We start from the raw sequence: 112,082 nt of genomic DNA, 5'->3' as shown, positions 1-112,082 counted from the left end.
GGACCTGCCCAACACCACCAACCCCGACGACTGGGCCAGGATCTCCGGAAAGAAGGGCGAGCGGATCGTGTTCATCCGTACGCTCGTCACCGGAAAGCAGGGCGCGGACACCGGACGCTCCATCGACACGGTGGCCAATACCGGCCAGTACCTGTAGAAACGCACACCGGCTGCGGATGTCCGGAAACCGGGCATCCGCAGCCGTCGCATTCCATCCGGCATTTCCCCCCGGCACAGGGAAATACCGCGAGTGATCTCCACACCAGCGCGGAGCCGTTCTAGGCTCTTCGGTACCGCCGAGTCGCGCACTGTGAGCGCCGCCGGGCAAGGAGGGCCGCATGACCGTACGGCGAGTAATGGGCATCGAGACGGAGTACGGGATCTCCGTCCCGGGACACCCGAACGCCAATGCCATGCTCACCTCGTCCCAGATCGTCAACGCCTACGCGGCGGCGATGCACCGGGCGCGCCGCGCCCGCTGGGACTTCGAGGAGGAGAACCCGCTGCGGGACGCCCGCGGCTTCGACCTCGCCCGCGAAGTCGCCGACTCCAGTCAGCTCACCGACGAGGACATCGGCCTGGCCAATGTGATCCTCACCAACGGGGCCCGCCTCTACGTGGACCACGCCCACCCGGAGTACAGCTCGCCCGAGGTGACCAACCCGCGCGACGCCGTGCTCTGGGACAAGGCCGGCGAGCGGATCATGGCGGAGGCCGCCGAGCGGGCCGCCCAGCTCCCCGGGGCCCAGCCGATCCACCTCTACAAGAACAACACCGACAACAAGGGCGCCTCCTACGGCACGCACGAGAACTACCTGATGAAGCGGGAGACCCCCTTCTCGGACATCGTGCGGCACCTGACCCCCTTCTTCGTCTCCCGCCAGGTCGTGACCGGCGCGGGACGGGTCGGCATCGGCCAGGACGGGCGGGAGAACGGCTTCCAGATCAGCCAGCGCGCCGACTACTTCGAGGTCGAGGTCGGCCTGGAGACCACCCTCAAGCGGCCCATCATCAACACCAGGGACGAGCCGCACGCCGACGCCGAGCGGTACCGCCGGCTCCATGTGATCATCGGCGACGCGAACCTGTCGGAGATCTCGACCTATCTCAAGCTGGGCACCACCGCGCTGGTCCTGTCGATGATCGAGGACGGGTTCATCACCGTGGACCTCGCCGTCGACCAGCCCGTGCGCACCCTCCACCAGGTCTCGCACGACCCGACCCTCCAGTACCTGGTCACGCTCCGCAGCGGCCGGACACTCACCGCGGTGCAGCTCCAGATGGAGTACTTCGAGCTGGCCAGGAAGTACGTGGAGGAGCGGTACGGCTCGGACGCCGACGACCAGACCATGGACGTCCTCTTCCGGTGGGAGGACACGCTCAACCGGCTCGAGAACGACCCGATGAGCCTGTCCGGCGAGCTGGACTGGATCGCCAAGCGGGAGCTCATGGAGGGCTACCGGCGCAGGGACGGCCTGGACTGGGACGCGGCCCGGCTGCACCTGGTGGACCTCCAGTACGCGGACGTACGCCCCGAGAAGGGTCTCTACAACCGTCTGGCGGCCCGCGGGCGCATGAAGCGGCTCCTGGACGAGTCCGAGGTGGAGCGGGCGGAGACGGCGCCTCCCGAGGACACCAGGGCCTATTTCCGAGGCCGGTGCCTGGAGCAGTACGCCGACGACGTCGCGGCGGCCTCCTGGGACTCGGTGATCTTCGACCTGCCCGGCCGGGACTCGCTCCAGCGCGTGCCCACCTTGGAGCCGCTGCGCGGCACCAAGGCCCACGTGAAGTCCCTCCTGGACCGCTGCCGGACCGCCGAGGAACTGGTGCGCGTCCTTTCGGGCGGCTGATCCGGGGCCCGTTCCGGGCCTGAAATGCCCCGGCGCTGGGAATCATGGAAGCAGTGCCCGGACGTTGTGGAAACTGCGGGGCCGATGTCGGACCCGCCCTATAGGGTCTGATCTTGAAGGACTCGACCGAGCGGGCCGATTCGAGCGGGGTGAGGGATATGGCGACCAAGGACACCGGCGGCGGACAGCAGAAGGCGACGCGTTCCACGGAGGAGGTCGAGGAGACCACCACGGAGGCGAACTCCGACCTCCAGGAACGCCAGGAGAAGCTGAGCGAGGACGTCGACTCCGTCCTCGACGAGATCGACGACGTGCTCGAGGAGAACGCAGAGGACTTCGTGCGGAGCTTCGTCCAGAAGGGCGGCGAGTAGCCGCCTCACACGCCTGTAGTCCTCCGTCCCCGGAGCCCCGGAGAAAGCCCGTGGCTCCGGGGACGGATGACAAGCGGTGGCACGGGTAAGGTCCGTGCACAGCATTCAAGATCGGCCGGTGCTCCGCACGGCGGGCCGAATCTCCCACCCGGAAGGAATCGCGTGGAAGCCAACCCTCGTAGTACCGGGCGTCTGCCGGCGGCCTTCCTGACGCCGGGCTCGTCCTCGTTCATCGACTTTCTGGCGGACCACTCGCCGGAGCTGCTGCCGGGCGGACGGAAGCTGCCCGAGGGGATCGTCCAGGCCCCGCACGGGACGACGATCGTCGCGGCCACGTTCCCCGGTGGGGTCGTGCTCGCCGGTGACCGGCGGGCCACCATGGGGAACATGATCGCGCAGCGGGACATCGAGAAGGTCTTCCCGGCCGACGAGTTCTCCGCCGTCGGCATCGCCGGCACCGCCGGTCTCGCCGTGGAGATGGTCAAGCTGTTCCAGCTGGAGCTGGAGCACTTCGAGAAGGTGGAGGGCGTCACGCTCTCCCTGGAGGGCAAGGCGAACCGCCTCTCCACCATGATCCGGGGCAACCTGGGCATGGCCATGCAGGGTCTCGCCGTCGTGCCGCTCTTCGCGGGCTGGGACGAGGGCAAGGAGAAGGGCCGGATCTTCTCCTACGACGTGACCGGCGGCCGCTCCGAGGAGCACGGGTACGCCGCCACTGGCTCCGGCTCGATCTTCGCGCGCGGCTCGATGAAGAAGCTCTACCGCGCCGACCTGACCGAGCAGGAGGCCACCACGCTGGTCGTGCAGGCGCTCTACGACGCGGCGGACGACGACTCGGCGACCGGCGGTCCGGACATGGCGCGCCGGATCTTCCCGATCGTCACGGTCATCACGGACGAGGGCTACCGCAGGCTCACCGAGGCTGAGTCCTCCGCGCTGGCCCGGTCGATCACCGAGCGGCGACTCGAAGAGCCCGACGGGCCGCGCGCCGCCCTGCTCTGACCACTCGTCGCCCGACAGAAGCCCAGAAGAAAGGGACGGACCGCCGGTGTCCACTCCGTTCTACGTCTCACCCCAGCAGGCCATGGCCGACCGGGCGGAGTACGCCCGCAAGGGCATCGCCCGAGGCCGCAGCCTCGTCGTCCTCCAGTACACCGACGGCATCGTCTTCGTCGGCGAGAACCCGTCGCGCGCACTGCACAAGTTCAGCGAGATCTACGACCGGATCGGCTTCGCCGCCGCCGGCAAGTACAACGAGTACGAGAACCTCCGCATCGGCGGCGTGCGCTACGCCGACCTGCGGGGCTACACCTACGACCGCGACGACGTCACCGCGCGCGGCCTGGCCAACGTCTACGCCCAGACGCTGGGCACGATCTTCTCCAGCGCGGGGGAGAAGCCGTACGAGGTGGAGCTGGTCGTCGCGGAGGTCGGCACCGAGCCGGCCGGCGACCAGATCTACCGGCTGCCGCACGACGGGTCGATCGTCGACGAGCACGGCTCGGTCGCGGTCGGCGGCAACGCCGAGCAGATCGGCACCTTCCTGGACCAGCGCCACCGGGACGGCATGTCCCTGGCCGAGGCCCTGAAGCTGGCCGTGCAGGCGCTCTCGCGGGACACCAACGGCACCGAGCGGGAGATCCCCGCGGAGCGCCTGGAGGTGGCGGTCCTCGACCGCACCCGCCCGCAGCAGCGCAAGTTCAAGCGGATCGTCGGCCGTCAGCTGTCCCGCCTCCTGGAGGCGGACAACGCGGCGGCGGCGAAGACGGACGAGCCCTCCGACGAGGCTCCCGAGGAGTAGCACCGCTCCCGGGGAGCGCGAACGCTTCCCGGAGGGGTGAAGCACCGCCGGAGGGGGCCGGGTCCGTCGTGACCCGGCCCCCTCCGGCGTACCGGGCACCACGCGTACGTCCGTGGCGGGCGCCATCCGAACGCACGCCAGGTGTCACTCGTACGTCCGTGGCGCGCGCCATCCGTGCGCACGCCGGTGCCACCCGTACGTATCCGGGTGCCACCCCGTACGCACGCCGGGCCCCCGTACGCATCAGGGTGCCCACCCGTGCGCCGAAGGGGCTCAGCGCGTCGCTGCGGGCCCCGTGGAGCCCCGGGTGACCAGGGTGACGGGGAGCGCGTCCGACTGCGCCGGTTCGCCCGCGAGAACGGCGAGCAGCGCCTCCATGCCCCGCCTGCCGAACTCCTCGGCGGGCAGCCGGACCGTGGTGAGCTCGGGCTCGACCACCGTGGCCAGGGCCATGTCGTCGAAGCCGGTGACCGACAGGTCCTCGGGGACCCGCAGCCCGAGCCGACGGGCGGCCTTGACGACGCCGACCGCGAGGATGTCGTCGTCGCAGATCACCGCGGTGGGCCGGGGCCCGGGGGCGGCCAGGGCGAGGCTCGCGGCCTCCCAGGCGTCCGCGACGTTCAACGGCGACCGTACGGTGCGCACCTCCGTCCCGCGCAGGGCGTCGGCCAGTGCGGCGGCCCGCACGTCGAAGGTCCAGGACGGGGCGGCGGACGCCAGGTGCAGGAAGCGGCGGTGGCCGAGGCCGAGCAGGTGGCCGGTGACCTTGCGCATCCCGTCGGCGACGTCGAGGTTCACATGCGCGGCGCCGGGGGCGGCAGGGTCGCTGTCGAGCATGACGAGCGGGAGGTCGCTGCCCCGGAAGGCCTCCAGCGCGTCGGCGGCCATCGAGGAGGCGATCACGCCGTCGAGTGCGGCCTGCGCGGAGGCGAAGGGGTCCCGCGCGGGGGCGAGGCCGTCGGGGGAGGGGTAGAGGACCACGCCGAAGCCCTGCCGGGCCGCCGCGGCGGCGGCGCCGGTGTAGACGTGGGCGAAGAACTCGTTGGTGAGGGCGGGGACGACCAGCATGGCCGTGCGGGTGCGGCCGAGGCGCAGGTTGCGGGCGGCGAGGTTGGGCCGGTAGCCCAGCTCCCTGGCGGCCTCGCGGACGGTCCCGGCGGTGCGCTCGGAGACCCGCCCGCGCCACTTGTCGCCGAGCACGAGGGAGACGGTGGCCTGCGAGACGCCGGCCGTGCGTGCGACGTCCCGGCTGGTGGGACGGGTGCCGCCGAGCGGCTCCGGGGTCTGCACTGAAGCCTCCGCGTCGGACGGTGACGGTCCCGGGGAAGGGCCCCGGGCCGGTCGCGGGGTGGACCCGCGTACAGCCGACATGGTACGTATGACGCCTGACGTTATACGTAAAACTTCGGCGGCGGCCGAGGCGAGGGGAGACCACATGGCCACCGAGGCCCCGGCGCACGGCGGCTATCGCGACATACTCCGGGCGCCCCACGCGGCCCGGTTGCTCGCCGGGACCCTCCTCGGGCGCCTTCCCAACGGCGTCGGCCCCATCGCCATCACCCTCTTCGTCCGCGACCAGGGCGGCAGCTACACCCTCGCCGGCGGCCTCATCGCCGCCTACGGCGTCGCCACCGCCCTCGGCCAGCCCCTCCTCGGCCGTGCCGTCGACCTCAAGGGCCAGCCCCGGGTCCAGCTGCCCGCCGCGGTGCTCTCCGCCGTCGGCATGGCCCTGCTCGCCCTGACCGGCATCGGCAACCTCCCCCTCGCCTACGCGGCCGTCGTGCTCGCCGGGCTCTTCACACCGCCCCTGGAGGGCGGACTGCGCGCCCTGTGGCCGAGCGTCCTGGGCCGCGAGGACCGGGTCCACCGGGCGTACGCCCTGGACGCGGTGGCGCAGGAGGTCATGTTCACGGCAGGCCCGCTGCTGCTGACCCTCCTCGTCTCCCTGTGGTCGCCCGCGGCGGCCCTGCTCGTCATCAACCTGCTCGGCGTCCTCGGCGCCCTCTCCGTCGTGCTCTCGGAGCCCTCCCGCACCTGGCGCTCCGCGCCCCGGGAGGCCCACTGGCTGGGCGCCCTGCGCTCCCCGGGGCTGCTCGCCCTGCTCGGCTCGTTCTTCTTCGTCGGCCTCGCCCTCGGCTCCATCACCGTCGCCGCCGTCGCCTACGCCGACGACCTGGGCACCCCTGCCGTCTACGGCTGGCTGATGGCCGCCCTCGGCCTCGGCGCGCTCCTTGGCGGGGTCGTCTACGGGGCCCGGCCGTGGGCCGGAGCGCCCGAGCGGCGGCTGCGCGTCCTCGTGCTGCTCCTGGCGGTCTGCTACCTGCCGCTGGCGCTCACCCCGGGTCCCGTCGCCATGACGGCCCTCTCGGTGCTCTCCGGCGTCTTCCTGGCCCCCGTCCTCGCCTGCGCCTTCATCGTCGTCGACCGGCACGCGCCGCGCGGCACCGTCACCGAGGCCTTCTCCTGGCTGGTCACCACCTTCGGCGTCGGCTCGGCCCTCGGCTCCGCCGTCGCGGGACCCGCCGTCGAACTGGCCGGAACGGCGACCGGGTTCGCCGTCGCGGGTGCGGGCGGCCTGGTCGCCCTCCTCGTCCTCGTCGCCACCGGCCGTGTCCTCGGCGCTCCCACCGGTTCCGACACGCCTGTGACCGACGCGCGACACGCCGGGGGCGCGACCGCCCCCGCCGCCGTACACGGGGAAAAGAACACGCACTGATCGGAAAATGATCGAAACGGGAACGCCCAACCCGGTTTCAGCACAGGCCCTCAGGCGTAATGTTCAGACATGGACCGCCGCATTTTCGGGCTGGAGAACGAGTACGGCGTCACGTGCACGTTCAGGGGACAGCGCCGACTGTCTCCTGACGAAGTGGCGCGCTACCTCTTCCGCCGTGTCGTGTCATGGGGCCGCAGCAGCAATGTCTTCCTGCGGAACGGCGCCCGCCTGTACCTGGACGTGGGATCGCATCCGGAATACGCAACGCCGGAATGCGACAACGTGACCGAACTGGTCACCCACGACAAGGCCGGCGAGCGCATTCTCGAGGGCCTGCTCGTCGACGCCGAACGCCGCCTGCACGAGGAGGGAATCGCGGGCGACGTCTACCTCTTCAAGAACAACACCGACTCGGCCGGAAACTCCTACGGCTGCCACGAGAACTATCTCGTCGCCCGCCACGGGGAGTTCTCCCGGCTCGCGGACATCCTCATTCCGTTCCTCGTCACCCGGCAGCTCATCTGTGGCGCGGGAAAGGTCCTCCAGACCCCTCGGGGCGCGGTGTTCTGCGTCTCCCAGCGTGCCGAGCACATCTGGGAGGGCGTCAGCTCCGCCACCACCCGCTCGCGGCCCATCATCAACACCAGGGACGAGCCGCACGCCGACGCCGAGCGCTACCGCCGGCTCCATGTCATCGTCGGCGACTCGAACATGTCCGAGACGACCATGCTGCTCAAGGTCGGCGCCACCGACCTGGTGCTGCGCATGATCGAGGCCGGCACCGTGATGCGCGACCTGACCCTGGAGAACCCGATCCGGGCCATCCGTGAGGTCAGCCACGACATCACCGGGCAGCGCAAGGTCAGGCTCGCCAGCGGCCGGGAGGCCTCGGCCCTCGAAGTCCAGCGCGAGTACTACGAGAAGGCCGTCGACTTCGTCGACCGCCGCGGCATCCGGAACGGCACCGTGGCCCAGGTCCTGGAGCTGTGGGGCCGTACGCTCGACGCGATCGAGAGCGAGCGGCTCGACCGCATCGAGACCGAGATCGACTGGGTCATGAAGCACCGGCTCATCGAGCGCTACCGGGCCAAGCACAACATGACCATGTCCAACCCGAGGGTCGCGCAGATAGACCTCGCCTACCACGACATCCACCGCCGTCGTGGGCTCTACTACCTGCTGCAGAAGAACGGGCAGGCGGCCCGGATCTGCAACGACCTGAAGATCTTCGAGGGCAAGTCGGTGCCCCCGCAGACCACTCGGGCCCGGCTCCGCGGCGACTTCATCCGCCGCGCCCAGGAGCAGCGGCGGGACTTCACCGTCGACTGGGTCCACCTCAAGCTGAACGACCAGGCGCAGCGCACGGTGTTGTGCAAGGACCCGTTCCGCTCCGTCGACGACCGGGTCGAAAAGCTGATCGCCGGAATGTAAGCAGGTCATACCGGCCGAGGGTCCCGCACGTTTGGCGTGCGGGGCCCTCGACGTGACAGGAGGGTCCCCTAGAGTGTCGGCACAACTACTGTGCCGTCTGAGATCTGAGGAACACGTGCGCCGACTTGCCGGCCTTCTCGTCGTCCCGCTGCTGCTGCTCTCGACAGCGGCGTGCGGCAGCGACACCAAGGGCTCCGATTCCGCCTCGATGAAGAACGGACTGCCCGCCATCACCGCGGGTGAGAAGTTCGGGGAGAAACCGACCCTCGCGAAGGGCGAGGGCGACCCGCCCAAGGAACTCAAGGTCAACGTCATCAGCGAGGGCAAGGGCGCGGTGACGAAGAAGGGCGACGCGCTCTCGGTGAACTACCTGGGCCAGGCCTGGGACTCCACCACCCCCTTCGACAACAGCTTCGACCGCGGCAAGCCCTTCGACCTGACCCTCGGCGCCGGCCAGGTCATCAAGGGCTGGGACCAGGGCCTCGAAGGCCAGAAGGTCGGCAGCCGCATCGAGATCGGCATCCCGCCGGAGCTCGGTTACGGCGCGCAGGGCCAGGGCGACATCAAGCCGAATGCCACCCTCGTCTTCGTCGTGGACATCCTGAAGGCCGTCACGATCCCGAAGTCCGCCACCGGCACCCCGGTCGCCCAGGACAACAAGGACCTGCCGAAGGTCGGGACCAACACCGACGGCAAGGCGCCCACGCTGACCGTCCCCAAGGTCGACCCGCCGACCAAGCTCGTCTCGAACTACGTGCTCGAGTCCAAGGGTGAGGCCGTGAAGGCCACCGACACCGTGGTCGTGAACTACGTCGCCGCCCTCTGGAAGGACGGCAAGGTCTTCGACTCGACGTACACCACCGGGAAGCCCGCGAACTTCCCCCTCGAGCAGCTCACGCTGAAGGGCCTCAAGGACGGTCTCGTCGGCAAGAAGATCGGCAGCCGCGTCCTCATCGTCGCCCCGCCGTCCGAGGCCTTCGGCGACAAGGAGCAGCAGGGCATCCCGAAGAACTCCACGCTGGTGTTCGCCGTGGACATCCTGACGAAGATGTAAGACTGTCCCGACCGCGCGGATCGTCATCGTGCGCAGCATTCAGTATGAGGAGCAGTTCAGTGAGCATCGAGAAGCCCGAGATCGACTTCCCGGGCGGCGAGCCGCCGAAGGACCTGGAGATCAAGGACATCTGGGAGGGCGACGGAGAGGTCGCCGCCGCCGGTGACTTCGTCAAGGTCCACTACGTGGGTGTGGCCTTCTCCACCGGTGAGGAGTTCGACGCCTCCTGGAACCGCGGGACCGCGCTCGACTTCAACCTCGGCGCCGGTCAGGTCATCAAGGGCTGGGACCAGGGCGTCCAGGGCATGAAGGTCGGCGGTCGCCGCCAGCTGATCATCCCCGCGGACCTCGCCTACGGCGACCGCGGCGCCGGCGGCGCCATCGCCCCGGGCGAGACGCTGATCTTCGTCTGCGACCTCGTGGCCGTGAAGAAGCGCTGACCCGGTGCCCGGGCGGACCTGAGTCCGGCCGGATCGGGTGACCCGAGGACCCCCGCCCTCCACGGCGGGGGTCCTCGGCTTTGGCGCCGACACCCCGGGGCGGTACGGTCGGACGTCGAGAACCGGATCGGGCGGAAGAGGTGCAGGGCTTCGATGGCGATTGCCAAGTCCGAGCGGCTGATGAATCTCGCGCTGTGCCTGCTCGGCACGCGCCGCCCCCTCAGCAAGCGTGAGCTCCGCGGCTCCATCGAGGCCTATCTCGAAGCCGGCGGCGACGATGCCTTCAACCGCATGTTCGAGCGCGACAAGGACGACCTCCGCGAGCTCGGCCTCGTCATCGAGACCGTGGAGAACCTGGAGGGCGAGACGGGCTACCTCGCCCGCCGCGACTCCAACCGGCTGCCCGCCATCACCCTCGACGCCGAGGAGGCCGCCGCACTCGGCCTCGCCGCCAAGGTCTGGCAGCAGGCCCGCCTCGCCGGAGCCGCCAGCGGCGCGCTCCAGAAGCTCCGCGCCGCCGGGATGCCCGAGGCGGAGGACTCGTACGACACCCAGCCCAGCGCCCTCGAACCCCGCATCCCGGTCCACGAGGCCGCCTTCGAACCGCTCATGCTGGCCTGCCGCGACCGCCGCCCCGTCGTCTTCGACTACCGCAAGGCCAACGCCGCCCGCCCCGAGAGCCGCCAGGTCGAACCCTGGACCCTCGAATGCTGGCGCGGCCACTGGTACCTGGCGGGCTGGGACCGCGAGCGCCGCGCCGAGCGCGTCTTCCGCCTCTCCCGTATCACCGGCAAGGTCCGCTCCCGGGCCGGCGCCTTCACCGCGCCCGTGCCCGACGTCGTCACGGTCCGCGAGACGGTGGAGAGCTGGGCGGGGGAGACCGCGACCCGCTCGGCCCGCATCCGGCTGCGTACCGGCTGCGGCTACCCGCTGCGGGCCCGCGCCCAGTCCGTGAGCGAGGGAGCCGGCGGCTGGGACGAGCTGGAGATCCCGTACGGGCACGGGCTCGACGCCTGGCTCGTCGAGTTCGGCCCCGATGTCGTCGTACTGGAACCCGCCGATCTGCGGGCCGATGTGGTGGACCGGCTGCGCGCCGTGGCCAAGGGCTGAGGGGGAGACGTACCGCATGGCTGCCAACGCGATCGACCAGACGAGGCGGATGCTCTCGCTCGTCACCTACCTCCGTGAGCGCCCCGGCGCCCACGTCGCCGACGTCGCGCGCGCCTTCGGGATCACCGAGGACGAGCTGATCTCCGACCTGGACGTGCTGCCCATGTGCGGCACCAGCTTCCGCGGCGGCGACCTCCTCGACATCGACACCGACGGCGACCGGATCTGGTGGCACAACCCGGACGACGTCGCCGCTCCGCTGCGGCTCGCCGCGGACGAGGCGACCGCCCTCCTGGTCGCCGCCCGCGCCGTCGCCACCCTGCCGGGGCTCCGCGAGAGCGACCGGGAGGCGCTGCTGCGCGCGACCGCGAAGCTGGAGACCGCGGCCGGCGAGGCCGCCGGGGCCAGCTCCCGGCTCTCGGTCACCTTCGAGTCCGAGGGCGGGGTCTTCGCCGAGGTCGACCGCGCGATCTCCGAGCGCCGGCGCCTGTGGGTGCGCTACTACTCGCCCGCGCGCGACGAGCTCACCGAGCGCGAGGTCGACCCGATCCGGCTGTTCGCCGTCGGCCACACCTACATGGAGGCGTGGTGCCGGCTCTCCGAGGCGCGCCGCACCTTCCGGCTCGACCGGGTGGCCGAGATCCGCATCCTCGACGAGCACGCGGCGCCGCCGGAGCTGGAGCTGCGGGACCTCTCCGCGGGTCTCGTCCAGCCCTCCGCCGACGACCCCGAGGTGGTGGTCGAGGTCGGTCCCGGCGGGCGCTGGGTCGCCGAGTACTACCCGCACGACCGGGCCGATGAGCTGACCGGCGGCGGGCTGCGGATCACCCTGCGCACCCCCGACCCGGCCTCGCTGCGCCGGCTCGCGCTCCGGCTGGGCAGCGACGGGCGGATCGTCGCACCGCAGGAGCTCGCGGACAACGCGAGGACGGCGGCGGCCGCCGCGCTCGCCGCGTACGAGGGCGAGTGAGGGAGATGTCCGCGATGCACGGTATTGCGGCGACGGTGGCCCCGGTCCTCTTCAAGGCCGGCTGTCCCGACTGCCGCGCCCGCTTCGAGCTGTCCGCGAGCGCGCTGCGCCTCGCCATCGGGGCCAGCCGCCGCACCACGTTCTACTCCTTCACCTGCCCCGAGTGCGGCAGCTCCGTCCGCAAGCCCGCGGGCGAACGCATCATCGAGCTCCTCACCGGCGGCGGCGTCCGCACCCTGCGGCTCCACAGCACCGTCTGAGCCCCGGCGTCCCGCCGCCCGGTCCGCCCTTCCCAACGTCTAGGCTCGGCACATGTTCTGGCCCATGCTCGCCATCGCCCTCGGCTTCCTCGGCATCGCCGTGCTCGGCGTCCTCGCCGTCAAGGTCTTCCTGGAGGTCCAGCGCCTGGGCCGTCAAGTGGCCCACACCACAGGGCGGATCAACCAGGCCGTGGAAGAGCTCGAAACGGCCGCCGTGGGACTGGCCCGAACCGGCGAGTCCCTGCGCTGAGACGGTGCCGTACGCTGCCAGGGGCCGCCCCGGGTCGCGCTCGTGGGAGGCAATCGGGAGTATGCACAGGCATTGCCCTGCGTTTACTCCTGCGGGTTACGATCGCAGACAGCGCGGTGGCCGGACGCATGTCCGACCGGCGCGGCAACGCAACTCCATGTCGCCTCGGTGAAGAAGGTAAACAGCTATGGGTAGGCTCGGCCCCACCGAGATCATTCTCATCCTCGTCGTCGTCATCCTGCTGTTCGGTGCCAAGAAGCTCCCGGACATGGCCCGCTCGCTCGGCAAGTCGGCCCGCATCCTCAAGAGCGAGGCCAAGGCGATGAAGGCGGAGGACCAGCAGAGCGCCCCGGCCGACCCGCCGCAGGCCGGTACCGCTGCGGGTGCCACCGCTCAGGACCAGCCCGCCCCGCGCACCATCCAGGCCGCCCCCGGCGACGTGACCAGCTCGCGTCCCGTGGCCGAGCCCTCGGACACCACCAAGCGCTGACCCGGTCCGCCGCGGCCGCCGCACCGCGCGGCGGCTGCCGCACGAGATGAGGACGTGGGTTGCCCAAGTCTGCCCGCAAGCAGGAGAAGGATCCCGAGGGCCGGATGCCCCTCGTGGAGCACCTGCGTGAACTCCGCAACCGACTGGCGAAGGGTCTCCTCGCCATCGCAGCGGTGACGATCGTGGCCCTCGTGTACAGCGAGGAGCTCATGCAGTTCCTGACGAAATCGGTGCCCACCTGCCCCAGCGGGGTCACCAGTGACGGCGGAAACTGCGCGATCGTCTCCTTCAACACGTTGATGGCCCCGTTCAGCACGACGATCCAGCTGTCGCTGACGACGGGCCTCGTCGTCGCGAGCCCGGTCTGGCTGTACCAGCTGTGGGCCTTCGTCGCTCCGGGACTGCACAAGAAGGAGAAGAAGTACACGTACGCCTTCGTCGGCGCGGCCGTCCCGCTCTTCGGCGCGGGCGCCTACCTCGCGTACCTCATCCTCCCCATCAGCGTGAAGGTCCTCATCAGCCTCACGCCCAGCGGCTCCGCGAACATCCTCTCGCTCGGTGACGTCCTCGACTTCACCCTGCGCATGGTGCTGGTCTTCGGTCTCGCCTTCGAGCTGCCGCTCGTGCTGGTGATGCTCAACCTGACGGGCGTCCTCACCGGCCGCCGCATGGCCGGCTGGTGGCGCGGCGTGATCATGGGCGTCTTCATCTTCGGCGCCGTCATCACCCCCACCACCGACCCGGTCGGCATGATCGCCCTCGCCGGACCGATCACGGTCCTCTACTTCGGGGCCGTCGGCTTCTCGCTGCTCAACGACCGCCGGCGCAAGCGCAACAACCCCGACGCCGACCTCGACGACGACGAGGCCTCCACGCTCGACCTCACCCCCGAGGCCGTCGGTACCGTCGAATCGGTCGGCGCCTCCCGGACCGTGCCCGAGCAGGCCACCGGGGAGCACGGCGGAACCACCGCCCAGCGGCTGAACGGTTACGACGACATCACCTGATCTTGTAGGGTCCCCCCAGACTCCGTCCGGGGGGACCCCCAATGACCAGCGACATCACCCTCTTCGTGAACCCCACCGCAGGCCGTGGCCGCGGTGCCCACGCCGCACAGCCCGCCGCGCAGGCCCTCAGGGACGCCGGATTCTCCGTCCGTTCCGTCCTCGGGCACGACGCCGACGACGCCCTGCGACGAGCCCGTGAGGCCGTCGCCGCGGGCACCGGCGCGCTCGTCGCCGTCGGCGGCGACGGCATGATCTCCCTCGCGCTCCAGGCCGTCGCCGGTACGCGCACCCCGCTCGGGATCATCGCGGCCGGTACGGGCAACGACTTCGCCCGCACCCTGGGACTGCCCGTCCGCGACCCGTCGGCGGCGGGGCGGGTCGCCGCCGAGATCCTGAAGACCACGGGCGGCCGGAGCATCGACCTGGGGCGGATCGAGGGCGGGGCGGGGGCTTCCGGTGGGAGCGGGCCGGGCGCCGGTCGTACGGCTTCGACCGGTACCGGCGAGGGCGCGGGCACTGCCACCGGCACCGGCACCGGCCGTTGGTACGGGACCGTGCTCGCCTCCGGATTCGACTCGCGCGTCAACGACCGGGGCAACCGCATGCGGATCCCCGCCGGCCGCTTCAAGTACGACCTCGCCATCCTCGCCGAGCTGGCCGGCTTCCGGCCCGTCCCGTACCGCCTCACCCTCGACGGCGGTCACGTCGTCGAGACCGACGCCACCCTCGTCGCCGTCGGCAACGGCAGCTCGTACGGCGGCGGGATGCGGATCTGCGCCGACGCCCGCACCGACGACGGACTCCTCGACGTCACCGTCGTCGGCGACTGCGACCGCAGGACCCTGGTCAAGGTCTTCCCCCGCGTCTACAAGGGGACCCACCTCGACCACCCCAAGGTCACCACGTACCGGGTCCGCTCCCTCACCCTGGACGCCCCCGGCACCACCGGCTACGCCGACGGCGAGCCGCTCGGACCGCTGCCCCTCACCGTGACCTGCGTGCCCGGCGCCCTCCGCGTCCTGGCCCCGCCCGAGGCCCCCGCCGCATCCCCTCGATAAAGATCGCGTCACTGTCAGAGGCGGCGGGTAGGCTCGAAGACAAGATGACAGAGGACCTCACACCCGCCGAGGCGTACGCGGCCGCCCGCGCCCGCAACGCCGAGCAGGCCACCGCGCTGGCCCCTTTCCGCGAGATGTACGAGTTCGGTCTGGACCCCTTCCAGATCGAGGCCTGCCAGGCTCTTGAAGCGGGCAAGGGCGTACTCGTCGCCGCGCCCACGGGCTCCGGCAAGACCATCGTCGGCGAGTTCGCCGTCCACCTCGCCCTCACCCAGGGCCGCAAGTGCTTCTACACGACCCCCATCAAGGCGCTGTCGAACCAGAAGTACGCCGACCTCGTCAAGCGCTACGGCAACGACAAGGTCGGCCTGCTCACCGGTGACAACAGCGTCAACGGCGACGCCCCGATCGTCGTGATGACCACCGAAGTGCTCCGCAACATGCTGTACGCGGGCTCGCAGGCGCTCTCCGGCCTCGGATACGTCGTGATGGACGAGGTCCACTACCTCTCGGACCGCTTCCGTGGCGCCGTCTGGGAGGAAGTGATCATCCACCTCCCCGAGTCCGTCACCCTCGTGTCGCTCTCCGCCACCGTCTCCAACGCCGAGGAGTTCGGCGACTGGCTCGACACCGTCCGCGGCGACACCGAGGTCATCGTCTCCGAGAGCCGCCCCGTCCCGCTCTGGCAGCACGTCCTCGCCGGGCGCCGGATGTACGACCTCTTCGAGGAGGAGACCGACCACGGCGGCAGAGGCGCCTCCCGGCGCGAGCTCAACCCCGACCTCCTCCGCCTCGCCCGCACCGAGAACACGCGCACGTACAACCCGCGCGAGCGGCGGCGCGGCAAGATGGTCCGCGAGGCCGACCGCGAGCGCGAGCGCCGCCAGCGCTCCCGCATCTGGACACCCGGCCGCCCCGAGGTCATCGAGCGCCTCGACGCCGAGGGACTCCTGCCGGCCATCACCTTCATCTTCAGCAGGGCCGGCTGCGAGGCCGCCGTACAGCAGTGCCTCCATGCCGGACTCCGCCTCAACGACGACGACGGGCGCCAGCGCGTCCGCGAGATCGTCGAGGCGCGCACCGCCGCCATCCCCAGCGAGGACCTCCACGTCCTCGGCTACTACGAGTGGCTCGAAGCCCTGGAGCGGGGCATCGCCGCCCACCACGCCGGCATGCTCCCGACCTTCAAGGAGGTCGTCGAGGAGCTCTTCGTGCGCGGCCTCGTCAAGGCCGTCTTCGCCACCGAGACGCTCGCCCTGGGCATCAACATGCCCGCGCGGACCGTCATCCTGGAGAAGCTCGTCAAGTGGAACGGCGAGCAGCACGCCGACATCACCCCCGGCGAGTACACCCAGCTCACCGGTCGTGCCGGACGCCGTGGCATCGACGTCGAGGGCCACGCCGTCGTCCTCTGGCAGCGCGGGCTCGACCCGGAGCACCTCGCCGGACTCGCCGGCACGCGTACGTACCCCCTGCGCTCCAGCTTCAAGCCCTCGTACAACATGGCGGTCAACCTCGTCGAGGGCTTCGGCCGGCACCGCTCCCGCGAACTCCTCGAGACCTCCTTCGCCCAGTTCCAGGCGGACCGCTCCGTCGTCGGCATCTCCCGGCAGGTGCAGCGGAACGAGGAAGGGCTCGACGGCTACCGCGCGGGCATGACCTGCCACCTCGGTGACTTCGAGGAGTACGCGCGGCTCCGCCGCGACCTCAAGGACCGCGAGACCGAACTGGCCCGGCAGGGCGCGGCCCAGCGCCGTGCCCAGGCGGCCAGTTCCCTGGAGAAGCTCAAGCCGGGCGACGTCATCCACGTCCCCACCGGCAAGTTCGCCGGTCTCGCCCTCGTCCTCGACCCCGGCATCCCGGCCGGCCGTACCAACGGCCACCGGGGCTTCGAGCACCACGACGGGCCGCGCCCGCTCGTCCTCACCGCCGAGCGGCAGGTCAAGAGGCTCGCCTCGATCGACTTCCCCGTCCCGGTCGAGGCGCTGGAGCGGATGAGGATCCCCAAGTCCTTCAACCCCCGCTCCCCGCAGTCCCGTCGCGACCTGGCCTCCGCCCTGCGGAGCAAGGCCGGGCACATCAATCCCGAGCGCCACCAGAAGCAGCGCTCCGCAGCCGCCGACGACCGTGAGATCGCCCGGCTGCGCACCGAGATCCGTGCCCACCCCTGCCACGGCTGCGACGAGCGCGAGGACCACGCGCGCTGGGCCGAGCGCTACCACCGCCTCCAGCGCGACACCGAGCAGCTGGAGCGGCGCATCGAGGGCCGTACCAACACCATCGCCCGCACCTTCGACCGGATCGTCGCGCTTCTCACGGAACTCGACTACCTCCGCGCGAACGAGGTCACCGAGAACGGCAAGCGGCTCGCCCGGCTCTACGGCGAGCTCGACCTGCTGGCGAGCGAATGCCTCCGCGACGGCGTCTGGGAGGGGCTCACTCCGCCCGAACTCGCCGCCTGTGTGTCGGCGTTGGTGTTCGAGGCGCGCCAGTCCGACGACGCCGTCGCGCCGAAGCTGCCGAGCGGGAACGCGAAGGCGGCACTGGGCGAGATGGTGCGGATCTGGGGCCGGCTCGACGCCCTCGAAGAGGAGTTCAAGATCAACCAGGCGGAGGGGGTCGGCCAGCGCGAGCCCGACCTCGGCTTCGCCTGGGCCGCCTACCAGTGGGCCTCCGACAAGAGCCTCGACGAGGTGCTGCGCGAGGCCGAGATGCCGGCGGGCGACTTCGTCCGCTGGTGCAAGCAGGTCATCGACGTGCTCGGCCAGGTCGCGGCGGCGGCGCCCAAGGAGAACAGCACCGTGTCCAAGAACGCCCGCAAGGCGGTGGAGTCGCTGCTGCGGGGTGTGGTGGCGTACAGCTCGGTGGGCTGAGGGTTCGTCCCCGGTCCGGACTGCCTCTGAGTCCGGACCGTTCCCCGGTCCGGACCGCTCTCCCGTCCGGACCCGCTTCCCTCCCGGGAGTGCTTTCGGCCGGGTGCCCGTGGCGATCACGCCACGGGCACCCGGTGCGTTCGGCCCCTCCGCCCCTCCCTCACGGCGTTTGTCCACAGGGCGTCGTCCACAGGGGTGGCGCAGGGGTGGAAGCTTCCGCTTGCATGGACTCGCACACGGGGAAGGCCAGTTGGGGAGGGGACGCAGATGACCACGCAAGCCGGTCCGGACGCCGGGGCACACGGCGAGACGCCGCAGCCGACACCGGACATCGTCGAAGGGCCGCGAGGGGTACCCCTCCTGGGGAACCTGCCCGCCTTCGGCAAGGACCCGCTCGCCTTCTTCGAACAGCTCAGGGGCCGCGGCGACTTCGTCCGCTGGCGCTTCGGCAACAAGCCCTGCCTCTTCATCGCCCACCCGGACAACGTCGGCGAACTGCTCACCGAGGTCGAGCGCACCTTCGACCAGCCCGACCTGGGCATCGCCTTCCGTACGCTCCTGGGCGACGGCGTCATCGTCTCCAAGGGCGCCGACTGGCGGCGCAAGCGGTCCCTGGTGCAGCCCTCCGTCCGCCCGAAGCAGGTCCGGTCGTACGCGGCGACCATGACCGAGTGCGCCGTCGCCCTCGCCGACCGATGGGCCGACGGCGAGCAGGTCGACGTCAAGAAGGAGATGGCGGCCCTCACTCAACTCGTCGCCGTCCGCACCATCTTCGGCGTCGACACCGCCGCCGACGCCGAAGCCATCGGCCAGGCGATGGACATCGCGCAGAAGGAGATCGGGGCCGAGTTCAGCGGCCTCGGAGCGGTGCTCCCCGACTGGGTCCCGACCCCCGGCCGTGCGCGCATCAAGCGGGCGACCGCCGTGATCGACGCGGAGGTCTCCCGGGTGGTGTCCCAGCACCGCGACGGCGAGACCGAACGCCCCGACCTGCTCAGCCGGCTGCTGGCCGCGCGGGACGAGACCGGCGCGGCCCTCTCCGACCAGGAGATCCGCGACGAGACGGTCACGCTCTACATCGGCGGCCACGAGACCACCAGCTCCACGCTCGTCTGGGCCTGGTACCTGCTCTCCCGCAACCCCCGGGTCCGTGACGCCCTCGCCGAGGAACTCGACCGGGTCCTCGCCGACCACGAACCCGGCTACGACGACTACGCCTCCCTGACGTACACCCAGGCGGTCATCAAGGAGACCCTCCGCCTCTACCCCACGATCTGGCTGATCACGGGGCTGGCCAAGGAGGGCGCCACCCTGGGCGGCATGCCCGTGCCCGCCGGTACCCGTGTCTGGTCGAGCCAGTGGGCGACCCACCGGGACCCCCGCTGGTACGGAGACGCCGAGGAGTTCCGCCCCGAGCGCTGGATGGAGACGGACGACGGGCCGGCCGAGGAGATACCCGAGTACGCCTGGTTCCCCTTCGGCGGCGGTCCCCGGGTCTGCCTCGGCACCCGCTTCGCCCTGGTCGAAGCCGTCCTGGTCCTCGCGGTCCTCGCCCGCCGCTACCACCTGGACCTGACCCCGGAGGAAGTCCTCCCGGTCCCGAGCCTCACGCTGCAGCCGGACCGCGAGGTGCTGGCGACGGTCAGAGCGAGGTCCTGAGGTTCGTTCAGGGAGGTGCGGAGCGCGGGGGACAGGAGGCTGGGAACAGGGGAAGGTCAGTGCGGGGCCGCGAGGGAGGTGGCCAGGGCTCGGAGGTCGTTGGTGCGGAGGACCCGGTCGGCCGAGCCGGGCAGGGGGACGTGCAGGGTGGACGTCCATCGGGTGGGGATCGCGGAGGCGCCGTAGACGGTGCCCGCGAGCATGCCGGTGACGGCCGCCACCGTGTCGGTGTCGCCGCCCAGATCGACCGCCGCGACGAGGGCCTCCTCGAAGGAGGCGGTCGTGCGCAGCGCCCACAGCGCCGAACCGAGGCAGGGCCAGACCGCGCCGTTGAACTCGGTGGCCTGGTCCGGGTGCCAGTCCGGTGCGAGGGCGGTCGCCCAGCGCTCGCGGTGCGCCGGAGCGACCTCGGCCAGGGTCGCGGGGAGGGCGGTGAGCGGGTCCTCGCCGAGCAGGGCGACCCGGACCAGCTCGTGGAGGATCGCGGTGCCCTCCCAGGCCGCGCCGTCGCCGTGGGTCAGGGCGGCGATCCGGCGGGCGGCGTCCATCGTCGCGGTGCGTCCCCGTGCCGCGAAGTGGACGGCGGAGGTCGAGGCCCGCATCAGGGCGCCGTTCCCCGCGCCCCGGCCGTTGACCTGGAAGTGGAGCGAGGCCGCGAGGTCCCAGGGGTCCTCGCCGAGCAGGACCTGTTCGGTGAGGAGACCGATGTCCTTGGGATCGGCCGCCGCCCAGCGGCGGAACCGGGCGAAGAGGTCAGGGAGGTCGAGGCCGCCCCGTTCGAGGAGCGACTCGCCGACGAGGACGGCCATCTGTGTGTCGTCCGTCGCCTCGCCCGGATCCCAGCCGCCGCCCCCGCACAACTCCCCGACACCGTCGGGGAATCGCTCCCGGAAGACGCCCGGGAGCCCGAACTCGAAAGGGGCGCCCAGGGCGTCGCCCACGGCTGAACCGAGGACGGTGCCCTGGGCGCGGTCGGTGCGGTCGAGGAGGCGCATGCGGTCAGCGTAGGGCGTGTTCGAGCGACTGTTCCCGGGATTTCCGGGCCGCCCATACCGCGCGGACCACCAGGAACAGTGGGAGCCCGACAGGGGAGAGGAGGATCGTCAGGACGAGTAGAGGGGCCATCAGCAGGGGCGGTACGGACAGGCGGCGGGCCTCTCGGTACATCCACTGGCCGAGCAGCAGATCCCAGGCGATGACCTGCGCCCAGATCGCGCCGGCTCCGCCCGCGAGCGCCGTCAGGTCGCGGAACGTGTCGATGTCGGGGCTGCTGACCGCCGTCCACAGTTCGGGCAGGACGGGAGCGGCGAGGACCGCCCACAGGACCAGGAGCGGCAGGACCGTGAAGGGGGAGGCCGCCACGCGCTCGGTGATCCGCCAGGCCGGTGCGAGGATCATCAGCAGCCAGACAGGTGCCGCGAGGAGGAAGGCCAGCTCGAAGAGGAAGCCGGTCATGCCCTGACCGCCTCGGCGCGGGCGGCCGTGGGGGCGTCGGTGCGGAGGGAGAGCGCGGTGGCCGCGCCGCCCAGCAGCACGATCGCGCCCGCGCCGGCCAGCGTCGCGCCGTCCGGCGAGAGCAGCGCCTGACCGCGCAGTGCCTGCCAAGCCAGCAGGACGAAGGTCGCCGCGTACGCCCCCGAGGCCGTGAGTGTGAGCCGGAGCCGTACGCGCTCGTCGGCCAGGCGGGCGAAGCGGGGCGCGAGCAGACCCAGGACGATCAGCAGGAGCGGGAGCACCTGGAGCGCGTGCATCCCGAAGAAGTGGGCCACCCGAAGGTCGCCACCGGTGCCGGCCCAGCCGGTCAGCGGCATCGACGGGCCACCGTCCGGGACCCCGACGGCGTGTGCGCCCTGGATCGGGGAGTCGGGGACGGCCAGCTGATCCGGTGTCGGCTGCACCATCACGAAGCCCACGGCCGCGCCCGCCAGGGCGATCAGCGAGGAGAGCCGGACGGCCCAGGCCATGGCGCCGTCGAGTATTCGGGCCCGGAGCAGCAGGACGGCGATGACCAGGGCACCCAGCCACAGCAGGGCGACGGTGCCGCCCATGAGCTGGAAGACGGCGTTGTCGAAGGGGGTGGCGTGGTTGAAGTGGCTCTGGGTGCCCCGGATCACCTGGAGGGTGATGAGCACCATCTCGCCCGCACTCATGACGGCGACCACCGTCCCGGCCCACCAGCCGACCCGCCGGCCCCGGGGGAGCAGGGAGAGCATCCAGGCGAGGGAGAGCGCGTAGGCGACGAACGAGACCGAGAACTTGAAGGGCTTGGTCCAGATCGGGACGCCGACCAGGACGCGGTCGTCGACGACGATGCCGACGGCGGAGACAAGCGCGAGGACGACCATGGAGGCGGCGAACCAGACGAGCGGTCGGTGCAGCTCGGTGAGTGGGCTGGGCGAAGACATACGGATCCCCCCGTGGGAAGTATGGATAGCGGCACTTCCCGCTATCTGATAGCGCCACTATCTATGATGGGGGTGTCGGTCGGCAAGGCCGGAGCAAGACCAGGAAGGTGAACACGCGGTGCGCATCGGAGAGTTGAGTCGCAGGACCGGGGTGTCCGTGCCGACGATCAAGTTCTACGTACGGGAAGGACTGCTGCCGCCCGGAGAGCTGACGAGCCCCAACCAGGCTTCGTACGGGGAGGCGCACGCCCAGCGCCTCCGCCTGATCCGGGCGCTCCTCGATGTGGGCGGTCTTTCGGTCGCGGGCATCCGTGAGGTGATCGTCGCGGTCGACGACCCCGAGAGGTCGGTGCACAAGGTGCTCGGCGAGGCGGCCAGCCGGATGGTGCCGCGCTACGAGCGGGAGCCGGGAGCCGGTATGGAGGAGGCGCGCGAGAAGGTCGCGGCCCTGATCTCCGCGCGCGGCTGGCGGGTGGACGAGGGCGCCCCTGCCATGGAAGCGCTGGCGACGGCCCTCGCGGCCCTGGAGGACGTCGGTCACGGCGGGTTCGACGAGGTGCTGGGCACGTACGCGGACGCCGCGGAGCGGGTGGCACGGGCGGACCTGGACTACGTGGCGCACCACGTGGCGCGCGAGGAGCTGGTGGAGAGCGTCGTCGTCGGCACGGTCATCGGCGACGCGATCTTCTCGGCCCTGCGCCGCCTGGCCCAGACGGACGCCTCGGACCGCGCGTTCGGCCGGGCGACGTAGAGGGGGAGAGGAGCCGGGAGGGCGACGGGGCGGGGAGCGTGAGGCCGGGGGCGGGAACGCCGGCTTCCCGCCTGCGCCCCGGCCCCGGCCTCAACCCGGCATCAACTCGGCCCCGGCCTCAACCTGGCCTCAACCCGGCCCCGGCCTCAACCCGGCCTCAACCCGGCCTCGACGGGCCTCAGGGCCCGCCCGTCGCTCAGTTCTCCTGTTCGCGTTCCACCTGGTCGTTCCACTCGCGCTTGATCGCGCGCCAGGCCTCGTCCGACTTGCCGATGCGCCAGTAGCCCGAGATCGACAGGCGTTCGCGCGGGATCTCGCGGTCCAGGCGCAGGTGGCGGCGGAGTTCCTTCATCGAGCCCGCCTCGCCGTGGACGAAGGCGTGGACGTCACCGGCCGGGAACTCCAGGTTCCGCACGGCCTCGACGAGGGTCTCGCCCCCCGGCCGGTCGCCCCGGTGCAGCCAGGTGACGTGGATGCCGTCCTCCGTCGCGAACTTCTGCTCCTCGGCGGCGTCCGCGATCTCCACGAACGCGTGCACCCGCGCCCCGGCGGGCAGCGCCTCCAGGGCGACCGCGATGGCCGGGAGCGCGCTCTCGTCGCCCGCGAGCAGATGCCAGTCCGCCGCCGGGTCCGGCGCGTAGCCGCCGCCGGGGCCGAGGAAGCGCACCGTCTCGCCCGCCGTGGCCCGGGCGGCCCACGGACCCGCGAGACCCTCGTCGCCATGGACGACGAAGTCGACGGTCAGCTCCCGGTGGACCGGGTCCCAGGCCCGTACCGTGTACGTCCGCGTCGTCGGCCACTGCTCCCGGGGGAACTCCGCCCGGATCCGGTCCATGTCGAACGGCTCCGGATAGGCGACGCCCTCGGGGGCGAACAGCAGCTTCACGTAGTGGTCGGTGTACGCGCCGATCTCGAAGCCGTCGAGTCCGGGACCGCCCAGCACCACCCGCACCATGTGCGGGGTGATCCGCTCGGTGCGCACCACACGTGCTTCGGTGGCCTTCGGTGCCTTGCGGGGCTGCTCTGCCACGAGGGGCTCTCCTGACTCGACGTACTTAGGTATGCCTAAGCTAGCATCTCCAGGTTACGCCGCCCAGGGGAGGGCCGTGTGATCCCGTCGGCCACCGGTCCCGCTCGGCCGCCTCGCGAGCCCCTTCCTCCGGCCGTCGGTCCCGTCAGCGTTCGAGCACCGGCAGCAGGCGGCCCACCGCCCCGCCGAGACCCCAGCGCTTCACCAGCGCCTCCAGGGCCGCCGGGTCGCGCGGAGTCGTCGGCAGCGCCGGGTCGAACTCCGGCATCGGTACGTCCCCGGCGACCCGGACCACCGTCGGCGCGACGTCCAGGTACGCCGCCGCCTCCACGATCCCGCGCCGCTTGGCCGGCGTCAGCTTCGACGTACGGTCCTCGGCCGCGGCCCGCACGCCCGCCAGGTCCCCGTACTCCGTGATCAGCTGCGCCGCCGTCTTCTCGCCGATGCCCTTCACGCCGGGCAGGCCGTCGCTGGCGTCCCCGCGCAGGGCGGCGAAGTCCGCGTACTGGTCGGGGCGCACCCCGTACTTCGTCTGGATCAGTTCCGCGTCCACCAGGTCGCAGTCGCCGACGCCCTTGCGCGGGTACAGCACGCGCACGCCCCGCGCGTCGTCCACCAGCTGGAAGAGGTCCCGGTCGCCGGTGACGATGTCCACGGGGCCCTCGGCGCGGCCCGCCAGCGTGCCGATCACGTCGTCCGCCTCGTACCCCGCCGCGCCGATCCGCGCGATGCCGAGCGCCGCGAGGACCTCCTCGATCACCGGCACCTGCGGGGACAGGGTGTCCGGGACCTCCTCCTCGTCCGGGCCGGTCTCCGTCTCGACGGCGACCCGGTGCGCCTTGTAGGAGGGGATCAGGTCCACCCGCCACTGCGGCCGCCAGTCGTCGTCCCAGCAGGCCACCAGGTCGTCGGGGTGGTGGTCCTGGACGAGCCGGGTGATGAAGTCGAGCAGTCCGCGCACGGCGTTCACGGGGGAGCCGTCGGGGGCCCGGACGGAGTCCGGCACACCGAAGTAGGCGCGGAAGTAGAGGCTGGCGGTGTCGAGGAGCATCAGGCGTCGCGTCACACCCCGATCATGCCGCACCCCACCGACAGTCCCGGCTGCGCGACAGGCCCGCCCGTCGACACCCCCACCGACAGTCCCCTCCGCACGACGGGCCCTCCCGTCGACACCCTCACCGACGGTCCCCTCCGCACGACGGGCCCTCCCGTCGACACCCTCACCGACAGTCCCCACCGCACGACGGGCCCGCCGACCGGGCTCCCCGCAGCGCGGCGGGCACCCCCCACGTGACCCCCGTCACCTTTGCGTTTGCACCCTGTGAAGGGGGGCAGGCGCGAGCCCGGAGCGGAACCCGGTACGGAATTCAACCAAGGAATCCCCGTACGCGACGGGCCCGCGGGCAGATCCCGCCCGCTCCACGGCCCAGCCACGCGGGGGTGGTGGGGCCGTTCTCGTTGCTACCCGTGAGGTTTATGTGTCCAGGCTCCAGGCCGACCATCTGTTCAAGGTGTTCGGCAGACGACCCGACGAAGCCGTCCGCAGGCTCGTCGACGGTGCCGACCGCGAGGAGCTGCGCGCCGAGGGGACGACAGCAGCCGTCGTGGACGCCGGTTTCACCGTCGAGCCCGGCCAGATCTTCGTCGTGATGGGGCTCTCCGGGTCCGGCAAGTCCACCCTGCTGCGCATGCTCAACGGCCTGCTCGAACCCACCGCGGGCCGGGTCCTCTTCGATGGACGTGACCTCACCGCGCTGTCCCCCCGCGACCTGCGCACGGTCCGTTCCACCAAGATCAGCATGGTCTTCCAGCACTTCGCGCTCTTCCCGCACCGGAACGTTCTGGAGAACGCCGGCTACGGCCTGGAGGTGCAGGGCGTCCCGCGCGCCGAGCGCGAGACCCGGGCCGCCGAGGCCCTGGAGCTGTGCGGCCTCGCCGGCTGGGAGAAGTCCTGGCCCGACGAACTGTCCGGCGGCATGCAGCAGCGGGTCGGTCTGGCCCGCGCCCTCGCCACCGACGCCGACCTGCTCCTCATGGACGAGTCCTTCAGCGCGCTCGACCCGCTCATCCGCCGCGACATGCAGGACCAGCTCCTCGTCCTCCAGCAGCGGCTGAAGAAGACCATCGTCTTCATCACCCACGACCTCAACGAGGCCATGCGCCTCGGCGACCGGATCGCCGTCATGCGCGACGGCCGGATCGTGCAGCTCGGCACCGCCGAGGACATCCTCGTCCGCCCCGCCGACGACTACGTGGCCTCCTTCATCCAGGACGTCGACCGCTCCCGGGTGCTCACCGCCTCCGCCGTCATGGCCGAGGGCGTCACTCCGGCCGACTGCCCCGACGGCTGCGCCTGCCGCGCCGTCGGGCCGGACACGCTCGTCGCCGACCTGTGCGCCGTCGCCGCCCTGGCCCCGCACCCGGTGACCGTCGAGGACTCCGAGGGCTCCGTCCTCGGAGTCGTACCGACCGAACGCCTCCTCGCCGTCATGGGCGGTATCGGCGCGACGAATGCCCAGCCCGCCAAGGGCAAGGAGGTGACCGCCGGTGCCTAGGCTCCCCCTCGGTGACTGGGTCGACAGTGCCGTCGACTGGCTCCAGGCCCAGTTCTCCTGGCTGTTCGACGCCGTCAGCACCGGTGTCACCGGTCTCTACGACGGCATCGACGCCGTCCTGTCCGCGCCCCAGCCGCTGCTCTTCGCCGGCATCCTCGCCGTCGTCGCCTGGTGGCTGCGCGGCCTCGCCGCCGGTGTCCTCGCCTTCGCCGGGTTCGCGCTCGTCGACTCGGTCCAGCTGTGGGACGAGGCCATGGCGACGCTGTCGCTCGTGCTCGTCGCCACCCTGGTGACCCTGGTGATCGCCGTACCGCTCGGCATCTGGGCGGCCCGCTCGAAGACCGTCAGCGCCGTGCTGCGGCCGGTCCTCGACTTCATGCAGACCATGCCCGCGATGGTCTACCTCATCCCCGGCATCATCTTCTTCGGCGTCGGTGTGGTCCCCGGCATCATCGCCACCATCGTCTTCGCGCTGCCCCCGGGCGTACGGATGACGGAGCTGGGCATCCGGCAGGTCGACGGCGAACTCGTCGAGGCCGCCGAGGCCTTCGGCACCACCCCGCGCAACACGCTGCTCCGCGTACAGCTGCCGCTCGCCCTGCCGACGATCATGGCCGGCGTCAACCAGGTCATCATGCTGGGCCTCTCGATGGTCGTCATCGCCGGCATGGTCGGCGGCGGCGGTCTCGGCGGCGCCGTCTACCGCGCCATCGGCAACGTCGACATCGGCCTCGGCTTCGAGGCCGGCGTCTCCATCGTCGTCCTCGCCATGTACCTGGACCGGATGACCGGCGCCCTCGGCCGACAGGTCTCCCCGCTGGGCCGCCGCGCCGCCGCCAAGGCGCGCGCCGCGCTCGGCGCCAAGCGGCCCGGGGCGAAGATCTGGGCCCACCGCCCGCAGCCCGTCGCCGCCCTCGTCGGCGTCGTCGTGCTCGCCCTGGTGGCCGGCGGCATGGGCTTCCTCGGCTCCGGCGGCGCGACCTCCACCGCCGCCGCGGGCAAGAACAGCGGCCACGGCAAGAAGATCAACATCGGCTACATCCCCTGGGACGAGGGCATCGCCTCCACGTACCTCTGGAAGGAACTCCTGGAGCGCCGGGGCTACGAGGTCGACACCAAGCAGCTGGAGGCCGGCGCGCTCTACACGGGCCTGGCCGGCGGTCAGCTCGACTTCCAGACCGACTCCTGGCTGCCCGTCACGCACGAGCAGTACTGGAAGAAGTACCAGAACAAGCTGGAGGACCTCGGCTCCTGGTACGGCCCCACCTCCCTGGAGCTCTCCGTCCCCTCGTACGTGAAGGGCGTCGACTCCCTCGCCGACCTCAAGGGCAAGTCGGGGCAGTTCAAGGGCCGGATCATCGGCATCGAGCCGAGCGCCGGAATGATGGGCATCCTCAAGGACAAGGTCCTCAAGGAGTACGGCCTCGAGGGCGAGTACGAGGTCGTCGACGGCTCCACGCCCGGCATGCTCGCCGAGCTGAAGCGCGCCTACGAGCGCAAGGAACCGGTCGTCGTCACCCTCTGGTCCCCGCACTGGGCCTACTCCGCCCACGACCTCAAGAAGCTCGCCGACCCCAAGGGTTCCTGGGGCAAGGGCGACGGCGTCCACACCCTCGCCCGTAAGGGATTCGCCGCCGAGAACCCCGAGGTCGGCGCCTGGCTGAAGAACTTCGAGCTGACCGAGAAGCAGCTCACGGACCTCGAAGCCGTCATCCAGAAGACCGGCAAGGGCAAGGAGCAGGAGGCCGTCCGCACCTGGCTGGACGCCAACCCGGGCCTCGCGGAGAAGCTCGCGCCGCAGTAGCACCGGGGGAGGACAGCCGGCTTCTGTCCGAAATGGGGTGGTCGCCGAACGTGTTCGGCGGCCACCCCTTTTCGTCACGACGCGAAACCCCGCCCCAAAGCTGCGTAAGGTTCAGGTAACCGACCGGTACGGATACGCACGAGGCACGAGGGAGGGAGCCGACATGGACGAGAAGGAATCACCCCGCGTGGGCGCGGCCGTCAAGAGGCGACGCAGAGCGCTCCAGCTCACGCTGGCCGTCGTCTCCTCGCGCAGTGGCCTCTCCGTGCCGTTCCTCAGTCAGGTCGAGAACGACCGCGCCCGGCCCAGCCGTCGGTCCCTCGAACTCGTCGCGCAGGCCCTGGAGACGACCTCCGGCGAACTCCTCGCCGCGGCCGAGGCCGCCCGCACCGTCGATGTCGTACGGGCCGCCGAGCGCACCCCGGGACTGCCCGCGGGCGTACGGGCGATCGTCCGCGGCCGTCACCAGCTGCACGCCCTGGAGTTCACCGGCGAGCAGGACGCCGGGCGCGAGTTCCAGCACCGGAACGACGAACTGCTCTACGTGGCCGACGGCGCCGCCGAGGTCGAGGCCGAGGGCCGCGCCTACCGGCTGGACCGCGGCGACACCCTCTACCTCTCCGGCGGGGTCCGCCACCGCTGGCGCGCCACCGAACCGGGGACCCGGCTGCTCGTCGTCGCCGTCGCCGAGCACGTCGAGGCCGAGGAGGAATGAGGGCCGGGCGAGGCGCCCCCATCCGGGTCGTGTCCCTCGTGCCCTCCCTGACGGAGGCCGTCGCCGTCACCGCGCCCGGCGTGCTCGTCGGCGCCACCGACTGGTGCGTCCGGCCCGCCGGCCTCGACGTCGTCCGCATCGGCGGCACCAAGAACCCGGACGTCCCCGCGATCCTCGCCCTCCGACCCGACCTCGTCCTCGCCAACGAGGAGGAGAACCGCGCCCCTGACCTCGCCGCCCTCCGGGCCGCCGGGACCGAGGTCCTCGTCACCGGCATCCACACCCTCGACCAGGGCCTGCGGGAACTGGAACGGGTCCTCGCCGCCTGCGGCGCGCCCCGCCGGCCCCGCTGGCTCGACGAGGCCGAGGAGGCATGGGCGGCGGTCACCCCGGAGGGGCCGTACACCGCCGTCGTGCCGATCTGGCGCCGCCCCTGGATGGTGCTCGGCCGGGACACCTTCGCCGGAGACCTGCTGGCCCGGCTCGGCGTCCGGAACCTGTACGCCGGCCACCCCGAGCGCTATCCGCGCCTCCCGCTCGACGAGCTGCGCGCCGCCGCGCCCGACCTCGTCGTGCTGCCCGACGAGCCCTACCGCTTCACACGCGAGGACGGCCCCGAGGCGTTCCCCGGGACCGCCGCCGCGCTCGTCGACGGGCGACTTCTCACCTGGTACGGGCCGTCGCTGGCCGAGGCTCCGCAGGCACTGGCGCGGGCCCTGCGAGCAGCGCACCGCTGACGAGACCGCGCACCGTGTGGATCGCGGCCACCAGCCAGGCCGTGAGGAGCAGCGCGTACAGGAAGACCGCGAGACCGTCGAACACGACGAGTCCGGTGTGCTGGGCCAGCCCCTCGGCGCCGGTCACACAGGTGCCGATCGGGAAGGTGAACGCCCAGAAGGTCATCGCGAAGCCCATGCCCTGTCGGCGGGCCCGCAGCACCATCGCCCCGGCGAGCGCCAGCCACAGCAGCGCGAAGCCCATGACGGGCACGCCGTAGAGGACGGCGAAGGAGGCGAAGCCGTGCGCGTACGGGGCGGGCAGCACGCCCGGAGCCACGTCGGCGAACTTGTTGGCGGCGGTCGTCGACTGGCCGAGCGGGCCGAGGACCAGGAAGAGGGTGGGGGTGAGCGCGAGCGGCAGCGGCCCGCCGGTCACCAGCCGCCCGAACACCAGGGGCAGCATGACCAGGGTCGCGAGCAGGCTGACGCCGAACATCGCCCAGCAGGCGATGAGCAGGGTCTGCTGGGCCTGCCCGGCCGGCAGATGGGGCACGAGCAGCGGGCCGAGGGCGGCGGAGACCATCGGCGCGACGACCGGCAGCAGCCACACCGGGGAGGCGCCCTCGATCCGGTGGTGCACCACCATCAGGTACGGGACGACCACCGCGGCCGCGAGACCGATCACCGTGCCGACGGTGAACAGGACGGTGTCCAGCGCGACGGCCGCGGGGAGCCCGATCCAGTCGCGGCCGACGATCATCGCGCCGCCGCCGACGGCGAGCAGCGCCATCGACAGACAGCCGTAGAACGGCGCCATCGCGGGGTCGAGGAGGTGGGCGCGGGCCTGGTCGCGGTGGCGGATCCAGTGCGTGGCGCGGGCGGCGAGCAGGACGAGCAGCATCGCGAGCGAGAGCGTCCAGACGGCCGCGCAGGCGGTGCGGAGACCGGGACCGGCGGAGGGGAGGCCGGCGCCGGCGTTGGCCACGATGGCCGTACCCATCACGGAGGCGTACCAGTTCGGCCCGAGGTGACGGACGGAACGGGTGGGCGGGGCGACCGGCCGGGGCCCGTGGGCTCGGGCGGGGAGGGCGGGACGGGGAAGTGCGGGGCTTGCCATGCCTCCACCGTCGCCCTCTTCCAGGCCCCCCACCAGGGATCTTGTGGCTATGACGCCATAAGCTGGCTTTATGAGCAGGAGCTGGGAGACGCGGGGCAGCGGGACGAACGGCGAGGGGGCGGCCGACGGCGGGAGCCTGGGCGGCGGGGCGCCGATCGGTGGGACCGCCGGCGGTGGGGCATCCGCCGGGGGGGCCTCCAGCGGCGGGAGCCCCGCCGCCGGGGCATTCCCTGGCGGGCCGGCTGGCGGCGGGGCGCCCGGCGGTGGGGCATCCGGTGGCGGGAGCCCCGTCGGCGGGGCTCGCGGGGTTGGGCCGCGGCGGGGCGAGCCCGGTGGTCAGGTCGTTCGGGGCTCGCGGGCCGGTGAGGTGTACGGCGGCGAGGTCAAGGCGCAGCTCCACCATCGGGTTCCCGACCTCGGCGCCCTCGAACTGCTCCTCGCCGTCGCCCGGCACGGCAGCCTCGGCGCCGCCGCCCGCGAGGTCGGCATCACCCAGCCCGCTGCCAGCAGCCGCATCCGCTCGATGGAACGACAGCTGGGCGTGGCCCTCGTCGACCGTTCGCCCCGGGGCTCACGGCTCACCGACGCGGGTGCGCTCGTCACCGACTGGGCGCGCCGGATCGTCGAGGCCGCCGAGGCCTTCGACGCGGGCGCCCAGGCCCTGCGCGGGCGGCGGGACTCCCGGCTGCGGGTCGCCGCGTCCATGACGATCGCCGAGTACCTGCTGCCGGGCTGGCTGATCGCGCTGCGCGCCGAGCGCCCCGACACGGCGGTATCGCTCCAGGCGGGCAACTCGGCGGTGGTCGCGGAACGGCTCCTCGGCAACGAGGCGGACATCGGCTTCGTGGAGGGCCTCGCCGTGCCCGAGGGGCTCGACGGCGTGGTCGTCGCCCACGACCGGCTCGCGGTCGTCGCGGCCCCCTCGCACCCGTGGGCCCGCCGCCGGGGCCCGGTGGACCCGGCGGAGCTGGCCGCGACCCCGCTGGTCCTGCGGGAGCGCGGCTCGGGAACCCGGCAGGTTCTGGACGCGGCGCTGTCCGCCCACGGCGGCCTCGCGCAGCCGCTCCTCGAACTCGCCTCCACCACCGCGGTGAAGGCCGCCGCCGTCAGCGGCGCCGGGCCGGCCGTCCTCAGCGAACTCGCCATCGCCGAGGAACTGGCCTCGCGGCGGCTGGTCGCCATCCCGGTGGAGGGGGTAATGCTCCGCCGCGACCTGCGGGCCGTCTGGCCGACGGGCCACCGCCCGACGGGCCCGGCCCGCGACCTCCTCTCCCTGACCCGCGCCCGGCCGGCGGGGTGAGGGGCGGCTCGACGCCCCGGCCGGAGCGGTGAGGGGCGGCTCGGGAGCCCGCGCTGCGGGCTGAGGGGGAGTTCGACGACCCGGCCGGAGGGCTGGGGGAGGGTGGGACGCCCGCGCGGCGGGCTGAGGACAGCTCGACGACTCGGCCGTAGGGCCGACGGGCTTGCTCGACGCCCCGCCCAGCGGGCCGGCGGACCCATGGTCCAGCCGGGCCGCTGGGCTGCCGAGGCGCGGACCGACGGACGGACGGACCGACGGACGGACGGACCGACCGACGGACGGACGGACCGACGGACGGACCGACGGACGGACCGACCGGCCGTCTGCTTCGCCGCGCCGCGCGCCGCCGTCACGGCGGGGGAGACCGCCGTGACGGCGAGCCTCAGACGCCCGTAGCCCGGTGGGTGATCCGGCCGTTCAGGACCGTGAGCAGGACCGGCAGGTCCGGCAGGTCCGTCGACGCCGTGGTGAGCGGGTCGTCCGCGAAGACCGCGAGGTCCGCGCGGAACCCCGGGGCGATCCGGCCCGCCTCGTGCTCCTCGCCCGCCGCGTACGCCGGCGCCGTCGTCATGCCCCGCAGCGCCTCCAGCGCCGTCAGTGCCTGCTCAGGGCCGTGCGGCGCCCGGCCGAGGTCGCGGCTCGGTCGCCGGTGCCGGGCCCCGGCCATCACGCCGAGCGGCGGGAACGGCGCGATCGGCCAGTCCGAACCGAGGACCACCGTGGCCCCGGAATCGGCCAGGTCACGGCAGCGCCACGCCCGCCCGGCGCGCTCCTCGCCGAGTCGGCGGGACCAGTTGTCGGTGTGGTCGGCGCGGGTGAAGTCGCAGCAGTGGGTGGGCTGCATGGACGCGAGGACGCCCAGGTCGGCGAAGCGGCGCAGGGTGTCGTCCGGCACGGTCTCGATGTGTTCGACCCGGTGCCGGACCTCGTCGCCGCCGGAGGCCCGGGCCTTCTCGACGGAGTCCAGCACGTGCCGGACCGCCGCGTCCCCGATGGCGTGCGTCGCGGTCGGCACTCCCGCCCGGTGCAGTTCCCCGATGATGTGGGTGTACGCCGCCGGGTCCGGCCAGAACGCGTGCGTGGACTCGCCGTGGCAGTCGGGGCGCTCCAGCCACGCGGTGCCGTTGTCGATGGTCCCGTCCATGAAGAGCTTCACGCCCACGACCTGCCACAGCGCCCCGCCCGTGCCCTGCCGCGCGATCAGGGCCCGTACGCCCTCCGCGCCCGTGCCGGGCTGGCACCAGGGCGCCACCCGAAGCCGCAGTGCCAGCTCGCCGGCCGCGTCGAGCTCCCCGTACAGCGCGAGGCTCTCGCCGTTGGCGTCCATGGCGTGACCACCGGTGAGACCGGCCGCGGCCATGGACCGCAGGGCGGCAGCCAGGCGCTCCCGGCTCTCCTCGGGGGTGGGGCGGGGGGCGACCCGCTCGACCAGATCGCAGGCGGCGTCCTCCTGGAGGAGCCCGGTCGGGCGCCCGTCGGCGTCGCAGACGACCTCGGCGGAGGCCTGGTCGAAGGTGCGGGGGCCGTCGACCCCGGCGAGTTCGAGCGCCCGCCGGCTGGCGAGCGCCGAGTGGGCGTCGAAGAGCAGCAGGAAGGCCGGGACGCCGTCCAGGACGGTGTCGAAGGGGGCGATGCCCACGGGCAGGCCGCCGAAGACGTTCGGGTCGAGACCCCAGGCGAAGAGCCAGTCGCCCCGGCCGAGTGTCCGCACCTCCCGGTCGAGGGCCTCCCGTACGTCGTCGAGGTCGGCGCAGTACGACAGGTCGAGTCCGTGGGTCAGCTCGGCGCCGGACACCGGGTGGAGGTGCCCGTCGACCAGGCCGGGGGTGACCACGGCGCCCTTGAGGTCGACGACCGTGGTGGCGGGCCCGGCGAGCGCGCGGATGTCACGGTCGTCGCCCAGGGCGGCGATCCGGCCGTCGTCGGAGACGGCGAGTGCCGTCTCCGGCAGGAACGCGCCCGTGCCGGGGTCGAGCAGACGGGCGGAGAGCAGGACGAGTCGGGTGCGCACGGGTGGCTCCAGGAAGAGTGCGGGGGAGGCCCGCAGGGCCTCGACGAAGGGGGAGGGTCGGGGAGGGCACGGCCGTCGGCGTCACACTGGTCAGGAGGGTTCGCTCCAGCGGTGTCACGCGGGGCGTGCGGGCTCGCTCCGGCGGTGTCACACAGGGCAGGGGATTCAGCCGGTGGCGGTACGCAGGTCAGCCGGCCCGGCCACCGCGTTCACGTCGAACAGCCGGGCACGGCTCTCGGCGTCACGCCGGTCAGGAGGGCACGGCCGGTGGTGGTATGTCGGTCAGCGCCCCGTGCGCCAGGCCGAGTTCGCGTTCCGCCGTGGTGAGCGCCAGACGCGTCACGGCCGCCGGGCGGTTGCTCCGGTCGGTGTTGGCGTGGGCGCCGAGGCCGTCGAGGACCACCAGGATCTGGATGGCCGTGGCGCGCGGGTCGTCCGTGCGGAACTCGCCGCGCTCGACGCCCTCGCGGATCAGCTGCTCCAGGCGGTCGTCGGAGGCGAGTTCCTGCTCGGCCACCCGGTCGCGCAGGACGGACCGGTACCGGCTGAGGTGCCGGGCGTTGATCCAGAGGCGGCTGATGTCGTCGTAGTCCTCTCCGGCCGAGAGGGCGAAGTACCGCGCGAGGTACTGCGTGGGGGTCCCGTGCGGCCGGTCGGCGGGGAGCAGTGCGTCCAGCTCGCCGGTGGCGGCCACGCTGAACGCCTCGCCCACCAGGTCCTCCGCCGAGGGGAAGTAGTGGCTGATCAGACCGGGCCGGACGGAGAGCTCGTCGGCGATCCGCCGCAGGGTGACGCACTCGAGGCCCTCGGTCAGGGCCACGCGTGCGGCGGTCTCCACGATCTCGGCCCGCCGGGCTTCGGGAGTTTTCCGAACTCTCTTGCGCTGGACGCTTGACGGCATACCGGCGATGTTATTGAGTGTGCGACCAATAAGCAACCAGGTGGGCACCACACGCATCCGGAGGGCCGCATGGCTTCCACGATCCCCGATCCGCTCCCACGCTCTCAGGACGCAGCGGTCACCCCGCCGGCCTCCGACCGGCCCGGCCGCATCGAGGCCCACGGCATCGACCACATCCCCGATTCCGAGCGCCACGGGCACCCCCGCGAGCTGTTCTCGGTCTGGGCGGCGGCGAACGTCAACTACCTCAGCCTCGTCATCGGCGGCGCCCTCGTCCTGATGGGCCTGAGCCTCTGGCAGGCCATCGCGGTGACCGTCGTCGGCAACCTCTTCTGGCTGCTCACGGGCCTGTTGGCCACCTCGGGGCCGGCGGCCGGCGCGCCCAGCGAGGTGATCACCCGGGCGGTCTACGGCGTCCTCGGCAACCGGGTGAACAACGCGGTCGGCGGCTGGCTCGTCTCCGTCTGCTACTTCGCCCTCAACCTGGCCGCCGCGGCCACCGCCGCCTTCGCGCTGGTCGAGAAGACCGGCATGACCGCGACGACCCCGGTGAAAGTGGCGGTCATCGTGATCATCGCCGCACTCACGCTGGTCATCAGCGTCTACGGGCACGGCCTGATCATCAAGCTGTACCTGCCGATCACCCTGGTCCTGGCCGGGGCGTTCACCGTCGTCGCGTTCGCCGTGCTGCGGCACGCGGACTTCTCGTACACCCCCGCCGCGCGGGTCACCGGCGTCGACCTCTGGGCCCTGCTGCTCGCGGGCACCACGATGGTCGCCTCGGGCCCGCTCTCGTACACGACGAGCGCGGACTTCTCCCGCTACCTGCCCCGTACGGCCTCGAAGAAGGCGATCATCGGCTGGACCGCGCTCGGCGCCTTCGTGCCCAGCATCGTCGTCGGCTCGCTGGGCGCCTTCGCGGCCACCGCCGTCGACATGACGGACCCGCAGACCGCCCTCCAGGAGATCCTGCCCGGCTGGTTCGTCCCGGTCTTCCTGCTCGCCCTGGTCCTCGGCACCATCGCCATCAACGCCCTGACCGCGTACAGCGCCGGACTCGCGCTCCAGGCCGTCGGCCTGCGCATCCGGCGCTCCGTCAGCGTCCTCTTCGACGGGGCCGTCGCCATCGCCCTGACCCTGTACGGGCTGCTGGTCTCCAACTTCCTGGACACCGTGAGCAACGCGCTCCAGGTGATCACCGTCCTCATCGGCCCCCTGATGGCGATCTACGCCACCGACGTCCTGCTGCGGCGCTGCCGTTACGACGGGGTCGCGCTCTCGGACGAGACGCCCGGCGGCCCGTTCTGGTACACCGCCGGCGTCAACGTGGCGGGCGCCTCCGCCCTGGTCGTCGGCGTCACCACCGCCGCGCTCTGCGTCAACACCGTCTACACCGGACCGGTCGCCGCCGCCCTCGGCGGCATCGACCTCTCCCTCCCGGTCGGCATGGGCGTCTCCGCCGCCCTCTACGCCCTCCTGATGCGGAACGACCGCACGGTGCTCGCCGCCCGCGCGGCCGTCTGAGCGGGCAGGAGCCGCGCACGTACGCACGCGCGCACGTACGCACGCGCGCGCGTCCGCACCAGCCGTCAGGCGCGCCCCACCGCGCCCGACGCCGCCGAAGTCGCCGCCGCCGCCGGTGTCACCGACGCCGATGAGGTTGCCGCAGCCGCTGCCGCCGCCTCGACCAGGCCCCGCATCACCCGCAGGTCCTCGCCCATCTCCGGATGCCACTGGACGCCGAGGACCCAGGCCGGGGCCGCGAGTTCCACCGCCTCCACCGTGCCGTCCTCCGCGTGCGCCGAGGGCGCGAGTCCCGTGCCCAGCCGGTCGACCGCCTGGTGGTGATAGGTCGGGACCTCGGCGAGTTCCGGGACCAGCGAGGCGTACCGGGTGCCCGGCACCGGCTTCACCGCGTGCCGGCCGATCACCCCGACCGCCTCCACATGCCCCTCGAGATGCTGGACCAGCGTCCCGCCCAGGGCCACGTTCAGGAGCTGCATCCCCCGGCAGATGCCGAGCAACGGGGTCCCCGAGGCGAGCGCCGCGTCGATCAGGGCCAGCTCCCAGGAGTCCCGCTCCCTGGCCGGCGGGCCGGTACGGGGGTGGGGCTCGGCCCCGTACCGTACGGGCTCGACGTCCGCACCGCCCGCGACGACCAGCCCGTCGAGCCGGGCCACCACCGCCGCGGCGGCCTCCGGCCCGTCCGGGGGCAGCATCACCGCGATCCCCCCGCTCTCCTGCACGAGCCGCGGGTACGGGGCGGGCAGCAGCGCGGCGCGCATGTCCCACACCCCCCAACGGGCCTGGTCCAGGTAGGTGGTCACGCCGATGAGCGGCTTGGTCACGGGAGTTCCTCCAAGGGTGCGGAGCGTCGGGGGATCAGTCGCGTTCGAGTTCGGCCTCGGCCGCGGCGAGCGCCGCGAACTCCTCCTCGGGCGCCCTGGCCACCAGATGGTGCCGACTGTAGAACGCGAAGTAGGCGAGGGCGATCACGTACACCCCGAGCGCCATGAACGCCGCCGTCCGGTCCACCAGGAAGGTCGCGACCAGGGCCGACAGGGCCAGTACGAACGCCACCGAGGAGGTCACGATCCCGCCGGGCGTGCGGTACGGCCGGTGCAGTCCCGGCTCGCGGCGCCGCAGCACGATGTGGGAGAGCGCCATCAGGGCGTACGAGATGGTGGCGCCGAAGACGGCGATGTTGAGCATCCGGGCCCCGTCGCCGGTCCCGGCGGCCAGCGCGAAGCCGATCGCGCCCGGGATGAGCAGTCCCAGGTACGGCGACTTCCGGCGACTGGTGAGGGAGAGGAAGCGGGGCAGGTAGCCCGCCCGGGAGAGCGCGAAGAGCTGGCGCGAGCCGGCGTAGATGAGGGAGAAGAAGGAGGCCACCAGACCGGCGAGGCCCGCGTAGTTCACGAAGCGGCTGAGCGCGGTCGGCTCCCCGTCGCCCTGGAGCGCCACGACGAGCGGGTTGCCCGCCTCCTGGACGGCGGCCGAGCCGTGCGCCCCGGTCGCGGCGAAGAAGGTCATCACGGCGAGCAGTACCAGGACGCCCATGGAGATCGCGAGCGCCCTCGGCATCGACCTGACCGGGTCCTTCGCCTCCTCGGCGGCAAGTGGCACGCCCTCGACGCCCAGGAAGAACCACATGCCGAAGGGGAAGGCGGCCCAGATCCCCAACAGGCCGAACGGCAGCCAGGAGTTGGAGCCGAAGGCCTCGCCGTCGACCGGGATGTCGTTCAGGCCGTCCACGTGGAAGTCGGTGAGGGCGCCGAGCGCGAAGACGACGAGCGCCGCGACCGCGATCGCCGTCACGACGAGGCTGAAGCGCAGGGCCTCGCCCACGCCCCAGAGGTGGATCCCGATGAACAGCGCGAAGCAGACCAGGTAGACGGGCCAGCCGGACTCCAGGCCGAAGAGGCCGAGGGACTCGACATAGTCGCCGATGAAGATCGAGATCGCGGCCGGGGCGAGGACGTACTCGATGAGGATCGCGGTCCCGGTGAGGAACCCGCCCCAGGTGCCGAGCGCCCGGCGGGCGAAGCCGTAACCGCCGCCCGCGGTGGGCAGGATGGCGGAGAGTTCGGCGAGCGCGAAGACCAGACAGGCGTACATCGCGCCCATCAGGACGGTGGCGACGGCGAGTCCGCCGAAGCCGCCCTTCGACAGGCCGATGTTCCAGCCGGAGAAGTCCCCGGAGACGACGTAGGCGACACCGAGCCCGGTGAGCAGCAGCCATCCGGCGCTGCCGCGGCGCAGCGCCCGGCGCTCCAGGTAGTCGTCCTTCGGCGGGGTCGTGCCCCCGGGTGTGCTCCCGGTCGTGTCTTCGAGCGTCATGGCAGCGTCAGCTCCCCACAGCGGGCCCAATGGATTGGTCCCATACCTTTGCGGTGGCCGACGGGGGAGCGCAACCCCCGTGCGTTACTTTCGGGTTACGCGCCCGCCGCCGGGCCCCACGAACGCGTGCCCCACGCGCGCGTGCCTCAGGTCAGGAAGCCCCGCAGCAGCGCCGCCGTGCCCGAGCAGTGCTCCCGCATCACCTCGCGTGCCGCGTCCGCGTCCCCGTCGAGCACCGCGTCGACCAGGGCGGTGTGCTGGTGCTGGGAGTGCTCCAGATTGCGTACGAGGAGGGGGATGCAGTCGAGCAGATCGTTCACGGTCGCCCGCACGGCCGCGTACTGCGCGGTCAGCGTCGGCGAGCCGGACAGCTCGGCGAGCGTGAGGTGGAGCAGGGTGTCCTGGCGGCGGTAATCGGCCAGCGGGGCGTCATGGGTCGCCGCCACGGCGGCCCGCAGCCGCCCGGCGCCCGCCTCGTCGAGACCGTGGGCCGCGCAGAGCCCCGCCGCGCCCACCTCGAGGACCTCACGGAAGCGCAGGGTGTCCTCCATGTCGACCGAGGCGATCCGGCGGCGCAGCTCGTCCTCGTCGGCCGTCTGGACGCGGGGCAGCACGAAGGTGCCGCCGTACCGGCCGCGCCGGCTTTCCACCAGACCCTGCTCCTGGAGGACCTTGAGCACCTCGCGCAGCGTGACCCGGCTGATCCCCATCCGGTCGGCCAGCTCCCGTTCGGCGGGCAGCCGCTGCCCGCCGGGCACCAGACCGAGCCGCACGACCTGGAGGATCTGCTCCAGGGCCTCCTCGAAGCCGTTGCCCGCCCGCACCGGCCGCAGCACGGGCGTCAGCCGGTCCGCCGATTCACTCGTACTGGCCACGTTCTCGTTTCCCCTTCTCCAGCACTTCCCAAGCAATGGTCTTCCGCAATACCTTATGGCTTCCGGCAGGCCGAAGGAGGAGCAATCCCGTGGCAGACCGCAAACCCCCGCTCGCCGTCGAGGAGCTACGCGCCCTCGTCGCGAGCGGCGAGATCGACACCGTCGTCCTGGCCTTCCCCGACATGCAGGGGCGGCTCCAGGGCAAGCGGTTCGCCGCCCCGTTCTTCCTGGACGAGGTACTCGGCCACGGCACCGAGGGCTGCAACTACCTGCTGGCCGTCGACACCGAGATGAACACCGTCGACGGCTACGCCATGTCCTCCTGGGACCGCGGCTACGGCGACTTCGCGATGCACGCCGACCTCACCACCCTCCGCCGCCTCCCCTGGAACGAGGCCACCGCCATGGTGACCGCGGACCTCGCCTGGGCCGACGGCACCCCCGTCGTCGCCGCACCCCGCCAGATCCTCCGCCGCCAGCTGGAGCGCCTCGCGGAACACGGCCTCACCGCCCACGTCGGCACCGAACTCGAGTTCATCGTCTTCAAGGACAGCTACGAGCAGGCCTGGGACGCGAACTACCGCGGCCTCACCCCCGCCAACCAGTACAACATCGACTACTCCGTCCTGGGTACCGGACGCATCGAACCCCTGCTGCGCCGCATCCGCAACGAGATGACCGCCGCCGGACTCACCGTCGAGTCCGCCAAGGGCGAGTGCAACCCCGGCCAGCACGAGATCGCCTTCAAGTACGACGAGGCCCTCGTCACCTGCGACCAGCACGCCGTCTACAAGACGGGAGCCAAGGAGATCGCCGCCCAGGAGGGCCACTCGCTCACCTTCATGGCGAAGTACAACGAGCGCGAGGGCAACTCCTGCCACATCCACCTCTCCCTCCAGAACGCCGACGGAGAGAACGTGATGGCCGGGGACGACGAGCACGGCATGTCCGCGACCATGCGGCACTTCCTCGCCGGACAGCTCGCCGCCCTCCGCGACTTCTCCCTCCTCTACGCCCCCAACATCAACTCCTACAAACGGTTCCAGCCCGGCTCCTTCGCGCCCACCGCCGTCGCCTGGGGCCACGACAACCGCACCTGCTCCCTCCGGGTCGTCGGCCACGGCCGCTCCACCCGCTTCGAGAACCGCCTCCCCGGCGGCGACGTCAACCCGTACCTCGCCGTGGCCGGCCTGGTCGCCGCCGGTCTGCACGGCATCGAGCAGCGGCTCGAACTCCCCCCGCCCTGCACCGGGAACGCCTACACCGCCGAGTACGCGCACGTCCCCACCACCCTGCGCGAGGCCGCCGAACTCTGGGACACCAGCGAGATCGCCAAGGCCGCCTTCGGCGACGAGGTCGTCGCCCACTACCGCAACATGGCCCGCGTCGAACTCGACGCCTTCGACGCCGCCGTGACCGACTGGGAACTGCGCCGCTCCTTCGAACGCCTCTGAGCCCTCGAACGCCGCTGAACCGCCTCTGAGAGGAACGCGTTGCTCCAGGTACTGAACCCGGCGACCGAGGAACTCGTCGCCACCGTCCCCGCCGCCACCCCCGCCGACATCGACGCCGCCGTCGCACGGGCCACCGCCGCCCAGCGCGGCTGGGCCGCCGCCGCGCCCGCCGACCGGGCCCGGCTGCTCCGCCGCTTCGCCGCCGTCGTCGACGACCACATCGAGGAACTCGCCCGCCTGGAGGTCACCGAGGCCGGCCACACCATCGGCAACGCCCGCTGGGAGGCGGGCAACGTCCGCGACCTGCTCGACTTCGCCGCCGGGGGAGTGGAGCGCCTCAACGGCCGCCAGATCCCGGTGGCCGGCGGCCTCGACATCACGATCCTCGAACCGCTCGGGGTCGTCGGCGTCATCGCCCCCTGGAACTTCCCCATGCCGATCGCCGCCTGGGCCACCGCACCCGCCCTCGCCGCCGGCAACGCCGTCCTCCTCAAGCCCGCCGAGACCACCCCGCTCACCGCACTGCGGCTCGCCGGACTCGCCCTGGAGGCGGGCCTTCCCGAAGGCCTCTTCCAGGTCCTCCCCGGCACCGGCCCGGTCGCCGGGAACGCCCTCGTCGAACACCCCGGCATCGCCAAGATCGTCTTCACCGGCTCCACCCGCGTCGGAAAGTCGATCATGGCGAAGTGCGCCGACCAGGTGAAGCGGATCACCCTCGAACTCGGCGGCAAGAGCCCCAACATCGTCTTCGCCGACGCGGACCTGGAGGCCGCGGCGGCGGCGGCGCCGATGGCCTTCCTCGACAACAGCGGGCAGGACTGCTGCGCCCGTACCCGCATCCTCGTCCAGCGGAGCGCGTACGACCGCTTCCTCGCACTCCTCACCCCCGCCATCGAGGAGATCGTCGTCGGCGACCCGCTCGACGAGCGCACCCGGATGGGCCCCCTCATCTCCCGCGCCCAGCTCGACCGCGTCCGCTCCTACGTGACCGACGACCTCGAAGCCATCCGCGGCAAGGCCCCCGAGGGCCCCGGCTTCTGGTTCCCGCCGACCGTCCTCACCGATGTGCCCGAGGACGCGCCCTGCGCCGTCGAGGAGATCTTCGGCCCCGTCGCCGTCGTCCTCCCCTTCGACGACGAGGCCGACGCGATCCGCCTCGCCAACGCCACCGAGTACGGCCTGTCCGGCTCCATCTGGACCCGCGACGTCGGCCGCGCCCTGCGCGTCTCCCGCGCCGTCCGGGCCGGCAACCTCTCCGTCAACTCCCACTCCAGCGTCCGCTACTGGACCCCGTTCGGCGGCTACCGGCAGTCCGGCCTCGGCCGCGAACTCGGCCCCGACGCACTGACCGCCTTCACCGAAACCAAGAACGTCTTCATCAGCACGGAGGCCTGACCCGTATGAGCAACGAAGAGAACATCTGCCGCCGCCTCGTCGGCCGTACCGCCGTCATCACCGGAGCCGGCAGCGGCATCGGCCTCGCCACCGCCCGCCGGCTCGCCTCCGAGGGCGCGAACGTCGTCTGCGGCGACATCGACGCGACGGCCGGCAAGGCCGCCGCCGAAGAGGTCGGCGGCACCTTCGTCCAGGTCGACGTCACCGACCCCGAGCAGGTCGAGGCACTGTTCAGGACCGCCTTCGACACCTACGGCTCCGTCGACATCGCCTTCAACAACGCCGGCATCTCGCCCCCCGAGGACGACTCCATCCTGGAGACCGGCCTGGAGGCCTGGAAGCGCGTCCAGGACGTCAACCTGACCTCCGTGTACCTCTGCTGCAAGGCGGCCCTGCCCTACATGCGCCGCCAGGGCAAGGGCTCCATCATCAACACCGCCTCGTTCGTCGCCATCATGGGCGCCGCCACGAGCCAGATCTCCTACACCGCCTCCAAGGGCGGCGTGCTCGCCATGTCCCGCGAGCTGGGCGTCCAGTTCGCCCGCGAGGGCATCCGCGTCAACGCCCTCTGCCCCGGGCCCGTCAACACCCCGCTGCTCCAGGAGCTGTTCGCCAAGGACCCCGAGCGGGCCGCGCGCCGCCTCGTCCACATCCCCGTCGGCCGCTTCGCCGAGCCCGAGGAGATCGCCGCCGCCGTCGCCTTCCTCGCGAGCGACGACTCCTCCTTCGTCAACGCCAGCGACTTCCTGGTGGACGGCGGCATCGCGGGCGCGTACGTGACGCCGCTCTAGGCCCCACCCGCTGCCCCCCACACGCGACAGCCGGGCGTCATGAGACGCCCGGCTGTCCGGCGTACCGGCACCTTCCCTAGAGGAAGGTCATGCCCTCGCCGCGGTAGGTGGGCACGGTCGCCGTGACGCGGTCGCCCTCGACCAGACGCAGGTTCTCGAAGCGCTCGCACAGCTCGCCGGCCTTCGCGTGCCGGAACCACACCTTGTCGCCGATCCGCAGGTCGTCCGCCGGCGAGCCGAGCAGCGGGGTCTGCACCTCGCCGGGGCCCTCCTGCGGGTCGTACCGCAGACCCTCCGGCAGATACGGGACGGGGAGCCGGTCCGGCCCGGCGACCCCGGACGCCGGGTAACCACCGCCGAGGACGGTCACCACCCCGACGCCCGGACGACGGACGACGGGCTGCGCGAAGAGCGCGGCCGGGCGGCCGGAGAAGGACGTGTAGTTGTCGAAGAGCCGCGGCACGAACAGCCCCGAACCCGCCGCGATCTCCGTCACCGCGTCCTCGGCGGCCGTGTGCTGCACGCTGCCCGTGCCGCCGCCGTTCACGAACTCCAGGTCCGGCGCCACCGCCCGCACGGCCCGCACCACGGCCGCCCTGCGCTCCGCCAGCTCCCTGCGGGCCGCCGACTGCATCAGCCGGATCGCCCGCGACCGCAGCGGCCGGCCCGCGACCGCGTCACCGACACCCGCGACATGACCCTCGTACGCCATGATCCCGACCAGCCGGAACCCGGGACGCCGCACCACCGAGCGGGCCAGCTCGGCCAGTTCCGCGGGCTCGCGCAGCGGGGAACGACGGGCACCGATCCGTACCCGGCCGCCCAGCAGACTCAGCGCGGTGTCCAGCTCCAGACAGACCCGGACCTCTTCCGTCCCACCCGCGCGGGAGGCGTCGATCAGGTCCAGCTGCGCCACGTCGTCGACCATCACGGTCACCGCGGCGGCCAGCTTCGGGTCGTGGGCCAGCTCCCCGAAACCGGAACGGTCCGCCGACGGGTACGCGAGCAGGACGTCCTCGAAACCGGCGCGGGCCAGCCACAACGACTCGTCGAGGGTGAAAGACATGATGCCCGCGAAGCCCTCCCGCGCGAGCACCCGTTCCAGGAGCGCCCGGCAGCGCACGGACTTGCTCGCCACCCGGACCGGCTTTCCGCCGGCCCGGCGTACGAGGTCCGCCGCGTTGGCGTCGAAGGCCTCCAGGTCGACGATCGCCACGGGCGCGTCGAGGTGAGCGGTGGCCCGGTCGTAGCGGGCCCGGTCGGCGGCACGGGGAGTCATGGCCCGAGCTTGCCAGACAGGTTTACGAGTGGGTAGCCCCTGGGTTCCCGAGCCGGGGGGAACAGCCCGTAGAGTGACGGGCATTGTCGACACGAGCGGGGGACGGGGATGACCGGCGAGCACCCCTCCACGCCCTCCCGCATCACGGACGCGCTGCTGCCCGCCCCCGAACCGACGGAGGCGGAGACGACGACGAGACTCCGCGCGATCCGCCCGTCGCAACCGACGGGCACGACGCCCACGGCTCCGCCGAGACCGAAGCCGGCTGACGGGGGCCCGACATCGTCCGGCCCTGGGGGTGCGGCGCAGCCGGTTCCGCGCAGGTCGGCGGCGTCCGGTGCGGCTCCGTCTGTTCCGCCGCGTCCGGCTTCCGGTCCGCCGGGTGCGGCGCAGCCTGTTCCGCGCAGGTCGGCGTCGGGTTCTGCGGGTCCGACGACGTCCGGTTCGGCGGGTGCGCCGCCGTCTGCTCCGCCGCGTCCGGCCTCCCGTCCGGCCGGTGCCGTTCCGCCCCGGCCCGCCTCCCGCCCCCTCGCCACGCCCCCCGGCTCCGCCGCCCCCATGCCGCCCGTCTCGGGGCCCGCTACGGGCTCCGCCCACGCCGCTTCCCCTCCGGCGCCCGCCCGTTCCGGTCAGGCCCCCGCCCCCTGGGCCCCGCCCGCCCCGGCTCCCGCCCGGCAGGCCACCTCCCCGTACGGCCACACCCACGGCGCTCACGCCGCCCACGGCCCGCACGCCCACGCCTCCCACCGCCGCCTCCCCCTGCCCCCCGAGGCGCCCGTCGAGACCACCACGCGGCTTCGGCCCGTGCCGGAGCGGCGGGTCGGGCGGACCGTCGCCGTCGCCGCCTGCGCCGTCCTCGGCGTCGGTCTCATCGGAGGCGCCCTCGCCGGGACCTGGCTGGCCGCCGCCGAGCCCGGTGCGCCCGCCGAGCCCCCCGGGTACGCGGAGGCCAAGGAGCTGTGGCACAACGCCCCCGTCGACAACCTCTTTCCCCGCACCCTCGTCGGCTCGGCCGCCGGTCCCGGCGGCTCGGCGCGCACCTGGACCCGGATCGTCGTCGCCCCGGACGCCGCCTGCTCGCCCGCCGTCCTGGCCAAGGGCCTGCTCGCCACCCTCCGGCCGCTCGGCTGCGAGCGCGTCCTGCGCGCGACGTACACCGACGCCACCGCCAGCAGTGTGATCACCGTCGGCCTCGTCTTCACCCGCGCCGACGCCACCGCGCAGCGCGCCCTAGGCCCCGGTCTCACCACCCGCCTCGGCGCGGACGTCCCACCGGCCCTCGCCGGGCCCGGCACCGTCGCGGCCCGCTTCGGCGCCCCGCAGCGCGCCGGCTGGTGGCTGAACGCCCCCGCCGACCTCCCCGTCGTCGTCACCGCCGTCTCCGGCTTCGCCGACGGCCGGCCCGTCGACCGCCCGCAGCCCGCCGAAGCGGCCATGGCCAAGGGCCGTACCGACGCCACCGCGCAGTCCGGCCTCGGCCACGAGGCCAAGGGCATTACCGTCCGGCTCGAAAAGCAGCTGCGCGCGACCGCCGAGGCGATGACGAAGCAGGAGGACGCCAGGTGACCCGTACCACCCGCCTGCGCGCCCCCGCCGCCGTCCTGCTCGCCACCGCCTTCTCCGTCCTGCCCGCCGTCACCACGCCCGCGTACGCCGACTCCATCCGGGACCGGCAGTGGGGTCTCGAAGCCCTCCACACCACGGAGGCGTGGCGCACCACCAAGGGCGAGGGCATCACGGTCGCCGTCCTCGACACCGGGGTGGACGCCGAGCACCCGGACCTGGAGGGCTCGGTGCTGCCCGGCCGCGACCTCATCGGCTTCGGCGCCTCCAGGGGCGACCGCGCCTGGGCCCGGCACGGCACCGCGATGGCCGGCATCATCGCCGGTCACGGCCACGGCCCCGGCGGCGAGGACGGTGTCCTCGGCATCGCCCCCGACGTCGAGATCCTCCCGGTGCGGGTGATCCTGGAGGGCACCGACAAGGCCCGCGACAAGGCCCGCAAGGCCCGGGGCACGGCCCTCGCCGAGGGCATCCGCTGGGCCGCCGACCACGGCGCCGACGTCATCAACCTCTCCCTCGGCGACGACTCCGAGTCCGCCCACCCCGACGCGGGCGAGGACGCGGCCGTCCAGTACGCCCTGGCGAAGGGCGTCTCGGTCGTCGCCTCCGCAGGCAACGGCGGCGAGAAGGGCGACCACATCTCCTACCCGGCCGCCTACCCCGGCGTCATCGCCGTCGCCGCCGTCGACCGCTACGGCACCCACGCCTCCTTCTCCACCCGCCGCTGGTACGCCACGGTCAGCGCCCCCGGCGTCGACATCGCCATCGCGGACCCCGACCGCCGCTACTACGAGGGCTGGGGCACCAGCGCCGCCGCCGCCTTCGTCTCCGGAGCCGTCGCCCTCGTCCGCGCCGCGCACCCCGACCTCACCCCGGCACAGGTCAAGCGGCTGCTCATCGACACCGCCCGCAGCCGGCCGAAGGGCGGCCGCAGCGACTCGAAGGGGTACGGGACGATCGACCCGGCCGCCGCGATCGCCGCCGGCGGGAAGATCGAGGGCGGCGACCCCAAGGCCACGAGCTCCGGCTATCGGGGGCGGTACTTCGGCCCCGGACCGCTGCCCCCCGCCGAGGAGAGCCGCCCCATCGGCCTGCTCGCCCCCCTCGCGGGCGGCCTCGGCGCCCTGCTGCTCCTGACCGCCGTCGTCCTGCGCCGCGCCCACCGGACCTCCTGACGATCGAAGCGGCCCCCACCGGACCTCCTGACGATCGAAGCGGCCCCCACTGGACCTCCTGACGATCGAAGCGGCCCCCACTGGACCTCCTGACGACCGAAGCGGCCCCACCACACCTCCCGGCCACCGAACCGGCCCCACCGGACCTCCCGAGGACCCGGCGGCCCGGACCTTCCAGAGGGACCGTTAGGCTCGGTGCGTGGCGCTCAAGAACATTCCGGACCCCGGTTTCTCCGACGACGACGGCACCGCCGACCCGCGGCTCGCCGCGGCCCTCGCGGCCTGGGCGGAGGACAGAACCGCCCACGGCCCCGTCCTGGACGCCCTGCGCGACGCCCGGCTGCTCGTCCCTGTGGTCGCCGTCCTCGGCGAGGTCGAGACCGACGAGAACGGCCTGCGCCGCGAGAAGACCAGCGACATGGCGGTCCCCACCCTCACGGCCGGCGACCGGCGCGCCCTGCCCGCCTTCACCTCGATCGCCTCGCTCGCCCTGTGGGACCCGGCGGCCCGGCCGGTGGCCGTACCGCTGCCGCAGGCGCTCCAGGCCCTCGCGCACGAGAAGGCGGACACGCTCGTCCTGGACCTCGCGGGCCCGGTGCCGTACCAGCTGGCGGGACCGGCGCTGCTCGCCCTCGCCGAGGGCCGCTCCAGCGCCGACCCGCTCGACGACCCCGCCGTACGGGAAGCGGTACGGGCCGCCGTAGCCGCCGAGCCCGCCGTGCTCAGCGCCCACCTGGGTCCGGGCGCCGCCGACGGAACGCTCGCCCTGGTCCTCGACGGGGAGACCTCCCCGGCGGAGGCCGCCCAGCGCGTCGCCCGCGCCCTGGCGGCCGACGAAACACTGAGGGCCCGCCTGGTGCGGGGCCTCGACCTGGCACTGCTGCCGGCCTCGGCCACCCCTCCGGGCGAGCCCTTCTACGTGAAGCGGTAGGAAACCTCTAGCCGTACACCGGTCCGGTGTACTTCTCGCCCGGCCCCTGGCCCGGCTCGTCCGGGACCAGGGAGGCCTCGCGGAAGGCGAGCTGGAGGGACTTCAGGCCGTCCCGCAGGGGAGCGGCGTGGAAGGAGGAGACCTCCGTCGCGCCGGCGTCCAGCAGACCCGCGAGGGCGTGCACCAGCTTGCGGGCCTCGTCGAGGTCCTTGTACTTGTCGCCCTCCTCGGTGAGCCCGAGCTTCACCGCGGCGGCGCTCATCAGGTTGACGGCGACGGTCACGATCACCTCGACGGCGGGGACCTCCGCGATGTCGCGGGTCATGGCGTCGAAATCGGGGGACTCGGCGGAGTCGGGGGAGTCCGGGGACTCGTTCTGGGGCGTCTCGCTCATGCCTCATACGATATGCCGGTCCTCGGTTAGCGCCGACCGCCGGGTCCTGCTAACCTTGTGTAATGACCGGCCGGACACTTGTGTGCCCGGCCCACAAGTGGAGGCTCCGTACTCCCACCTGACCACCCTCGCGGGTGGCGGGTCACCGGTCAGGTGGCGCCCATCGTTCCGTACGGACGATTGGAGCCGCCCGATGTGCGCCCCGCGGTAGACCGTGGTGGTGTTCCGGTATTTCTTTGGAGCCCCGCCTGTGTCCCGTCCGGGGCTTTTTTCATGCTCCGGCTCGGTTGGTCTCAGAAAACAGACGTTGCGCGTCCGTCCGCCAGGCGGTCGCGTGGTGCTACCGAGGAGGATCCATCAGCGCCGAGCCCCGCATCAACGACAGGATTCGCGTTCCCGAGGTGCGACTTGTCGGACCCAGCGGCGAGCAGGTCGGGATTGTTCCGCTTGCCAAGGCCCTGGAGCTCGCACAGGAGTACGACCTCGACCTGGTCGAGGTCGCGGCGAACGCCCGTCCGCCCGTGTGCAAGCTCATGGACTACGGGAAGTTCAAGTACGAGTCGGCCATGAAGGCCCGTGAGGCGCGCAAGAACCAGGCGCACACGGTCATCAAGGAGATGAAGCTCCGGCCGAAGATCGACCCGCACGACTATGACACCAAGAAGGGTCACGTCGTCCGGTTCCTCAAGCAGGGCGACAAGGTCAAGATCACGATCATGTTCCGTGGTCGTGAGCAGTCCCGCCCCGAGCTCGGTTTCCGGCTGCTTCAGCGGCTGGCGTCGGACGTCGAGGAGCTTGGCTTCATCGAGTCCAACCCGAAGCAGGACGGCCGGAACATGATCATGGTTCTCGGCCCGCACAAGAAGAAGACCGAGGCCATGGCCGAGGCCCGTGAGGCCCAGGCCGCACGCAAGGCCGAGCGTCAGGGCGTCGCCTCCGAGGAGACGTCCGAGGCTCCGGCCGCCGAGGTCGCCGAGACCGAGGCCGCGGAGACCGAGGCCGTCGAGGCCGAGGTCGTCGAGGCTCCGGCCGAGACCCCCGAGGCGTGACCCGGCGGGCTGCCATCCAGGCAGCCCCGGGCCCCGCCCCGAACCACCAAACGAAGAATTGACGCTCCCGGACGTCCGGTGCCCGCACCGGGGGGAGCGCCACTGACGAGGAGATACGGCGCGATGCCGAAGAACAAGACGCACTCCGGTGCCAAGAAGCGCTTCAAGGTCACCGGCTCCGGCAAGATCCTGCGCGAGCGCGCCGGCAAGCGCCACCTGCTCGAGCACAAGTCGTCCAAGCTGACCCGTCGCCTCACCGGCACCGCGGAGATGGCCCCGGGCGACGCGGCCAAGATCAAGAAGATGCTGGGCATCTGATCTGATCACCCGCCCCCGGCGACGGGGGCTTCCGGCCAGGTCCGGGACCCATTCGTTTTTCGGGTCGTGTGAGTCCAACCACGACCCCGCTACAAGGAGTTAACAAGTGGCACGCGTCAAGCGGGCAGTCAACGCCCACAAGAAGCGCCGGGCGATCCTCGAGGCGGCCTCCGGCTACCGCGGTCAGCGTTCGCGCCTGTACCGCAAGGCCAAGGAGCAGGTCACCCACTCGCTGGTCTACAACTACAACGACCGCAAGAAGCGCAAGGGCGACTTCCGTCGGCTGTGGATCCAGCGCATCAACGCCGCTGCCCGCCAGAACGGCATGACGTACAACCGCCTCATCCAGGGTCTGAACGCCGCCAACATCGAGGTGGACCGCAAGATCCTCGCCGAGCTGGCCGTCAACGACTCCAACGCGTTCGCCGCGCTGGTCGAGGTCGCGCAGAAGGCTCTGCCGGCCGACGTCAACGCCCCGAAGGCCGCCGCCTGATCTTCCAGGCCGCAGTACCTCTGCCCGGACCCGCAGGCGCGCTCGCGTCGGCGGGTCCGGGTGCGTCCGCCCTCTGACGCACGCACCGGACCCCGACGCCCCCGGCCCCGTACGGCCGCGATGTCCCCGGACCCCGAAGCCTCCCGGCCCCGAAGAGAGAACCGCCGCACCTCATGGTCACCCCCGAGCTGATCTCCCCGCGTTCCCCGCGCGTCGTCGCCGCCCGGCGGCTCGCCAAGCGCAACTTCCGGGGCAAGGACCGCCTCTTCATCGCCGAGGGCCCGCAGGCCGTCCGCGAGGCCGTCGAGCACCGCGGCTCCACCGGCGAGCCCACCCTCGTCGAGCTCTTCACCACCGTCGAGGCCGCCGAGCGCTACGGTGCCATCGTCGAGGCCGCCCGCGCCGCCGGCGCCCGCGTCCACTACGCCGCCGACACCGTCCTCGCCGAGGTCTCCCAGACCGTCACCCCGCAAGGGCTCGTCGGCGTCTGCCGGTTCCTCGACTCGCCGTTCGAGGGGATCATCGCGGCCCGGCCCAAGCTGGTGGCCGTCCTCGCCCACGTACGCGACCCCGGGAACGCCGGCACGGTGCTGCGCTGCGCCGACGCGGCCGGCGCCGACGCCGTCGTCCTCACCGACGCCTCCGTCGACCTCTACAACCCCAAGTCCGTACGCGCCTCCGTCGGCTCCCTCTTCCACCTGCCGGTGGCCGTCGGCGTCCCCGTCGAGCAGGCCGTCGCCGGACTGAAGGGCGCGGGCGTGCGCGTCCTCGCCGCCGACGGGGCGGGCGAGGACGACCTCGACGCGGAGCTGGACGCCGGCACCATGGGCGGCCCGACCGCCTGGATCTTCGGCAACGAGGCCTGGGGGCTGCCCGAGGAGACCAGGGCCCTCGCCGACGCCGTCGTGCGCGTCCCCATCCACGGCAAGGCCGAGAGTCTCAACCTCGCCACCGCCGCCGCGGTCTGCCTGTACGCCTCCGCCCGCGCACAGCGTCCCCGAACCTCCGCCTGAGGGGTCCATTCCGCCTCTCCCGCCCAGTAGAGTGACGCACTCGGGGGCCCACTGCGCTACACGGAGGGGTGGGATACGGGGATGACGGTCGGCACGGACAGTCCCGCACAGGCACGGAGCGCCGCGCCGCACGCCCCGGAACAGCCGGGAGCCCCCGAACCACCGGGCGCTCCAGGGCCGCCGGGCGTACCGGAGCCGCCGCACGCCGCGGAACCGCCCGGCACCTCGCAGCCGCCGGGTGCGGCCGAGGCCCCGGGATTCGCCGGGGTCCACCCCGACGACCTGCCCGACGGACTCGTCGTCGCCGACGAGACCGGCCGCGTCGTCTGCTTCAACGCCGCCGCCCGGCGCATCACCGCCGTCCCCGGCGACCGAGCCCTCGGCCTCCCGCTCGACCAGGCCCTGCCCCTCGAAGACCTCAAGGGCCGCCGCTGGTGGGCCCTGACCGACCCCTACGGGGGACTCGCCACCCGGCGGGGCCAGCCCGAGCGCAATCTGCTGCTGCCCGGCGGACGCGAGGTCCTCGTCTCCGCCACGTACATCCGCGAACACCCCACGGGACCCGTGCGCCGGGTCGTGGTCTGTCTGCGCGGCACCGAGGCCCGCCGCCGCACCGAGCGCAGCCACGCCGAACTCATCGCCACCGTCGCCCACGAACTGCGCTCCCCTCTCACCTCCGTCAAGGGCTTCACCGCCACCCTGCTCGGTAAGTGGGAGCGGTTCAACGACGAGCAGAAGCGGCTGATGCTGGAGACCGTCGACGCCGACGCGGGCCGCATCAAGCGGCTCATCGCGGAACTCCTCGACATCTCCCGGATCGACTCGGGACGGCTCGAAGTGCGCCGTCAGCCCGTCGACATCGCCGCCGCCGTCGGCCGCCACGTCCAGGTGCACACCACGGCCGGCCAGTCGCCGGACCGCTTCTTCGTACGGATCAGGCCGGGACTGCCCGCGCTCTGGGCCGATCCCGACAAGATCGACCAGATCCTCGGCAACCTCCTGGAAAACGCGGTGCGCCACGGCGACGGAACCGTCACCATCGAGGTGGCACCCGCCACGACGTGCGACGACGGAGAAGAGGGGACGGAGGTCACCGTGAGCGACGAGGGCCCCGGCATCCCCGAGGAGTCGATGAACCGCGTCTTCACCCGCTTCTGGCGGGGCAGCAAACGCGGCGGCACCGGCCTCGGCCTCTACATCGTCAAGGGCGTCGTCGAGGCCCACGGCGGCACCATCACCGTCGGCAGGGGCCCCCGCGGCGGGGCCGAGTTCCGATTTATCCTGCCCGTCGGCACCCCGGCCCACCTTCTCTGACGTCTCAGCAGGCGAGACCGTACGAGATCAGGAGCCGCCCGGCCTGCCCACGGGCTCATTCGCGTCCCCGCGCCCCGTTAGACTCGTCCTTTGGCACGTTTGCGCCCTTGACGTCGAGCGGGGCCGCCCAGCCAAGCCAACGGAAGCACGGGAAGAGATGTCCGCACCCAATAAGTCGTACGACCCGGTTGAGGTCGAGGCACTGAAACCGGAAGAGATCGAGCGCATGCGGGACGAGGCGCTCGCCGCCTTCGCCGCCGCGGGCGACCTCGACGCGCTCGCGCAGGCGAAGACCGCGCACACCGGTGGCACCTCGCCGCTGGCGCTCGCCAACCGGGAGATCGGCGCCCTGCCCCCGCAGGCCAAGGCCGCCGCCGGCAAGATCGTGGGCCAGGCCCGCGGCGCCGTCTCCAAGGCGCTCGCCGCCCGGCAGACCGAGCTGGAGGCCGAGCGCGACGCGCGCGTCCTCGTCGAGGAGGCCGTCGACGTCACCCTGCCGTACGACCGCGTCCCGGCCGGTGCCCGGCACCCGCTGACCACGCTCATGGAGCGCGTCTCCGACGTCTTCGTCTCCATGGGGTACGAGGTCGCCGAGGGCCCCGAGGTCGAGGCGGAGTGGTTCAACTTCGACGCCCTCAACTTCGTCCCGGACCACCCGGCGCGCCAGATGCAGGACACCTTCTTCGTCGAGGGGCCGGCAGGCACCACGGGCGACGAGTCCGGTGTCGTGCTGCGCACCCACACCTCGCCGGTCCAGGCCCGCACGCTCATCGACCGGGAGCCCCCGGTCTACGTCGTGTGCCCCGGCCGCGTCTACCGCACCGACGAGCTCGACGCCACGCACACCCCGGTCTTCCACCAGATCGAGCTGCTCGCCGTCGACGAGGGCCTGACCATGGCCGACCTCAAGGGCACCCTGGACCACATGGTCCAAGCGCTCTTCGGCCCGGACATGAAGACCCGGCTCCGCCCGAACTTCTTCCCGTTCACCGAGCCGTCGGCAGAGATGGACATGCTCTGCTACGTCTGCCGCGGCGAGTCCGTCGGCAACCCGGACCGCCCCTGCCGCACCTGCGGCAGCGAGGGCTGGATCGAGCTGGGCGGCTGCGGCATGGTCAACCCGAAGGTGCTCGTCGCCTGCGGTGTGGACCCCGAGAAGTACAGCGGATTCGCCTTCGGGTTCGGCATCGAACGGATGCTGATGTTCCGCCACAACGTCGACGACATGCGAGACATGGTCGAGGGTGACGTCCGGTTCACCCGGCCGTTCGGGATGGAGATCTGATGCGGGTCCCGCTTTCTTGGCTGCGGGAGTACGTCGACCTGCCGGTGACGGAGACCGGCCGAGACGTCCAGGCCAAACTCGTCTCCGCGGGCCTCGAGGTCGAGACCGTCGAGAAGCTCGGCGCCGGCCTCACCGGCCCGCTGGCGGTCGGCAAGGTCCTCACCATCGAGGAGCTGACGGAATTCAAGAAGCCCATCCGCTTCTGCACCGTCGACGTCGGCCCGGCCAACGGCACCGGCGAGCCCCAGGAGATCATCTGCGGCGCCCGGAACTTCGCCGTCGGCGACAAGGTCGTCGTGGCCCTGCCCGGCGCCGTGCTCCCCGGTGACTTCCGGATCGCCGAGCGCAAGACGTACGGCCGGGTCTCCCGGGGCATGATCTGCTCCGGCGACGAGCTCGGCATGGGCGACGACGGCACGCACGGCATCATCGTGCTGCCGCCGGAGCACGAGGTCGGCACCGACGCCACGGTCCTCCTGGAGCTGTTCGACGAGGTCCTCGACATCGCCGTCACCCCGGACCGCGGCTACTGCCTCTCGATGCGCGGCGTCGCCCGCGAGACGGCCACCGCCTACGGGCTGCCGCTGCGCGACCCGGCGCTCCTCGACGTGCCCGCGCCCAACTCGTACGGCTACCCGGTCCAGGTCACCGACCCGATCGGCTGCGACCGCTTCACCGCGCGCACCGTCGTCGGCCTGGCGCCCGAGGCCCGCTCCCCGATCTGGCTGCAGCGCCGCCTCCAGAAGGCCGGCATGCGCCCGATCTCGCTGGCCGTGGACGTCACCAACTACGTGATGCTGGAGCTCGGTCAGCCGCTGCACGCCTACGACCGCGGCCGGCTCGACGGCCCCATCGGGGTCCGCCGCGCCGAGGCCGGCGAGAAGATCACCACGCTCGACGGCACCGTGCGCGTCCTGGACGCCGCGGATCTGGTCATCACCGACAACCGCGGCCCGATCGGCATCGCGGGCGTCATGGGCGGTGCCAACACCGAGATCGCCGACCCCGAGACCGACCCCGAGACCGGCTACATCACCGGCACCTCCGAGGTCGTCATCGAGGCCGCGCACTTCGACCCGATCTCGATCGCCCGTACGGCCCGCCGCCACAAGCTGTCCTCCGAGGCGTCCAAGCGCTTCGAGCGGGGCGTCGACCCGCAGGCCGCGGCCGCCGCCGCGCAGCGCACCGTCGACCTGCTCGTGCTGCTCGCGGGCGGTACGGCCGAGGCCGGCGTCACCGAGATCAGCGCCCCGTCCGCGCCGCGCACGATCACCCTGCCGGCGAACCACCCGGACAAGGTCGCGGGCGTCGACTACGGCCGCGAGACCGTCGTCCGCCGCCTCCAGGAGGTCGGCTGCGACGTCTACGGCCAGGACGAGCTCGTCGTCACCGTGCCCTCGTGGCGCCCCGACCTCAACGAGCCGAACGACCTCGCCGAAGAGGTCATCCGGCTGGAGGGCTACGAGAACCTGCCCTCCACGCTGCCCAAGCCCCCGGCCGGCCGCGGGCTCACCGAGCGCCAGCGCACCCACCGCCGGGTGGGCCGCGCCCTCGCCGGCGCCGGTTACGTCGAGGCGCTGAACTACCCGTTCATCGGCGAGCAGGCCCTCGACAACCTCGGCCTCGACGCGAACGACGCCCGTCGCCGCCTCGTGAAGCTGGTCAACCCGCTCTCGGACGAGGAGCCCGCGCTCCGTACGACGCTGCTCCCGGGCCTGCTCGGCGCGCTCCGCCGCAACGACAGCCGCGGCAGCCACGACCTGGCGCTCTTCGAGACGGGTCTGGTCTTCCGGCCCGAGGGAGCCCCCGGCGTCGCCGTCCGTCTGGGCGTCGACCGCCGTCCGACCGACGAGGAGATCGCCGAGGTCAACGCCGCGCTGCCCGCTCAGCCGCGCCACGCCGCCGTCGTCCTCGCCGGTGCGCGCGAGCAGGCCGGCTGGTGGGGCAAGGGCCGCCCGTCCGACTGGGCGGACGCGATCGAGGCCGGCCGGACCGTGGCCGCCGAGGCCGGGGTCGAGCTGATCATCAGCGCCGACCTGCACGCCCCGTGGCACCCGGGCCGCTGCGCCGCGTTCCACGTCGAGGTGGACGGCGAGAAGGTCCTCGTCGGTCACGCCGGCGAGCTCCACCCGCGCGCGGTCAAGGCCTTCGGCCTGCCGGCCCGCACCTGCGCGATGGAGATCGACCTGGACCTCCTGGAGAAGGCGAACGAGGGCCCGCTCAAGGCCCCCCGTATCTCCTCCTTCCCGGTCGCCACCCAGGACGTCGCCCTGGTCGTCGCGGGCAGTGTCCCGGCCGCCGAGGTCGAGGCCGCTCTCCGTGAGGGCGCGGGTGAACTCCTGGAGTCCGTCCGGCTGTTCGACGTCTACACCGGCGACCAGCTCGACGAGGGCACCAAGTCCCTGGCGTACGCCCTGAAGTTCCGCGCCTCGGACCGCACCCTCACGGTCGACGAGGCCACGGCCGCCCGGGACGCGGCCGTCGCCCTGGCGACCGAGCGCACCGGCGCCACCCTGCGCGGCGCCTGACCCGCGAGTACGACACAACGGAGGGCCGCCCCGGGATTCCCGGGGCGGCCCTCCGCCGTATCGGGCACGCACCTACGGCCGGGAGCGGCACGCCTGTTCGCGTGGCGGAGCCCTGGCGGAGGGCGGCGGGGCGAGGGCGCTCACTCCTTCGGGTGAGATCGTCGGGGGGTGTTCCGTGGCGGGGTGCGCGGTCGGCAGAATCAACGCGGCCGCAGGGGCGGACACCTGTGGGCCGCAGGGCCTTCGGGCGCTGGCGGGGCTCGGGAAGGGCCGTGCATGATCCGTACGAGGTCGTTGGTCTCCGATGGCTCCCGGCTCCGCCGGCTGGCCCCGCTCGTTCTTCCCACCGCATGGGGTGCGGTGGCCGTGGCATGGAAGTTCGGCTGTCCGCTGGCCAGGCAGCCGGGGCTGCCCATGCGGATCGCCACCAGCGTCGTGTTCCTCACCGTCGGCATCGGTCTGGTCCTCGGACTCCGGTGGGGGCTCGTGCGCGAGCTGGCGCGGGTGCGGGCCGTCGCGGTCGCCACGCAGCGGGTCCTGCTGCGTCCGCCGCCCGCCCGGCTCCACGGACTTGCCCTGGCCGCGGGGCAGTTGTCCGCTTCCCGGGGCGCCTCCGTCGGCGGGGACCTGTACGAGGCGGTCGCCACGCCCTACGGGGTGCGGATGGTCATCGGGGACGTACGGGGCCACGGGCTCGCCGCACTCGGCGCGGTGGTCGCCGTGCTCGGGAGCTTCCGCGAGGCCGCGCACGACGAACCCGGCCTCGACGGGGTGCTGCGCCGACTGGAACGGGCCCTGGACCGGCACCTCCGCGAGCGGGCCGGGGAGGAGCACCCGGCGCGCTCCGGGACGGCGCCGGAGCATCCCGTGGCCGAGGAGTTCGTGACGCTGCTGCTCCTGGAGATCGGGCCCGACGGGCGTCTGTCGGTCCTCAACTGCGGCCACCCCGGCCCGTACCGTGTCGGGCGGACGGTGGAGCGGCTCGCGCTCGGCGAACCCCTGCCCCCGCTCGGCGTCCTGCCGCTGCCCGCCGTGCTCACCCCGTACACCGGGGCCCGGCTGCTGCCCGGCGAGACGCTGGTCCTCCACACCGACGGCGCGGAGGAGGCCCGTGACCAGCGCGGCCGGTTCTTCGCGCTCGGCACCGCCCTGGCCGGCCCGCCCGGCGAGGCGCCCGCCGCCCTCGTGCACCGGGTCCACACGGCCCTGCTGCACCACACGGGCGGCCGGCTCACGGACGACATCGCCCTGCTCGTCGTACGCAACGACCGCGTCCGGGTACCGGCGCAGCCCGCCGAACCCGGGCTGCGCCGCCCCCGGCCCGCCCCCTCCTCCCACTGCTGAGCGGAGGGGGCCGGGGCCGGCGTCGCCCGCCCCGCCACGGAGTGTCGGGCAGATCAGCGGGGCGGGCGACGCGGACCGGGCGGCCGCACTGTACGAGGGGGAGTCGGCGGCCCGGTCGTCGCCTTGCGGCGAGATGCACAGTCAAGCGGTGCGGGGACGAGCGCGGCAGAGTACGCGGACCGGAAGAACGAGTACTTGGTTCACACCCCGTGCGAAACCGCCCGAAGCGATGCGGACCCGAGGCGCGCCTTCCGCACTGGTACGGCCCGTACGAATTCGGCCACCGCTACGCTGAGTTCACCGAGCGACCGGAGCGGCCATGCAGCCCAACACCTTGCTCGACGCCCTGCTCGACGAAGCGGGCGTCTCGAACGCCGGACTGGCCGCCCATGTGAACCGGGCCGGCCGGTCCAGGGGCCTCGCCCTGCGTTACGAACACACCGCCGTGGCCCGCTGGCTGAAGGGCCAGCGGCCACGCGGCCAGGTGCCCGACCTGATCTGCGAGGTGCTGGCCGCCCGGCTGCACCGGCAGGTGACCCTGGACGACATCGGCTTCGGGGTGCCGGGCGGACCGCTGCCGGCGGTCGGCTCGCCGCTGTCCGGTTTCGTGGAGCGGGCGGCAGCGCTGTGGCGCTCCGACGAACAGCAGCGGCCGCACATAGTGGGTGCGCCGGCCGTGACCGGCACCCCGGCGGTGATGCCGGTGTGGGAGTGGGAGAACCCGCCGGAGGACATGGACGTGTCCCGGGTCGGGCGGACCTCGGTCTCGGAGGTCGACATCGCCGTGCTGAGCGCGGCCCGCTCCCACTACGAGCAGATGTACCGCAAGGCCGGGGGCATCGCGACCCGGGCCCGGATCGTCGGCTTCCTCACCACCGAGACCGCGCCGCTGCTGCGGGGTTCGTACAGCGACGCGCTCGGGCGCAGACTGCACCGGGCCACCGGCGGTCTCGTCGCGGTGGCGGGCATCTGCGCCTACGACGCGGACGCCCACGGGCTCGCCCAGCGCTACTTCCACCAGGCGCTGCGGCTCGCGAAGGCGAGCGGCGACCGGGGCCTCGGCGCCTATGTGATCGCGCTGCTCGTCAACCAGTCGCTGTTCATGGGGGAGTACCGGCAGGCGGTGGCGTTCGCGGAGGCGGCGCTCCGGGCGGCGGGGCGGCAGATCACCCCGGCGCTCGCCGCCGATCTGACGGCGATGCAGGCGAAGGCGTACGCGCATCTGGGCGACGGCATCGCCGCGCTGGCCTGCATCCGGCGGGCCGAGACGGCGGCGGATCGGATCACTCCGGGCGAGGAGCCGGCCGAGACGGGCTATGTCCAGCCGGGGTTCGTCAACGTCCAGGTCGCCGAGGCACTCCTCGGTCTGGGTGATCTCTCCGCAGCCCACGAGCACGCGTCGACGGCGGTGGGGACGCCCTCGCACGACCGGGGCCGGGTGCACCGGCTCGCCATGCTCTGCCAGATCCAGCTGTGCCGGGGGGAGTCGGACGCGGCGGCCCGTACGGCGGTCGAGATGACGGAGCGGGCGCGGGGGATGGAGTCGCGGCGGCTGCGGGACCGGCTGCGCCAGGTCAGGGCGCGGCTGCTGACGAGTGGCGGAGGCGAGGCCCGGGAGGCGGCGGCTCTCATCGACGGGACGCTGCGCGTTCCCCTGTGAGGGCCGAACTGCTGCGATATTGCCACCAAACAAGCACCGACCAGTCGGAAGGTGGCAAAAACGTGCAGTGGACGAAACTGAGCGAACGCTCTGTGTATGAGAATCGCTGGTTCCAAGTGAACCTCGCGGACGTCGAACTCCCGGACGGCCGCCGCCTCGACCACTATCTGATCCGGCTCCGTCCGGTCGCCGTCGCCACGGCGGTCAACGACGCCGACGAAGTGCTGATGCTCTGGCGCCACCGCTTCATCACCGACAGCTGGGGCTGGGAACTGGCCGCCGGTGTCGTCGAGGACGGGGAGGACGTCGAGACGGCCGCCGCCCGCGAGATGGAGGAGGAGACCGGCTGGCGGCCGGGGCCGCTGCGCCATCTCCTCACCGTCGAACCGTCCAACGGCCTCACCGACGCCCGGCACCATCTGTACTGGTCCGAGGAGGCCACGTACACCGGACCGCCGCAGGACGACTTCGAATCCTCGCGGCGGGCCTGGGTCCCGCTCAAACAGGTCCCGGACATGATCGCCCGGGGCGAGGTCCCGGCCGCCAACATGGCCGCCGGACTGCTGATGCTCCACCATCTGCGGCTCGGCTGACGTCAAGGGCCCCGCAGACGCCGGACGGCCCGTACCTGTGCGGGTGTACGGGCCGTCCGGAGGGGCGCGGAGCGCCGGGGGAGGGATCAGGGGTACGGGTAGAAGCCCGAGCCCGTCTTCCGGCCGAGGCGGCCCGCGTCGACCATCCGCTGGAGCAGCGGGGGAGCGGCGTACAGCGGCTCCTTGAACTCGGCGTACATCGAGTCGGCGATCGAGGCGATCGTGTCCAGACCGATGAGGTCCGAGAGCTTCAGCGGGCCCATCGGGTGGGCGCAGCCGAACTCCATGCCGTTGTCGATGTCGTCGCGGCTGGCGATGCCCGACTCGAACATCCGGATCGCGGAGAGCAGGTACGGCACCAGCAGCGCGTTGACCACGAAGCCGGAACGGTCCTGCGCGCGGATCGCGTGCTTGCCGAGCGCCTTCTCGGCGAAGGCCTGCGCCCGGCTGATCGTGCCCTCGGAGGTGGTGAGGGCCGGGATCAGCTCGACGAGCTTCTGCACCGGGGCCGGGTTGAAGAAGTGGATGCCGATGACCTGGTCGGGGCGGGAGGTCGCCACGGCCAGCTTGACCAGCGGGATGGAGGAGGTGTTCGAGGCCAGGATGGCGTCCGGGCGGGTCATCACCTGGTCGAGGACCTGGAAGATCTCGGTCTTGACCTGCTCGTTCTCCACGACCGCCTCGATGACGAGGTCACGGTCGGCGAACTCGCCGAGGTCGGTGGTGAAGCTGAGCCGCGCGAGCGTCGCGTCCCGCTCCTCCTCGCTGATCTTGCCGCGTTCGGCGGCCTTGGCCAGCGAGTTGTAGAGGCGTGTGCGGCCGATCTCCAGCGCCTCGCCGGTGGTCTCGGCGACCTTCACCTCAAGGCCGCTCCGGGCACACACCTCTGCGATGCCCGCGCCCATCTGGCCGCAGCCCACCACTCCGACGCGCTCAATGTCGGCCATGGAGTCCGTCACCTCGTGCCTTTCGCTCTTCTTGGCGGCGGGGGCCCGTGTGATTCCGGTGCGTCCGCCTCGACCCCACGACGTTACCGCTCATTAACCGATGATCGATCGTCCGGGGCGGGCATGCTGTCCGGGTGCGTGTGACGTATCCGACACAGGAGGGGTACAAGTGCGGCCTTTCGGCAGAAGAGGATTCGTGACGGGCGCCGCGGGAGCGGCGCTGGCCGTGACGGGCGCGGGCGCGGTGACGGCGGCGGGGACCGGGGCCGGTGCGGTCGCCGCTTCCCCGCCGGAGGGATCGGCTCCGCCCGTACCGGAGGAGCGGGCCGGTCCCGACGCGGGCGGAGCGCCTCGGCGACGGCAGTTCCGGGGTGTGTGGATCGCCACGGTCGCCAACCGCGACTGGCCCTCCCGCGCGGGCCTGACCACCGAGAAGCAGCGCGCCGAACTCCTCGCCCACCTGGACACCGCGGTCGAGCGCCGGCTGAACGCGGTCGTCCTCCAGGTCCGGCCCACCGCCGACGCGCTCTGGCCCTCGCCGTACGAGCCCTGGGCACAGTGCCTCACCGGGACGCAGGGCCGCGATCCCGGCTGGGACCCGCTGGGCACGGCCGTCGAGGAGGCGCACGCGCGCGGGCTCGAACTGCACGCCTGGTTCAACCCGTACCGGGTGGCCAACCACACCGACCCGACCCGGCTCACCGCCGGCCATCCGGCCCGGCTGCACCCCGAGTGGGTGCTGCCCTACGGCGGCAAGCTCTACTACAACCCGGGGCTTCCCGAGGTCAGGCAGTTCGTCCAGGACGCGATGCTGGACGCGCTGCGGCGCTACGACATCGACGCCGTGCACTGGGACGACTACTTCTACCCGTACCCGGTGGCCGGGCAGGTCTTCGCCGACGACGAGGCGTACGCGCGATACGGCGGGGACTTCCCCGACAAGGCGTCCTGGCGGCGGAACAACACGGATCTGCTGGTCTCCGGCACGGCCGCGCGGATCAAGGAGATCAAGCGCGACGTGGCCTTCGGGGTGAGTCCCTTCGGGGTCTGGCGGAACGTCGCCACCGACCCGGAGGGATCGGACACCCGCGCGGGCGTGCAGACCTACGACGACCTGTACGCCGACACCCGGAAGTGGATCCGGGAGGGCTGGGTGGACTACGTCGTGCCGCAGCTGTACTGGAACATCGGCCTGCCGGCCGCCGACTACGCCAAGCTGCTGCCCTGGTGGGACGCGGTCGTACGGGGCACCGGCGTCCGGCTGTACATCGGCGAGGCGCTCTACAAGGCCGGCGACCCGGCCCAGCCCGCCGCCTGGCAGGACCCGAAGGAACTGTCACGGCACCTGGACCTCGCCGCCGGCCACCCCGGCGTGGAAGGCCACTGCTACTTCGCGGCGAAGGAGATCGCGTCGGACCCGATCGGGGCGATGAGCACCGTGGTGGCGGACCACTACCCGACCACGGTCCGCCCGCCGAGGCTCCGTCCGCCGGGGTGGGGAGGGCGGCGGTAGGGCAGCCGCGGGGATAGGGCAGCCAAGGCCGGGCGCGGCGGGGGCCGGTCGGCGTCGGCGTCGGCTTCGGGGCCGGCGCCGGGGCCGACGCGTCGCGCGTCGGTCTGTCCGGGGCGGGGTCCGCCGGCTCAGCCGATTCCCGCCTCCGGATGGTGGCGTACGACGGTGTCGGGGCCCGGCGACATCAGGGCCTCGTGACCGTCGTCGTCGAACTTCACGCGGTACGGGGGCATGCCGTTCTCCCCCAGTACCTGAAGGACCTCGGCCGTACGGTCGTGATGACCGACGGTCCGGCCGTGCACCAGCAGTTTGTCGCCCACATTCGCCTGCATCGGGGTGACCTCCTCGCGACCGCGCTTGTCCTGCTCGGAACCTCTGTCTGCCATTGTGTCCTGGATCACCCCGGTTCGTCGCGTCAGCTCTTCGCCCGCTGAGTGACGGCGATGCAGACCAGCACGGCCACCGCCGCGAGCGGGGCGGCGAGCGGCAGCGTCTCGCCGAGCAGGAAGACCGACCAGAAGAGGGTGAGGAGCGGCTGCGCCAGCTGGAGCTGGCTCGCCTTCGGGATGCCGATCGACGCCATGCCCCGGTACCAGACGTACAGGCCGAAGAAGGTGGAACCGGCGGCCACCCAGACCAGACCGATGACACCGTGGGCGGTCAGACGCACCGGTTCCAGGGAGAGGGCCACGGCCGAGCCGGCCACCATCAGCGGCAGGCAGAGGATCAGGGCCCAGCCGATGACCTGCCAGCCGGGCATCAGCCGGGCGAGGCGGCCACCCTCGGTGTAGCCGGCGGCGCACACGAGCAGGGCGCCGAACAGGTACAGATCACCCCGCGACACGGCGCCACCGCTCTGCTGGAGCGTGAAGGCGATCACCACGACCGCGCCGGACACGGCCGCGCCCCAGAAGGTACGGGAAGGGCGGCGCCCGGTCCGCAGCGCCGCGAAGGTCGCCGTGGTGAGCGGCAGCAGGCCCACGACGACGGCGGCGTGCGAGGTGGTGGACGTCTGAAGGGCCAGCGTCGTCAGGAGCGGGAAGCCGATGACGACCCCGCCGGCGACCACCGCGAGGCCCGCCCAGTGGCGGCGCTCCGGCAGCGGCACCCGGCCGACGAGGAGGAAGACGCCCGCGATGAGGGCGGCGAGCGTGGAGCGCACCGTCACCAGGGACCAGGGGCCGAAGCTCTCCAGGCCCCAGACGGTCGACGGGAAGGTGAGCGAGAAGGAGAGCACGCCGAGAACGGCGAGGAGGGTGCCGCGACGCAACGGGTCGATGGCGCTCGGGGCGGCGGTGGCGGGCGCGGTGGCGGTCGCGCTCGCGGCGGCGGTGGCGCTTTCGGCGGTGGCGGTGACCGCTATCGTCGACGTGGCAGTAGCGCTATTGTTTGCTCTCATGAATGAGCGTAGCAGTGTCGCGGAGCTGGCGCAGTCCCTGCGTGGGGAGTTGAACTGCTACTCACCTGGTGGAAAACTGCCGTCCAGCCGGGCACTCGTCGAGCGCTACCGGGTCTCTCCGGTGACCGTTACCCGGGCCCTCGCACAGCTCGCCGCCGAAGGGCTCGTCGTCACCCGCCCCGGCGCCGGCGCCTTCCGGGCCGAGCCCAGGACCGCCGCCCCCGCCACCGGGGACACCTCCTGGCAGGAGCTCGCGCTCAGCGCCGACACCGCCACCGAACTCGTGCCCCGGGCCGTCGACGCCTCCGGTGTCCTCGTCACCCTCGCCGCGCCGCCGCCCGGCGTCGTCGAGTTCAACGGCGGCTACCTCCATGCCTCCCTCCAGCCCGAGCGGGCCCTCGCCGCCGCCCTCGCCCGCGCCGGGCGTCGCCCCGGGGCCTGGAGCAGGCCGCCGACCGACGGCCTGCCCGAACTGCGGGAGTGGTTCGCCCGCGAGATCGGCGGCGGTGTCACCGCCGCCGAGATCCTGATCACCGCTGGCGGCCAGTCCGCCATCACCACCGCCCTGCGGGCCCTGGCACCGCCCGGCACCCCCGTCCTCGTGGAGTCGCCCACCTATCCGGGCATGCTCGCCGTCGCCCGAGCCGCCGGGCTCCGCCCCGTCCCCGTACCCACCGACGCCGACGGGGTCCGCCCCGAACTCCTCGAAGCCGCGTTCCGCGCCACCGGAGCCCGGGTCTTCGTCTGCCAGCCGCTCTTCCAGAACCCGACCGGGGCTGTGCTCGCCCCGGAACGGCGCCGCGAGGTGGTCCGCATCGCGCGCGCCGCCGGTGCCTTCGTCGTCGAGGACGACTTCGCCCGCCGCCTCGTCCACGAGGACGCGCCGCCGCTCCCCGCGCCGCTCGCCGCCGACGACCCCGACGGCGTCGTCGTCCACGTCTGCTCACTCACGAAGATCACCTCGCCGAACCTGCGGGTCGGCGCCCTCGCCGCCCGGGGCCCCGTCCTGGAACGGCTCCGCGCCATCCAGGTCGTCGACAGCTTCTTCGTGCCCCGGCCGCTCCAGGAGGCCGCGCTCGAACTCGTCGGCTCGCCCGCCTGGCACCGCCATCTGCGGGGCGTCTCCCAGGAGCTCAGGAGCCGCCGCGACATACTGGCCGGCGCGGTCGCCCGCCATCTGCCCGCACTCGCGCTGCCCCACGTCCCCTACGGCGGCTACCACCTCTGGCTCCGCCTCCCCGACACCGTGCCCGAGGCCGCGCTGCTCACCGCCGCCCTGCGGACCGGCGTCGCCGCCGCACCCGGCCGCCCCTACTTCTGCGCCGAGCCCCCCGCCGGCCACATCCGGCTGAGTTTCGCGGGTGTCGCGGGCCCCACCGAGATCGCGGAGGGCGTACGCCGCCTCAGGACGGCCGTCGACGAGCTCACCCCCTGAATGCCCCGGCCGCCCGCCGCGCCCCGCCGCCCCGGTCCCACCCCCTCCCGGCGGTCCCCCGCCCCGGCAAATTCACCTGACAAGCCCCGCCGTCACTGGAAGCCTTCGCTCATGAACGACAGCGCGACCACCGCCAGCCCCGTCATGCACGGTGCGTACGAGATCTCAGCCGACCCGGGGCGGATCGACGCCGCCCGTGTCCACCACTGGCTCTCCACGGACGCCTACTGGGCCCTCGGCCGACCTCGCGAGAAGCAGGACCGGGCGATCGCGACCTCTCTCAACTTCGGCGCCTACCACCGCGAGACCGGAGAGATCGCCGCCTACGCGCGCGTCGTCACCGACTACGCCACCTTCGCCTGGCTCTGTGACGTCTATGTCGACCGTCCGGCCCGCGGCACCGGCATCGGCACCGCGCTCGTCACCGTCGTCCGCGATCACCTTGAGCCGTACGGGCTGCGCCGCATCATGCTCGCCACGGCCGACGCGCACGGCGTGTACGAGAAGGTCGGTTTCACGCCACTGCAGAATCCGGACAAGTGGATGACTCTCGGGCAGCACTGAGCCGCCGCCCCTCCCGCCCCGGCGGATGACCCTTGACCTGCGGCGCCCTCGGCCTCACGATCGCGGCCATGAGTCTTCGGGTGACGCTCGTCACAGCGGCACGCAGCTCCTCCCTTCTCGCCGAACGCTTCGACGACGACCGGCCTCTGGACGAGGCCGGCTGGTACGACGTGCAGCTCGCCGCGCCCGCGCTCATCCCGCTCGGCGCGGCCGAGCTGCGCTACTGCTCCCCGACCCCGCGCAGTCGCGCCACCGGCACCGCCCTCGGCTACGCCCCCCTTGCCCAGCCCGCGCTGCGCGACTGCGACATGGGCCGCTGGCGGGGCCTGACCCTCGCCGAGGTCGCCGCCCTCGAACCGGCCGCCGTCGACGCCTGGCTCACCGACCCCCGTACCGCCCCGCACGGCGGCGAACCCCTCCTCGCCTTCATCATCCGGATAGGGAACTGGCTCGACACCCGCCCGGCCGAGGACGGCTTCATCGTCGCGGTCGCCGAACCCTCCGTCGTACGGGCCGCCCTCGTGTACGCCCTCAAGGCACCGCCCGGCACGTACTGGAACGTCGACGTCCGCCCCCTCTCCACCGTCACCCTCACCGGCCGCCCAGGCCTCTGGCACCTCCAGCTCGACGCGGCCCTCCACTGACCGTTCCGCCCCTCCGGCTCGACGGGGCCGTGCACTGACCGCCCCGCCCCTCCGGCTCGACGGGGCCGTGCACTGACCGGCCAGCCGTCCCGCCCCTCCCCTTCCGCCGCACGTCTCCCACCCACCCCTGCCCAGCCCCGCTCGGGTCCGCCCGGGCCCGGGACATCGGGCCTCATCCGCCCGCCCGCGCGCGCCGGTGGACGCGCACGGGGAGAGGGGACGGCCGCGACCGGCTAGCCTGAGGGCACGATGAACCGTTTGACCACGTCATGGGGCGCCTTCGCGCTCACCCGCCATCCCGAGGACCCGCGCGACCAGTTGCGCGCCTGGGACGCGTCCGACGAGTACCTCCTCGGCCACCTGGCCGAGGCCGGTACCGACCTGTCCGGCACCGTCGCCGTCCTCGGCGACCGCTGGGGAGCCCTCGTCACCGCACTCCAGGCCGCCGGCCCCGGCGAACTCGTCCAGATCTCCGACTCCTACCTCGGAGTACAGGCCACGCGGACCAACCTCGCGCGCGCCGGAGCCGCCCCGGACGCCGTCCGGCTGCTCACCACCCAGGACCCGCCGCCCCCGCGGATCGACGTCCTCCTCGTCCGCGTCCCCAAGAGCCTCGCTCTTCTGGAGGACCAGCTGCACCGGCTCGCACCCGCCGTGCACGAGGACACGGTGATCATCGGCACCGGCATGGTCAAGGAGATCCACACCTCCACCCTCCGCCTCTTCGAGCGGATCCTCGGTCCCACCCGCACCTCCCTCGCGGTGAAGAAGGCCCGGCTGATCCACACCACGCCCGACCGGTCCCTCACGCCGCGCCCCAACCCCTGGCCGCACCGGTACGACCTTCCGGCGGACACCCCCGCGCCCGGTCTCCCCGGGCTGACGGTCACCAACCACGCCGGCGTCTTCTGCGCCGACCGCCTCGACATCGGCACCCGCTTCCTCCTCGCGAACCTCCCCGGTCACCTCGGCCGGGCCCGCGTCGCGGACCTGGGCTGCGGCAACGGCGTGGTCGGCCTCGCCGTCGCCCTCCACGAACCCGACGCGGAACTGATCTTCACCGACGAGTCCTACCAGGCCGTCGCCTCCGCCGAGGAGAACTTCCGCACCCACGTGGGCGCCGGACGCAAGGCCGAGTTCCTCGTCGGCGACGGGCTGTCGGACCTGCCCGAGGGCTCGGTCGACCTCGTGCTCAACAACCCGCCGTTCCACACCCACCAGGCCACCACCGACCGCACGGCCCGCCGCATGTTCACCGACGCGCGGCGCGCGCTGCGGCCGGGCGGCGAACTGTGGGTCATCGGCAACCGCCACCTCGGCTACCACGTCACGCTGCGCCGGATCTTCGGCAACAGCGAACTCGTCGCCAGCGACGCGAAGTTCGTCGTCCTGCGAGCGGTGCGGACCGCGGCGTAATCCGATTCCGCGGGAGCGGGGCGCGGCCGGGACCTCCCGCCGCGCCCCGCCCTCATATGCCCCAGGTGCGGGAGCACAGGACGAGTCGGTACCCGTCGGGGTCGGCGACGGTGACACCCCACTCGTCCCAGTACGGATTGTGCGCGGCCACCCGGGTCCCACCGGCCTCGACCAGCCGCCGCACCTGCTCTTCCTCGACGGGCGCCCCCAGATAGACGACGAACAGGTCGTCCACGGTCGGGGCGGGCTCCAGCGGACGCCCGGGATCACGCGTCAGCTCGAAGTGCCAACTTCCGTCCGGAGGCCCGACCATGAGCAGGTCGTGCCTGCCCGGCTCCGCCGAGGTGCTTCGCCACTGCACCTCAAGTCCGAGTCCGTCGACGTAGAACCGCTCGGCGGCGGCCAGATCCCGTGAAGGGCGGGCGACCCTTACCCGGGTCTGCGCATCGATGATCATGCCTCAAGGCTAGGCGTCGACCGGCTGCCCCGCTGTCCGGGATCACCCTGCCCTTCCACGGAGTTGACCCTGACACGCGGGTCGGGGTCCACCCCGTACCCGAGGGGGTCAGGATTCAGGAAAGGCCAGGTCGAGGGCGCGTACCCGGTGCTCTCCGGTGGTGATGGTCAGGGTCGTGATGCGGCCCAGGCGGAGCGTGAACGCCACCGCGGAGACCGGCCGCCCGTCGACGAACGCGACCGCTCCGAGGGCGCCGTCGACCAGCGCGGGCCGGGAGGCGTCCGCGAACCGCGCGAACGCCGCCGCCCCCTCGGAGACCGCCGGTGCGCCGTGCACCGGGCCGCGCTCGGAGTACGCGACGACGTCCGGGTCCAGCACGGCGGCGAGCACACGGGCGTCACGCGCGCGTGCGGCAGCCAGGAACCGGTCCACGACGGCCCGCTGCCGCCCGGCGTCCCCTTCGGATCCGGCCGCCCCGCCGCCCCGGATCCGGGCCCGCACCCGCCGGGCCAGGCGCCCCACCTCGTCCGGTGATCCACCGGCGATACGGGCGGTCTCGTACGGCGGCAGACCGAAGACGTCGTGCAGGACGTAGACGAGCCGTTCCTCGGCCCTGAGGGATTCCAGTACGACGAACAGCGCGAGCCAGACGGAATCGAGGGGGCACCGGTCCGCGTCCGCTGCGGCGCGGGGACCGGGCGCACCCCCACCACTCCCGCTCGCACCGGTCCCACCCCCACCGGTCTCGCTCGCACCGGCTCCGCCCGCCCCGGTCTCGCTCGCACCGGCTCCGCCCGCCCCGGTCTCGCTCGCACCGGCTCCGCCCGCCCCGGTCTCGCCCTCCGCCCCGCGCCCCTGGACTCGCCGTACGCACTCCAGGCCCACGAGTGCCGTCAGCCAGGCCCGTACCCCCGCCGCCCCCTCGTCCCGGCCGAGGCCCGCCCGTGCCGCCGCGAGCGCCTGCTCGGCCTCGGCCGGCGAGCCCGTGATCCGCAGGGCCACGTTCCGCAGCTGTTCCTCGTGGGCGTCGAAGCGCCCGGTCAGCGCCGTCAGAAAGGTGTCGTCGTGCATGGCGCCCCACTCCTCGTCGAATCCGTCACGGTGTTGACGCGAGGGCGCTGGGCGATGTGACAGAGGGGGCGACGGCTCAGCCCCGTACGGCCATCCGGCCGGCGAGGCCGCGCCGCGCCGGTCGCCGGGAGGACTCTGCGGGCTCGGCGGACGCCGTACGCTCCGCAGGACCCGGGCGCTCCGAGGGTTCCGTGCGCTGTGAGGGTTCCGTGCGCTGCGAGGCCCCCGCGCCTTCCGTGAGCCCCGTACGTCCGGCGAGCCCCGTCCGGTCCGTTCCCTCCGTGAGCTCCGCGAGGAGTCGTTCCCCGTCGCGCTGGGCCAGGCGCCGGCGCAGGCGTTCGACGCGCCCCGGCGTCTCCTCGTCCCGCGTCCCGGGGTCCACGTTCCAGTCGCACGCCGCGCACCAGGTGACATAGCGCCCGCCGTCCGGCACGTGCGCGCCGCACTCGGGACAGTCCCGCCCCGCCGTCCGGACCACCCCTGCAGCCCCGGCGGCCTCCGCAGCCCCGGCGGCCTCCGCAGCCCCGGCGGCCTCTGCCGCCTCCGCGGCCCCCGCCACCCCTGCCGTACCCGTCATCCCGATGTCTCCCCATGGGCAGGCCACCCCCGGCCCCGCCCTGTTCCGTGCCGATCACGCGCGCTCGCTCAACGGAGCGCCCGCGCATTATGCAGGGCCGATGGCCCCCGTGCGCCCGAGTTTCCACGCGCGGAAGCCGGCTCGACGCGGGGGCGTCGAGCCGGCTTCCGGGGGTGGTCGAGCGGGGGGCTCGACGGGGGTGGGTCAGTCGGTGCCGAATTCCATCGCGGCACGGTCCAGCATCTCGTCGTCGCCGGAGACCTCGCCGCGGGAGGCGATGGCCTCCGCGCCGCCCTCGGGCAGCTCGGTCATGGTGCCGATCAGGCCGGTCGCGGCGGCCTGGGCGGCGCCGATGGCCGGGTTGGAGCTGCCGATCAGGCCGAGGCCCGCGTACTGCTCCAGCTTGGCGCGCGAGTCGGCGATGTCCAGGTTGCGCATGGTGAGCTGGCCGATCCGGTCGGACGGGCCGAAGGCCGAGTCCTCGGTGCGCTCCATGGACAGCTTGTCCGGGTGGTAGCTGAACGCCGGGCCCGTGGTGTCGAGGATCGAGTAGTCCTCGCCCCGCCGCAGCCGCAGCGTCACCTCGCCGGTGACGGCCGCGCCGACCCAGCGCTGCAGGGACTCGCGGACCATGAGCGCCTGCGGGTCCAGCCACCGGCCCTCGTACATCAGCCGGCCGAGGCGCCGTCCCTCGTTGTGGTACTGGGCGAGGGTGTCCTCGTTGTGGATCGCGTTGACCAGCCGCTCGTAGGCCGCGTGCAGCAGGGCCATGCCGGGGGCCTCGTAGATGCCGCGGCTCTTGGCCTCGATGATCCGGTTCTCGATCTGGTCCGACATGCCCATGCCGTGGCGGCCGCCGATGGCGTTGGCCTCCATGACGAGGTCGACGGGGGAGGAGAACTCCTTGCCGTTGATGGACACCGGGCGGCCCTGGTCGAAGCCGATCGTGACGTCCTCGGTGTCGATCTCGACCGACGGGTCCCAGAAGCGGACACCCATGATCGGCTCGACGGTCTCCACACCCGTGTTCAGGTGCTCCAGGGTCTTCGCCTCGTGGGTGGCACCCCAGATGTTGGCGTCGGTGGAGTACGCCTTCTCGGTGCTGTCGCGGTACGGGAGGTCGTGGGCGACGAGCCACTCCGACATCTCCTTGCGCCCGCCCAGCTCGGTCACGAAGTCCGTGTCCAGCCAGGGCTTGTAGATCCGCAGGTGCGGGTTGGCGAGGAGGCCGTAGCGGTAGAACCGCTCGATGTCGTTGCCCTTGAACGTCGAGCCGTCGCCCCAGATCTGGACGTTGTCCTCGAGCATCGCCCGGACCAGCAGCGTGCCGGTGACGGCGCGGCCGAGGGGCGTGGTGTTGAAGTAGGCACGGCCGCCGGAGCGGATGTGGAACGCCCCGCAGGTGAGTGCGGCAAGACCCTCCTCGACCAGCGCGGCGCGGCAGTCGACCAGGCGCGCGATCTCGGCGCCGTAGGCCTTGGCGCGGCCGGGCACCGAGGCGATGTCGGGCTCGTCGTACTGGCCGATGTCGGCGGTGTAGGTGCACGGGATGGCGCCCTTGTCGCGCATCCATGCGACCGCGACGGAGGTGTCGAGGCCGCCGGAGAAGGCGATGCCGACGCGCTCGCCGGCGGGCAGGGAGGTGAGGACCTTGGACATAGGAAGAGTATGCATCATCTCGCATGGTCATGCAAAGGGGGTGGTGGTGAGTGATGACGGAACCGGCGCGTCCGGCGCCGGTCCACCCCTGCTGCCGTCGGCGGCTTCGGTAGGTGATGCCTCCCGTACGGCGTGCCTCTCGTGGCTCGCGCCCGCCCTCGCCGCGCGCCTCCGTTCAGGGGTTCAGCCCCGTACCTCCGCAGCCGACGCTAAATTCGAGCCCATGATCGTATGGCTCAACGGCACCCACGGCGTGGGCAAGACGACGACCGCCGCACTCGTGCGGGACCTGATCCCCGATTCGCGGGTCCTCGACGCCGAGAAGGTCGGCGAGACGCTCATGGACATCACGCCCGGGCTGCCTGCGACGGACAACTTCCAGCACTGGCCGCCGTGGCGCCCGCTCGTCGTCGAGACCGCCCGCCGCGTGCTCGACTACACCGGCGGCACTCTGGTGATGCCGATGACCGTCCTGGTCGAGGAGTACTGGCGCGAGATCGGCGCGGGCCTCGCCCGCCACGGCATTCCGGTACGGCACTTCGTGCTCCACGCCGACCAGGAGACCCTGCGCCGGCGCATCGCGGGCGACACCGTCATCGGCCCCGACTCCCCGTTCCGTCTCCACCACCTCCAGCACTACGCCGAGGCCGCCCGCACGTGGCTGCACGGTGAGGCCGAGGTCGTCGACACCACACACCTCACGCCCGGCCAGGCCGCGCAGCGGATCGCGGAGTCCGTGAGGGGGTGATGGGCGGCGCGGGCCGAGCCGAACCCCGGGAAACGGCCGCTGTCAATCCGACCGGAAACGCCGCCGGCTTCGCCTGCGCCGGACTCGTCGCGCTCGTGGGCGTGCCGAACTGTCAGCCCCTGCCCCGACCGAAGGAACACGGCGCGCGTTCCGCCGCGCCGGGTTCCTGTTCCTCGTCAGCTGCCCGGTGATGGCGCTGACGGTCGATGTTCCCGCCTGGGTCGCACCGGTGCTCGCCGTCCTCGCGGTGGTCGTCCACAGCGTCGGCGAGGTGTGGGAGTCCTCGGGCGGTTACGCACGCGGCTTCGGTCTCGCACCCGACCACGCCCAGGGCCAGTACCAAGGCCTCCTGGGCATCGGCTTCGACGCGGGCCAGGCCCTCGCCCCGGTGATCCTCACCGGCGCGGTCCTCGCGCTCGGACACACCGGCTGGCTGCTCCTCGGTGTGTTCTTCGCGCTCCTGGGCGCGGCGGGCCCTCCGGTGGCGGCGTGGGCCGAACGGACCCGGCCCACGAATCCGGACGAGGAGGCCCCGACGGACGCCCACGGCCCGGCCCGGGGCCGAAAGACCTCCTAGCCCCGCCGACCGCCGGCGCGACGACCCGCCCGCCGACCGCGTACGAGCCCCCGCCGACGCCATGCGAGCCCCTGCCGATCACGCACCCGTCCCTCGGGCACCCCCAGCCCCGCCACCCCGACCACCTCTCGTTGCATAAACCTGCGCTCGTGCGTATAGTCATGCCATCGATGAGGAGGGTGTTTCGATGACGGTACGAGTAGCAGTGGCGGGTGCGAGTGGATACGCGGGTGGAGAGCTTCTGCGTCTTCTTCTCGCCCACCCCCACGTGGAGATCGGCGCCCTGACCGGCCACTCCAACGCCGGGCAGCGGCTCGGGGGGCTTCAGCCCCATCTGCTGCCGCTCGCCGACCGCGTCCTCGTGCCCACCACCGCCGATGAGCTCGCCGGGAAGGGCCGTCGGCATGACGTGGTCTTCCTCGCCCTGCCGCACGGCCAGTCCGCCGCCGTCGCCGAGCACCTCGGACCGGATGTCCTCGTCGTCGACATGGGCGCCGACTTCCGGCTCAAGGAGCCCGCCGACTGGGAGACGTACTACGGCTCCCCGCACGCCGGCACCTGGCCCTACGGCCTTCCGGAACTGCCCGGTGCACGCGCCGCCCTTGAGGGGGCCAAGCGGATCGCGGTGCCCGGCTGCTACCCCACCGCCGTCTCGCTCGCGCTCTTCCCCGCGTACGCCGACGGGCTCGCCGAACCCGAGGCCGTGATCGTTGCCGCCTCCGGCACCTCCGGCGCGGGCAAGGCCGCCAAGCCGCACCTGCTCGGCAGCGAGGTCATGGGCAGCATGTCGCCGTACGGCGTCGGCGGCGGCCACCGGCACACCCCCGAGATGATCCAGAACCTCAGCGGACCGGCGGGGGAGCGGGTCACCGTCTCCTTCACGCCGACCCTGGCGCCGATGCCCCGGGGCATCCTCGCCACCTGCACCGCCGCCGCGAAGCCGGGCGTCACCGCCGAGGCCGTACGGGCCGCGTACGAGAAGGCCTTCGCGGACGAGCCCTTCGTCCATCTGCTGCCCGAGGGGCAGTGGCCGGCGACGGCGTCCGTCTACGGTTCCAACGCCGTTCAGGTGCAGGTCGCATATGACGCGGGGGCGAACCGGATCATCGCGATCAGCGCCATCGACAACCTCACCAAGGGCACCGCAGGCGGCGCGGTGCAGAGCATGAACATCGCCCTCGGCCTCCCCGAGGCCACCGGACTTTCCACGATTGGAGTCGCTCCGTGAGCGTCACCGCAGCGAAGGGATTCACGGCGGCGGGTATCGCCGCCGGGATCAAGTCGAACGGCAACCCGGACCTGGCCCTCGTGGTCAACACCGGGCCCCGCCGCGCCGCCGCGGGAGTCTTCACCTCCAACCGCGTCAAGGCCGCCCCCGTCGTCTGGTCCCAGCAGGTCCTGGCCGACGGCGAACTCACCGCGGTCGTCCTCAACTCGGGCGGCGCCAACGCCTGCACCGGCCCTCAGGGTTTCCAGGACACCCACGCCACCGCCGAGAAGGTCGCCGAGGTCCTCAGCGCCCAGGGCGCGGACGTCGGCGCCGGCGAGGTCGCCGTCGCGTCCACCGGCCTCATCGGCCTCCTGCTCCCCATGGACAAGCTCCTCCCCGGCGTCGAGAAGGCCGCGGCCGAGCTCTCCGAGCACGGCGGCGAGAAGGCCGCCATCGCCATCAAGACCACCGACACCGTCCACAAGACCTCCGTGGTCACCAAGGACGGCGACTGGACGGTCGGCGGCATGGCCAAGGGCGCGGGCATGCTCGCCCCGGGCCTCGCCACCATGCTCGTCGTCCTCACCACCGATGCCGATGTCGACGCCAAGGGCCTGGACAGCGCCCTCCGGGGCGCCACCCGCGTCACCTTCGACCGGGTCGACTCCGACGGCTGCATGTCCACCAACGACACCGTCCTCCTCCTCGCCTCCGGCGCCTCCGGCGTCACCCCGGCGCAGGACGCGTTCACCGAGGCCGTACGGGAGGTCTGCGACGACCTCGCCCGCCAGCTCATCGGCGACGCCGAGGGCGCCAGCAAGGACATCCGTATCGAGGTGGTCAACGCGGCCACCGAGGACGACGCCGTCGAGGTGGGCCGCTCCATCGCCCGGAACAACCTCCTCAAGTGCGCCATCCACGGCGAGGACCCCAACTGGGGCCGGGTGCTCTCCGCCATCGGCACCACGAAGGCCGCCTTCGAGCCCGACGCGCTCAATGTCGCCATCAACGGCGTCTGGGTGTGCAGGAACGGCTCCGTCGGCGAGGACCGCGACCTCGTCGACATGCGCTTCCGGGAGGTCAGCATCACCGCCGACCTCGCCGCCGGTACCGAGTCCGCCGTCATCTGGGCGAACGACCTCACCGCCGACTACGTCCACGAGAACAGCGCGTACTCGTCATGAGCGAGCCCCAGAACCCCGAGAGCACGACCCGGAAGCACACCGCGCTCCCCAAGGCCCAGATCCTCATCGAGGCGCTGCCCTGGCTGACGCGGCACAACGGCAAGACGGTCGTCATCAAGTTCGGCGGCAACGCCATGATCGACGAGGACCTCAAGGCCGCCTTCGCCCAGGACGTCGTCTTCCTGCGCCAGGCCGGCCTCAAGCCGGTCGTCGTCCACGGCGGCGGCCCCCAGATCAGCGCCGCCCTCGACCGCCACGGCATCGTCAGCGAGTTCAAGGCGGGCCTGCGGGTCACCACCGAGGACGCCATGGACGTCGTACGGATGGTCCTCGCCGGCCAGGTGCAGCGCGAGCTCGTCGGGCTGCTCAACCAGCACGGCCCGCTCGCCGTCGGCCTCACCGGCGAGGACGCCCACACCATCTCCGCCACCCGGCACCGCCCTGTGATCGGCGGCGAACAGATCGACATCGGCCGGGTCGGCGAGATCACCGCCATCGACACCGGTGCCATCCAGGCGCTCCTGGAGGACGGCCGCATCCCGGTCATCTCCTCCATCGCCCGCTCCCAGGACGACGGACATGTCTACAACGTCAATGCTGATACGGCGGCTGCGGCACTCGCTGCGGCGCTGGGCGCCGAGACCCTGATGGTCCTGACCGACGTCGAGGGCCTGTACGAGGACTGGCCGAACAGCGACGAGGTCATCAGCCGGCTCACCGCGAGCCAGCTGGAGAAGCTGCTGCCCGAGCTCTCCAGCGGCATGGTCCCCAAGATGGAGGGCTGCCTGCACGCCGTACGGAACGGCGTCACCACGGCCCGCGTGATCGACGGCCGGGTCCAGCACTCGATCCTGCTGGAGATCTTCACCGACGAGGGCATCGGCACGATGGTCGTGCCGGACGGACAGGGGGACTGATGAGCGGCACCGGCAACGAGCAGCTGACCCAGCGGTGGCAGGGCTCCCTCATGAACAACTACGGCACCCCTCAGCTGCCCCTCGTCCGCGGTGAGGGCGCCAAGGTCTGGGACGCCGACGGCAAGGAGTACCTCGACTTCGTCGGCGGCATCGCCGTCAACGCCCTCGGCCACGCCCACCCGGCGATCGTCGAGGCCGTCACCCGGCAGATCCAGAGCCTCGGCCACGTCTCCAACCTCTTCGTCGCCGAGCCGCCCGTCGCCCTCGCCGAGAAGCTCCTCGGCCTCTTCGGCCGCCCGGGCAAGGTCTTCTTCTGCAACTCGGGCGCCGAGGCCAACGAGGCCGCGTTCAAGATCGGCCGGCTCACCGGCCGCTCCCACATGGTCGCCACCCAGGGCGGCTTCCACGGCCGGACCATGGGATCCCTGGCGCTCACCGGCCAGCCCGGCAAGCGGACCCCGTTCCTGCCGCTGCCCGGCGACGTCACCCACGTCCCGTACGGCGACGTGGACGCGCTGCGCGCCGCCGTCACCGAGGACACCGCCTTCGTCGTCATCGAGCCCATCCAGGGCGAGAACGGCGTCGTCGTCCCGCCGCCCGGCTACCTCAAGGCCGCACGGGAGATCACCCGCGCCACCGGCACCCTGCTCGTCCTCGATGAGGTGCAGACGGGCATCGGCCGCTGCGGCCACTGGTTCGAGCACCAGGCCCACGAGGGCGTCGAGCCCGATGTCGTCACCCTCGCCAAGGGCCTCGGCGGCGGCCTCCCGCTCGGCGCGACCGTCGCGTTCGGCCCGGCCGCGGACCTGTTCGCACCCGGCCACCACGGCACCACCTTCGGCGGGAACCCCATCGCCTGCGCCGCCGGGCTCGCCGTACTGGACACCCTCGGCGCCGACGCGGCCCTCGACCACGTGAAGGCGGTCGGGGAGCGGCTGCGCCAGGGAATCGAGGGTCTGGGCCACCCGCTGGTCTCCCACGTCCGTGGTGCGGGCCTGCTGCTGGGTATCGTGCTCACGGAGTCCCTCGCACCGCAGGTGCAGCAGGCGGCTCAGGACGCCGGCCTCCTGGTGAACGCGCCCGCCCCCGATGTCGTACGGATCATGCCTCCGCTGGTCCTCACCGACGCCGAGGCGGACGCCTTCCTCCGGGCCCTGCCCGGAGTCCTCGACGTGGCGAACGGGCAAGGACGAACCGGAGAATGAGACGACGATGACCGACGCGCAGGAAATTGAGCACGGCGGGCCGTCCGTTCCGCAGACCCGCACCGCACGCCACCGCAGGATCGTCGACATTCTCAACCGGCAGCCGGTGCGCTCGCAGAGCCAGCTCGCCAAGCTCCTCGCGGACGACGGGCTGAGCGTCACCCAGGCGACGCTCTCCCGCGACCTCGACGAGCTGGGCGCGGTGAAGATCCGCAACACCGGCGGCGAGCTGATCTACGCGGTGCCCAGCGAGGGCGGCTTCCGCACCCCGCAGGCACCGCTCGGCGAGTCCGCCAAGGAGGAGCGCATGCGGCGCCTCTCCGGCGAACTGCTGATCTCGGCCGAGGCCTCCGCCAACCTGGTGGTCCTGCGGACCCCGCCGGGCGCCGCCCAGTTCCTCGCGTCGGCCATCGACCAGGCCGAACTCCAAGCGATCCTCGGCACGATCGCGGGCGACGACACCCTGCTCCTCATCAGCCGCGACCCCACGGGCGGCCAGGCCCTGGCCGACCACCTGCTGCGCCTGGCCCAGAAGGACCGCTGACCCTCCCGGCACGGCGGCCCGACCGGCGCTCGCGCCGCGCCCGTCGACGTGGGGGAAGCCCCCGCCCCGCCCCACGCGCGCGCGTGGGGCGGCTAACCGGCGGGCAGCGGCGGCAGCGGGAGGGGCAGCGCGGGCAGACCGTCGAGGCTGGTCCCGATGTGGTCCTTGCGCTCGCAGTACGCGTTGAACTCGTCGTCCGTCTTCCGGTTGAAGTACTCGGCGTGTATCGACCGGTCCTCCTGGTACTCCATCAGCGGGACGGCGAATCCGCACGCGTCGCTGACCCGCCGCGCGCTCACCACGACGATGGCCCGCGCGCTGCCCTGCCCCTCCACGGCCTCGGCCGGGAACCGCGCGAAGAGCTCGCCCCAGCGGGGATCGTCCCGGAGCACGGCCTCCCCGGTCCCGTGCACCCGCACCACGGTCGGCGGCCCGGAGAAGGCCGTCCACATGAGGGTGATGCGTCCGTTGCCCGGCTCCCGCAGATGCGCGATGGTCTCCGCGCCGCTGCCGCCGAAGTCGACATAGGCGAGCGTCAGCTCGTCGAGCACCACGAGCGTCCCCCGGCGCCCCTTGGGGGACAGATTGACGTGACCGTCGCCGTCGAGCGGCGCGGTGGCCGTGAAGAACACCGGCTGAGCCTCGATGAAGGCACGGAGCCGCCCGTCCATGTGTTCATACGTCTTTCCCATGGCCCGGATTCTCCACCCTCGCCCGTGCCGCCTGATCGCGCGTCTCGTTCAGTGGTCGGGGCTGGCGGTGCCAGGATTGACGAATCATGCGCTCGACTGCATACTCATGCATGAGACGTGGTCGCAAGGTGGAGGAGCAGTAGCTGTGAGCAGCAACAACGGTGATGTCCGGCTCTGGGGCGGACGGTTCGCGGACGGTCCCGCCGAGGCGCTGGCGAAGCTCTCCGCGTCGGTCCACTTCGACTGGCGTCTCGCGCCGTACGACATCGCCGGTTCCCGCGCCCACGCGCGCGTGCTGCACAAGGCGGGGCTGCTCACCGAGGACGAGCTGACCCGGATGCTCGCCGGGCTCGACCTGCTGGAGGCGGACGTCGCCGACGGCTCCTTCGTCGGCACCATCGCCGACGAGGACGTCCACACCGCCCTGGAGCGGGGCCTCCTGGAGCGCCTCGGTCCGGACCTCGGCGGCAAGCTGCGCGCCGGCCGGTCCCGTAACGACCAGGTCGCCACCCTCTTCAAGATGTACCTGCGCGACCACGCCCGGATCATCGGCGGCCTCGTCGCGGAGCTCCAGGACGCCCTGGTCGGTCTCGCGGAGGCCCACTCGGACGTCGCCATGCCCGGCCGTACGCACCTCCAGCACGCCCAGCCCGTGCTGTTCGCGCACCACGTCCTCGCCCACGTCCAGTCCCTCTCCCGGGACGCCGAGCGGCTGCGGCAGTGGGACACCCGGACGGCGGTCTCCCCGTACGGCTCCGGCGCCCTCGCCGGTTCCTCCCTCGGGCTCGACCCGGAGGCGGTCGCCAAGGACCTCGGCTTCGAGCGCGGCTCGGTCGGCAACTCCATCGACGGCACGGCCTCCCGTGACTTCGTCGCCGAGTTCAGCTTCATCACCGCGATGATCGGGATCAACCTCTCCCGGATCGCGGAGGAGATCATCATCTGGAACACGAAGGAGTTCTCCTTCGTGACCCTGCACGACGCCTTCTCCACCGGGTCGTCGATCATGCCGCAGAAGAAGAACCCGGACATCGCCGAGCTGGCCCGTGGCAAGTCCGGCCGCCTCATCGGCAACCACACCGGCCTGCTCGCCACCCTCAAGGCGCTCCCGCTCGCCTACAACCGAGACCTCCAGGAGGACAAGGAGCCGGTCTTCGACTCCTGCGACCAGCTGGAGATCCTGCTGCCGGCCTTCACCGGCATGATGGCCACGCTCACCGTCAACCGGGAGCGCATGGAGGAGCTGGCCCCGGCCGGCTTCTCGCTCGCGACGGACATCGCGGAGTGGCTGGTCAAGCAGGGCGTGCCGTTCCGGGTGGCGCACGAGGTGGCCGGCGAGTGCGTGAAGGTCGCCGAGTCCGAGGGCAAGGAGCTGGACGAGCTCACGGACGAGCAGTTCGCCAAGATCTCCGAGCACCTCACCCCCGAGGTCCGCACGGTCCTCAACGTCCCCGGCGCCCTCGCCTCCCGCGACGGCCGGGGCGGCACCGCCCCCTCGGCGGTCGCCACCCAGCTGGTCGAGGTCAAGGCGGACCTGGTGATCCAGCACGCCTGGGCCACCGCCAAGAAGTAGCACCCGGCAGGCCACCTCGGCCCACCCACCAGGCCCGCTCAGCAGTTCACAGCGCCGCCGCCCACTCCGCGAGTGCGTCGAAGTCCGGCCGGATCAGCCCGATCCGGGGGTCGACGTGCAGGAGCAGGGCGGCGGCGAGGTGGTTCCGCTCCACGTACTCGTGGTCGTACGAGGTGATGTCGTCGTCGACCCAGGCGAACGGCCGCCCGGCCGCGTACTCCAGGATGTACTGCGTCTTCCAGAAGGTCCCGCGAGGGGCCTTTCCGTGCATCTGGGGCCAGTCGATGAACGGCAGCTCGGGCAGCCCGAGATGGGGCCCGATCCAGTCGTTCGCCTCACCCTTCCAGGTCGTCGCCCAGACCGGCTCGTACGCCTCGGCGAGCGCGAGCAGCTCGTCGCCGTGCTCCGGATTCAGCCAGACCCGCAGCGGCTTCGTCCCGAACCATCCGCCGGGCCGCATCCGGTGCGTCGTGTACCCCTCGGGGCGCCGCTCGCGCTGTGCCGCGTACGGATTCAGTGGCCCGTCGACGTCGATCAGCAGCAGTGGCTTCGTCATGTTCACAGCATTCCGTTCCCGCCTGCGGTGAGGCGTCGAATTATCGAATGAGACATCGATGTCTCATTCGGTGTATGGTCGTCTCATGTCAGTCGATCGCATCCAGGTGCTCCGTGCCGCAGCCGCCCTGCTCACCCGCAAGGCGACCGCCACCATGGACGAGGTCGCCCGCGCCGCGGGGATCGGCCGGGCCACGCTGCACCGGCACTTCGCCGGGCGGGAGGCCCTGGTGCGGGCGCTCGAAGAGCTGGGCCTCCAGGAGCTGGAGGCGGCCCACGACCGGGCCCGCACCGCTGAAGGGCCCGCCGACGAGGCCGTACGCCGGCTCATCGCCGAGGTCGAGCCCGTCGCGCCGCTGCTCTCGTTCCTCGTGACCGAGAACCAGCTCTTCGAGGGCGACCAGCAGAACGACGGCTGGGAACGCCTCGACGCCCGGGTCTCCGCCCTCTTCCGGCGAGGCCAGGAAGAAGGCGTCTTCCGGATCGACCTGACCCCCGCCTGGCTCACCGAGGCCCTCTACGGGCTCATCGGTTCCGGCGCCTGGGCCGTGCAGGACGGCCGGGTCGCCGCCAAGGACTTCCAGTACATGATCGCCGAGCTGCTGCTCGGCGGAGCGCGCAGGAGCGTGGAGAAGTGACCACCACCACCGTCAGGAACACCGGACATACCGAGGGCGTGCGCGGCGGCCCCGGTCGGTGGCTCGCCCTGTCCGTCCTCGTCCTCGCCGTCCTCCTCGTGGCGGTCGACGCCACGGTGCTCGGACTCGCCACCCCCTTCCTCTCCGAGGACCTCAAGCCCACCGGCACCCAGCTCCTCTGGATCGGCGACGTCTACTCCTTCGTCATCGCCGGACTCCTGGTCTCCATGGGCAGCCTCGGCGACCGGATCGGCCGCAAGAAGCTGCTGCTCATCGGCGCCACCGCCTTCGGTGCCGTCTCCGTGCTGAACGCCTACGCCACCAGCCCCGAGATGATGATCGCGGCCCGCGCGCTGCTCGGTGTCGCCGGTGCCACCCTGATGCCGTCCACCCTGGCGCTCATCCGGAACCTCTTCCACGACCCGCGCGAGCGCAGCCTCGCCATCGGCATCTGGGGTGCCATGGCCTCGGCCGGCGCCGCCGTCGGTCCGGTCGTCGGCGGTTTCCTCCTCGAGCACTTCTGGTGGGGCTCGGTCTTCCTGATCAACCTGCCCGTCATGGCCGTCCTCGTGGTCGTCGGCATCAAGCTGATCCCCGAGTCCAAGAACCCGACCCAGGGTCCCTGGGACCTGCCCAGCGTGCTGCTCTCCCTCGTCGGCATGATCGGCATCGTCTACGCGATCAAGGAGCTGGCCTCCAAGGGGCCGTCGCTCGACGTGGGGCTCGCCGGGCTCGTCGGCGTGGGCGCCCTGACCTGGTTCGTCCGCAGGCAGCTGACCCTGCCGACGCCGCTCCTGGACATGCGGCTGTTCCGCCACCGCGGGTTCTCGGGCGCCGTCCTCGCCGACCTGCTGACGATCCTGGGCCTCTCCGGCCTGGTGTTCTTCCTGTCCCAGTTCTTCCAGCTGGTCCAGGGTCGCCAGCCGCTGGAGGCCGGTCTCGCCGAACTCCCCGCCGCCGTCGGCGCGGTCACGGCCGGTCTGATCGCGGGTCTCGTGGCCCGGCGCTTCTCCGTGCGGTCCGTGGTGGCCGGCGGTCTCGCGGCGGTCGGCCTCTCCCTCGCCGCCCTGACGACGATCGACCAGCACACCGGCTACCCGCTGCTCGGTGCCGCCCTGCTCGTCGTCGGTGTGGGCGCGGGCTTCGCGTTCACCGTCACCGCCGACGTGATCCTCTCCAGCGTCCCGAAGGAACAGGCCGGTTCCGCCTCGGCGGTCTCCGAGACCGCCTACGAACTGGGCGCCGCGCTCGGCATCGCCGTCCTCGGCTCGATCGTGACCGGAGTCTACCGGGGCTTCGCCACCCCGGCCGGTGTCCCGTCCGACGTCGCGTCAGCCGCCCACGAGTCGCTCGGCGGTGCGGCCGAGGCCTCCGGCGCCCTGGCACCGGACACCGCGACGGCCCTGATGTCCGCCGCCCAGGACGCCTTCGTCGACGGCCTGCGGATCGCGGCCGGCGTCGGCGCGGCGGTCCTCCTGGCCACGGCGGTCGCCGCCTGGTTCCTGCTCAAGGGCCAGAAGCTGGAGGACGGCGTCGAGCACTGACGCCCCGGGAACGAGGACGGCGTCGAGCACTGACGCCCCGGGAACACGACCGGAAACACGAAGGTGCCCCGTACAGCCGCCAGGCCGTACGGGGCACCTTCACACGTTCACGGCGCTATGCGGCCTTCGCCTTCGTGGCGTACATGTCCACGTACTCCTGCCCCGACAGCCGCATGACCTCGGCCATCACCGAGTCCGTCACCGCCCGCAGCACATAGCGGTCGCGGTCCATCCCGTCGTACCGCGAGAACTCCATCGCCTCGCCGAAGCGGACCGTCACCCGGCCCGGACGCGGGAAACCCGACCCGCCCGGCTGGATCTTGTCGGTGCCGATCATCGCGAACGGGATCACCGGCGCGCCCGTCATCAGAGTGAGCCGCGCGATGCCCGTACGGCCCCGGTACAGCCGGCCGTCGGGGGAGCGGGTGCCCTCCGGGTAGATCGAGAAGATCTTGCCCTCCTCGAGCACCCGGCGGCCGGTCATCAGCGCCGCGACACCGCCGCGGCCGCCGTCCCGGTCCACCGGGATCATGCCGACGCTGGTGAAGAACCAGGCCATCGCCCGGCCCTTGAGGCCCTTGCCCGTCACGTACTCGTCCTTGCCGATGAAATAGACCGGACGGTCCAGGCAGATCGGCATGATCATCGAGTCGATGAAGGTCAGGTGGTTGCCCGCGAGGATGACGGGACCGGTCCCCGGAATGTTCTCGGCGCCCTCCACGCGGGGGCGGAACATCAGGCGCATGACCGGCCCGAGCACTGCCTTGATGATCGCGAGACGGGACAACGGTTCCTCCGGTGGGACGCGGGTCAGTCGAGCTGACGGTGCAGCTGAGGACGATACTCGCGGGTCACCGCCACGCGCACATCGGGTTCACCGAGTGGATACGCAGTGTTGACGTGTGTTTCCGCCATGTTCGGCCGAGGTCTGCCACCCGTAGGGCCCCGGTGCCTAGCGTCGGGGACACCCGTCGACAGGTGCGGGACACCACACAGGAGGACACTTCATGACCCAGGGCGAACGCCGGACCCCGGCGCGGCGGACGGTTCTCGGAGCGGCGGGCGCCACCGTCCTCGGCGCCTCCACGGCCCTCACGGCCGGTACGGGCACGGCCCGGGCCGACGACCAGCGGACCAGTGGCGCGGCGCACGGCCACGGCCGCGGCTACCGCTCCCTCCCGGTCCCCACCGTCATCGGCCACCGCGGCGCCAGCGGATACCGGCCCGAGCACACCCTCGGCTCGTACCGGCTCGCCCTCGACCTCGGCGCCCACGTCATCGAGCAGGACCTCGTCCCCACCAAGGACGGGCACCTGGTCTGCCGCCACGAGAACGACATCACCGGCACCACCGACGTCGCCGACCACCCCGAGTTCGCGTCCCGGAAGACCACCAAGACCATCGACGGCACCGCCCTCACCGGCTGGTTCACCGAGGACTTCACGCTCGCCGAGCTCAAGACCCTGCGGGCCAAGGAGCGCATCCCGGGCACCCGCCAGGAGAACACCCTGTACGACGGCCGCTGGACCGTCCCCACCTTCGAGGAGGTGCTGCGCTGGGCCGAGGACGAGGGCCGCCGCCGGGGCCGCGAGGTCTGGCTGCACGTCGAGACCAAGCACCCCACGTACTTCCGCTCCCTCGGCCTCGGCCTGGAGGAGCGGCTCGCCAAGCAGCTCCGCCGGTACGGTCGCCACCGCGCGAACTCCCCGGTCTTCCTCCAGTCCTTCGAGCCGAGCAGCATCCAGCGGCTCGCCGAGCTGGTGGACGCGCCCGGCGTGGTCCTGCTCTCCGGCGCGAACAGCCGCCCCTGGGACTTCGTCCAGGCGGGGGACCCGCGCACGGTCGCGGACCTGGTCACGCCCAAGGGCCTGCGCTGGATCGCCTCGTACGCCCGGGGCATCGGCCCCACCCTCGACCTGGTCATCCCCAAGGACGCGAGCGGCCGGCTCGGCGACCCGACGACCCTGGTCCGGGACGCGCACGCGGAGGGCCTGATCCTCCACCCGTACACCCACCGCAACGAGAACAGCTTCCTGCCCGCGGACTTCCGCCGGGGCACGGACCCGACGGCGTACGGCGACGCCTTCGGCTCCCTGAAGCGGTACCTGGAGACGGGCATCGACGGCATCTTCGCCGACAACCCGGACACCGCGCTGCTCGCCGCCGCGGACCTCGGCACCCGCGGCTGACCGACCGCGACGACGGAGGCGGGGCGACGGAGCGGGCGGACGCTCCGGTACCCGTGTGCGGGCCCGACGGCCGGGCCCGCACACCCTCCCGGGTGGTTTGAACCCCGTATCGCAACCACGCCCGCGTACCCCGGCATCGTGCCGGTCATGACCACCCCCGGCACCACCCCCGCCGCAACCCCAGCCCCGGCCCCCGTCCAGGAGACCGCCCCCGGACTCCTCGCCGCCCTCGCGCCGCTGCTCGCCGCCGAGTCCGACGCCGAGGCGCCGGCCGCCGGTGTCGACCCGGGCGACCTCGAACAGGCCGTCTGGCTCCGCCTCCTCGAACAGCTGCGGGAGACCGGTGCCGCCCCCGAGCGGCCCGCCGAATGGCTGCGCCGGGCCGTCAGGGCCGAGGCCCGCCGGGCCCGCCGGACCAGCGACCGCGAACGCCCGTACCGCGACGAGCCCGTCCACGAGCCGGTCGGTGCCGAGCCCCACGGCTCCCCGGAACACTCCCTGATGGTCGCCGAGGGCCGTCGCGACCTGCTCGCCGCCGTCACCCGGACGCCGGGCCGCTGTCCCTGGGTGCTGACCGCGATGCTCGACCCCGAGGACCCCACCTACCAGGAAATCGCAGGAGAGTTGGGTATCTCACAGGGCAGTCTGGGGCCGATGCGTTCCCGTTGCCTGGGATGCCTGCGCAGAATGCTGACCGCAAAGGTTCCCGCCCCCGGCCGACGGGGAAGGGTGCGGTAAACCGATGATCGACCAGATGAGCGGGAGGCGTGCACACATGGGCCTGAGCGTGACCATCTCAGCAGCGGACGTGCGGGACGCGGAGCACATCCTGAAGCTGCAGTACCTCTGCTACCAGAGCGAGGCGGAGCTGTACGGGGACTGGTCCATCGAACCGCTCACCCAGTCCCTCGACGCCCTGCGCGCCGAACTGGACGAGGGACACGGGCTCGTGGCCCGGCTCGGTGACGAGGTCGTGGCCTCCGTGCGGGCCTGCGTCGACGAGGACGGCACGGTACGGATCGCCAAGCTGATCGTGCACCCCCGCATGCGGCGGCACGGTCTCGGCGGTCGGCTCCTCGACGGCATCGAGCGCCACTTCGCCGAAGCGGCCCCGGTCTCGAAGGCGTCCGCGAAGCGCTTCCAGCTCTTCACCGGCCACCGCAGCGAGGGCAACCTCCGCCTCTACCGCAGCAAGGGGTACGCCCAGGTCGCCACCCGCGAGCTGGGCCCCGGGCTCACCCTGGTGACCCTGGAGAAGGCCGCCTGACTCAGGCGGCCGGGGCCTCGGTACGCGACCGGCGCAGCCACCAGATGCCGGTCAGCGGCAGCAGCACCGGGATGAAGAGGTAGCCGTAGCCGAAGTCCGACCAGACCGTCGCGTCCGGGAAGGCGGACGGCTCCGCCAGCGTCCAGGCCCCGACGATCAGCACGCCCGCGAGCTCGGCGGCGCAGCACACCAGCGCCGCCCTGCGGGCCTTCTCCCCGCCGCGCACCAGCGTGTACGTGATGAAGACGTAGACGACCGCCGCCACCGCCGACAGGGAGTACGCGAGTGGCGCCCGGTCGAACTCGGAGGCGATCTGGTAGATCGAGCGCGAGACCGCGCCGACCGACATCACGCCGTACAGCCAGACCAGCAGCATGCCGGGGCCCGTGACGAGCCGGGTCTTCCCGCCCGGGGCGGCCTTCTCCTGCGTCTCCTGCGTCCCGGTCATGCTCAGCCCACCGTCCAGATGTCGTAGAGACGCACTTCGAGCACGGCGAGGACGACCGCGCCGGCGGCCACCGTGGCCGAACCCCACCGGCTGCGCTCCGCGAGCGACATGAATCCGGCGATGGGCACCGCGCACAGCGCCCCGATCAGATAGGCGACGAAGATCGTCGCCCCCTCCTCGGCCTTCTCGCCGCGCGCCAGCTGCACGATCCCGGCGATCAGCTGGACCACGACGAGGAAGGTCACCACGGCCATGCCGATGAAGTGCCAGTCCTTGGTCGGCTGGTCGCGGAAGGCGGCGAAGCCGCACCAGGCGGCGAGGGCGAGCGCGGCCACGGAGACCGCGACCGTCAGGACGTCAAGCATGCGCCCGAGGGTATTACGGTCCGGACGGCCGGATGCGCCCGCCCCCTGCCGCACCCCCGCGGCTCCCGCCGCTCCACCCCCGCCCCCCCGGTGCCCCCTGGCCCCCGAAGGTGGCCTTGGCCACAACCGGCCCCCGCACCCGCCCCCTCGCACCTCCGCGGGCCACCCGATCCACCGGCCCCTTCCCCGCAGGCCACACCGGGAAAGCGGACCGGAACCCCCGCCTCCACGCTGTCCGCATGACGTCTCAACGACGTCCGCTATTCGGACAGCCCCGTTTCGTTCGCACCTGCGCATGGTTTACTTGCACCCATGACCACGACGAGCAGCCGCACCCTTGCGACCGAGGCGATCACGACGCCCGGTGCTCGTTGTATGTGTCGAATGTGCGCCTTCTGAGGGCCCCCGCCTGAGTCCCGCGCCCCGAAGCGAGACCGACGGCCGCGCCGATCCGCCCGCCTTCCGGCGACGGACCGTGCCCGCCCCGCGCACCCCGCCGAACCCCGGTCACCCGCCGGAGCGGCTTCCGTGCGCCTGACTGTCCGAATCGACGAATGCCCCGTGCACGACGGACCCCGCGTCGCGCACTCGACAGTGACGGAAACCCCCTGTGATCACCACTTCGGGCCTGACCAAGGTCTATGAGTCGCGCGGCCGGCAGGTCACCGCTCTGGACGGCGTCGACCTCCACGTCCGCGAGGGCGAGGTCTTCGGCGTGATCGGCCAGAGCGGCGCCGGCAAGTCCTCGCTCATCCGCTGCGTCAACCTCCTGGAGCGCCCCACCTCCGGCACGGTGACCGTCGACGGCCTCGACCTCACCGCCCTCGCCGGCAAGGGCCGCCGCGCGGGCCGGGACCTGCGCCGGGCGCGCAGCAGCATCGGCATGGTCTTCCAGCACTTCAACCTGCTGTCCTCCCGCACGGTGAAGGACAACATCGAACTTCCCCTGGAGATCCTCGGCGTCTCCGGCGCCGAGCGTTCCCGCCGGGCCCTCGAACTCCTCGACCTGGTCGGCCTCGCCGACAAGGCGAAGTCCTACCCCGGCCAGCTCTCCGGCGGCCAGAAGCAGCGTGTGGGCATCGCCCGCGCCCTCGCCGGCGAGCCCAGGGTCCTGCTCTCCGACGAGGCCACCAGCGCCCTCGACCCGGAGACCACCCGCTCCATCCTCCAGCTGCTGCGGGACCTCAACCAGCAGCTCGGCCTCACCGTCCTCCTCATCACCCACGAGATGGACGTCGTGAAGACCATCTGCGACTCCGCCGCGCTGATGCAGCACGGCCGCGTCGTCGAGTCCGGCACCGTCGGCGAGCTGCTGGCCACCCCCGGCTCCCAGCTGGCGGCCGAACTCTTCCCGGTCAGCGGCTCGCACACCGGCCCCGACCGCACCGTCGTCGACGTCACCTTCCACGGTGAGTCCGCGACCCAGCCGGTCATCTCGCAGCTCTCCCGCACGTACAACATCGACATCTCGATCCTCGGGGCGGCGATGGACACCGTCGGCGGCAAGCAGATCGGCCGGATGCGGATCGAACTGCCCGGACGGTACGAGGACAACGTCGTCCCGGTCGGCTTCCTGCGCGAGCAGGGCCTCCAGGTCGAGGTCGTCGAAGAGGAATCGCAGGAGCCGGCCACCGCGCCCGTGCTGGTGAAGGAAGGTGCCAAGTGACCTGGTCCGAGATGCAGCCCCTGCTGGAGCAGGGCACCGTCGACACGCTCTACATGGTCCTGTGGGCCACCGTCGTCACCGTGCTCGGCGGCCTGCCGCTCGGCATCCTCCTCGTCCTCACGGACAAGGGCGGACTGCTGCAGAACCGGCCGGTGAACAAGATCGTCGGTGCGATCGTGAACGTCGGGCGTTCGCTGCCCTTCATCATCCTGCTGATCGCCCTGATCCCCTTCACCACCTTCGTCGTCGGCACCTTCATCGGCCCGACCGCGATGATCGTGCCGCTCGCCATCGGCGCCATCCCCTTCTTCGCCCGGCTCGTCGAGACCTCGGTCCGCGAGGTCGACCACGGACTCGTCGAGGCCGTCCAGGCCATGGGCGGCGGCATCCCCACCATCGTCCGCAAGGTGCTGCTCCCGCAGGCCCTGCCTTCGCTGATCTCGGGCGTCACCACCACGGTCATCGTCCTCATCGGCTACTCGGCGATGGCCGGCGCGGTCGGCGGCGAAGGCCTCGGATCCAAGGCCGTCACCTACGGATACCAGCGCTTCGACACCACGTTCATGCTGGTCACCGTGGTCGTGCTGGTCCTGATCGTGACCGTCGTCCAGCTCATCGGCGACGGGGTCGTACGACTCCTCGCCCGCCGGGGCCGTACCGCGTAACGCCCCCCGGCCACCCCAGACTTCGTCCTTCGAAGAACAGCCCGGACTTGTTGTCCAGGCGTCCACCGCTCCACCTGAAAGAGGCACTCTTCGTGCGTAAGAACATCAAGCTCACCGCCGGCATCGCCGCCACCGCCGCCCTCGCCCTCGGCCTCACCGCCTGCGGCACCTCCTCGGACCCGTCCTCCAAGGCGGCCGGCTCCGGAGACGCCGACAAGGCCCTCGTCGTCGCCGCGTCCCCGACGCCGCACGCCGACATCCTCAACTACGTCAAGGACAACCTGGCCGAGAAGGCCGGCCTGAAGCTGGAGGTGAAGGAGTTCACGGACTACATCCTGCCGAACACCGCCACCGAGACCGGCCAGGTCGACGCCAACTTCTTCCAGCACAAGCCGTACCTCGACGACTTCAACAAGAAGAACAACACCCACATCGTCCCGGTGGTCAACGTCCACCTGGAGCCGCTGGGCCTCTACTCCAAGAACCTCAAGTCGCTGAAGGACATCAAGGCGGGCCAGACCATCGCCGTCCCCAACGACACCACCAACGGCGGCCGCGCCCTCCAGCTGCTCGCCGACAACGGCCTGATCACGATCAAGCCCGGTGTCGGCACCAACGCCAAGATCTCCGACATCACCGACAAGAAGGGCCTGGAGTTCAAGGAGCTGGAGGCCGCCACCGTGCCCCGCGCCCTGAACGACGTGGACGCCGCCGTCATCAACGGCAACTTCGCCATCGAGGCCAAGCTTGAGCCGGCGAAGGACGCGCTGGCCCTGGAGAAGGCCGAGGGCAACCCCTACGCCAACTTCCTCGCCGTCAAGGAGGGCAACGAGAAGGACGCCCGCGTGCAGAAGCTCGCGAAGCTCCTCAACTCGCCCGAGGTGAAGAAGTACATCGAGGACACCTACAAGGGCTCGATCATCCCGGCCTTCGGCGCCGTCAAGTAACAGCCCCCGACGAGGACCATCGGCCGAGGGACCGTCAGACCGGTTCCCCCGTACGGTCCTTGGGCAGAAGGCCCCCGCATCCCGTCCGGTGCGCGGGGCCTTCGCCGCACCCCCGCCCGACACCCCACCCGGCCATGCGCGGCGGCGGCCGCATGCTGCATGCTGTGCGTTCACGGTCGATTCGGACGGTCCACGGCATGGAGCTGCGCATGACTACCACCTTTCCGGACATCTCCATCAACACGGACCGGTTGGTGCTGCGCGCGCTCGAAGAGGCGGACGCCCCCGCCCTCGCCGAGATGATGAACGACGAACTCGTGGCCGCATGGACCGCGGTGCCCCAGCCCTACACCGAGGCCGCGGCCCACCGATGGATCACCGAGTACGCCCCCGCCGAACGCGCCGCGGGCCGGGGCATCGACCTCGCCGTCACCGAGTTCCTCACCCAGCGCCTCGTCGGTGTCATCCAGCTGAGCAGGACCGACTGGCGGGTCCGCACCACCGAGATCTCCTACATCATCGCCCCCTGGGCACGCGGCGAGGGGTACGCCTCCGAGGCCGCCCTCGCCACCGCCCAGTGGCTCTTCGGCGACCAGGGGTTCGAACGTCTGGAACTCCGCACGGCCGCCGACAACACCGCCTCCCAGCAGGTGGCCCAGAAGATCGGCTGCATCAGCGAAGGCGTCCTGCGCAACGCCTGCATAGCCCGCACCCGCACCGAGGACGGCAGCTGGACCGATCTGCGCACCGACTTCATCGTCTGGGGCCTCCTCCCAGAGGACCTCGACGGCGTCGCCGACCAGATGGCCGAGGCCGGATACTCCTCCTTCACCGACTGGAGCTGAGCCCCGCCGGCCCGCGCGGGGTACGCTCGGCACACCTCCCGACCTGCGACGACACCAGGAGACGACGACGATGGCCGACCGCGTCACGGTGATCGGCTGGGACGGTTCGCCCCTCACCTCGGCGGCCCGGTCCGCGCTCTCCGCCGCCACCCTGGTGGCCGGCGCCGCCCACCACCTGGCGCTGCCCGAGGTGCCGCCCGCCGCCGAACGCATCCGCCTCGGCAGCGTCGACCTCGCCGCCCGCCGCATCGCCGGCCACCGCGGCACCGCCGTCGTCCTCGCCGACGGCGACCCCGGCTTCTTCGGCGTCGTCCGCACCCTGCGCGCCCCCGAACACGGCCTCGAGGTCGAGGTCGTCCCCGCCGTCTCCTCGGTCGCCGCCGCCTTCGCCCGCGCCGGCATGCCCTGGGAGGACGCCCGGATCGTCGTCGCCCACCAGCGCACCCTGCGCCGCGCCGTCAACGTCTGCCGCGCCCACCCCAAGGTCGCCGTCCTCACCTCGCCCGGCGCGGGACCCGCCGAACTCGCCCTTCTCCTCGAAGGGGTCCACCGCACCTTCGTCGTCTGCGAGGAGCTCGGCACCGACCGCGAACAGGTGTCCGTCCTCACCTCCGACAGGGCCGCCGACCACAGCTGGCGCGACCCCAACGTCGTCCTCGTCATCGGCGGCGGCACCACCGGCGGAACCCCCGGCACCCCCTGGCTGGCCGGCCAGGACACGGCGGCCCGGTCCGTACGGGGCTGGGGCCTGCCCATGGAGGAGTACGGGCACGAGGGCGGACGGACCGGCACCGGCGAGGACCCGTCGCTCCGCGCCGCCCAGCTCGCCCGCCTCGGCCCCCGCACCGGGGACCTCGTCTGGGACATCGGCTGCGCGGGCGGCGCCTTCGCCGTCGAGGCCGCCCGCTTCGGCGCCGCCGTCATCGCCGTGGACGCCGACCCGGCCGCCTGTGCCCGCACCGAGCAGGCCGCACGCCGCCACGGCGTACCCCTCCAGACCGTCCCGGGCCGCGCCCCGCACGTCCTGGAGAACCTGCCCGAACCCGATGTCGTACGGATCGCGGCGGGCGGCGTCCCCGTCGTCACGGCCTGCACCGACCGGCGACCGGAACGGATCGTCGCCCACGCCTCCACCCGCGACGAGGCCGAGGCGATCGGCGCCGCCCTCGCGGGCGGCGGCTACACGGTCGAGAGCCTCCTCCTCCAGACCGTCGGTCTCGACCCGGCCGACTGGTCGGAACGCGAGCGTTCCGTCGTGTTCCTGCTGTCCGGACGCAGGGCGAACTCCGCGTAGGCCCGCCGGGGCGACCCCACCCCCGACCGTGAGGCCCCCCGGAGACGGGTAGGCTGGCCGATTGTTGTACCGCATCCGGATGTTCGGCGATTCGTTCGGCAATGTCCTGATCGGGTGGCCGCTTTGTGCCGCTGACGTGGTACGCGACAAGGGGGGACCGCGCGACGTGGCGCAGTCCACAGAGCACCGTGGCGAATCTCCCTGCCACGAAGGCCGGGGGCCGCGACAATGTGTGGGTGTCCGCGTGTTCTTCGTGCCGCGCGGCGCACGCGCTCGTTGTTGTCGACGGGCGCAGGTCTGAAGGAACAAGCGATGGGCGAGGGGTACGCATGACGGACACCGGCCAGGTCCCGGGCGAGGGACTGCCGGAGAACTCAGGCATGGTCGAGCAGCCGGGCATCCCCGCTCCGGGCGCGTACACCTTCCTGGACCCCTCCGGTCACACCACAGAGGACGACGACCTGCTGCTGATGCCGGGCGCCCAGGGCGCCTGGAGCGAGCACCCGCCGGGCGTCCCGCCCGCGCCGCCGGTCGCCGTGCCGCCCCCGCCGATGGTCCCGAACCAGACGGCCCCCCAGCAGGGCGTACCGCACCAGGAGGCGCAGCCCCAGCCGGGCGACCCGCTCGCCGCGCCCCTGCCGGACCCGCTCACGGCCCCGCTCGACGCCGTGGCGCTCGCCGACGTCCTGACGGCCCCGCAGACGCAGACCCCGCCGCAGGGCGTCCCGCTCGCGCAGCCCATGGGCACCCCGACGCACGGCGTCCCGCTCGCGGGCACTCCGGCGCACGGAATCCCGGCCGAGCAGTTCGCCGGTACCCCCGCGCACGGCGTCCCGCTCGCCGGCACTCCGGCGCACGGCGTGCCCGTGCCACCGCACGAGGTTCCCGTGCCCCCGCACGAGCAGGTCGTCACCGACCACGGCTACGAGCCCGGCATCCTCGACACCGGCTCCGTCGACATCGGCGGGGTCCGCGTGCCCCCGCCCGCCCCGGCGCCCGCGCCCGGTCCGGCCCGCCGCCCGCTGCACATGGGCCCGCCCGTGCCCGAGGCCGGAGGGGTCGTCCTCTCGCTGGCCGACCGCGGCCCGGCCGCCGCGCCGGTCCCGCAGCCCGCCCCGGTCCCCGTGCCCGAGCCGCTCGTGGCCACCGGCCCCGCGCCGGTGCCGGTACGCAACCCGGGCCCGCCGACCACCGGCCCCGAGTACTTCGACATCGCGCAGGACCAGCAGCTCGCGCCGCAGGGCGCGGAGCCGTGGGCCGCGCAGCCGCCGGAGCCGGTGGCACAGCCGGCCCCCGCAGAAACGGTCGTCCCTCCGAACGGCCAGTTCGTGCAGGTCGAGGGCTCGGTCCCGACGACCCCGCACCTGGCCCCGGTCCCGGCCCCGCAGACCCCGGAAGCCGAACCGGCCGAGGCCCCCGAGCGGCAGGAGCCGTCGGAGCCCGTGGCGGCCACCCCGGTGGAGGCCGCCGAGGAGCCCGTGGCGGAGCCCACCGAGCCCCCGGCCGCCGAGGCCGTAGCGCCCGAGGCCACCGTCCCCGCACCGCGAGAGCCGGAGGCGGAAGCCGCCCCGGAGCCCGTACGGGAAGCGGAGCAGGCCCCGGAGACGGAGCCGCAGCCGGAGACGCCCGAGGAGCCGACGGAGCCCGAAGCCGAGGCGATCAGCACGCCCGAGGAGGCCCCCGTAGAGGTGGCGGCCGAGGAGCTCCCGCTGGTGGCGGAGGAAGCCCCCGAGCCCGTACCGGCGGAGGCGGAGCCCGCAGCGGCCGAGGAGCCCACGGAGACCCCCGAGCCGCTCGCGGCCGACGTGGCGACGCCCGCCACCGAGCCGGAGACCGCCGAGGCCGTCCCCGACACGGAGCCGGAGGCCACGGCGGCCCCCGACCTCGACGAGACCCCGAACCTCGACGCGGCCCCCGACCTCGATGCCGCTCCCGAGGCCGAGCCCGCTCCCGAGTCCGCTCCCGAGGCCGAGTCCGCTCCCGCGACCGAGCCGGCTCCCGCGACCGCGCCGGAAGAGGACCAGGAGTCCGCCCCCTCCCCGGAGTCCGCCCCGGCCCCGGGTTACGACGACGCCGAGCGCGAAGCGGTCCTCAGGGTCATGCGCGAGCGCCGCGACATCCGCAACGGCTTCCGCTCCGACCCGATCCCGCACGAGGTGCTGCTCCGCGTCCTGGAGGCCGCCCACACGGCCCCCAGCGTCGGCCACTCGCAGCCCTGGGACTTCGTCGTCATCCGCTCCGCCGAGACCCGGCAGACGATGCACGAACTGGCCGAGCGCCAGCGCGAGGCCTACGCCAAGTCGCTGCCCAAGGCCCGGGCGAAGCAGTTCAAGGAACTGAAGATCGAGGCGATCCTCGACACCCCGGTCAACATCGTGGTGACGGCGGACCCGACCCGGGGCGGTCGCCACACCCTCGGCCGCTACACGCAGCCGCAGATGGCCCCGTACTCCTCGGCGCTCGCGGTCGAGAACCTCTGGCTCGCGGCCCGGGCCGAAGGCCTCGGCGTGGGCTGGGTCAGCTTCTTCGACGAGCGCGAGATGGTCCGCACGCTGGGCCTCCCCGAGCACCTCGAAGTGGTCGCGTACCTCTGCGTCGGCTATGTCGACGAGTTCCCCGAGGAGCCCGAACTGATGCAGGCGGGCTGGTCCAAGCGCCGCCCGCTCGCCTGGGTCGTCCACGAGGAGACGTACGGCCGCCGCGCCCTGCCCGGCGAGGAGCCGCACGACCTCCTCCAGGAGACCATCGCCAACATCCGCCCGCTGGACGCCAAGGCGCTGGGCGAGGCCTGGGAGCGCCAGAAGCGCATGACCAAGCCCGCCGGGGCGCTGGGCATGCTGGAGATCATCTCCGCGCAGCTCTCCGGCCTCTCCCGGGTCTGCCCGCCGCCGATCCCGGAGCCCGCGGCGGTCGCGATCTTCGCCGGCGACCACGGTGTCCACGCCCAGGGCGTGACCCCGTGGCCGCAGGAGGTCACCGGCCAGATGGTGGCCAACTTCCTCGGCGGGGGAGCGGTCTGCAACGCCTTCGCCAACCAGGTGGGCGCCGAGGTCTGCGTCATCGACGTGGGCGTCGCCTCCGAACTCCCGGCCACGCCGGGCCTGCTTCCGCGCAAGGTCCGCCCGGGAACCGCTGACTTCACCACCGGCCTGGCGATGACCCGCGAAGAAGTACTGGCGGCGATCGAGGTGGGCATCGAGACGGCCCGCGACCTGGTGGCGGCAGGCAACAAGGCGCTGCTCACGGGCGAGATGGGCATCGCGAACACCACCGCGTCCGCCGCCCTGATCTCGGTCTACACGGGCGTCGACCCGACCGAGGTCACCGGCCGCGGCACGGGCATCAACGACGAGACGCACGCCCGCAAGGTGGATGTGGTCCGTCGCGCCCTCGACCTGCACAAGCCGGACCCGGCGGACCCGATCGGCGTCCTCGCGTCGGTCGGCGGCCTGGAGCACGCGGCCCTCGTCGGCCTGATCCTGGGCGCGGCGTCCCTCCGTACCCCGGTGATCCTGGACGGCGTCTCCACGGGCGCGGCGGCCCTGGTCGCCCGCGCCATCGCCCCCGAGTCGCTGGCGGCCTGCATCGCCGGCCACCGCAGCGCGGAGCCCGGCCATGTGGCCGCGCTCAACAAGCTGGGCCTGCGCCCCCTGGTCGACCTGGACCTCCGCCTCGGCGAGGGCACGGGCGCCCTGCTGGCCCTCCCGCTGGTGCAGAGCGCGGCCCGCGCGATGCACGAGGTGGCCACGTTCGACTCGGCGGGCGTCACCGAGAAGTAGGACCGCCGAAGCGTCCCCCACCCACATACGCGAGTGGGGGACGCGCAGGGACCGTGTTCGGGACGTAGAGCGTGATTGGTGGCGCGTGAACAGCACGCCCACAAGAACGGTCCCTGCACGCGCCGTGAATCATGCGGTCCCGAGCACGGTCCCGGAGCGGCCCCCACGGAAGGGGCCCACCGGGCGGGGCCACCGGAATCCCCCGAGACGCAGTGGGGAGACCGGATCGGCCCCGGGAGATCCGTCACGGCGGAAGCCCGGCCGAGCCCCCGGGAGATCCATCACAGCGTGACATGTAGCCGTCACCGATATCGTGGCCCCACCAGCCGCTTCACCGAAGCAGTGGCCAGCACCCACCCTCCGAGGAGCCGCTCACCCATGGCCGAGCACGCCGATCACACCGCCCAGCCGACGACGCACCCCGCCTACCCCGTGGGCCTGCGCCTGGCGGGCCGCCGCGTAGTCGTCCTCGGCGGCGGCCAGGTGGCCCAGCGCCGGCTGCCGGCCCTGATCGCCGCGGGCGCCGAGATCACACTGATCTCGCCGTCCGCGACCCCCTCCGTGGACGTGATGGCGGAGACGGGCGAGATCACCTGGATCAAGCGCCGGTACGAGGACGGGGACCTGGCCGACGCCTGGTACGCCCTGGTGGCGACCACGGACCCGGCCGCGAACGCCGCCGCGTCCGCCGAGGCCGAGCGGACCCGGACCTGGTGCGTGCGCTCGGACGACGCGGAGGCGGCCACCGCCTGGACCCCGGCCACCGGCCGCAGCGAGGGCGTGACCGTCGCCGTCCTCACCGGCCACGACCCCCGCCGCTCCGCCGCCGTGCGTGACGCGATCGTCGAGGGGCTCCGCGACGGTTCGATCGCCGCGCCCGCGCGCCGCGCCCGTACCCCCTTCGTCGCCCTGGTGGGCGGCGGCCCCGGCGACCCGGACCTGATCACGGTGCGAGGCCGCCGGCTGCTGGCGGATGCGGACGTGGTCATCGCGGACCGGCTCGGCCCCCGTGACCTCCTGGACGAGCTGCCGCCGCACGTCGAGGTGATCGACGCGGCGAAGATCCCGTACGGCCGTTTCATGGCCCAGGAGGCCATCAACAACGCGCTGATCGAGCACGCGAAGGCGGGCAGGTCCGTGGTACGGCTCAAGGGCGGCGACCCGTTCGTCTTCGGCCGGGGCATGGAGGAGGCCCAGGCGCTGGCCGCCGAGGGAATCGCCTGCACGGTGGTCCCGGGCATCTCCAGCTCGATCTCGGTCCCCGGTGCGGCCGGCATCCCGGTCACGCACCGCGGAGTGGCCCATGAGTTCACCGTGGTCAGCGGCCACGTGGCCCCCGACGACCCGCGCTCGCTGGTCGACTGGGCGTCCCTCGCGAAGCTGACCGGCACGCTCGTGATCCTCATGGGCGTGGACAAGATCGGGAAGATCGCCGAGGCGCTGATCGCCCACGGGAAGTCCCCGGACACCCCGCTGGCCCTGGTCCAGGAGGGCACCACGGCGTCGCAGCGCAGGGTGGACGCCACGCTGGCGACGGTAGCGGAGACGGTGAGGGCCCAGGAGGTCCGTCCGCCGGCGGTCATCGTGATCGGCGACGTGGTCAGGGAAGCCCCGGACCGCCTGGTGAAGTAGCCCGCGAGGGCGACCTCTCCAGGAAGCCGAAACCCGCACCCCCGACCCCCGGCAGGGCCCCCGAACCCGGCCGACACATTGGCACCACACCCCGGACAAGGCAGTATCACCTCGTGGCCGAACTCATCACGATCGACGATCCCGACGACCCGCGCCTGCGCGACTACACCGGTCTGACCGATGTCGAGCTCCGCCGGAGACGCGAGCCGGCCGAGGGCCTGTTCATCGCGGAGGGCGAGAAGGTCATCCGCCGGGCCCGGCAGGCCGGGTACGAGATGAGGTCGATGCTGCTCTCCGCGAAGTGGGTCGACGTGATGCGGGACGTCATCGACGAGGTCCCGGCGCCGGTGTACGCGATCCAGCCGGACCTCGCCGAACGCGTGACCGGCTACCACGTGCACCGGGGCGCGCTCGCCTCGATGCAGCGCAAGCCGCTCCCGGACGCGGCGGAGCTTCTGGGCGTCGCCCGGCGGGTGGTCGTGATGGAGTCGGTGAACGACCACACCAACATCGGCGCGATCTTCCGCAGCGCCGCCGCGCTCGGCATGGACGCGGTGCTGCTCTCGCCGGACTGCGCGGACCCGCTCTACCGCCGCTCGGTGAAGGTGTCGATGGGGGCGGTGTTCTCCGTCCCGTACGCGCGCCTGGACAGCTGGCCGCGGGGTCTGGAGGCCGTACGGGAGGCGGGGTTCAAGCTGCTCGCGCTCACTCCGGCCGAGAAGGCGATGTCGATCGACGAGGCTGCTCCGCACCGCCTGGAGCGGGTGGCGCTGATGCTGGGCGCGGAGGGCGACGGCCTGTCCACGCAGGCCCTGCGCGCCGCCGACGAGTGGGTCCGCATCCCGATGGCGCACGGCGTCGACTCGCTGAACGTCGGTGCGGCGGCGGCCGTCGCGTTCTACGCGGTGGCGACGGGCCGCCCGGAGTCCTGAGCCCGAAGTCCTGACTCCTGACCCCGGAGGCCTGACGCCGGAGTCCTCCCCGGAGTCCTGATCCCGGGGGGCTTACCCCTGGAGGGCCTGGGCGGCGGCGATGCCCAGGGCCACCACGAGCGTCACGACCACGAAGACGAAGAGCCGCTGCCGCAGCAGCCGCGGGTTGGCGGGGCGGCGTCCGGTCGAGGTCGACCGGGCACCGGGCCGGGTCCCCGAGCGGGACCGGGGGCCCTGGGACCCTCCGGTGCGAGGTCCGGCGGACGGCCGCGAGGCAGGCCCGCCCACGCGCGCCTGCCCCCGCTCGGGCCCACGTTCGAGCCCTCTCTCGGAGCCGCGCTCGGCACCTCGTTCGGCGCCCCGTTCCGGACCGCGCCCGGACAGCGGCCCCTCCCGCTCGGTGTAGCGCTCGGTCGGCCGCAGCGTGTTCCGCTCCTCGGCGCGCTCCCGCTGCACGGGAGGCCGGGAGACCGGCAGCCCCTGGGCCTCGCGCGCCGCGATCTCCTTGAGCCGCATGGACAGCTGGAGCGTGCTGGGGCGGTCCTCCGGGTCCTTGGCGAGGCAGGCCCGGACCAGCGGCGCGAGCGCGTCCGGCACCCCGTGCAGCTGCGGCTCCTCGTGCACCACGCGGTAGAGCATGACCTCGGAACTGCCGTGCCCGAAGGGGGAGTCGGCCATGGCGGCGTACGCGAGGGTGGCACCGAGCGAGAACACGTCGGTGGCCGGGGTGACGGCCGCGCCGCGCACCTGCTCGGGGGCGAGGAAGCCGGGCGAGCCGACGGCCGTGCCGACATGGGTCAGGGTGCTGGCCCCGGTGGCCCAGGCGATGCCGAAGTCGATGATGCGGGGGCCCTTGGGGGAGAGCAGGATGTTCGAGGGCTTGAGGTCGCGGTGCACGACACCGGCCTCGTGGACGGCGACGAGCCCTTCCGAGAGCGCCGCCCCGATCGTGGCCACGTCGGCGGCGCGCAGCGCCCCCTCCTCGGCGACCCGGTCGTGCAGGGAGGGGCCGGGCACGTACTGGGTGGCGAACCAGGGGCGCTCGGCCTCCAGGTCGGCGGCGACGAGCCGGGCCGTGCAGCCGCCGCGGATGCGCCGGGCGGCGGACACCTCGCGGGCGAACCGGGACCGGAACTCCTGGTCCTCGGCCAGATCCGGCCGGATCACCTTCAGTGCCACCCGCTGGCCGCGCCGGTCGGAGCCCAGGTACACGACGCCCATCCCGCCGGCCCCCAGCCTGCGGTGGAGCCGGAACGACCCGACGATCCGCGGATCCTCGCGCCGGAGCCGCATCATCGCCATGTCCGTCCCCTCGTCCGTTCGACGTGGCACAGCTTACGTAGTGGTGCCCGCGCGTGCTCATAGGCCGCGCCCTCGCACCGGATCGATTGTCAGTACTGAGGAGGACGGGGCCCGGCGGAGGCGTTCGGCGGCCCGCTCCAACCTCCCTTCCCCGCGCCCCACTTGAGCAGCCGACAGGAATACGGGCGGACGCCTCGGGGGGAGCGACCCGGCCCGCGCGGACCAGCGCCTTCGCACCGGGCCCCGTGAAGTGAGGGAAGTCACGCCCGCCCGTGCCCGTCGGCCCGCTGCCCGTGACCCCTCCGGGAAGACCCGGGGTTCCGGACCCCCCTTCTCCACCCACGGGAGTACGCCGTAAGGACGTGAGTCATCCTCCGGGAGGCCCGCAAGTCGGTACGCGGGCATGACGTTCCGCGCCTCCGGGCTCCCTAGTGTTGAGGTCAAGCGGCGGGTGCAGCACTCGTCCCCCGAGGTACGCACCCGCCGCGCCGGAACACGACAGGAGAGGAACCATGGCATTCACCGCAGCGCGGACGAGCACCCGGCCTTCGAGTCGGCGCCACCCCCTGGTGGCCACCGCCATGGTCCTCCCTCTCGCGGCCCTGCTCGTGGTCGTCTTCGGCGGCTGGGAAGCGGTGGTCACACAGGCGTCGTCCGTGAGCGCGATGCTGGGGCGCTGACAGCGCCCCGGACCCGGGAGAGCGGCCCGGGTCGGGACATCCGGCCATCAGCCCCGTGGGGACGGGGGTGCGGCGGACGGCAGCGTGGGGCCGGTCAGCTGGGGAGCTGACCGGCCTTTCGCGCGTTCCCGCCCCGCCGTTCCGCCCCGATACGCTCCCGGCGTGGACTCCACTGCCCCGAAACCGCCGCACGACCGCCCCGCCCCGCCCCCGCCGGAGCACCTGGCGGCCGTCGCGCACGCCGCCGCGCACGGGCCCGGCGCACCCTGTCGCTGCCCGGGAACCCTGGTGGGGGTGCTCGCCGACCGGGACGACGGGACGGTCGTACGCCACGGGGGACTGGTCGCGAAGGCGCACGCCCCCGGCACCGACCCGGAGGAGCACCGCGCACGGCTGGCGCTCGCCGCGCACCCGGACGTCTCCGGGGTCTTCCTCCCGCCCCTCGTGACGCCCGCGTCCGCGCCGGAGGCACTGGACGGCCGCCCCGTCACCCTCTGGCCGTACGGCCCGCCCGTGGACCCGGCGGACCCCGACGCCGCCCCCTGGGAGGAGGCGGCGCGGCTGCTCGCCCTGCTCCACCGCACCCCGCCGCCGCCCGGGACGGCAGGCCGTCTCCCGGAGATGCGGGCGCCGGTGAAGGCGGCGCTGGCGGTCGACCGGATGCGCGCGACGGCCCCGGACCACCCGGCCACGGCAACGGTCCTGGCGGCCTGGCGAACGATCCCGGCCGACGGCGTCCGGGGAGCGATCCCCCACGCTCGGCCGCCGATCTCCGACAGCCGAGGGCCGAACGCCGGCACCCGGCAGCAGATCCCCACCGGCCCCACCGGCCCCACCCAGACACCCCGTCACCTCTGCCACGGCGACTTCCACCTCGGCCAACTCGTCCGTGACACCCGGTCCGTGCCCACCGGCCCCTGGCGGCTCATCGACATCGACGACCTCGGCCTCGGCGATCCGGCCTGGGATCTCGCCCGCCCCGCCGCCTGGTTCGCCGCCGGCATCCTGCCCCCGGAGGTCTGGTCCCGCTTCCTCGGGGCGTACCAGGAGGCGGGCGGCCCCGCCGTGGGCGCCGACCCCTGGGCCCGACTCGACGTCCCGGCCCGTGCGCTGACGGTCCAGACGGCGGCCCTGGCCCTCGCCAAGTCGACGGCCGAGCACAGGCCGCTCGACGAGGTCGAGGAGGTGATGATCGACACCTGCGCCCGTATCGTGGGATTCCGAACCGACTTGGCCCCCTCGGCGTCCACGTAAGGTGAAGCCACCATTCGAACGGCGAAGTCAGGGAGTTGAGCCGACCATGCAGTGCCCCAAGTGTCATGCGGCCATGCACACGTACAACCGCAACGGCGTCCAGATCGAGCAGTGCAGCGGCTGCCGGGGGATATTCCTGGACTACGGCGAGCTGGAGTCCCTGACCCGCCTGGAGTCCCAGTGGGGCCAGCAGGCCCCGCCGGCCCCGCCCGCCCCGCAGGCCTACCCGGCGCAGCCCGCGCCCGCCGCTCCCGCCTGGGGCGCCCCGCACCACGGCGGCCACCACGGCGGCGGTCACTACCGCCAGCGCGGTTTCGGCCGGATGCTCTTCTCCTCCTGAGCGGGGGAACACGGAAGCCCCCGGCCGCGAGATGCGGCCGGGGGCTTCTTGGTGGTGCGCGATACTGGGATTGAACCAGTGACCTCTTCCGTGTCAGGGAAGCGCTCTCCCGCTGAGCTAATCGCGCGGGGTGCACACGAGCTACCCGAAGGTGCTGCGTACTGCGTGCGCGATACTGGGATTGAACCAGTGACCTCTTCCGTGTCAGGGAAGCGCTCTCCCGCTGAGCTAATCGCGCGGGGGATCCGAAGACCCAGGACCCGAAGGCCCAGTGGACGATACTGGGATTGAACCAGTGACCTCTTCCGTGTCAGGGAAGCGCTCTCCCGCTGAGCTAATCGTCCTTGGAGGTGGAGACGGGATTTGAACCCGTGTAGACGGCTTTGCAGGCCGTTGCCTCGCCTCTCGGCCACTCCACCAGGAGTGAATACAGGGGTTCGGGAAGATCCCCCACATCGAGCGGACGACGAGATTCGAACTCGCGACCCTCACCTTGGCAAGGTGATGCTCTACCAACTGAGCCACGTCCGCTTGTCGTTTCCGTTTCGCTTGCGCGTCCCGGCGACGTGTTGAACTCTAGCGGATTCCTGGGCCAGCACAAAAACGCGTTTCCGCAGCGTGCTGACCTGCGCGCCGATCCAGGTGCCCGGCGGGGCGTCCCGGAGGGTTCGCGCCACGTTCACTCGCCGTGTTCCCCGGGTGGCGGGGAGCCCCCGCCAGCGCGCCTGCCGTCCTCCGTCGACCGGTCGCCCCACCCGTCCCCTGGAGACCGGCCCCTCCGCCCCTCCGCCGGCCGACCTAGACTCGATGCGTGCACGACCTAGCCCCTCTGGCCCGCTTCAGCGGCCTTGTCGCGACCGATCTCCGGGACGTCACCCACGACCCCGAGGCCCTGGACTCCGCCGGCTTCTGGGCCGTCTGCGCGGACTTCGAGGGGCGCCTGACCTGCGCCCGCTTCGGAGACGTGCGGGCCGACCCCGTCCCCCCGCCCGTCCCGGGCGCCTGGCGCGGCCCCGCCGCCGGTGACTGGACGTCCTCGCTCGACCGCGCCGCGTACGTCGCGGGCGTACGGCGCGTGCGCGAGCACATCGCGCGCGGCGAGGTCTATCAGGCGAACCTCTGCCGGGTGCTGACCGCGCCGCTGCCGCACCCCGCGACCGCCGACGTCGACGCCCTCACCTCGCTCCTCGCGCGCGGCAACCCCGCTCCGTACGCCGGAACGATTCGGCTGCCCGCGCACGGCGTGGAGATCGCCACCGCCTCACCCGAGCTCTATCTGCGCAGGGAAGGGGCACTCCTCTCCTCCGGGCCCATCAAGGGGACCGGCCGCACCGCCGCCGACCTCCTCCCCAAGGACCACGCGGAGAACGTGATGATCGTCGACCTGGTCCGCAACGACCTGGGCCGCGTCAGCCGGACCGGCTCCGTCGCCGTCCCCGCCCTCTGCGCCCTCGAAGAGCACCCGGGCCTCGTCCACCTCGTCTCCACCGTCACCGGTCTGCTGCGCGAGGACGCCGGCTGGCCCGAGCTGCTCGCGGCCACCTTCCCGCCCGGCTCCGTCACGGGCGCGCCCAAGTCCAGCGCGCTGCGGATCATCGAGGCCCTGGAGACCGCTCCCCGCGGCCCCTACTGCGGTGGCGTCGGCTGGGTGGACGCCGACGCGGGCACCGCGGAGCTGGCCGTCGGCATACGCACCTTCTGGATCGACCGCCCGGAGGGCGTGCTGCGCTTCGGGACCGGCGCCGGGATCACCTGGGGCTCGGACCCGGAGCGCGAGTGGGAGGAGACCGAGCTCAAGGCGGCCAGGCTCGTCGCGATAGCGTCGGGAACCTACGAGTCAGGCGCCCTTGAGGCGAGCGGAAAGGCCACTTCTCGATGAAACTCTGGGTCAACGGCGGGCTGCACGACGCGGAGACCGCCCGGGTCTCCGTACTGGACCACGGACTGACCGTCGGTGACGGCATCTTCGAGACGGTCAAGGCCGAGCACGGCGAGACCTTCGCGCTCACCCTCCACCTGGAACGCCTCACCCGCTCCGCGCGCGGTCTCGGTCTCCCCGATCCGGACCTCGACGAGGTCCGCCGCGCCTGCGCCGCCGTCCTGGAGGCCAACCCGATGGCCCTCGGCCGGCTCCGCATCACGTACACCGGCGGGCTCTCCCCGCTCGGCTCGGAGCGCGGCGACGCGGGCCCCAGCCTCGTGGTGGCCCTCGGCGAGACCGGCCGCCGGGCCGACACCACCGCCGTGATCACCGTGCCCTGGACGCGCAACGAGCGCAGCGCCCTCACCGGCCTCAAGACCACCTCGTACGCCGAGAACGTGGTCGCCCTCGCCAGGGCGCGCGAGCAGGGTGCGTCCGAGGCGCTCTTCGCCAACACCGTGGGGCAGCTCTGCGAGGGCACCGGCTCCAACGTCTTCGTGGTGGTCGGCGGCCGGATCCTCACCCCGCCGGTCTCCTCGGGCTGCCTCGCCGGGATCACCCGCGCCCTCGCGGTCGAGTGGACGGGCGCGGAGGAGACCGATCTGCCGCTGGAGGTGCTGGAGAGCGCCGAGGAGATCTTCCTGACCTCGACCCTCCGCGACGTCCAGGCCGTGCACCGGGTCGACGGGCGCGAGCTGACCGCGACGCCCGGCCCCGTGACCGCCAAGGCGATGCGGATCTTCGACGAGCACGCGGCCCGGGACCGGGATCCGCGTCTCGGGTAGCGCCCGTCGCCGCCGAAATCCTGATGACGTACGGCCCCGGGGTGGGTAGAACACCTCTGATGACCACCACCCTGCGGCCGGCCGAGCCGCTTCAGCAGACGCCCGAGGGCGGGCGTTCCCGTACGTACGACGTGTGCGTGAACAGCCGCCGCGTCGGCTCCGTCCACCTCTCCACCGATCCGGGCTTCGGCGCGGCCTCGGGGGTGATCAGCGGCCTCGGGATCGACGAGCCGGACCGCGGTCGCGGCCGGGGCGCGGTCGCGGCGCTCGCCTCCGAGGAGGTGCTGCGGAGCTGGGACTGTGCCGAGGTGCAGATATCGGTTCCGGCGGACGCCGAGGCGGCGCTGCGGACGGCACGCTCGCTGGGCTACGCCGAGCGCAGCCGGAACATGGTCAAGGAACTGCCCGCCGAGCCGCCGGCCCTGCCGGACGGCGTCGAGGTCCGGCCGATGAGCGGGACCGAGTACGCGGCCTGGGAGACGCGGGCCAAGGACGGCTTCGCGCAGAGCTGGATCGACCGGGGGGTCCCGGAGGGGCAGGCCCGCGCCAAGGCCGAGGACAGCCACCGGAAGTACCTGCCGGACGGCCTGGCCACGCCCGGTGTCGCGATCCACGTGGTCGTACGGGACGGACGGGCCGCCGGGTTCCTGTGGACCGGCCGGATCGAGATCGAACCGGGGCGGTGGGCGGCCTTCGTGTACGACATCGAGGTTGACGAGGAACACCGCGGGCTCGGCTACGGCCGGGCGCTCATGCGGCTCGCCGAGCGGGTCGCCCTGGAGGCCGGGGAGACCCTGCTCGGACTGCACGTCTTCGCGGGCAACACTCCGGCGATCCGGCTCTACGAGTCGCTGGGCTACCGCACGACCTACGTCAACAGCGCCAAGACGCTGCGGTAGTGCGGGGGCGGGCGGTCAGCCCTACGGGAGGAGCGGTCGGGCCTTCGGGAGCGGTCAGCCCTTGAGGAGGCGGTCGGCGATCTCCTCGACGCGCTCCCGCAGGCCCTCCTGGCTCTGACCGCCGTCGAGCCGCTCGCCGCCGATGACGTACGTCGGGGTGCCGGTGACCTTGATCGCCTTGCCCTCGGCCTCGTCGGCGTCGACGGTCAGCAGGTGCCGGCCGTCGATGAGCGCCGTGTCGAACTCCTCGGCGTCCAGGCCCAGTTCGCCGGCGACCTCAAGGAGGAGCGGCTCGCCCCGCTCGGCGAGGTCCGCGGTCCTGGCGAGCAGCGCCTCCACGTACGGCCAGCCCTTGCCCTGCTCGAACGCCTCCTCGGCGGCCTGGGCGGCGGCGTACGCGTGCTTGTGCTTGGCCAGCGGGAAGTGGCGCAGCTGTACGTCGAGCCGGTCGCCGTACTTCTCGCGGAGCGCGCGGACGTCGCCGAGGGCCTGGAAGCAGTCGGGGCACTGGAGGTCGAACCAGGCCTCGAGGACGACGGGGGAGGTCGGTGCGGTGGTGGTGTCACTCATGACAGCAGTCTCCCTCACCGGTCCGCCCCGCCGGGACCCTCGGGGTTACCACCGGGACCTGGGGAGGAGATCCGGCGGGGAGGACCCGGAGATCTCCCTGAGACCGGCCTCGGAACATGGCCCCGGACGCTCCCGTCGGTGCAGGATGGAAGGGACGTATCACCCGGGACCTGGAGGACCGCATGCTCGCCGAGACCATTTGCTCCGCGGTGTCCGTGGCGGGCCTGGGCATCGCCGCCGTCATGGCGTACCGGAAGCGATTCCTGTCCGCCGCGCGGATCACGGCCTACGCCCTGGTGCCGCTCGGCCTGGTGATGACGGGCGCCGTCGACTGGATCGTGAACACGGCGTTCAGCCCGGTCGCCTGGGCCGGGTTCGGTGTGCTGGGTGCCGCCTGGCTGCTGTTCCTGTCGACCCGGGCCGTCGAGCGGCGCCGTGGCGAACGCAAGGAGATCACCGGGGGAGCCGAGCAGAGAACCGTGGCCCCGGGGGCGTCGGCGCCCTCGCGCGCCGTGGCGGCGAAGCCCCCGGCCGGCAAGTCCTCCGGTGAGGACTTCAGCGACATCGAGGCGATTCTGAAGAAGCACGGGATCTGATCACTTCTGGCGATTCCCGGTCCCATCCCGCCCCCATCCCGTTCCCATGATCCACGGGAAGGGATGAACGGGCCCTGCGGTGGGGCGTGTTGCGGGATTTCCGGGGTCCGGCGTGCGCGATCATCCCCCCGAGATGCTGGATACCTCGCGGGAGACCGTCCCCGCCGCCCCCGATGCCCCCGCCGAAGAGCCGCGCGGCTGCCTGTTCGCGCTCTCCCAGCCACCCCTCATGATCTTTCTCGGGGTGATCGGCTGTCTGCTGCTGCTGGCCGCGGTCAACGATCTCTTCGTGCTGTGACCCCGTGGCCGGGGGAGCGGCCGGGGGAGGTCAGCCCGCCGCTTCCTTGCGGCGGGCGCGGTACGCGGCCACGTGCAGCCGGTTCCCGCAGGTGCGGCTGTCGCAGTAGCGGCGCGAGCGGTTGCGGGAGAGGTCGACGAAGGCCCGGCCGCAGTCCGGTGCCTCGCAGCGCCGCAGCCGTTCCTGCTCGCCCGCCACGACGATGAAGGCGAGGGCCATGCCGCAGTCGGCCGCGAGGTGGTCGGCCACCGAGGCGCCCGGCGCGAAGTAGTGCACGTGCCAGTCGTAGCCGTCGTGGTCGGTGAGCTGCGGCGTGGTTCCCGCGTTCGCCACCAGCTGGTTGATCAGGGGGGCCGCGATGCGGGCCTCGGGGGCGGAGAAGACCGCCGCGAACTTCTCTCGCACCTGGCGCACGGCCCGCAGATCGGCGGCTCCGAGGTCGCCCACGCCACTGACCTTGTGCGCGCGGACGAAGGTCAGCAGACCCGGGATGTCCGCGAGCTCGTCCTCGCGGTCGCCCTGCGGCGCGGTGTTCATCAGATCGACGACGGTGTCGAGGGCGATCCGGGTGTCGTGGGGGATCAGCACGATTCGCTCCCTGGCCGGCCACGGGCGGGCGCCCGCGGAATGGCGCTGACTTTAGCGCGACCGGGAAAAGGACAACGGCGCCCACCACCGCGCCGGCTGCGCGGTGGGGAGCGCCGGTGTCGTGCCTATGTGACTGCCCGCGCGGCGCCGTCGCCCCGAGTCGGACGGCGCCGTGCGGCTCTCGGCCTGGCTCAGCTGTCGGCCAGGATGTGGGAGAGCTCCGTATCGAGATCGAAGTGCCGGTGCTCGGTGCCCGGTGGCACGGCGGCGTCGGTCCTCTTCAGGAACGACTCCAGGGCCCTCGCAGGGGCCTCGAGCAGGGCTTCTCCCTCGGGGGAGCTCAACGCGATGCAGACGACTCCCTGACCGTGACTACGGGACGGCCAGACTCGGACGTCGCCCGTGCCGGTGGGCCGGTGCAGCCCCTCGGCGAGAAGGTCGCGGGCGAAGACCCACTCGACCGTCTCCTCGGCTCCGGTGTGGAAGGTGGCGTGCACGGCATAGGGATCGGCCGTGTCATACCGCAGGCCCGCGGGTACAGGCAGTGAGGACTCGCTCGACACAACGAGGCGCAGGTGCAGCTCGCAGCTGACCGTGGTGTTCATAAGCGCCAGGGCCTTTCGCTCAGTGTGCGCTCGGGGATTCGCACGTCGGCGAAATCGACATGCCACCTCCAGGGTCGTTGTAAACCCCTCTGTCGGTTTTGTGATCGTTCAGGTCGCTCGTATGGGTGCGTGTGACCTGCGGTAATGCCGCCATTCCAGTGAGGGCGTCCGGTCCGGTAGGTTGGTGGGCATGAATGCGGAGAGTGACGAGCGCGCCGGGGAGTCCGCAGACGGCAAAGAAGCCGAACTGGGATCCCGTGCGCCGGAGTTCATCAAGTCCCGACGAGGCCTGCATCTGAGCTGGCAGGTCGGTGTCTTCATCGTGGGACTCGCCGTGGTCGGCGCCGGAGTGGTCATGCTGCCGCTCCCCGGGCCCGGCTGGCTGGTCATCTTCGGCGGCATGGCGATCTGGGCGACCGAGTTCGTCTGGGCACAGCTCGTGCTCCGCTGGACCAAGCGCAAGGTCACCGAGGCCGCGCAGCGCGCCCTCGACCCCAAGGTCCGCCGAAGGAACATCATCCTCACCACCGTCGGCCTGGTGATCATCGCCGCCCTGCTCGGCGTCTACCTCTGGAAGTTCGGCCTCGTCATGCCGTGGAAGATCGACGAGTGACTCCGGGATGGTTCGGGAGCCCCGCTGACATGCGGTAATGTTTGCGGTGCGCCGGGGCGATTAGCTCAGTGGGAGAGCACTTCGTTCACACCGAAGGGGTCACTGGTTCGAACCCAGTATCGCCCACCACCCGGACCGAAGGCCCGGAGACGGAACACCGTCTCCGGGCCTTCGGCGTTCCCCGCTCACCGCATCCGCGCCAGCCGCTCCCGCAGCCTCCGGGCGTCCCGGAGCCGCTGCTCGTACGTGGCGCCGACCGCGAGCAGCAGCAGCCCGGCGAGGGCCGGCGGCAGCCAGCGCGGCAGCGCCCCCACCACCTGCACCACGTACGGCGCCAGCTCGTGCAGCCCGTCCAGGGCCAGCACCCCACCGCCCAGCACCAGGAGCGCCTGGAGCCGGAACCGCGCGCCGAGCAGCGTCACCACCAGCGCCGCGACCCCCAGGACCAGCGGGCGCGCCCACTCCGGGTCCGTCCAGGCCGCCACGAGGCTCGGCAGCAGCGTCGCCGCGAGACCCGGGCCGTACGCCGTCCACGACGAGGCCTCCGGGTCCCGGCGCCGCCGCAGGAACCCGACGACCAGCGCGGGCACGGTCACCGGCAGGGTGTACGCCTCCGGGGTCGTCACCTCCCAGACCGCCAGCCGCACCCAGGCGGCCCCCAGGAACAGCACCGCCGCCGTCCACGAGGCGAACCGCCGCCGCTCCGGCCGTACCGCCGTCGCTGCCGCGATCACCCCGCCCAGGGCCAGGGCGAGCGCGAGGAACGCCGGACGGGACACCGCGAACCCGAGGGCGAGCACCCCCACGGCGGCGCCCGTGATCTCGACCGCCACGGCCACCGGGCGCGCCCTGGCGCCGACGAGCGCGGTCGCCGCCGGGACCAGGAGCAGGGCGAGCGCCGTCCAGTGGTCCTCGAACCCGCCGGCCGCCGCCACCGAGAGCACGAGCCCGGTCGCGGTGAGCACCGCGCCACAGGCCGCGACCACCCGGCGGCTGTCCCTGCCGAGCACCGCCACGCCCGTGAGGAGCGCGAACACCACCCCGAGCACCGCGAAGGTCGCTCCCCGCACGTCCAGGGCCGGCGCGACCGCGCTCACGGCGGACGCGAGCCCGCCGGCGTACGCGCTCCACCCGATGACGGCCCCGGGCGCGAGCACGGGGGCCCGCGTCACGGGCCGGGAGGGCGCCCAGGCGGGCCACGCGGGCCCGGAGGGCATGCCGGGGGCATCCGGCGCGGGTGTGCCCGTGGTCGGTGCGGTCCGGGGCCTCGGCTCCCGCAGGCCACGCGTCAGCGGGCCCGGGCGGAGCGCGATCCACAGGGCCGCCGCGCTCGTCAGGAGCTGGAGGGCGAGCGTCGCCGCGTACGGCAGGCCCAGAGAGACCGGCAGCGCCGTCAGGAGCGCCCAGACGAGGGCGAGGGACCCGCAGCGGGACCACAGCCGGGGGAGGGCCGCGAGCACGGCGGCGGCCACCGCCAGGACCAGGACGGCCGTCCCCGGGTACGAGGCCAGCACGCGCCCGGCGTGCTCGCCGGACCACACCTCGGTGGTCCGGGCCATCGGCCCCAGCAGCCCCGCCGCCACCGGCGGGAGCGCCCACAGGACCCCGAGCGCCGCGACCCCGGCCCCGGTGCCGGCGAGCCCGAGCCGGATGCCTGCCGGTATCCGGGGCCCGGCGGCGGTCGTCCCGGGGCCGGCGGCGGGTGCGGGAACGCCGTCCTCGGGCGCCCGCCGCCCGTCCCCCGGCGCCGCCGTCGCGCGCGGGCGCCACACCGACACCAGAGCCAGCCCGCACAAGACGTACCCCGGCACCGTCCAGTCCGACGGCAGGGCGGCGCGCAGCAGGCCGCCGAAGGCCGCCACCGAGGCCAGACCCGCGACCACCGACGCCGCCACCGACAGCGCAGGCGTCCGCCAGGCCGCGTACAGGGTCACCGCGGCGCTCGCCAGGAGCAGCGCCGCACCGCTCCACGGCGAGGTAAGCGAGAGCCAGCCGCCCGTCAGGAGCGCCCAGCCGCCCAGGGCCGTCGCACCCGTCGCGGCCGTGATCCGCACCGCCGCGGGACGGGTCCACAGCACGACCGCCCCGTCCGCCGCCGCGGTGACCAGGGCCGCCCAGGCGAAGGCCGTCGGGCCGCCACCGGCCGCCAGCACACCGAGCGGCAGCGGCAGCTGCCCGGCGACCACGGCCGCCGGCAGTGGAATCCGCAGCCGGGACAGCGCCGAGCCGTACGCCGTCCACGCGCCCGCCAGGACCGCCGAGGCCACCGCCGTGTACCCGAGGCCGCCCGTCTCCGGCAGCGCCACCCGGTGCACCGCGTACGCGTCCAGCACCATCAGGACCAGACCCAGCGCCGCCACCGACTCGGCCGTCGACACCAGGCCCCTGCGCAGCAGCGCCACCGGCGTCGCCAGCGCCGCCGAGGTCACCACGGACAGGACCGCCGTTCGGCCGCCGATCCCCATCGAGCCCCAGCTGACCAGGGTGAAGGCGACCGCCGCGATCGTCAGGAGGGTGCCGCCCAGGGTCAGCAGCACGTTCTGCGCGCTCCGGGGCGTCGAGTCCGCCGGAGCCGGGGTCGCGAACGGGCG

The 112,082-nt window shown here is 72.6% G+C and carries 107 protein-coding genes and 6 tRNA genes (2 of these 113 only partly in view); 77 read left to right on the top strand and 36 right to left on the bottom strand.

Translation table 11 applies throughout. The annotated features are described in order from the left end of the window. From arc to prcA, 5 genes are all read left to right on the top strand, one after another. Positions 1–157: the 3' portion of a proteasome ATPase gene (gene arc / locus V4Y03_RS05725; protein WP_317873649.1), read on the top strand. It extends 1,610 nt beyond the left edge of the window; the window shows 157 of its 1,767 coding nt (coding positions 1,611–1,767); its start codon lies beyond the left edge, outside the window; its stop codon occupies positions 155–157. Positions 158–338: 181 nt separating this feature from the next. Continuing rightward, positions 339–1,850: a depupylase/deamidase Dop gene (gene dop, locus V4Y03_RS05720; RefSeq protein ID WP_332434225.1), complete on the top strand. Its 1,512-nt coding sequence runs from the start codon at positions 339–341 to the stop codon at positions 1,848–1,850. 158 nt (positions 1,851–2,008) lie between these two features. Then, positions 2,009–2,221: a ubiquitin-like protein Pup gene (locus V4Y03_RS05715; protein ID WP_073818441.1), complete on the top strand. Its 213-nt coding sequence runs from the start codon at positions 2,009–2,011 to the stop codon at positions 2,219–2,221. 162 nt (positions 2,222–2,383) lie between these two features. Beyond that, entirely contained in the window at positions 2,384–3,223 is an 840-nt protein-coding gene (prcB, locus tag V4Y03_RS05710; RefSeq protein ID WP_317873647.1) for a proteasome subunit beta, read from the top strand. A 46-nt stretch (positions 3,224–3,269) separates the two neighbouring features. Then, positions 3,270–4,022 (top strand): proteasome subunit alpha, encoded by a 753-nt coding sequence (gene prcA / locus V4Y03_RS05705; RefSeq protein ID WP_317873646.1) that lies wholly within the window; start codon positions 3,270–3,272, stop codon positions 4,020–4,022. Positions 4,023–4,295: 273 nt separating this feature from the next. Here the strand turns inward: prcA and V4Y03_RS05700 are convergent, their stop codons facing one another. Beyond that, positions 4,296–5,312: a LacI family DNA-binding transcriptional regulator gene (locus V4Y03_RS05700; RefSeq protein WP_317873645.1), complete on the bottom strand. Its 1,017-nt coding sequence runs from the start codon at positions 5,310–5,312 to the stop codon at positions 4,296–4,298. Positions 5,313–5,457: 145 nt separating this feature from the next. Between V4Y03_RS05700 and V4Y03_RS05695 the strand changes: the two genes are divergently transcribed. The 13 genes from V4Y03_RS05695 to V4Y03_RS05635 all read left to right on the top strand — a co-directional run bounded on the left by V4Y03_RS05695 (position 5,458) and on the right by V4Y03_RS05635 (position 19,340). Continuing rightward, on the top strand, positions 5,458–6,738 hold the full coding sequence (locus tag V4Y03_RS05695; RefSeq protein ID WP_332434224.1) for an MFS transporter: 1,281 nt from the start codon (positions 5,458–5,460) through the stop codon (positions 6,736–6,738). 69 nt (positions 6,739–6,807) lie between these two features. Further along, positions 6,808–8,169: a Pup--protein ligase gene (pafA, locus tag V4Y03_RS05690; RefSeq protein ID WP_056566373.1), complete on the top strand. Its 1,362-nt coding sequence runs from the start codon at positions 6,808–6,810 to the stop codon at positions 8,167–8,169. Positions 8,170–8,284: 115 nt separating this feature from the next. Then, on the top strand, positions 8,285–9,223 hold the full coding sequence (locus V4Y03_RS05685) for an FKBP-type peptidyl-prolyl cis-trans isomerase (RefSeq protein WP_332434223.1): 939 nt from the start codon (positions 8,285–8,287) through the stop codon (positions 9,221–9,223). 59 nt (positions 9,224–9,282) lie between these two features. Beyond that, a complete protein-coding gene (locus tag V4Y03_RS05680; protein WP_332434222.1) occupies positions 9,283–9,663 on the top strand; it encodes an FKBP-type peptidyl-prolyl cis-trans isomerase in 381 nt (126 codons plus the stop codon). Positions 9,664–9,816: 153 nt separating this feature from the next. Continuing rightward, a complete protein-coding gene (locus tag V4Y03_RS05675; protein WP_332434221.1) occupies positions 9,817–10,773 on the top strand; it encodes a helix-turn-helix transcriptional regulator in 957 nt (318 codons plus the stop codon). Positions 10,774–10,789: 16 nt separating this feature from the next. Beyond that, on the top strand, positions 10,790–11,743 hold the full coding sequence (locus tag V4Y03_RS05670) for a helix-turn-helix transcriptional regulator (RefSeq protein WP_332434220.1): 954 nt from the start codon (positions 10,790–10,792) through the stop codon (positions 11,741–11,743). A gap of 5 nt (positions 11,744–11,748) precedes the next feature. Further along, positions 11,749–12,003: a hypothetical protein gene (locus tag V4Y03_RS05665; RefSeq protein ID WP_317873639.1), complete on the top strand. Its 255-nt coding sequence runs from the start codon at positions 11,749–11,751 to the stop codon at positions 12,001–12,003. Positions 12,004–12,055: 52 nt separating this feature from the next. Next, the gene (locus V4Y03_RS05660; protein WP_317873638.1) at positions 12,056–12,253 is read left to right on the top strand and encodes a hypothetical protein; all 198 of its coding nucleotides are present in this window, start codon (positions 12,056–12,058) and stop codon (positions 12,251–12,253) included. 187 nt (positions 12,254–12,440) lie between these two features. After that, the gene (tatA, locus tag V4Y03_RS05655) at positions 12,441–12,743 is read left to right on the top strand and encodes a Sec-independent protein translocase subunit TatA (protein ID WP_332434219.1); all 303 of its coding nucleotides are present in this window, start codon (positions 12,441–12,443) and stop codon (positions 12,741–12,743) included. Positions 12,744–12,847: 104 nt separating this feature from the next. Then, positions 12,848–13,750 (top strand): twin-arginine translocase subunit TatC, encoded by a 903-nt coding sequence (gene tatC / locus V4Y03_RS05650; protein ID WP_317873653.1) that lies wholly within the window; start codon positions 12,848–12,850, stop codon positions 13,748–13,750. A gap of 41 nt (positions 13,751–13,791) precedes the next feature. Then, the gene (locus V4Y03_RS05645) at positions 13,792–14,808 is read left to right on the top strand and encodes a diacylglycerol kinase family protein (RefSeq protein ID WP_332434218.1); all 1,017 of its coding nucleotides are present in this window, start codon (positions 13,792–13,794) and stop codon (positions 14,806–14,808) included. A 44-nt stretch (positions 14,809–14,852) separates the two neighbouring features. Beyond that, complete coding sequence (locus V4Y03_RS05640) at positions 14,853–17,681, top strand: DEAD/DEAH box helicase (protein WP_332434217.1); 2,829 nt, start codon at positions 14,853–14,855, stop codon at positions 17,679–17,681. Between the two features lie 267 nt (positions 17,682–17,948). Then, entirely contained in the window at positions 17,949–19,340 is a 1,392-nt protein-coding gene (locus V4Y03_RS05635; RefSeq protein WP_332434216.1) for a cytochrome P450, read from the top strand. Positions 19,341–19,396: 56 nt separating this feature from the next. Here the strand turns inward: V4Y03_RS05635 and V4Y03_RS05630 are convergent, their stop codons facing one another. Genes V4Y03_RS05630 through V4Y03_RS05620 form a run of 3 tightly spaced genes read right to left on the bottom strand, consistent with a single transcriptional unit; the run spans position 19,397 to position 21,745 of the window. Beyond that, positions 19,397–20,335, bottom strand: a complete 939-nt coding sequence (locus tag V4Y03_RS05630; protein WP_332434215.1) for an ADP-ribosylglycohydrolase family protein — start codon at positions 20,333–20,335, stop codon at positions 19,397–19,399. 4 nt (positions 20,336–20,339) lie between these two features. After that, positions 20,340–20,795: an ABA4-like family protein gene (locus tag V4Y03_RS05625; RefSeq protein WP_332434214.1), complete on the bottom strand. Its 456-nt coding sequence runs from the start codon at positions 20,793–20,795 to the stop codon at positions 20,340–20,342. Next, positions 20,792–21,745 (bottom strand): hypothetical protein, encoded by a 954-nt coding sequence (locus V4Y03_RS05620; RefSeq protein ID WP_332434213.1) that lies wholly within the window; start codon positions 21,743–21,745, stop codon positions 20,792–20,794. The genes V4Y03_RS05625 and V4Y03_RS05620 overlap by 4 nt, the downstream gene beginning before the upstream one ends. A gap of 157 nt (positions 21,746–21,902) precedes the next feature. Between V4Y03_RS05620 and V4Y03_RS05615 the strand changes: the two genes are divergently transcribed. Continuing rightward, on the top strand, positions 21,903–22,496 hold the full coding sequence (locus tag V4Y03_RS05615; protein WP_443079747.1) for a MerR family transcriptional regulator: 594 nt from the start codon (positions 21,903–21,905) through the stop codon (positions 22,494–22,496). A gap of 196 nt (positions 22,497–22,692) precedes the next feature. Here V4Y03_RS05615 and V4Y03_RS05610 read toward each other — a convergent pair whose 3' ends face one another. Both V4Y03_RS05610 and V4Y03_RS05605 read right to left on the bottom strand, forming a co-directional pair. Further along, positions 22,693–23,526 carry a siderophore-interacting protein gene (locus V4Y03_RS05610; RefSeq protein WP_317873629.1) on the bottom strand — a complete coding sequence of 278 codons (834 nt, stop codon included), beginning with the start codon at positions 23,524–23,526 and terminating at the stop codon, positions 22,693–22,695. A gap of 145 nt (positions 23,527–23,671) precedes the next feature. Next, positions 23,672–24,577 carry a 5'-3' exonuclease gene (locus V4Y03_RS05605; RefSeq protein WP_332437111.1) on the bottom strand — a complete coding sequence of 302 codons (906 nt, stop codon included), beginning with the start codon at positions 24,575–24,577 and terminating at the stop codon, positions 23,672–23,674. Positions 24,578–25,004: 427 nt separating this feature from the next. Between V4Y03_RS05605 and V4Y03_RS05600 the strand changes: the two genes are divergently transcribed. The 4 genes from V4Y03_RS05600 (at position 25,005) to V4Y03_RS05585 (ending at position 29,337) form a co-directional block, all read left to right on the top strand. Continuing rightward, positions 25,005–26,081: a quaternary amine ABC transporter ATP-binding protein gene (locus V4Y03_RS05600; protein WP_332434211.1), complete on the top strand. Its 1,077-nt coding sequence runs from the start codon at positions 25,005–25,007 to the stop codon at positions 26,079–26,081. Continuing rightward, entirely contained in the window at positions 26,074–27,885 is a 1,812-nt protein-coding gene (locus V4Y03_RS05595) for an ABC transporter permease/substrate binding protein (RefSeq protein WP_317873627.1), read from the top strand. The genes V4Y03_RS05600 and V4Y03_RS05595 overlap by 8 nt, the downstream gene beginning before the upstream one ends. A gap of 163 nt (positions 27,886–28,048) precedes the next feature. After that, on the top strand, positions 28,049–28,600 hold the full coding sequence (locus tag V4Y03_RS05590) for a helix-turn-helix domain-containing protein (protein ID WP_317873626.1): 552 nt from the start codon (positions 28,049–28,051) through the stop codon (positions 28,598–28,600). After that, positions 28,597–29,337: a helical backbone metal receptor gene (locus tag V4Y03_RS05585; RefSeq protein ID WP_332434210.1), complete on the top strand. Its 741-nt coding sequence runs from the start codon at positions 28,597–28,599 to the stop codon at positions 29,335–29,337. The genes V4Y03_RS05590 and V4Y03_RS05585 overlap by 4 nt, the downstream gene beginning before the upstream one ends. Here V4Y03_RS05585 and V4Y03_RS05580 read toward each other — a convergent pair. Continuing rightward, a complete protein-coding gene (locus V4Y03_RS05580; RefSeq protein WP_317873624.1) occupies positions 29,264–30,436 on the bottom strand; it encodes a TDT family transporter in 1,173 nt (390 codons plus the stop codon). The two genes, V4Y03_RS05585 and V4Y03_RS05580, sit on opposite strands and share 74 nt — an antisense overlap. A 367-nt stretch (positions 30,437–30,803) precedes the next feature. Here V4Y03_RS05580 and V4Y03_RS05575 point away from each other — a divergent pair, with 367 nt between their 5' ends. Continuing rightward, complete coding sequence (locus tag V4Y03_RS05575; RefSeq protein WP_332434209.1) at positions 30,804–31,736, top strand: LysR family transcriptional regulator; 933 nt, start codon at positions 30,804–30,806, stop codon at positions 31,734–31,736. Between the two features lie 382 nt (positions 31,737–32,118). Here the strand turns inward: V4Y03_RS05575 and V4Y03_RS05570 are convergent, their stop codons facing one another. After that, the gene (locus tag V4Y03_RS05570; protein ID WP_332434208.1) at positions 32,119–33,747 is read right to left on the bottom strand and encodes an amidohydrolase; all 1,629 of its coding nucleotides are present in this window, start codon (positions 33,745–33,747) and stop codon (positions 32,119–32,121) included. 250 nt (positions 33,748–33,997) lie between these two features. After that, entirely contained in the window at positions 33,998–34,648 is a 651-nt protein-coding gene (locus V4Y03_RS05565) for a TetR/AcrR family transcriptional regulator (RefSeq protein ID WP_317877151.1), read from the bottom strand. A 69-nt stretch (positions 34,649–34,717) separates the two neighbouring features. Between V4Y03_RS05565 and V4Y03_RS05560 the strand changes: the two genes are divergently transcribed. Further along, positions 34,718–36,172, top strand: a complete 1,455-nt coding sequence (locus V4Y03_RS05560) for a purine-cytosine permease family protein (RefSeq protein WP_332434207.1) — start codon at positions 34,718–34,720, stop codon at positions 36,170–36,172. Positions 36,173–36,237: 65 nt separating this feature from the next. On the opposite strand, the gene V4Y03_RS05555 is transcribed toward V4Y03_RS05560, so the two are convergent. The 3 genes from V4Y03_RS05555 to V4Y03_RS05545 form a co-directional block, all read right to left on the bottom strand. After that, positions 36,238–36,996: a gamma-glutamyl-gamma-aminobutyrate hydrolase family protein gene (locus V4Y03_RS05555; protein WP_332434206.1), complete on the bottom strand. Its 759-nt coding sequence runs from the start codon at positions 36,994–36,996 to the stop codon at positions 36,238–36,240. A gap of 34 nt (positions 36,997–37,030) precedes the next feature. After that, positions 37,031–38,488, bottom strand: coding sequence for an ethanolamine permease (eat, locus tag V4Y03_RS05550; RefSeq protein WP_332434205.1), 1,458 nt, complete (start codon positions 38,486–38,488; stop codon positions 37,031–37,033). A gap of 146 nt (positions 38,489–38,634) precedes the next feature. Further along, entirely contained in the window at positions 38,635–39,363 is a 729-nt protein-coding gene (locus tag V4Y03_RS05545; RefSeq protein WP_332434204.1) for a FadR/GntR family transcriptional regulator, read from the bottom strand. Between the two features lie 89 nt (positions 39,364–39,452). Here V4Y03_RS05545 and V4Y03_RS05540 point away from each other — a divergent pair, with 89 nt between their 5' ends. The 3 genes from V4Y03_RS05540 to V4Y03_RS05530 are packed head-to-tail and all read left to right on the top strand — an operon-like array spanning position 39,453 to position 43,003. Next, entirely contained in the window at positions 39,453–40,817 is a 1,365-nt protein-coding gene (locus V4Y03_RS05540; RefSeq protein ID WP_317877156.1) for a glutamine synthetase family protein, read from the top strand. 39 nt (positions 40,818–40,856) lie between these two features. Then, positions 40,857–42,212, top strand: a complete 1,356-nt coding sequence (locus tag V4Y03_RS05535; protein ID WP_332434203.1) for an aldehyde dehydrogenase family protein — start codon at positions 40,857–40,859, stop codon at positions 42,210–42,212. A gap of 5 nt (positions 42,213–42,217) precedes the next feature. Next, positions 42,218–43,003: a 3-oxoacyl-ACP reductase gene (locus tag V4Y03_RS05530; RefSeq protein WP_317878616.1), complete on the top strand. Its 786-nt coding sequence runs from the start codon at positions 42,218–42,220 to the stop codon at positions 43,001–43,003. A 76-nt stretch (positions 43,004–43,079) separates the two neighbouring features. On the opposite strand, the gene V4Y03_RS05525 is transcribed toward V4Y03_RS05530, so the two are convergent. After that, positions 43,080–44,282 (bottom strand): amino acid deaminase/aldolase, encoded by a 1,203-nt coding sequence (locus V4Y03_RS05525; protein ID WP_332434202.1) that lies wholly within the window; start codon positions 44,280–44,282, stop codon positions 43,080–43,082. A 558-nt stretch (positions 44,283–44,840) separates the two neighbouring features. Here V4Y03_RS05525 and V4Y03_RS05520 point away from each other — a divergent pair. The 3 genes from V4Y03_RS05520 to V4Y03_RS05510 all read left to right on the top strand — a co-directional run bounded on the left by V4Y03_RS05520 (position 44,841) and on the right by V4Y03_RS05510 (position 47,951). Then, positions 44,841–45,848, top strand: coding sequence for a hypothetical protein (locus V4Y03_RS05520; protein WP_332434201.1), 1,008 nt, complete (start codon positions 44,841–44,843; stop codon positions 45,846–45,848). After that, positions 45,845–47,020, top strand: coding sequence for a type VII secretion-associated serine protease mycosin (gene mycP / locus V4Y03_RS05515; protein ID WP_332434200.1), 1,176 nt, complete (start codon positions 45,845–45,847; stop codon positions 47,018–47,020). The genes V4Y03_RS05520 and mycP overlap by 4 nt, the downstream gene beginning before the upstream one ends. Before the next feature lie 199 nt (positions 47,021–47,219). Next, on the top strand, positions 47,220–47,951 hold the full coding sequence (locus V4Y03_RS05510; protein WP_332434199.1) for an SseB family protein: 732 nt from the start codon (positions 47,220–47,222) through the stop codon (positions 47,949–47,951). Between the two features lie 7 nt (positions 47,952–47,958). Here V4Y03_RS05510 and V4Y03_RS05505 read toward each other — a convergent pair whose 3' ends face one another. After that, a complete protein-coding gene (locus V4Y03_RS05505) occupies positions 47,959–48,345 on the bottom strand; it encodes a DUF1844 domain-containing protein (protein ID WP_332434198.1) in 387 nt (128 codons plus the stop codon). Positions 48,346–48,632: 287 nt separating this feature from the next. Between V4Y03_RS05505 and infC the strand changes: the two genes are divergently transcribed. The 10 genes from infC (at position 48,633) to V4Y03_RS05455 (ending at position 59,942) form a co-directional block, all read left to right on the top strand. After that, entirely contained in the window at positions 48,633–49,394 is a 762-nt protein-coding gene (infC, locus tag V4Y03_RS05500; protein ID WP_317876552.1) for a translation initiation factor IF-3, read from the top strand. A 123-nt stretch (positions 49,395–49,517) separates the two neighbouring features. Then, positions 49,518–49,712, top strand: a complete 195-nt coding sequence (rpmI, locus tag V4Y03_RS05495) for a 50S ribosomal protein L35 (RefSeq protein ID WP_073818494.1) — start codon at positions 49,518–49,520, stop codon at positions 49,710–49,712. 106 nt (positions 49,713–49,818) lie between these two features. Beyond that, positions 49,819–50,205, top strand: coding sequence for a 50S ribosomal protein L20 (rplT, locus tag V4Y03_RS05490; RefSeq protein ID WP_187622715.1), 387 nt, complete (start codon positions 49,819–49,821; stop codon positions 50,203–50,205). A 173-nt stretch (positions 50,206–50,378) separates the two neighbouring features. Further along, complete coding sequence (locus V4Y03_RS05485; RefSeq protein ID WP_332434197.1) at positions 50,379–51,218, top strand: TrmH family RNA methyltransferase; 840 nt, start codon at positions 50,379–50,381, stop codon at positions 51,216–51,218. Positions 51,219–51,299: 81 nt separating this feature from the next. Beyond that, the gene (locus V4Y03_RS05480; RefSeq protein ID WP_332434196.1) at positions 51,300–52,532 is read left to right on the top strand and encodes a sensor histidine kinase; all 1,233 of its coding nucleotides are present in this window, start codon (positions 51,300–51,302) and stop codon (positions 52,530–52,532) included. 157 nt (positions 52,533–52,689) lie between these two features. Continuing rightward, complete coding sequence (gene pheS, locus V4Y03_RS05475) at positions 52,690–53,817, top strand: phenylalanine--tRNA ligase subunit alpha (protein ID WP_317876555.1); 1,128 nt, start codon at positions 52,690–52,692, stop codon at positions 53,815–53,817. Beyond that, positions 53,817–56,345, top strand: a complete 2,529-nt coding sequence (gene pheT / locus V4Y03_RS05470; protein WP_317876556.1) for a phenylalanine--tRNA ligase subunit beta — start codon at positions 53,817–53,819, stop codon at positions 56,343–56,345. The genes pheS and pheT overlap by 1 nt, the downstream gene beginning before the upstream one ends. Before the next feature lie 276 nt (positions 56,346–56,621). After that, complete coding sequence (locus tag V4Y03_RS05465) at positions 56,622–57,689, top strand: PP2C family protein-serine/threonine phosphatase (protein WP_332434195.1); 1,068 nt, start codon at positions 56,622–56,624, stop codon at positions 57,687–57,689. 319 nt (positions 57,690–58,008) lie between these two features. After that, entirely contained in the window at positions 58,009–59,349 is a 1,341-nt protein-coding gene (locus V4Y03_RS05460; protein ID WP_332434194.1) for a transcriptional regulator, read from the top strand. Between the two features lie 62 nt (positions 59,350–59,411). After that, positions 59,412–59,942, top strand: a complete 531-nt coding sequence (locus tag V4Y03_RS05455; RefSeq protein ID WP_317876752.1) for an NUDIX hydrolase — start codon at positions 59,412–59,414, stop codon at positions 59,940–59,942. 86 nt (positions 59,943–60,028) lie between these two features. On the opposite strand, the gene V4Y03_RS05450 is transcribed toward V4Y03_RS05455, so the two are convergent. Beyond that, positions 60,029–60,889, bottom strand: a complete 861-nt coding sequence (locus V4Y03_RS05450; RefSeq protein ID WP_189832407.1) for a 3-hydroxybutyryl-CoA dehydrogenase — start codon at positions 60,887–60,889, stop codon at positions 60,029–60,031. A 169-nt stretch (positions 60,890–61,058) separates the two neighbouring features. Between V4Y03_RS05450 and V4Y03_RS05445 the strand changes: the two genes are divergently transcribed. Further along, positions 61,059–62,402, top strand: coding sequence for a glycoside hydrolase family 10 protein (locus V4Y03_RS05445; RefSeq protein ID WP_443079746.1), 1,344 nt, complete (start codon positions 61,059–61,061; stop codon positions 62,400–62,402). 128 nt (positions 62,403–62,530) lie between these two features. On the opposite strand, the gene V4Y03_RS05440 is transcribed toward V4Y03_RS05445, so the two are convergent. Together V4Y03_RS05440 and V4Y03_RS05435 are read right to left on the bottom strand one after the other, a co-directional pair. Further along, a complete protein-coding gene (locus V4Y03_RS05440) occupies positions 62,531–62,734 on the bottom strand; it encodes a DUF1918 domain-containing protein (RefSeq protein WP_317876760.1) in 204 nt (67 codons plus the stop codon). An 83-nt stretch (positions 62,735–62,817) separates the two neighbouring features. After that, entirely contained in the window at positions 62,818–63,801 is a 984-nt protein-coding gene (locus tag V4Y03_RS05435; RefSeq protein ID WP_332434192.1) for a DMT family transporter, read from the bottom strand. Between V4Y03_RS05435 and V4Y03_RS05430 the strand changes: the two genes are divergently transcribed. The 4 genes from V4Y03_RS05430 to V4Y03_RS05415 all read left to right on the top strand — a co-directional run bounded on the left by V4Y03_RS05430 (position 63,800) and on the right by V4Y03_RS05415 (position 67,860). Then, positions 63,800–65,236: an aminotransferase-like domain-containing protein gene (locus V4Y03_RS05430; RefSeq protein WP_317876755.1), complete on the top strand. Its 1,437-nt coding sequence runs from the start codon at positions 63,800–63,802 to the stop codon at positions 65,234–65,236. The genes V4Y03_RS05435 and V4Y03_RS05430 overlap by 2 nt on opposite strands. 111 nt (positions 65,237–65,347) lie before the next feature. Next, entirely contained in the window at positions 65,348–65,800 is a 453-nt protein-coding gene (locus V4Y03_RS05425; protein WP_332434191.1) for a GNAT family N-acetyltransferase, read from the top strand. Between the two features lie 68 nt (positions 65,801–65,868). Then, the gene (locus tag V4Y03_RS05420; RefSeq protein WP_332434190.1) at positions 65,869–66,444 is read left to right on the top strand and encodes a histidine phosphatase family protein; all 576 of its coding nucleotides are present in this window, start codon (positions 65,869–65,871) and stop codon (positions 66,442–66,444) included. Between the two features lie 249 nt (positions 66,445–66,693). Continuing rightward, entirely contained in the window at positions 66,694–67,860 is a 1,167-nt protein-coding gene (locus V4Y03_RS05415; RefSeq protein ID WP_332434189.1) for a methyltransferase, read from the top strand. Between the two features lie 52 nt (positions 67,861–67,912). Here the strand turns inward: V4Y03_RS05415 and V4Y03_RS05410 are convergent, their stop codons facing one another. The 4 genes from V4Y03_RS05410 to argG all read right to left on the bottom strand — a co-directional run bounded on the left by V4Y03_RS05410 (position 67,913) and on the right by argG (position 71,624). After that, the gene (locus tag V4Y03_RS05410) at positions 67,913–68,317 is read right to left on the bottom strand and encodes a VOC family protein (RefSeq protein WP_332434188.1); all 405 of its coding nucleotides are present in this window, start codon (positions 68,315–68,317) and stop codon (positions 67,913–67,915) included. Between the two features lie 108 nt (positions 68,318–68,425). Next, on the bottom strand, positions 68,426–69,388 hold the full coding sequence (locus V4Y03_RS05405; RefSeq protein ID WP_332434187.1) for an RNA polymerase subunit sigma-70: 963 nt from the start codon (positions 69,386–69,388) through the stop codon (positions 68,426–68,428). Between the two features lie 76 nt (positions 69,389–69,464). Then, positions 69,465–69,965 (bottom strand): hypothetical protein, encoded by a 501-nt coding sequence (locus tag V4Y03_RS05400; RefSeq protein ID WP_332434186.1) that lies wholly within the window; start codon positions 69,963–69,965, stop codon positions 69,465–69,467. Between the two features lie 204 nt (positions 69,966–70,169). Next, a complete protein-coding gene (gene argG / locus V4Y03_RS05395) occupies positions 70,170–71,624 on the bottom strand; it encodes an argininosuccinate synthase (protein WP_317877200.1) in 1,455 nt (484 codons plus the stop codon). Positions 71,625–71,847: 223 nt separating this feature from the next. Here argG and V4Y03_RS05390 point away from each other — a divergent pair, with 223 nt between their 5' ends. The 7 genes from V4Y03_RS05390 to V4Y03_RS05360 all read left to right on the top strand — a co-directional run bounded on the left by V4Y03_RS05390 (position 71,848) and on the right by V4Y03_RS05360 (position 78,009). Continuing rightward, the gene (locus V4Y03_RS05390; protein ID WP_332434185.1) at positions 71,848–72,372 is read left to right on the top strand and encodes an AAA family ATPase; all 525 of its coding nucleotides are present in this window, start codon (positions 71,848–71,850) and stop codon (positions 72,370–72,372) included. Positions 72,373–72,562: 190 nt separating this feature from the next. Next, positions 72,563–72,949 (top strand): hypothetical protein, encoded by a 387-nt coding sequence (locus V4Y03_RS05385; RefSeq protein ID WP_332434184.1) that lies wholly within the window; start codon positions 72,563–72,565, stop codon positions 72,947–72,949. A 187-nt stretch (positions 72,950–73,136) separates the two neighbouring features. After that, the gene (gene argC / locus V4Y03_RS05380) at positions 73,137–74,177 is read left to right on the top strand and encodes an N-acetyl-gamma-glutamyl-phosphate reductase (protein ID WP_332434183.1); all 1,041 of its coding nucleotides are present in this window, start codon (positions 73,137–73,139) and stop codon (positions 74,175–74,177) included. Further along, positions 74,174–75,343 carry a bifunctional glutamate N-acetyltransferase/amino-acid acetyltransferase ArgJ gene (gene argJ, locus V4Y03_RS05375; RefSeq protein ID WP_332434182.1) on the top strand — a complete coding sequence of 390 codons (1,170 nt, stop codon included), beginning with the start codon at positions 74,174–74,176 and terminating at the stop codon, positions 75,341–75,343. The genes argC and argJ overlap by 4 nt, the downstream gene beginning before the upstream one ends. Then, entirely contained in the window at positions 75,340–76,260 is a 921-nt protein-coding gene (gene argB / locus V4Y03_RS05370; protein WP_317877196.1) for an acetylglutamate kinase, read from the top strand. The genes argJ and argB overlap by 4 nt, the downstream gene beginning before the upstream one ends. Beyond that, entirely contained in the window at positions 76,260–77,465 is a 1,206-nt protein-coding gene (locus tag V4Y03_RS05365; protein WP_332434181.1) for an acetylornithine transaminase, read from the top strand. Before argB ends, V4Y03_RS05365 begins: the two co-directional genes overlap by 1 nt. A 7-nt stretch (positions 77,466–77,472) precedes the next feature. Then, on the top strand, positions 77,473–78,009 hold the full coding sequence (locus V4Y03_RS05360; RefSeq protein ID WP_317877194.1) for an arginine repressor: 537 nt from the start codon (positions 77,473–77,475) through the stop codon (positions 78,007–78,009). Positions 78,010–78,101: 92 nt separating this feature from the next. Here V4Y03_RS05360 and V4Y03_RS05355 read toward each other — a convergent pair whose 3' ends face one another. Next, the gene (locus V4Y03_RS05355) at positions 78,102–78,701 is read right to left on the bottom strand and encodes a pyridoxamine 5'-phosphate oxidase family protein (protein ID WP_332434180.1); all 600 of its coding nucleotides are present in this window, start codon (positions 78,699–78,701) and stop codon (positions 78,102–78,104) included. Positions 78,702–78,846: 145 nt separating this feature from the next. Between V4Y03_RS05355 and argH the strand changes: the two genes are divergently transcribed. Beyond that, entirely contained in the window at positions 78,847–80,274 is a 1,428-nt protein-coding gene (gene argH, locus V4Y03_RS05350) for an argininosuccinate lyase (protein WP_317876196.1), read from the top strand. 46 nt (positions 80,275–80,320) lie between these two features. Here the strand turns inward: argH and V4Y03_RS05345 are convergent, their stop codons facing one another. Next, a complete protein-coding gene (locus V4Y03_RS05345) occupies positions 80,321–80,830 on the bottom strand; it encodes an HAD domain-containing protein (RefSeq protein ID WP_332434179.1) in 510 nt (169 codons plus the stop codon). Between the two features lie 85 nt (positions 80,831–80,915). On the opposite strand from V4Y03_RS05345, the gene V4Y03_RS05340 reads away from it, so the two are divergent. Together V4Y03_RS05340 and V4Y03_RS05335 are read left to right on the top strand one after the other, a co-directional pair. Beyond that, complete coding sequence (locus tag V4Y03_RS05340; protein WP_317876194.1) at positions 80,916–81,467, top strand: TetR/AcrR family transcriptional regulator; 552 nt, start codon at positions 80,916–80,918, stop codon at positions 81,465–81,467. Further along, the gene (locus V4Y03_RS05335; protein ID WP_317876193.1) at positions 81,464–83,011 is read left to right on the top strand and encodes an MFS transporter; all 1,548 of its coding nucleotides are present in this window, start codon (positions 81,464–81,466) and stop codon (positions 83,009–83,011) included. The genes V4Y03_RS05340 and V4Y03_RS05335 overlap by 4 nt, the downstream gene beginning before the upstream one ends. A gap of 115 nt (positions 83,012–83,126) precedes the next feature. On the opposite strand, the gene V4Y03_RS05330 is transcribed toward V4Y03_RS05335, so the two are convergent. Beyond that, positions 83,127–83,798: a lysophospholipid acyltransferase family protein gene (locus V4Y03_RS05330; protein WP_317876192.1), complete on the bottom strand. Its 672-nt coding sequence runs from the start codon at positions 83,796–83,798 to the stop codon at positions 83,127–83,129. A gap of 220 nt (positions 83,799–84,018) precedes the next feature. Here V4Y03_RS05330 and V4Y03_RS05325 point away from each other — a divergent pair, with 220 nt between their 5' ends. From V4Y03_RS05325 to V4Y03_RS05315, 3 genes are all read left to right on the top strand, one after another. Next, positions 84,019–85,200 (top strand): glycerophosphodiester phosphodiesterase, encoded by a 1,182-nt coding sequence (locus V4Y03_RS05325; protein WP_332434178.1) that lies wholly within the window; start codon positions 84,019–84,021, stop codon positions 85,198–85,200. A 147-nt stretch (positions 85,201–85,347) separates the two neighbouring features. Then, a complete protein-coding gene (locus tag V4Y03_RS05320) occupies positions 85,348–85,938 on the top strand; it encodes a sigma-70 family RNA polymerase sigma factor (RefSeq protein ID WP_332434177.1) in 591 nt (196 codons plus the stop codon). A 37-nt stretch (positions 85,939–85,975) separates the two neighbouring features. Beyond that, positions 85,976–86,467 (top strand): GNAT family N-acetyltransferase, encoded by a 492-nt coding sequence (locus V4Y03_RS05315; RefSeq protein ID WP_317876198.1) that lies wholly within the window; start codon positions 85,976–85,978, stop codon positions 86,465–86,467. A 1-nt stretch (position 86,468) separates the two neighbouring features. Here the strand turns inward: V4Y03_RS05315 and V4Y03_RS05310 are convergent, their stop codons facing one another. Beyond that, a complete protein-coding gene (locus tag V4Y03_RS05310; protein ID WP_317876189.1) occupies positions 86,469–86,915 on the bottom strand; it encodes a hypothetical protein in 447 nt (148 codons plus the stop codon). Positions 86,916–86,917: 2 nt separating this feature from the next. Further along, positions 86,918–87,280 carry a hypothetical protein gene (locus V4Y03_RS05305; RefSeq protein WP_317876188.1) on the bottom strand — a complete coding sequence of 121 codons (363 nt, stop codon included), beginning with the start codon at positions 87,278–87,280 and terminating at the stop codon, positions 86,918–86,920. 610 nt (positions 87,281–87,890) lie between these two features. Between V4Y03_RS05305 and V4Y03_RS05300 the strand changes: the two genes are divergently transcribed. From V4Y03_RS05300 to V4Y03_RS05265, 8 genes are all read left to right on the top strand, one after another. Further along, the gene (locus tag V4Y03_RS05300) at positions 87,891–88,946 is read left to right on the top strand and encodes a methionine ABC transporter ATP-binding protein (RefSeq protein ID WP_332434176.1); all 1,056 of its coding nucleotides are present in this window, start codon (positions 87,891–87,893) and stop codon (positions 88,944–88,946) included. Further along, complete coding sequence (locus V4Y03_RS05295; protein ID WP_317876186.1) at positions 88,943–89,611, top strand: methionine ABC transporter permease; 669 nt, start codon at positions 88,943–88,945, stop codon at positions 89,609–89,611. The genes V4Y03_RS05300 and V4Y03_RS05295 overlap by 4 nt, the downstream gene beginning before the upstream one ends. Positions 89,612–89,703: 92 nt before the next feature. Then, positions 89,704–90,558, top strand: coding sequence for a MetQ/NlpA family ABC transporter substrate-binding protein (locus tag V4Y03_RS05290; RefSeq protein WP_332434175.1), 855 nt, complete (start codon positions 89,704–89,706; stop codon positions 90,556–90,558). A gap of 209 nt (positions 90,559–90,767) precedes the next feature. Then, positions 90,768–91,403 (top strand): GNAT family N-acetyltransferase, encoded by a 636-nt coding sequence (locus V4Y03_RS05285; protein WP_332434174.1) that lies wholly within the window; start codon positions 90,768–90,770, stop codon positions 91,401–91,403. 70 nt (positions 91,404–91,473) lie between these two features. Continuing rightward, complete coding sequence (cbiE, locus tag V4Y03_RS05280) at positions 91,474–92,697, top strand: precorrin-6y C5,15-methyltransferase (decarboxylating) subunit CbiE (protein WP_332434173.1); 1,224 nt, start codon at positions 91,474–91,476, stop codon at positions 92,695–92,697. 329 nt (positions 92,698–93,026) lie between these two features. Then, on the top strand, positions 93,027–96,476 hold the full coding sequence (gene cobT, locus V4Y03_RS05275; protein ID WP_332434172.1) for a nicotinate-nucleotide--dimethylbenzimidazole phosphoribosyltransferase: 3,450 nt from the start codon (positions 93,027–93,029) through the stop codon (positions 96,474–96,476). Positions 96,477–96,854: 378 nt separating this feature from the next. Next, on the top strand, positions 96,855–98,108 hold the full coding sequence (gene cobA, locus V4Y03_RS05270; protein WP_332434171.1) for a uroporphyrinogen-III C-methyltransferase: 1,254 nt from the start codon (positions 96,855–96,857) through the stop codon (positions 98,106–98,108). A gap of 113 nt (positions 98,109–98,221) precedes the next feature. Next, the gene (locus tag V4Y03_RS05265) at positions 98,222–99,040 is read left to right on the top strand and encodes a TrmH family RNA methyltransferase (protein WP_317877566.1); all 819 of its coding nucleotides are present in this window, start codon (positions 98,222–98,224) and stop codon (positions 99,038–99,040) included. Between the two features lie 72 nt (positions 99,041–99,112). On the opposite strand, the gene V4Y03_RS05260 is transcribed toward V4Y03_RS05265, so the two are convergent. Continuing rightward, positions 99,113–100,342, bottom strand: coding sequence for a serine/threonine-protein kinase (locus V4Y03_RS05260; protein WP_317877565.1), 1,230 nt, complete (start codon positions 100,340–100,342; stop codon positions 99,113–99,115). A 512-nt stretch (positions 100,343–100,854) separates the two neighbouring features. Between V4Y03_RS05260 and V4Y03_RS05255 the strand changes: the two genes are divergently transcribed. The 3 genes from V4Y03_RS05255 (at position 100,855) to V4Y03_RS05245 (ending at position 102,616) form a co-directional block, all read left to right on the top strand. Next, positions 100,855–101,022 (top strand): hypothetical protein, encoded by a 168-nt coding sequence (locus tag V4Y03_RS05255; RefSeq protein WP_332434170.1) that lies wholly within the window; start codon positions 100,855–100,857, stop codon positions 101,020–101,022. A gap of 162 nt (positions 101,023–101,184) precedes the next feature. Beyond that, positions 101,185–102,276 carry a phosphotransferase family protein gene (locus V4Y03_RS05250; RefSeq protein ID WP_332434169.1) on the top strand — a complete coding sequence of 364 codons (1,092 nt, stop codon included), beginning with the start codon at positions 101,185–101,187 and terminating at the stop codon, positions 102,274–102,276. A gap of 46 nt (positions 102,277–102,322) precedes the next feature. Next, positions 102,323–102,616, top strand: coding sequence for a TFIIB-type zinc ribbon-containing protein (locus V4Y03_RS05245; protein ID WP_332434168.1), 294 nt, complete (start codon positions 102,323–102,325; stop codon positions 102,614–102,616). Between the two features lie 52 nt (positions 102,617–102,668). Here the strand turns inward: V4Y03_RS05245 and V4Y03_RS05240 are convergent. The 5 genes from V4Y03_RS05240 to V4Y03_RS05220 all read right to left on the bottom strand — a co-directional run bounded on the left by V4Y03_RS05240 (position 102,669) and on the right by V4Y03_RS05220 (position 103,147). After that, positions 102,669–102,743 (bottom strand) — tRNA-Val (locus V4Y03_RS05240). 39 nt (positions 102,744–102,782) lie between these two features. Beyond that, a tRNA-Val gene (locus V4Y03_RS05235) sits at positions 102,783–102,854 on the bottom strand. 34 nt (positions 102,855–102,888) lie between these two features. Further along, positions 102,889–102,960 (bottom strand) — tRNA-Val (locus tag V4Y03_RS05230). A gap of 1 nt (position 102,961) precedes the next feature. Continuing rightward, positions 102,962–103,035 (bottom strand) — tRNA-Cys (locus V4Y03_RS05225). A gap of 39 nt (positions 103,036–103,074) precedes the next feature. Continuing rightward, positions 103,075–103,147 (bottom strand) — tRNA-Gly (locus tag V4Y03_RS05220). A 280-nt stretch (positions 103,148–103,427) separates the two neighbouring features. Here V4Y03_RS05220 and V4Y03_RS05215 point away from each other — a divergent pair. From V4Y03_RS05215 to V4Y03_RS05205, 3 genes are read left to right on the top strand one after another with little or no spacing between them, the layout of a single operon-like run. Further along, entirely contained in the window at positions 103,428–104,495 is a 1,068-nt protein-coding gene (locus V4Y03_RS05215) for a chorismate-binding protein (protein ID WP_332434167.1), read from the top strand. Beyond that, a complete protein-coding gene (locus V4Y03_RS05210) occupies positions 104,492–105,322 on the top strand; it encodes an aminotransferase class IV (RefSeq protein WP_332434166.1) in 831 nt (276 codons plus the stop codon). The genes V4Y03_RS05215 and V4Y03_RS05210 overlap by 4 nt, the downstream gene beginning before the upstream one ends. Positions 105,323–105,381: 59 nt before the next feature. Further along, on the top strand, positions 105,382–106,221 hold the full coding sequence (locus V4Y03_RS05205; RefSeq protein ID WP_317877520.1) for a GNAT family N-acetyltransferase: 840 nt from the start codon (positions 105,382–105,384) through the stop codon (positions 106,219–106,221). Between the two features lie 54 nt (positions 106,222–106,275). On the opposite strand, the gene V4Y03_RS05200 is transcribed toward V4Y03_RS05205, so the two are convergent. Further along, positions 106,276–106,791, bottom strand: a complete 516-nt coding sequence (locus V4Y03_RS05200; RefSeq protein ID WP_317877521.1) for a DsbA family protein — start codon at positions 106,789–106,791, stop codon at positions 106,276–106,278. 182 nt (positions 106,792–106,973) lie between these two features. Here V4Y03_RS05200 and V4Y03_RS05195 point away from each other — a divergent pair, with 182 nt between their 5' ends. Both V4Y03_RS05195 and V4Y03_RS05190 read left to right on the top strand, forming a co-directional pair. Beyond that, the gene (locus V4Y03_RS05195; RefSeq protein WP_332434165.1) at positions 106,974–107,387 is read left to right on the top strand and encodes a hypothetical protein; all 414 of its coding nucleotides are present in this window, start codon (positions 106,974–106,976) and stop codon (positions 107,385–107,387) included. Between the two features lie 133 nt (positions 107,388–107,520). Beyond that, a complete protein-coding gene (locus V4Y03_RS05190) occupies positions 107,521–107,685 on the top strand; it encodes a hypothetical protein (protein ID WP_317877523.1) in 165 nt (54 codons plus the stop codon). 30 nt (positions 107,686–107,715) lie between these two features. Here the strand turns inward: V4Y03_RS05190 and V4Y03_RS05185 are convergent, their stop codons facing one another. Further along, a complete protein-coding gene (locus tag V4Y03_RS05185; RefSeq protein ID WP_317877524.1) occupies positions 107,716–108,273 on the bottom strand; it encodes a CGNR zinc finger domain-containing protein in 558 nt (185 codons plus the stop codon). A 191-nt stretch (positions 108,274–108,464) separates the two neighbouring features. Next, complete coding sequence (locus tag V4Y03_RS05180) at positions 108,465–108,878, bottom strand: SsgA family sporulation/cell division regulator (RefSeq protein WP_015032345.1); 414 nt, start codon at positions 108,876–108,878, stop codon at positions 108,465–108,467. A gap of 190 nt (positions 108,879–109,068) precedes the next feature. Between V4Y03_RS05180 and V4Y03_RS05175 the strand changes: the two genes are divergently transcribed. Continuing rightward, complete coding sequence (locus tag V4Y03_RS05175; RefSeq protein WP_317877525.1) at positions 109,069–109,491, top strand: TIGR02611 family protein; 423 nt, start codon at positions 109,069–109,071, stop codon at positions 109,489–109,491. Between the two features lie 54 nt (positions 109,492–109,545). Continuing rightward, positions 109,546–109,620, top strand: a tRNA-Val gene (locus V4Y03_RS05170). A gap of 56 nt (positions 109,621–109,676) precedes the next feature. Here the strand turns inward: V4Y03_RS05170 and V4Y03_RS05165 are convergent. After that, positions 109,677–112,082, bottom strand: the 3' portion of a protein-coding gene (locus V4Y03_RS05165; protein ID WP_332434164.1) for an SCO7613 C-terminal domain-containing membrane protein. 144 nt of this gene lie beyond the right edge of the window; 2,406 of the gene's 2,550 nt are visible here — the last part of the coding sequence; its start codon lies off the right edge, out of view; it ends in the stop codon at positions 109,677–109,679.

Origin of the sequence: Streptomyces sp. P9-A4, from assembly GCF_036634195.1 — a bacterium.
Lineage (GTDB): Bacteria > Actinomycetota > Actinomycetes > Streptomycetales > Streptomycetaceae > Streptomyces.
Note: the sequence above shows the minus strand (reverse complement) of the source record. Positions and strands in the feature narration are given on the sequence as shown.

Coding starts and splice junctions, on each gene's coding strand:
- V4Y03_RS05385 (WP_332434184.1), top strand. CDS start 72,563: ATGGCGCTGACGGTCGATGTTCCCGCCTGGGTCGCACCGGTGCTCGCC.
- V4Y03_RS05465 (WP_332434195.1), top strand. CDS start 56,622: ATGATCCGTACGAGGTCGTTGGTCTCCGATGGCTCCCGGCTCCGCCGG.
- V4Y03_RS05315 (WP_317876198.1), top strand. CDS start 85,976: ATGGGCCTGAGCGTGACCATCTCAGCAGCGGACGTGCGGGACGCGGAG.
- V4Y03_RS05410 (WP_332434188.1), bottom strand. CDS start 68,317: ATGATCATCGATGCGCAGACCCGGGTAAGGGTCGCCCGCCCTTCACGG.
- V4Y03_RS05205 (WP_317877520.1), top strand. CDS start 105,382: ATGACCACCACCCTGCGGCCGGCCGAGCCGCTTCAGCAGACGCCCGAG.
- V4Y03_RS05425 (WP_332434191.1), top strand. CDS start 65,348: ATGAACGACAGCGCGACCACCGCCAGCCCCGTCATGCACGGTGCGTAC.
- V4Y03_RS05530 (WP_317878616.1), top strand. CDS start 42,218: ATGAGCAACGAAGAGAACATCTGCCGCCGCCTCGTCGGCCGTACCGCC.
- V4Y03_RS05695 (WP_332434224.1), top strand. CDS start 5,458: ATGGCCACCGAGGCCCCGGCGCACGGCGGCTATCGCGACATACTCCGG.
- V4Y03_RS05245 (WP_332434168.1), top strand. CDS start 102,323: ATGCAGTGCCCCAAGTGTCATGCGGCCATGCACACGTACAACCGCAAC.
- V4Y03_RS05565 (WP_317877151.1), bottom strand. CDS start 34,648: ATGCCGTCAAGCGTCCAGCGCAAGAGAGTTCGGAAAACTCCCGAAGCC.
- V4Y03_RS05340 (WP_317876194.1), top strand. CDS start 80,916: ATGTCAGTCGATCGCATCCAGGTGCTCCGTGCCGCAGCCGCCCTGCTC.
- V4Y03_RS05580 (WP_317873624.1), bottom strand. CDS start 30,436: ATGGCAAGCCCCGCACTTCCCCGTCCCGCCCTCCCCGCCCGAGCCCAC.
- eat (WP_332434205.1), bottom strand. CDS start 38,488: ATGACGCTCGAAGACACGACCGGGAGCACACCCGGGGGCACGACCCCG.
- V4Y03_RS05255 (WP_332434170.1), top strand. CDS start 100,855: ATGGCATTCACCGCAGCGCGGACGAGCACCCGGCCTTCGAGTCGGCGC.
- V4Y03_RS05420 (WP_332434190.1), top strand. CDS start 65,869: ATGAGTCTTCGGGTGACGCTCGTCACAGCGGCACGCAGCTCCTCCCTT.
- V4Y03_RS05415 (WP_332434189.1), top strand. CDS start 66,694: ATGAACCGTTTGACCACGTCATGGGGCGCCTTCGCGCTCACCCGCCAT.
- V4Y03_RS05520 (WP_332434201.1), top strand. CDS start 44,841: ATGCCGCCCGTCTCGGGGCCCGCTACGGGCTCCGCCCACGCCGCTTCC.
- V4Y03_RS05635 (WP_332434216.1), top strand. CDS start 17,949: ATGACCACGCAAGCCGGTCCGGACGCCGGGGCACACGGCGAGACGCCG.
- V4Y03_RS05285 (WP_332434174.1), top strand. CDS start 90,768: ATGACTACCACCTTTCCGGACATCTCCATCAACACGGACCGGTTGGTG.
- V4Y03_RS05450 (WP_189832407.1), bottom strand. CDS start 60,889: ATGGCCGACATTGAGCGCGTCGGAGTGGTGGGCTGCGGCCAGATGGGC.
- argG (WP_317877200.1), bottom strand. CDS start 71,624: ATGTCCAAGGTCCTCACCTCCCTGCCCGCCGGCGAGCGCGTCGGCATC.
- V4Y03_RS05320 (WP_332434177.1), top strand. CDS start 85,348: ATGACCACCCCCGGCACCACCCCCGCCGCAACCCCAGCCCCGGCCCCC.
- V4Y03_RS05400 (WP_332434186.1), bottom strand. CDS start 69,965: ATGACGGGTACGGCAGGGGTGGCGGGGGCCGCGGAGGCGGCAGAGGCC.
- V4Y03_RS05310 (WP_317876189.1), bottom strand. CDS start 86,915: ATGACCGGGACGCAGGAGACGCAGGAGAAGGCCGCCCCGGGCGGGAAG.
- V4Y03_RS05620 (WP_332434213.1), bottom strand. CDS start 21,745: ATGTCTTCGCCCAGCCCACTCACCGAGCTGCACCGACCGCTCGTCTGG.
- pheT (WP_317876556.1), top strand. CDS start 53,817: ATGCGGGTCCCGCTTTCTTGGCTGCGGGAGTACGTCGACCTGCCGGTG.
- V4Y03_RS05360 (WP_317877194.1), top strand. CDS start 77,473: ATGACCGACGCGCAGGAAATTGAGCACGGCGGGCCGTCCGTTCCGCAG.
- V4Y03_RS05630 (WP_332434215.1), bottom strand. CDS start 20,335: ATGCGCCTCCTCGACCGCACCGACCGCGCCCAGGGCACCGTCCTCGGT.
- V4Y03_RS05660 (WP_317873638.1), top strand. CDS start 12,056: ATGTTCTGGCCCATGCTCGCCATCGCCCTCGGCTTCCTCGGCATCGCC.
- pafA (WP_056566373.1), top strand. CDS start 6,808: ATGGACCGCCGCATTTTCGGGCTGGAGAACGAGTACGGCGTCACGTGC.
- V4Y03_RS05585 (WP_332434210.1), top strand. CDS start 28,597: ATGAGGGCCGGGCGAGGCGCCCCCATCCGGGTCGTGTCCCTCGTGCCC.
- argC (WP_332434183.1), top strand. CDS start 73,137: ATGACGGTACGAGTAGCAGTGGCGGGTGCGAGTGGATACGCGGGTGGA.
- V4Y03_RS05480 (WP_332434196.1), top strand. CDS start 51,300: ATGACGGTCGGCACGGACAGTCCCGCACAGGCACGGAGCGCCGCGCCG.
- V4Y03_RS05525 (WP_332434202.1), bottom strand. CDS start 44,282: ATGACTCCCCGTGCCGCCGACCGGGCCCGCTACGACCGGGCCACCGCT.
- V4Y03_RS05665 (WP_317873639.1), top strand. CDS start 11,749: ATGTCCGCGATGCACGGTATTGCGGCGACGGTGGCCCCGGTCCTCTTC.
- cbiE (WP_332434173.1), top strand. CDS start 91,474: ATGGCCGACCGCGTCACGGTGATCGGCTGGGACGGTTCGCCCCTCACC.
- V4Y03_RS05605 (WP_332437111.1), bottom strand. CDS start 24,577: ATGCTCCTCGACACCGCCAGCCTCTACTTCCGCGCCTACTTCGGTGTG.
- V4Y03_RS05195 (WP_332434165.1), top strand. CDS start 106,974: ATGCTCGCCGAGACCATTTGCTCCGCGGTGTCCGTGGCGGGCCTGGGC.
- V4Y03_RS05645 (WP_332434218.1), top strand. CDS start 13,792: ATGACCAGCGACATCACCCTCTTCGTGAACCCCACCGCAGGCCGTGGC.
- V4Y03_RS05210 (WP_332434166.1), top strand. CDS start 104,492: ATGAAACTCTGGGTCAACGGCGGGCTGCACGACGCGGAGACCGCCCGG.
- V4Y03_RS05430 (WP_317876755.1), top strand. CDS start 63,800: ATGAATGAGCGTAGCAGTGTCGCGGAGCTGGCGCAGTCCCTGCGTGGG.
- V4Y03_RS05485 (WP_332434197.1), top strand. CDS start 50,379: ATGGTCACCCCCGAGCTGATCTCCCCGCGTTCCCCGCGCGTCGTCGCC.
- V4Y03_RS05435 (WP_332434192.1), bottom strand. CDS start 63,801: ATGAGAGCAAACAATAGCGCTACTGCCACGTCGACGATAGCGGTCACC.
- V4Y03_RS05260 (WP_317877565.1), bottom strand. CDS start 100,342: ATGGCGATGATGCGGCTCCGGCGCGAGGATCCGCGGATCGTCGGGTCG.
- V4Y03_RS05325 (WP_332434178.1), top strand. CDS start 84,019: ATGACCCAGGGCGAACGCCGGACCCCGGCGCGGCGGACGGTTCTCGGA.
- V4Y03_RS05670 (WP_332434220.1), top strand. CDS start 10,790: ATGGCTGCCAACGCGATCGACCAGACGAGGCGGATGCTCTCGCTCGTC.
- tatC (WP_317873653.1), top strand. CDS start 12,848: ATGCCCCTCGTGGAGCACCTGCGTGAACTCCGCAACCGACTGGCGAAG.
- V4Y03_RS05625 (WP_332434214.1), bottom strand. CDS start 20,795: ATGACCGGCTTCCTCTTCGAGCTGGCCTTCCTCCTCGCGGCACCTGTC.
- V4Y03_RS05715 (WP_073818441.1), top strand. CDS start 2,009: ATGGCGACCAAGGACACCGGCGGCGGACAGCAGAAGGCGACGCGTTCC.
- pheS (WP_317876555.1), top strand. CDS start 52,690: ATGTCCGCACCCAATAAGTCGTACGACCCGGTTGAGGTCGAGGCACTG.
- V4Y03_RS05175 (WP_317877525.1), top strand. CDS start 109,069: ATGAATGCGGAGAGTGACGAGCGCGCCGGGGAGTCCGCAGACGGCAAA.
- cobT (WP_332434172.1), top strand. CDS start 93,027: ATGACGGACACCGGCCAGGTCCCGGGCGAGGGACTGCCGGAGAACTCA.
- cobA (WP_332434171.1), top strand. CDS start 96,855: ATGGCCGAGCACGCCGATCACACCGCCCAGCCGACGACGCACCCCGCC.
- rpmI (WP_073818494.1), top strand. CDS start 49,518: ATGCCGAAGAACAAGACGCACTCCGGTGCCAAGAAGCGCTTCAAGGTC.
- argB (WP_317877196.1), top strand. CDS start 75,340: ATGAGCGAGCCCCAGAACCCCGAGAGCACGACCCGGAAGCACACCGCG.
- V4Y03_RS05675 (WP_332434221.1), top strand. CDS start 9,817: ATGGCGATTGCCAAGTCCGAGCGGCTGATGAATCTCGCGCTGTGCCTG.
- V4Y03_RS05180 (WP_015032345.1), bottom strand. CDS start 108,878: ATGAACACCACGGTCAGCTGCGAGCTGCACCTGCGCCTCGTTGTGTCG.
- V4Y03_RS05640 (WP_332434217.1), top strand. CDS start 14,853: ATGACAGAGGACCTCACACCCGCCGAGGCGTACGCGGCCGCCCGCGCC.
- V4Y03_RS05305 (WP_317876188.1), bottom strand. CDS start 87,280: ATGCTTGACGTCCTGACGGTCGCGGTCTCCGTGGCCGCGCTCGCCCTC.
- V4Y03_RS05460 (WP_332434194.1), top strand. CDS start 58,009: ATGCAGCCCAACACCTTGCTCGACGCCCTGCTCGACGAAGCGGGCGTC.
- tatA (WP_332434219.1), top strand. CDS start 12,441: ATGGGTAGGCTCGGCCCCACCGAGATCATTCTCATCCTCGTCGTCGTC.
- V4Y03_RS05505 (WP_332434198.1), bottom strand. CDS start 48,345: ATGAGCGAGACGCCCCAGAACGAGTCCCCGGACTCCCCCGACTCCGCC.
- V4Y03_RS05405 (WP_332434187.1), bottom strand. CDS start 69,388: ATGCACGACGACACCTTTCTGACGGCGCTGACCGGGCGCTTCGACGCC.
- V4Y03_RS05590 (WP_317873626.1), top strand. CDS start 28,049: ATGGACGAGAAGGAATCACCCCGCGTGGGCGCGGCCGTCAAGAGGCGA.
- V4Y03_RS05355 (WP_332434180.1), bottom strand. CDS start 78,701: ATGGGAAAGACGTATGAACACATGGACGGGCGGCTCCGTGCCTTCATC.
- V4Y03_RS05440 (WP_317876760.1), bottom strand. CDS start 62,734: ATGCAGGCGAATGTGGGCGACAAACTGCTGGTGCACGGCCGGACCGTC.
- dop (WP_332434225.1), top strand. CDS start 339: ATGACCGTACGGCGAGTAATGGGCATCGAGACGGAGTACGGGATCTCC.
- V4Y03_RS05365 (WP_332434181.1), top strand. CDS start 76,260: ATGAGCGGCACCGGCAACGAGCAGCTGACCCAGCGGTGGCAGGGCTCC.
- V4Y03_RS05345 (WP_332434179.1), bottom strand. CDS start 80,830: ATGACGAAGCCACTGCTGCTGATCGACGTCGACGGGCCACTGAATCCG.
- V4Y03_RS05390 (WP_332434185.1), top strand. CDS start 71,848: ATGATCGTATGGCTCAACGGCACCCACGGCGTGGGCAAGACGACGACC.
- V4Y03_RS05560 (WP_332434207.1), top strand. CDS start 34,718: ATGGCTTCCACGATCCCCGATCCGCTCCCACGCTCTCAGGACGCAGCG.
- V4Y03_RS05190 (WP_317877523.1), top strand. CDS start 107,521: ATGCTGGATACCTCGCGGGAGACCGTCCCCGCCGCCCCCGATGCCCCC.
- V4Y03_RS05200 (WP_317877521.1), bottom strand. CDS start 106,791: ATGAGTGACACCACCACCGCACCGACCTCCCCCGTCGTCCTCGAGGCC.